The organism is Mesorhizobium sp. WSM4850 (assembly GCF_055811735.1).
This window is the reverse complement of record NZ_JBVVPV010000011.1, coordinates 1-112,003: the sequence shown is the minus strand read 5'-3', so window position 1 is coordinate 112,003 and position 112,003 is coordinate 1. Positions and strand designations below refer to the sequence as shown.

Below are 112,003 nucleotides of genomic sequence, written 5' to 3'. Positions count from 1 at the left end.
TCGGTGTTCTGATCGAGCCGGCCCTGACGCGATGGTTTGTGAACATGGCGACCGGCGAGGACATCGCCGAACTCGAACGTCTCCAAGGCCTGATTGAAGAGAACAACTTTGCCGACACCTTCAGGCACAGTGAACTGGATACCGCCTTCCACACCGTGATGTACCAGCGGCACTATAACCGCCATGCCGCTGAACTTTGGTGGAAGCATCGCGAAGTGCTGCGAGCCGTGAGCCGGCGTTTCAATTTCACGCTGGCGCGTCGTGCCGCGATCATTCGCGAGCACCGCGAACTCATCGCGCACGTGAAAGCGGGAGAAGCCGACAAGGCGGCCGAACTCGTTTCCCGCCATGTCGAGGGTTCCGGCCGGCATATCCTCGAACAGATGCGTGCGCGCAACGCCGCTCGGGCCGGATAGGAACGAAGGTCCAGTCTCGAACACCGTTAGCCCTAAGCATTTCAGATAAAGGGATTGAGATGAAAATCACGAGCATTCGGCCGTGGCTGATCAAGTCCGATGCTTCTTATTGGGGAGAGTTCCTGTTCGTCGAAGTGACGACCAGCGAGGGGGTGAGTGGCTGGGGAGAGATCACCACCACGACAAGGCTCGCCAACCGCGCTCTCTGCACGATCCTGCGGCAGATCGGCGTCGCCGTGACAGGCGAGGATCCAGCGCGTATCGAGTATCTCTGGCACAAGATTTTCCGCAGCTTCACCTATATGGGCAGCCGCGGCGCCGCCGTCGAATGTGTGAGCGCCATCGATATAGCCCTCTGGGATATCCGCGGCAAAGTCCTCGGCAAGCCGATTTACGAGCTGCTGGGCGGACCGGTACGCGACGAAATCGCGCTCTACACCCATCCCAACCAGGCCAGATTCATCAGCAAGGAGGCTGCGGTCCGCGAAATTCTGGACATCGTCGAGTCCGGACACACTGCGCTCAAGTTTGATCCTTTCCCCCACCAGGGCCACAGCGCCGATGGCCTGTCCCGCGAACAGCGGGACGGGTACCTCGATGGCAGCATGACCCGCAAGGACGAGCGCGAAGCCGCCGAACTCACGGCGCTGATCCGCGAAACGGCGGGGCCTGACGTCGACATTCTCATAGACGCGCATGGCCGCTTCGACGTTCCCACCGCCATTCGCCTCTGTCGGAGCCTCGAGGAAGCCGGCCAGATCGACTGGTTCGAGGAGCCTTGCCCGCCCGAGAGCCTCAACGCCCTCAGGCAGGTGCGTGAGAAGGTCAGTGCCGCCATCGCGTGGGGCGAGCGCGGCCACACGAAGTGGGATTTCGTGCCGGTACTCGAGAACAAGCTCGCTGACTACATCATGCCTGATATCACCTGGACCGGCGGCATTACCGAACTCAAGAAGATTTCTGCCCTATGCGAAGCCTACTACATCCCGGTCTCGCCGCATGACGCCGCGGGACCGATCAACGTGGTTGCGGGAGCGCAGGTGATGATGACCGTTCCTAACTTCTACAGGCTCGAAACGTCGGAGTGGAACCTGGGCAAATACGATCACCTCATCGACAGACCGCTCGACGTCTCGAACGGCAGCCTCAAGCTGACGTCGAGGCCTGGTCTCGGTATTGAGATGGACCGTGACTACCTGCAGGCCCATGAGATTGAGCTGGGCTAGCGACGCTCCATGCCGGCGTGCGGGCGACGACGACCAGCCCCACCCACCAGAACGAGGATAAGTCATGGCAAAGATGGGTGGCGCCGACGAGGCGCTCAATCGGGTGAACGCAAACTCCAAGCCATCCCAGCTTCGCATCACCGACATGCGGGTAGCCGAAATCGTCGGCGCGCCGTTCACCTCGACCCTGCTCAAGATTTACACCAACCAGGGCATCGTCGGACTTGGCGAGGTGCGCGACGGCGCCAGCGCCACCTATGCGCTGATGCTGAAGAGCCGGCTGCTTGGCGAGAATCCCTGCAACATCGATCGCCTGTTTCGCCGGATCAAGCAGTTCGGCGGGCACGGCCGGCAAGGCGGCGGCGTCTCGGCGGTCGAAATCGCGTTGTGGGATCTCGCCGGCAAGGCCTATGGCGTGCCCATCTACCAGATGCTCGGCGGCCGGTTTCGAGAGAAGGTGCGCCTCTATTGCGATACCGACGCCACTGTGCCGAGCGGCACCGAGACCGGCAAGCGCCTCAAGCAGCGCATGGCGCTCGGCTTCACGTTCCTTAAGATGGATCTGGGATTGATGCAGATCGCCGATGTCCCCGGTGCGGTTGTGTCTCCTGCCGGCTCTCTTGATGGGTATCGCGTCCAGCCCGGCCGCGGCCAGGTCAAGTCCCTTGAAGAGCGGCGCGCCCGCAACGCCGCCTACGATTTGCACAACGTCCCCCACCCGTTTACCGGCCTCCACTTTTCCGACAAGGGCCTCGACTTGCTTGAGCAGTACATTGCCGAGGTTCGCGAGGTTATCGGCATGGATATTCCGCTCGCTATCGACCACGTCGGCCACATCTCGCTGCAGAACGGTATTCGCCTCGCCAGGCGGATTGAAAAATATGTGCCGGCCTGGCTCGAGGATGTGATCCCATGGCAGTACACCGAGCAGTACCGACAACTGCAGGACGCCACCACGGTGCCGATCTGCACCGGCGAGGACATTTATCTCAAGGAGGGCTTCGAGCCTCTGCTCAAGAGCGGCGGCCTCTCCATTATCCACCCAGACCTGCTCACCAGCGGGGGCATCCTCGAAACGAAGAAGATCGGCGACATGGCGCAGGACCACGGCGTCGCAATGGCCATCCATATGGCAGAAAGCCCGATCGCGGCAATGGCCGCGGCACATGTCGCGACTGCGACCGAAAACTTCGTGGCGCTCGAATACCACTCTGCCGATGTCGACTGGTGGGACGATATCGTCACCGGCGTTGCCAGGCCGCTCGTGAAGGACGGCTTTATCACTGTTCCCGACAAGCCGGGCCTGGGGATTGACGACGTCGTCGACGAGGTGATCTCGCAGCACCTGCAGCCAGGCGTCACCGGCATCTGGCAGCCCACGGATCACTGGGACGACGAATATTCCTGGGATCGCACCTGGAGCTGAGGCGAAAGGAACCGAAGATGAAGATCACCGACCTCCGCTGTGCCGTCATCGGCAAGCATCCCATCGTTCGCGTCGTTACCGACGAGGGCCTCCATGGCCTGGGCGAGGTCGAGTACACCAAGCCCTATCTCAAGCCCTGGGTCCTGCATTTTCGCGAGGCGCTGATCGGCGAGGACCCGACCGACGTCGAACGGGTGATGCTGAAGATCCGCCAACGCGGTTCTTTCAAGCCCTATGGCGCGGCGGTAAGCGCTATCGAGCATGCGTTGTGGGACATTTCCGGCAAGGCCGCAGGCGTGCCGGCCTACAAACTGCTCGGCGGCAAGGTGCGCGACCAAGTGCGCGTCTACAACGGCTCGATCCGCAGGAAACGCACGGGCGACCGGCCGGAGGATTACGCCGCTGACGTCAAATGGATGATGGAGCAGCCGCAGAACTTCTTCATGATCAAGCAGGGAATCTCGTTCCACTCCAACATGAAGGACACCATTGATGGCTTCCATTACGGCGTGACGCAGAAGCAGGCCGGCTATCACGGTGCCATGGATCAAGGCATGATCAGCGAGCGCGGTTTCAATCACATGCTCGACTGCGTGATCGCGATGAAGGAAGTGCTGGGCGACAAGGTGAGCCTGGCGCTCGACTGCGGCCCGGGCTGGATGCTGCCCGACGCGATCAAATTCGCTCGCGCGGTCGAGAAGTACAATTTAATGTGGCTGGAGGACATGCTTACTGGCGACTATGTGCCGTGGGTCAATCCGCAGGCCTATCGGGAGCTGACAACCTCCACCTCGACGCCAATCCATACCGGCGAGCAGATTTACCTGCGGCACAATTTCAAGGAGCTGATCGAGACGCAGGCGGTGCGCGTCATCGGCCCCGATCCTGCCGATATTGGCGGCATTGCCGAGCTCAAATGGGTCGCCGAGCACGCCCATATGCATTCGATCCTGATGGCGCCGCACGGCACGGCGAACGGCCTGCTTGGCCTCGGCGCGTTGATCAATGTCTGCGCCACCTTGCCCGCCAACTACATCGCCTTCGAATATCCGAGCGCCTCCGACCCCTGGTGGGAGGACCTCGTAATCGGCCTGCCGTCGCAGATCGTGACGGACAGCATGGTGGATCTGCTGGAAGCGCCGGGGCTGGGCCTCGATCTCGACGCCGAAGCAGCCCGAAAGTATCTCAGGGAAGAGGATGCGGGCTTCTTCGACTGAACCATCCCTGGATGCCACTATCGGTATGGCAGACCGGGCCGGATTTTGTTTCCCTAAGGATTGCGATGATCATTCATTTGGTAGACGGCACATACGAACTGTTTCGCCACTTCTATGGCCAACGCCGGTTCAACAATGGCCAGGACAAGCCGTTTGGCGCCGTCGTCGGCGTGCTGAATACAGTGCTGGAGATGATCGAGAACGGCGCCACACATATTGGGGTGGCCACCGATCATGTAATCGAATCGTTCAGAAATCAGCTCTGGCCCGGCTACAAGACCGGGGATGGCATCGAGCCGGCATTGCTCGCGCAGTTCCACCCCCTCGAGGACGCCCTGGCGGCGATGGGAGTGGCGGTCTGGCCGATGATCGAGCTGGAAGCCGACGACGCGCTGGCATCCGCGGCACACAGCGCGGCTGCCGATGAGGGCGTGCAGAAGGTGTGCATCTGGACGCCGGACAAGGATCTCGCGCAGTGTGTGCGCGGTGATCATGTGGTCCAGGTAGACCGCAGGACCCAGAAAATTCGCGATGCCGCCGGCGTGCGCGAGAAGTTCGGAGTTGAGCCGGCCTTGATCCCAGATTTCCTCGCGCTCGTGGGTGATGCCGCCGATGGCTACCCGGGTCTCGAAGGCATAGGCCTGGTCTCGGCCGCCCGGCTGCTTGGCCGCTACGGCCCTCTTGAAAACTTTCCGCCCGAAACCCTCGGCAAGCGGAGAGAGATCGCGCTTTTGTTCAAAAATCTCGCGACGCTGCGCACCGACGCTCGCCTCTTCGATAATGTCGAGGAGCTGCGCTGGCACGGCCCGACCAAAGCGTTCGAGATGCGCGTGATCCAGCTAAATGACGCCCGGCTCCTCACCCGTGCGCTCAAGGCTTGGCGTTGCTGACTGCGGGAGGCGAGGTCTGGAAGCGGCCTCTTAAGGCCAGCCTCGAGTCCCCAATCGAATAGGGGCACTGTGCTCGCGGCAGGAGTCCGGCTGAAGAACTAAGCGTTGTTCAGCGCGAAACCAACGCTTTGCCCTACAAGAACGGGCGCATGAGATGCCGCCGACAGGACCGGTCGCCGCGTCCGACGAGCGGATCGAGATAGGCCGTCCGGTTCGCAGGCGGAAGATCGGGCCGAACGGGCGAGACGAGTTGAGGGTGATCCTGCGAACGATCCTTTGGAGCAGAGATCGCTTCGGGTCCGCAGTGCCTGATGCCCAACACGACCGCATCTCGTCGGCTCGCCGCATCCCCCGACTGGATTTCACCAGCGTCGGCCCATTGCCGAATCCAATCAGACAGTTCGGCATGATCACCGAATTAACCACATTCGAAGAAGGCGAAAGGCGGTTGGGTCTGTCACCGATCCGTCTCGCGTAACATGTTACTGTTGGAATTGGGGGCATCCGCAGCACGTCCAGCGCAAAGGCAAGGAAGAGACAGGATGCCGACCTTAAGCAATGGCAGTGAACTCATCGTATGGAACGAACCCGAGAATCCCAATCCGACCCCTGACTCGGTCCTTTTCAGCATTACGGAAACAGACGGCGACGTAATCGGACCGATAGGGGCAAAGCCGGATTTCCCTTTCGGTGGGATCGAACTAGCTTCGGTCGATGTCTTCGATGGCTTCTTCACCATCACCAGCTTCACCCACGAGGGCAGGACCGAAACCTGGACGACAGTGGAAACGCAGGTCTTCGACAACGAAGGCAATTTTCTCCGCACCGTGTCCGACCAGGCGGCCTTCCAGTCGGTCCGGATCGTCTCGATCAGCGCCGACAGCCCCGACGACCTCACGCTGACATGGATCGGGGCGAACGAATATTTCGGCGGCGAAAACACCCAATACGGTCAGCACCAGATCATCTTGAAAGGGGGCGTGCTTCAGCCCGACACCTTCGTTAATCACGCGCCCACCGTTGCCGACCTGGACTTGTCGATTTCGCAGGCGCAATCTCTCGACGACGTCAAGTTCAGCGCGACAGATGCCGACTACGATCTCTTGAACTTTATCGTCTTGGACGGGCCGGACAGTGGCACCCTGGAGCAGGAGACGAGTTTCGACGGTAACTACTACCCGTTTCACCAGGGTCATTATGGCACTACCCTGCACTATCATGCGGATTTTCTGAGCGGAAACCTGTTCGACTACACACCGGAGGCAGGGTTCATCGGCACCGACAGGTTTACGGTTTACGCTACGGACGGCCAGGGCCACAGCAATGTGGCGACGATTACGATCACAGTCACTCCGCCGGCCGAATCCATTACCCTGACCGACGCCAAAAACATCGCGAGCTACGAAAGCCATGATCATGCCGTGCTCGTCGCCGCGCTGGGCGGGGGCGACCGCATCAGCGGCACCGCGTTCAACGATACGCTCGACGGCGGTGCCGGCCACGACCAGCTGTTCGGCAGCGCGGGCGCGGACGACATCATTGGAGGCGCGGGCACCGATTGGCTGAAGGGCGGCGCTGGCGATGACGAGATCAGCGGTGGTGAGGGCGCAGACGGCGTCCGCGGTGATGCTGGCGACGACGTCCTCGACGGCGGCGCCGGCTCCGACGACATGCGAGGTGGTGCTGCCGACGACATCCTCAATGGCGGCGCCGGCCGCGACCGGCTGGCCGGCGAGGGGGGCAGGGATGTCTTCGTGTTCGACGCACTTGGGCCGGCGAACTACGACAGGATAGAAGACTTCAATGCGCTCGACGATGTGTTCTGGCTGGACAGCTCCGCATTCGTCGGACTGTCGGCCGGCTCGCTTTCCGCTGCGGTTTTCGTCGTCGGAAAGCACGCCATCGATGACAACGACCACATCATTTACGACAAGGAGACCGGCGATCTGCTGTTCGATGTGGACGGGGCAGGAGGAGCGGCGACTGTCAAGTTTGCCGCCCTGGACCCGAGCACATTCCTCACAGTGGACGAGTTCTTCGTGTTATAGGCGCGCATGGTGGGGCGCAGCTACATAGACCGGGCGTGATCGCGCCCATGCGCAGGATTTCCTCCCCGATTGCGCAGTAAGGGGCGTCAGGGCTCATCCGAGCCCTTCATGACCCGACTGGCTGGTGTCTGCAACGGTGAGGCATGATTTCGACGAACGCGGCTATCTTTTCATCCGCATTGAAAAACCTTGCATTTGACGGATGCAGTGGTGCCACGCGGCAATCCATCGTCGTAAGCCAGCCAATGCTATTGTGCTAGTTTCGCCGCACTGCGGGTGGCTATATCGTCCAAGACAGCATGAAGAAGCGTTCCGACTTCCTGTTCGGCCAGCCCGGGTGCAATTCCTGATTCGGATAATTGAACGAGAATTGACTTGGCGGTGTTGCGCCAGAAGGCGTTCGCGTCCTCCCCGTTCTTGGACTCCAGGACCAGGGCGATCCCTTCGACCAATTTCCGCCGCCGATGCAGCGGAAATGCGCTTATGTTTGAATCGCACATCGATCACCTCACCTCTTCAGTCGCGCGAATAAGCATTGGCGGGTTAGAAAATTTGGTTAACAGCGCTCTTTTTGACGGTGGTCAGCCATGGAACAAAGCGTCCGCTGGGCTCGATGGTCGGTGCCGCGAATAGCGGCTGGACGCAGCTGCATGGCGAGTTCGAGTCCCTGTTGAAGTATTACGGCCTAGGCCTGACGGCGCAGGAGTCCGGCATGAGTGCCAGCATGCGGCTCAGCTGGCGGCCGATCGACGCCTGAGGCTTACCGGATCGGCGTCTCGCCGCGAAACAGCGGGCTGGTGCGCCCGCATCAAGGCGGTAATCCGGTCGGCGACTTTTCGCACCGGCGGCGAGTGACGTTCCTCGTGATGGGTGACGATCCATTGGTCGGTTTCCAGCTCGGGGATAGGCTGAGCGACGCGAACCAGCCGCGGATCGCTGTCGCCGACGAAGCACGGAAAGATCGAAAGGCCGGCGCCGGCGGCCACAAGTTCGCGCACCGAATGGCTGTTGTTGCCGCGCACGGCGATGCGGTCGCCGTGATGGGCTTGCAGCCAGCGCGCCGAGGCAATGTTTGCCGCTTCGCCGGTGACGCCGACGAACAACCCGGCGGCGATGCCGTTGATCAGGCGGCGTCCGGAATAAATGGCGTCGGCGACCTTGCCGCTCTGACGGCCGGCCAGCCACTGCTCGGTCGGGCGCTCGCTGCGTATGCCGATGTCGGCGGCACGGCGGCCGATGTCGACACGGTCGGTGGTGGTGACGAGCTCCACCCTTATGCCGTCATCGACCGTCCAGATCTCGCCGATATGGGCGGAAACGAAGGCTGAGGTCCATGGCCCGGCCGAGACGCGGACAATGCGGTCGGGCAGGTTTCCCTCGCGCCAGCGGGTCAGCGACTGCATTGCTGCCTCGACGTCTTCGGCGCGCCGCAGCAGTTCTTCACCGATCGGGGTCAGCCGGTAGCCTGTCTGCTGGCGCACGAACAGCGGTTCGCCGATCTGCTTTTCGAGCGCGGTGACGCGTCGTCCAAGGGTGGCTGCGCTGAGGCGCGTCGTTCCCGTCGCTGCGCTCAAGCCACCCAGCCGCGCAACGTCGAGAAACAGCCTCAGATCGTTCCAGTCGATGTCCATTTTGCAGAAATGAAAAACTCCTTGCGAGCGTGGCTGTAGCGCGAAGCGGGCATCACGCGCAAGCATGCACGCATTGAAGGCGTTGGACAATCCTGCCTGGAGCGACAGTGACAAGCGCCTCTGCTGGCCAAGAAGTCAGCGCAACCCTTGCGAAACGCGCATGCGCTTCGCGCAGATGCTTTGCGCTTTCGACCAACCTAGGCGCGCGGGCTTTCTGCGCGCAAAGGAGACGATCATGTTGTATAGACTTCGACACCGTTTCGCCCGCTGGCTTGCCTATCGCCAGACGCTTGCGAGCTTGAGGCAGGCCCCAGACAGCACACTGGCCGATGCTGGCATTTCTCGCGAAGAGATCCGCGAGCATGCCCGCCACGCCAGCCTGCGTCGTTGAGGAGGCGGGGCATGCAGATGATGACGCCCCAGACGGGGCTAACCAACTTCTAACTCACAGCGATGCGCAGGCCTGTGTCATCGAAAAGATGCAGATGGCTGGTATCGAACTTCAGATCCACCGTGTCGCCAGAAGCCACCGGATATTGTCCGGCGACGACCGCAAGCATGGTCTGGCCGCCGCTTGTCCTGGTGTGGACGATTGTCTCGGAGCCGAGGGCTTCCACCAGCGCGACGCGGGCCGCAACGTCTCCGTTGCCGGAATCGGCGAGGCTGATGTGATGCGGCCGCAGCCCGAGCGTCACGTCGCCATTGGCCGCGCTGACGTTCCCGTCGATCTCGAATCCAGCTGAACCGTCCAGCGTGAGGCTTGACCGGCCAGTGCCCCCGGGCGCCACCTTTACCGGCAGGAAGTTCATACGCGGTGCACCGATGAACCCGGCGACGAACAGATTGGCCGGATGATTGTAGAGCTCGAGCGGCGTGCCAATCTGCTCGATGCGGCCGGCGCGCAGCACGACGATGCGGTCGGCAAGCGTCATCGCCTCGATCTGGTCGTGCGTGACATAGACCATCGTCGCCGACAGCCGCTCGTGCAGCGCGGCCAGTTCGGCGCGTGTCGAGATGCGCAGTTCGGCGTCGAGATTGGACAGCGGCTCGTCAAGCAGGAAAGCGGTTGGATTGCGCACGATGGCGCGGCCGATCGCGACGCGCTGGCGCTGGCCGCCGGAGAGCTGGCCGGGGCGCCGGTCGAGATATGGCGCGATTTCCAGCATCCGCGCGGCTTCGGCGATGCGCGCATCGATTTCGGCGCGCGCCATACGGGCGTTCTCCAGTCCGAAGGCCAGATTCTGGCGCACGCTCATGTGCGGGTACAGCGCGTAGGATTGGAACACCATCGCCAATCCCCTGTCGGCGGCCGGAACGGTGGTCACGTCCTTGCCGTCGATCGCGATGACGCCGCCTGTCGGCCGGTCAAGCCCGGCGATGAGCCGCAGCAGCGTGGACTTGCCGCAGCCGGAGGGGCCGACGAAGACGATCAGCTCGCCGTCAAGGATGTCGAGATTTATGTCGTGCAGCACGCCGACCTTGCCGAAAGCCCTCGATACGCCGGTGAGTGTGATCTGGCTCATGGTAGCCTCTATTTCAGACCGGAGCCGGCAATGCCGGTGGTGATGAAGCGCTGAAGGAAAATGAACACCAGCACGACCGGGATCATGGTGACGACGGTCATGGCCAGGATGTAATGCCATTGCACGTTGAGTTGGCCGGCATAGGTGTTGAGACCGACCTGCAGCGTATAGACCTCCTTGCGCGACAGGACGATCAGTGGCCAGAGGAAGTCGTTCCAGCGCCAGACGACGGAAAAGATCGCCAGCACCGCCAGCGCTGGGGCGGTCAGCGGCAGGATGATGCGCCAGTAGATCTGCCATTCCGACGCCTTGTCCATGCGCGCTGCATCGATCAGCTCGTCGGGGATCGTCAGCATGTACTGGCGCAGCATGAAGACGCCCGTGGGCGTCGCCACTGTGGGCAGGATCACGCCCCATAGCGAATTGAACAGTCCCATTGCCGAGATGACCGAATAGAGCGGCACCAGAATGACAGAGAGCGGCACCATCAGCGTCGCGACGATGAGCATCATCACAGCGGAGCGTCCCCGAAAATTGTACTTCGACAGTGCGAATGCAGCCATCGAATTCGTCAGGAGCGTAATCAGGGTGGCGACCACGGTGACGAAGACCGAGTTGCGCAGGTAGAGGAAGAAGTCGAAGGCGAGGAAAGGCTGGACATAATTGTCGAGCGCGAAGGCGATGCTGCGCTTGGGCGTACGGTTCCGGATGTTGACGCGTATGATCTCGCCCGGGCTGGCGGGATCGACCATCTGCGCGACGGTGCCGAGGCGGCGCACTTCGGCGAGCACGCGCACGCTGCCGTCGTCATTGCGCACTTCGAAGAGCTGCAGCGGCTCCTCATACCCTTCCACGATCGCTTCGGCGGTGACATAGGGCAAAACAGTCGGCGGGAACTCGGCCAGCGCCGCAGGCGTCTTGAACGACGAGTTGACCAGCCACAGCGCCGGGCCGAACATGACAAGCAGCCCGCCGATCAGCCAGAACCAGGTGAAAACGTCGGTCCAGTGCCAGCCGGCGCCGCCGCGCCGGCGGAACAGAAATTCCGCAACCCTGCTCATCGCATTTTGCCCCGCTGCTCGTTGCGCCTTGCGATGCCCAGCTGGATCAAGGTCAGCACGACCAGCACCGCTCCCATGAGGATCGAGGCCGCGGAGGCGAGCCCCGGATTGCGCAGCATCGAGGCGAAGCCGACCTCGTAGATGTACTGCGTGAGGAACAGCGTGCTGGTCCCGGGACCGCCGCCGGTCAGCACATAGACTTCATCGAATATCTGCACGGCGCGGATGAGTGTCAGCACCAGCACGACCAGGAGGTTGGGCGCCAGCAAGGGCAGCGTTATGCGCCAGAAGACGCGCATGGGCCGCGTGCCGTCCATCTCGGCGGCCTCATAGAGGTCTTTCGGAATGGCCTGAAGGCCGGCGAGAAGGATCAGCGCATAGAAGCCGACATGGGCCCAGACCGACACCATGATCGTCGCCGCGAAGGCCCAGTTGCGCTCCACCAGCCAGTTGACCGGGGTTCCGCCCCCCTCGAACACCATCAGGTTGAGCAGTCCTTGCCGCTGCAGGATCCAGCGCCAGATGAGACCGACCACGACCGGCGACAAAAGCACAGGAAAGAAGAACACGGCGCGCCAGAAACTGCGCGCACGCAACTCACGGTTGAGCACGAGTGCGGTGACAAGCGCCACGGCGACCATCATCGCCACTTGCAGCACGACGAAGGCCAGGGTGTTCCAAACCGCGATCCAGAACAGGTCCTCGGTGCAGCTCTTCGGGTCGAGATAGCTGCCGCAACTGAACAGCCGCCCATACTGATCGGCGCCGACGAAGGTGCGGTCGCCGAGGAACAGCGCCCCGCCACCGGTCATCGAATAGAGGATGTTGATGACCAGCGGAAACAGCACGAAAATGCCGAACACCAGCATGTTCGGCGCCAGGAAGAACACGGCCATGCCATTGCTGCCCGTGCGCCGTTGCAACATGCGCAGTGGCGCATCGAAAACATTCGCAAGCCAGCCGACCGGCGCCAGGATCATGGCGCCGGCGCGCGTTGCTATGCCGTTTCGGACGTCTCCCATGACACTGCCGCGACGCTACTTCGATGCCTCGGCCACCTGTGCCTTGATGTCCTCGTCGATGCGGACGAAAGCCTCGTCGAGCTTCAGCTCGCCGGCCATGACCTGACTGATGCGGGTCACCAGCGCGCCATAAACCGGAGTTCCCCATTTCCATGCCGGCAGGGCGGCGGCATTCGGCGCGATCTTGCCCGATGCCTTCAGGAAGGCTTCGAGCGACGCCTTGACGTTCTCGTCATCGGTCTTGTAATCGATCTTGCCGGCGAGAACGCCCTTGTGTGCGGGCAGGAACAGGGTGCGCTCGGTGAATTCGCGCATGATGTCCTCGCGGCCCAGGAAGTCCATCACCTTGCCGACTTCAGCGGGGTTCTTGGTGTATTTGACGGCGACCAGCGCGGCGCCGCCCGGCATGCCGGTGCAGGCGGCGGTGCCGCACGGCGAGCCCGTCGCCACCCAGTCGAAGTTCTTGCCGATCTTGCTGGCCAGGTTTGCGACCTGCCAACTGCCCGAATAATAGTAGGCAATCTGCCCATTGATGAAGTCGTCGGCCCCGGCGCGATAGGTGGTGCCCGACGCCGACACCCAGATCTCCTTGTTCATGCGGCCGTCGGCAACCCAGTTGACCAGCTTTTCGGCGAAGGCTTTCGTGCCGGCGTCGATCGGCGCCGGCAGTCGATCGCCGCCGATGTAATTGGCGCCATAAGAAATGTTCGCCGCCGAGATACGATGGCCGCTGCGGTCGATGGCAAAGGCAGCATTGAGCTGCTGGCTCTGCTGCACCTTGCCGGCGGCCTCGACCCATTCGTCCCAGGTTGCGGTGTCGGCCGGGATCGGCACGCCGGCCTGTTCGAAAAGCGTCTTGTTGACGAAGCCGCCGGTCAGCGTGATCTGGGTCATGAAGCCCGGAATGATCTTGGAACCGTCAGGGCGCATCCAGTCGAACTGGTCGCCGAAATTCGTCTGCCAGTATGCCGGATCGGCAATCACAGGCGTCAGGTCGAGCCAATGATCGGCGAGTTCCTTGATGTTGGTGACGCGGGCGATATCAGGGCCCCGTCCTGCCTCGAGTTCGACCGGAAGCTGCTCCTGAACAACCTTGTAGGCGACATTGTCGAGAATGACGTTGATGTCCGGATTGTCTTTCATGAAGCGGTTGAGCAGGTCCTGTATAACCTCGCCCTCGACGCCGTCCGAGTACCACATCACGCGAACGTCGCCTGCGAACGCGGTCGACGACAGAAGGCCCGCCGAAAGGCCCAGGATTATCGAATTCATTCTCATGGTTCACTCCTCCGCTTTTGCGGTCTTCACCGCTTGATTGTCGCTGTCCGAGCTGCTGCTTGTTGGGCTCCTTTTGATCCGATCCTCACCTGGTTGCGATCGAGTCGGCTGCGAAGAACGTGGCTTCGCCCGTGACCTGCCAGTCGGCCGGATCGATGACACGGCCCTCAGCCTCCATGCGGCCATCCGGATGAAACAGCACGTCGCCGTATTCCAGGTCATTGACATGCAGAAGGCCGTTTTTTCCGTGGCCGAGCGCGAGCTGGGAAAACTGCGCCTCGAATTCCTCCAACGACCCGTATTGCCGGCGCCGGCCCAGACGGATGATCCACGCGGCTTGATGGCCCGGCACGCGCAACTCGTTTCCAGTCATCGGCCCGCGGCCGACGAGCTCGAAGGCGCTGTCGGCCTTCAGCATCGCGAGCCCATCGCCGCCGCGCGCCGAAGCTATATGTTCCTTGACCCTCGCTTCGTCGAACGCGCTCTGTGGGAACCAGGCATGGGTAAAGTCGGGTTGCTCGGCAGCGCAGCTGAACAACACAACCGCCAGGTCGCGGTATTGATGCACGCGCGGCAGAGATCCGGAGCCGCCCCAGTAAGACGGACGGCCATAGCCCGAATGAATTGTCTCGCCCGGATGGTTGATCCATATCTGCGCGTCGGGATTGCCGCCGAGGCGCAGGTGCAGCACCGTTTCCTGATAACCCCATTCGTTCCAGCGATAGGCTGCTGCGCTTCCCATGGCGAAATCGCGGGTCTTGTAGTGGTAGAGCTTGGCGATCCGGTTCTGGCCCTGCGCGAAGCACCATTCCTGCGCGTCGTCGCCGGCCATGCAGGCGATACCGGTCAGTTCTTGCGGGACGTGGAGCCCATGGTCGCGCAGGCAGAGCGCAAGCTGCGGCAGGGCGTGGAAGCGCATGCCGTAGAAACCTTTGCCCCACAGCATGCGTGCAATGCCAGAAAGTTCCAGCGAACGGGCGGCGCGCAGCGTGTGTTCGTAGGAGCGGCCCTGTGCGCCGGTAAGCATGCCCTGCTGAGCCGAGCGGGCGACGATCTCGAGCAGGCGGTTGATCGCAGCCCCGGCGCGCCGGCGCACATCGGCGTCTGGCCCAAGCGCGTACAGGATCGTCAACCCTTTGAGATCGATCGGGAAATAAGGGGCGGAGTTGAATTCCGCCATCTCCCATGCCTCGAAATGATCAAGCCAGGCGCGCACGCGCGCAAGGCCCACGGTCGACTGCTCCGCGCCGGTGCGCCCCGAGCGGACAAAGCGGGCATCGGGCAGGAGATGGCCGCCGAGATAAGCCGCGGTGTGAAACAGAAGCGCGTGGTTTTCGGAAAAGTACCACTGCACGTCGTTGCCCGGCTCATCCATCCAATAGCGATAATTGAGGATCGCCTCGTCAATGCGGTGACGGAGATCGACCGCGATCCTGTTGCCATAGGCACGACGGCACCAGAGCAGTGGAACCAGGATGAAATCGGCGCAGTCGTGGCAATCCTCGATCGCCGGCAGTGCAGCAGCAATGATGGCGTCGGTTTCGGCGCCGCCACGGCCGGTCGCCAGCCGCGCCAGCGCCCGCACGGTATCGGCCTCTGCGAAGTTGGAGACCTGTTCCAGGGCTTCGCCGATCCTGTCGGCAAGGACGGCGGGAGCGCGGCCCTGACGCGCCGCATGACAGATCTCGACGCCGAAGACCCGCTGGGCAACAAAGCCTGAAGATGAGAGCGATACGGCAAAATGCCGGAAGTCGGCGGGAAGGTCTTCCGTGGCGGCAATCGTGATGCGTCTTGCCCCCGCTTCGATGCGGCGGCGGAAGATCACGGGCGCCTCGATCGACATGAAGTCGCCCTCGATCACAACAGCTACATCCACCGCAACCGGCAGCGCGACATCCGTCACCAGCGCCACTTCGCCGCCGGAATAAAATGGACGCTCGAAATGCATCGCGTCGAGAGCGGCTTCCATGGCCGCCGCGACGTCGCCTTTGACGGTCGTGGGCAAGACCTGTTCGGCAGTTGGGCCCCGGAGATAGTCGAGTTGGAAGAAGTAGCGTGCGTCACGCTCGGCGAGATCGTCGAACCAGATGCTGATCTCGTTGGCGCCGGCGACGAGATCGACCTCGAAATCCTGAGAAGCCTCGAGATTGCGCCCGTAGGGCGCCATCCAGCCGGCCTCTATCCCGTTGACGAACAAAACGGCGCCGCCGCAGGTGCGCAGCCGCAGCCGCGCCTGGCCGTCCGAGCCTGCATCGAGCACGGTACTTGCCCAGGTGGCGACCACGGTCGGGCGGAACCAGAAGCCCGACAGGTCGACACGGGGCGAGCCGAACGGAAGCCAAACACGGTCCGGCTCGAACACGCCCTGCGGCTCGGGCCGTTTCCCGCGGCGTTCGGCGGCAAACTCGGTTCGGCAGGGATATTCGTGCGGGATGAAATTCTTGTGCTTGGTCAGGAAGAAGAAGGGATCCATCTCCCCTTGCATCGGCTGATCCGCAACATCGTAGCGCTGCTCGGACGTCGTGCCGACGAGCCAGTAAACGACGGGGCCGCCGAGCGCGAGCGGCCGGCGCAGCGTAAGATCGTGCGTGATCGGTTCCACGGTGTTCATCGCAGCGTCTCAACGGGCACGGGCGACACGTCGTTATAGGCCTGGTTCTCGCCGGTCATACCCCAGACGAAGGCGTAGGGGCCGGTTCCGCTGCCCATATGGATCGACCAGGCCGGCGAGATGACACAGTCGCCATTGGCCACGATCAGATGGCGGGTATTGTCCGGCCGTCCCATCAGATGGATTACCCGATCTTCCGCCGCGAGATCGAAATAGAGATAGGCTTCCATGCGCCGCTCATGCAGGTGAGGGGGCATGGTGTTCCAGACGCTGCCCGCAGCGAGATCCGTGATGCCCATCAGCAACAGACAGGAAGGCGCGACTTCCGGATGAATGTACATGCGCAATGTGCGCTTGTTGGCGCGTCGCTCCTCGCCGAGTTCGAGCGGCTTCGCCTCGGATTTCGTGATCAGCCGATGCTTGATGTCTGCGCCGGCCGGAACCGAGTTCATGTAGAACCAGGCGGGGTGCGCGGCGCTGTCGCTTTCGAGCGTCACTTGCTTAGCGCCGCGCCCGACATAGAGCACATCGCGGTTGGCGAGCGCGAAGCGCTGCTGGTCGACGCTCACCGTTCCTGCGCCGCCGAGATTGGCGATGCCCATCTCGCGCGCGGTGAACAGATGAGGCGTGCCGACGTCCGCGCCATCGCCGAAACTCAGCGGCTCTCCGGTTGGGCACGCGCCGCCGACGATCATGCGGTCGACATGGGTGTAAGCGAAGGCGATACGGCCGGGCTCGAACAGCCGCTCCACCAGAAACTCGGCGCGCAGCCGCTCCGTTCCGTAGCCATCGATGTCGCCCGGACCGGCGCCGAAGAGAACGCGCATCGTCATGCCGCTGCCTCGTCAGCTTCGGCATGGATCATCCCCTCGGTGAGGCAGAGGATCGCCAGGGCCTGGCCGTAGCCGGTAGGCTGGATCGGGATGTCGCGGTAGAACTGGAGATCATGGCCCATGCGGGTGCCATAGGAAACGTTTCCGAGCACGCCGTTCTCGTCGATGCTGGCCAGCACCGCGTCGAGTGCGCGCCGGCCCGCTGGACCGCACGCCTTGGGCCCGAAGCCCAGGCGCGCAGCTTTCATGAGACCATAGCCGATGCCGGCGGTGGCCGACATCTCCTCATAGGAGGTCGGGTCATCGAGCAAAGTGTGCCATGCTCCCGATGGCGCCTGCAGGCGCAGCAGCGCTTCGATCTGCGCTTCCAGCACGCCGAGCAGATAGGCTTCGACTGGCTTGCCGACACCACCATTTTCGATCAGGTCGAGGATGCCGACCGTGATCCAGGCGTTGCCGCGGGCCCAGAGAGCGCCGGCAAAATTATGTCGGCCGGCAAATGTCCAGCCATGGAACCACAAGCCGGTTTTCGGGTCGGCGAGATAGCGCGCATGGACGAGGAACTGGCGAACAGCCTCGTCGATGCAAGCTTGCCGGCCGGCCGCGCGGCCGTGGAAAGCGAGGAACAGGCCGGCCATGAACAACGTGTCGTCCCACAATTCGTCGTCGTTGATCTTGTCTGAGACATTGTGCTGGAACCCGCCCTCGGGCGTGCGAGGCATGTCGCGAAGCAGCCTTTCGGCCCATTGGCAGAGAGGCGTTTCCCAGCGCTGGTCGCGTGTCTCGCCCCAGAGCAATGCCAGCGCCATCATCGGAGCGGTGGTGTTGATGTTCATCGGCGGCAGGCCCGCCCTTAAATGGCGCTCGTACCAATCTTCGATTGTCTTCAAGAGTTTCGGGTCGCGATTGTGCCGCCAGAGGCAAACGAGGCCGTAGAGGCCTACACCCTGCGGCCATTCCCAGGAATCGAAGCTGATGTAGTCGCCGGCCGTGCCGTCGAGGTTGGGCTCGTCGAAACGGCCGTCATGGCGCAGGCCGGTCATGCCGCGCACGAGCAGGTCGAGCTTTGAGCGCATATCTCTCATGGACGACGCCACCACTCCTCCCAAGTTTGCGCGATGTCGGGCAAATGGGTGCCACAGGAATTTTTATTGCGCAATCTGAAATTTTTTTGCAGCATGAGGCCTGGTGAGGAAACAGCCTATGGTCGTCAAGGTCGAAAGCGGGAAGCGCGGCACGCCCAGCCGGCGCGTGCGGCTCGAAGACGTCGCCGCGCGCTGTGGCGTATCCGTCAGCACGGCGTCGCGGGCGCTTGCTGGCGGCAAGGGCGTGCGCGGCGACCTTCGGTCGACGATCATCGAAACCGCCAGGAAGTTGAACTACACGATCCCCACGTCGATCGCCGGCCGCAAGGTGATCCTCGCCGCAAGCAACGCTGCGAGGATCGACTATGGCCGCAACCAGTTCACCTTCTATGTGCTCGACGGACTGAACGAGCGCGCAAAAACTCTCGGTGTCGAGTTGGTGTCGCGCTCGATCGCCGACGCCGGTGAGCAGATCGCGCTGCTCAATGAGGCCAGGCAAGACAAGAGCGTCGTCGGTTGCCTGTTTCTGACGCTTGACGACGAGGCGGTGCTGACGCTGACCGGCGGTTTCGGCAAGCCGATCGTGCTCATAAACGGCGACGACCCGGCGATGCACTATTCGAGCCTGACGCCATGCAACCGCTCGGCGGCGCATCTCGCGACGCAGCACCTGCTCGACCTCGGCCACCGGCGCATCCTGTTCCTGATGCGACGCGGGCGGCGCACGATCGAGCGTCGCTTCGAGGGCTGGCAGGATGCACTGCGAGAGTGCGGCCTGGCGGCCGGCGACCTGGCCGTGGAGGTGGCGGATTGGCTGCCGGACCTTGCGGCGGAAGCGATTGCGCGGCGCATCGAGGCGCGTGGCCTCGATTTCACAGCCGTGCTCGCCGCGGGCGACAGTCTCGCTATCGGCGCGATGATGGCGATCCGGAAGTCGGGTTACGAGGTGCCTGCCGACGTGTCGGTCATGGGCATGGATGACCTTCCGCAGGCAGCTTTCCAAAACCCGCCCCTCACGACGATGCATATTCCGATGCGCGAGATCGGCGCGGCGTCGCTCGACCTCCTGCTCGCCGATCTCGGCGGGGACCTGCCGCCGCGCCGTATCGAATTCGCCTGCCATATCGTGCAACGCCAGTCGACCGGCCCGGTTCGCGCCTGAGACGTATGGTTCACACCGCTGTCCGGGCCAGGCCATCGCTACATCGGTGTGGCCACGTTCGAACCGTCTTCGAAGCGTCCGTAACCTCCGCCGAAGAAAAGCAGAGGTTCGCCGTCTCGCAAGGTCGCGGCGGTTACGCGGGCAACGACGATCAAATGGTCGCCGCCCTCATGCCCGGAGATCCGCACGCATTCGAACCGCGACAGACAGTCACCCAGCAGCGGCACGCCGGCATCGTTCAGATCGTGCGGGAGGCCGTCGAAGGCTTGACCGGCGCGAGCGAAGCGCTGGCTCAGCTCGATCTGCTCCGCGCCCAAGACATGAACCGCGAAATGCTCGCAACCAGCGAAGGCGGCAAAGCGCCTCGAATGCCGCCGATCGACCAGAGCACGATCGGCGGGTCGAGGGACACCGATGCAAAGCTGTTCGCGGTGATGCCGACGGGACCATCAGGCGTCATCGTGGTGACGACGGTGATACCGGTCGCAAACCGGCCGAGCGCGTCGCGGAACTCGCGCTTGCGGTCGGGGCCGGGCACGAAGCTTTTCATCGGTTGCTGCTCGGGGTTGAGGAAGTGGTACATCAGGCGCCCTCCTGGCCAAGGGCTGCGGTGGAAGCTTCAATCTCGTTGACGCGCCTTCGCAGCATCATCATCGCCGCTCCCCGGTTCCGAGCGGAGTCGCCCGGGTGATTTCCGGCACCCGGCTATAGACATGCGGCAGCGAGCAGGTGTTGATGTTCGGCAGCACGCGCTTGCCGAAGGACAGGGCCTCGTCGAGATGCGGATAGCCGGAGAAGATGAAGGCGCGGATGCCCATTTTCCGGTATTCCTCGATCTCGCACATGACTTGATCGGTCGAGCCGACGATCGCGGCGCCGCAACCGGAGCGTGCGCGGCCAACGCCGGTCCACAGATGCCGCTCGACATAGCCTTGTGCGTCGGCGCCGGCGCGGTTCTTTGCCTGGTGCGCGACGCCCAGGGATGTCGCGTCCAGTGCGCGGCCGCGGATAACGCTGCCCTGCTCGTCATCGAGTTTCGAAATCAGTTCCTCGGCATATTCGCGGGCTTCGGCTTCGGTGTCGCGCACAATCACGTGGACGCGCAGGCCATAATCCAATGTGCGGCCATGGGCGGCTGCACGCTCGTGAACATCACGCATGCGGTGCGCCAACACGTCCTTCGCCTCCGGCCACATCAGATACACGTCACACTGTGCGCCGCAGAGTTCGAGCGCGTCGGGCGAATAGCCGCCGAAATAGAGTAGCGGCCCGCCATTCTGTTGGTAGGGCTTTGCGGGGTCGGCGGTTACTTTCCCGAATTGGTAGACCTCGCCCTGATGGTTGATTTCATCGCGCGTCCAGGCCTGACGCAGGATCTCGATGACCTCGCGCGAACGCTGATAGCGGAAGCGGCTGTCGGCGAGTTCGCCGGGAAAGTCGGAAGAGATGACGTTTACAGTCAATCTGCCCTTCAGCATGTGGTCGAGCGTTGCGAGCGTGCGCGCCAGCATGATCGGTTGCATTTCGCCGCAACGCACCGCCGCGAGAAGGTTGATCGAATGGGTTATCGGAGCGCAGCCCGCCACGAAGGACAGAGTATCCTGGCCGACCTGATAGGACGAGGGGCACAGGATATTGCGAAAGCCCAGTCCTTCGGCTGTCTTGACGATATCGGAGCAGTGCTCCCAACTCGACCGCAGCGCGCCATCCGGTACGCTGAGATAGCGGAAATCATCGGAGCACAAAGCGGAAAACCACGACACTTCAGCAGCATCGAGATCTGCGGACGTCACCGGAACGACCGTCAATGTCGGCACTCCTCGTTGTCAGAGACTGGATTTCCCTGTTGCATATCATTCGTGTTTGTGTAGATCAATAGTGTATCAATTTTGCGTTGGAGACAATGTGACAACGTCCAGAAACGCCTATGCGCTTCCGATGCATCAGCAGGTCAGCGAAATGCTGATTCGCGAGATCGCGGCCGGGCGGATGATTGAGGGCGAAAAGCTTCCGCCGGAGCGCGACATGGCTGCGGGGCTCGGAATAGCGGTCGGTACTTTGCGCAAGGCACTCGGCGATCTCGAGCGCAAGGGCTTGCTCAGTCGCATCCAGGGTTCCGGCAACTACGTACGTTCGCAACCTGACGTGGCCAGTGTCTATTCCATGTTCCGGCTGGAACTCCTGGAGGGAGGCGGGCTGCCGACGGCGCACGTTCTGTCAGTCGATCGGCTGGCGAAACCGATGGACCTGCCGGTGTTCGGGTCGAGCAGCGAGGCCCATAGAATAAGGCGGCTGCGGAGCCTCAGCGGCAAGCCGGCGGCGCTGGAGGAGATCTGGCTCGACGGTGCCCGTGTGGAGACGGTTGCTATCGAAGAACTGTCGGATTCGCTCTATCTCTACTACCGCAAGGCGCTCGGCTTCTGGATCTTGCGTGCAGAGGACCGCGTCGGGGTCGGCCAGGTGCCGGGATGGGCGCTGCCAGAATTCGGCCTCGCGCCGGGCGCTGCCGCCGGCTTCATCGAGCGTACCGGCTGGATGCAGGACGGCGCCAGCGCGGAGTTTTCCAGGACCTGGTTTGATCATGGCGTCGCGCGCTATGTCGCGCGGCTGCGATAGGGAACGGATATGGCGAAGCACATTTCCTACGGCATCATCGGCTGCGGCATGATGGGGCAGGAGCATCTTCGCAATATCGCGCTGCTGCCCGATGTCGGGGTCGCGGCGATCTTCGAGCCCGACGCGATGATGCGCGCACGCGCGGCAGTCCTCGCCCCGCAAGCGTCGATCGCCGGCTCGGTCGCGGAGGTGGCGGCCGATCCGCGCGTCGACTGCTTGCTCATCGCCAGTCCGAACTATGTGCATTTCGCGCAGCTTAGGGAAGTCGCTGCTATCCGTGCGCTGCCCATCCTGGTCGAGAAGCCGCTTTTCACCGATCCGGTCGACGCAGCCGCGGTGAAGGCGTTCGCCGCGACCTATACCGCACCAGTCTGGGTCGCGATGGAATACCGCTATATGCCGCCGGTCGCTCGATTCATCGAGCAGGCGCAGAACGCCACCGGCGGCATCCGGATGCTGACAATCCGCGAACATCGCTACCCGTTCCTGGACAAGGTGGCCCACTGGAACCGCTTCAACCGTCGATCGGGAGGCACGTTCGTCGAAAAATGCTGCCATTTCTTCGATCTCATGCGGCTAATCCTGAAATCGGAACCGGTAAGAATCATGGCGTCGGCCGGACAGGAAGTGAACCATCTCGACGAAAATTATGATGGCGAAACACCCGATATCTGGGATTGCGGCTACGTGCTGGTCGATTTCGCCAGCGGCGCGCGCGCCATGCTGGAACTGTGCATGTATGCAGAGGGCAGCCGCTATCAGGAGGAGATCAGCGCCGTCGGTGCGCGAGGTAAAGTCGAATGCCTGGTGCCGGGTCCCGGCCGCTTCTGGCCAGCCCATCTCGGCGCGGCGCCGACGCCGCAGTTGATCGTCAGCCCACGCTTTGCGCAGGGACCGTACACCGTCGAGATCCCGGTCGACCCGCAATTGTTGACGGCCGGCGATCACAACGGCTCGACGTTCTATCAGCATCAGAGGTTCTGCGCCGCCCTGCGAGGCGAAGGGCCGGTCGAGGTGACGCTGGATGATGGCTGGAAAGCTGTCGCCATGGGTATGGCCGCACAATTGTCGGCAAACCAGGGCACGGCCATTTCCAACCCACTCGATGCCTGCGAGAGCGCAAGATCCACGGCGTGAGCCGCCTAGTGGGATCAGTCAACCCTTGCCTCCGATTGCCGCTATGGTTCTGACCAGCCTGTCCGCGACACAGGTCGATGCTCCAGCCGCCATGAGCATCTGCGGCAGGATCAACCATTCCAGCGTCCAGGCTGCACCGGAGCGCTCTTGCTCATGGATCAGCGCATGATGCATTCCCGACAATTGGACCGCGTTGTAGCGGGCAAGCGTCACCAGCATCTCGGCGTCGACGGGATTGCGCTTGTGCGCCATGGCGGACGACGAACCGCCGCCCGCCCTTTGCAGCTCGTCGCCTGCCTGCGCCATCAGCGCAATGTCCTGCCCCAACTTGCCGAGGCCGCCCGTCACAAGCGACAGCCAGTTGGCCAGCTCAGCGATGCGGTCGCGCTGGCTGTGCCATTGCGGCGCGTCGCCGAGGCTTAGCTGCCGGGCCAGCGCGGCACGGACGGCGGCGCCCTTGTCTGCAAACTTCTCGAGTGTCCCGGCGGTGCCGCCGAACTGGACGACGAGAACCGATCCCCGCACCGATTGAAGCCGCTCATGGTGGCGCACGAGCGGTTCGCGCCAGCTTGCGACGCGGTCGGCTACGGAAATCGGAATTGCTGCCTGCATGCGGGTTCGGGCCATCAGCGTGCGATCGCCAAACCGATGGCCGAGATCGGCGAAGGCGACCACCAGAGCCGAAAGCCGTTCTTCCAACAGGTCGATACAGGCGCGAATTCTCAGGATCATCACCGTGTCGATCACGTCCTGGCTGGTCGCACCGAAATGCACATGCTGCGAATGCGGCTCTCCGACAGCATGCCTGATCTGCCGCACGAGCTCCGGCACCATGACGCCGTCGCGCGCCGTTGCGTCTCTCAGGGCCTGGATTTCCGGCCGGAAGTTGTCGAGGACGCGCCCGATGACGCTTGCTGCAGCCGCCGGGATGATGCCGAGCGCAGCTTCTGCGTCGGCGAGCGCCTTCTCGAATTGCAGCATCGTCGCAAGTTCGGCCTCGACGCCGAGCAGCGTCGCCATCTTCTCATCGCCGAGAAGCCCGGACAGGAGGGGATTGTCGAATGCTGCGATCATATGTCGAAGAAGACCGTCTCGTTGATGCCCTGGAGATGAATGTCGAACTTGTAGATGTCGCCATCGCGCGGCGCGACCAGCGTTGACACGCGCTCTTTCTGCTCAATGCGCATCAGGACGGGATCCTCGGCGTTGGCGGTTTCCTCATCGCCGAAATACATGCGGGTGTGAAGGCCAATGTTGATTCCACGCGCGACGATCCAGACCGTCAAATGCGGCGCCATCTTGCGGCCGTCAAAAAACGGCACGCGACCGGGTTTGATGGTTTCGAACAGGCATTCGCCCGTCGTCATGTCGGTGGGCAGCCGGCCCCAGCCGGTAAAGTTCGGGTCGGCGGAGCCGCGCAGATCCGAGGGCGAATTGTAGATGCCGGCGGCGTCCGCCTGCCAGATCTCCACAAGTGCGTCGTTCAGCGGCGAGCCGGCGCCGTCGATCACCCGGATATTGACCCTGATGCGTTCGCCCCTGGTCTTGTCGTTGACCATCGCGGTGCCAAGGTCGCGTTCATAGACGCCCGAGATACCGGCAAAGTTGGGCGTCAGCCCGATATGGACATAGGGTCCCGCGGTCTGCGAGGCGCTTTCCTTCAGCCGGCCGAGAGCCTGGACCATCAGTTGCCCTCGATGCGGTTTTCGAACAGCGTCGAGCGGCGGCCGCGCAGTACAATGTCGAATTTGTATGCCCGCGCATCCATCGGTATCGTTGCCTCCATGTCGAGTGCGGCGGTGAGGCCTTCAATAGCGCGGCGGTCGTTGATGGTCCGCACGATCGGGCACCTCCAGATCATCGGGTCGCCCTCGAAATACATCTGGGTGATCAGGCGCTGCGCGAAGCCGTGCCCGAAGATCGAGAAATGGATGTGCGCTGGACGCCAGTCGTTGGGTCCGTTGGGCCAGGGATATGGCCCCGGCTGGATCGTGCGGAAACAATAGGAGCCATCCTCGCCGGTGATGGTGCGGCCGCAGCCGCCGAAGTTCGGATCGAGCGGCGCGCGATAAGTCTCCTTCTTGTGTCGATAGCGTCCGCCGGCGTTGGCCTGCCATACCTCCAGCAACGCACCGGCGACGCCGATGCCGCGTTCGTCGAGCAGGTGGCCATAGACGAGGATGCGCGGCCCGATCGCGCTTTCGCCCGGCCCGGCAAAATTGTGTATGAGGTCGTTGTCCAGTTCACCGAGAATGTTGTGGCCGAAGACCGGCCCGGTAAGCTCCGACAGCGTGTTGTCGAGGGAAAGAAGCGGCCGTTGCGGTGAGCGCAGCACGGAAGTCTTGTAGGCCGGCGTGAAGGCCGGTGGATGCCAGTTGCGGTCGCGCGGAAAGAAGGCGCCGATCTCCGGCGTGCGGTTGGCGGGAAAGCGCGACTTGGTCATGATTAGCCGGCTTGAGCGTCGATTTCGTCGAACGTCTTCCTGGCGATCTTCATCGCATGATTTGCCGCCGGTACCCCGGCATAGATTGCCACATGCAGCAGCGCCTCGCGTATGTCGTCGCGCGTCGCCCCGGTATTGACGCTGGCGCGGATATGCATCGCAACCTCTTCGTCCTGCTTCAGCGCGGCGAGCAGCGCGATTGTGATCATGGAACGCTCGCGCCTGGTGATGTTCGGCCGCGACCAGACGTGGCTCCATGCAGCCTCCGTGATCAGTTCCTGGAAAGGAATGTCGAATTCGGTCTTGGCCGCCTCTGCGCGGTCGACATGGGCGTCACCCAGCACCGAACGGCGCGTCGCCATCCCTTCGACGTATCGGTCGCCGTGTCGTGGCTTGCTCATTTGCGCTCTCTTGGCATGTCGTTCAGGAAGCCACGGACCAACCCGGCGAGCTTTTCCGGCTGCTCGACGCATGGGATGTGGCCCGCACCAGCGATGACCTCGAACCGTGCGGCGGGGATTGAGCGGGCCAGCGATTCCACCAGTTCAGGCGGCGTCGATCCGTCCTGATCGCCGACAATGCACAGTGTCGGCACTTTGATCGCTGCGGTCGTCGCGGTGAAATCGGCGTCGCGGATAGCCGCGCAGGCAGCAGCGTAGCCGGCCGGATCCTGGCGCGTCAGCATCGTTTTATAACCCGCCAGTTCCTCGCCGCGATTCTTATGGAAATCCGGCGTGAACCATTTTCGCATCACGTCGTCGGCAAAGCTGGCGATGCCCTCCGACAGGGTCGCGTTGATGCGCCCGTTCCACATCTCGGCCGTACCGATTTTCGCTGCCGTATCGCAAAGGATCAATCCCTCGATCAAATCCGGCCGCGTCTTGTAAAGGCATTGCGCAATGACGCCGCCGATCGAAAGCCCGCAGATCACCGCGCGCTTTACGCCAAGATGGTCGAGCAGCCCTGCAAGGTCCGTCGCATGGGTCTCGATTGTTTGCGGCGCGCCACCCAGTTCGCTCAGGCCGTGTCCGCGCTTGTCGAACGCAACGGATGTACAGTCGTCGGCCAGCCTTCGCTCGACCTCGTTCCAGATGCGCATATCCGTGCCGAGCGAGTTGGCGAAGACGACCGTCGGCCTGCCAGTTTCGGGACGATGCCGGTAGTGGATCGTCGCGCCATTGATGTGAGCAAAGTTCATACTTGTCATAGCTTTGGCATTCCTTTGGGCCGCATCAGCCGTTTTTGCGCGGCGATGCGGAATGGTGCGTTCGGCGCACCATAGCCTGCATACGCGCCGCGCCGTTCAACGAACTCGATGATGAATCCCTCTCCGAATGTCGGCGCATAGAGCTGAAAAAATTCGCCGTTGTCGTCGCGGTCATAAAGGATGTTGGCCGAGCGTAACCGATCGGCGACTTCCGGATCCAGACCGAAGCGCGCTTCTACGTCGTCGTAGTAGTTCATCGATATCTGAAGCGGTTCGAAGCCGTTGGCCTGCAGCTTCGCCGCCGTCGCAAAGATGTCATCCGTCGCGAGTGCCAGATGCTGGACGCCGGAACCAAAGGTTTCGGCGATGAAATGGCCGGCCAGGGTGCGGTGACTCTCGGCGCCGTTCAGCGTGAGGCGGAAGCGCTTGTCCAGACCTTCGATGACCTGGCTGCGCACGAGGCCGGCCGGATCGACGATGTCGACCATCGGGGTCTTGGTCGTCCTGAAGATCGAGACATAGAACAGCAGCCAGCTCGGCATCTCCTCCTGTGCCATGGTCTGCCCGACATGATCGATACGGGTGAGGCCGACGCCATTGCCGGAACTTGCCGACGTGACCGGCGTGAACTCTATGTCCCAGACCTTTGCCAGATCGGTCTTGGCATCGAGGAAGTAGATCAGTCCGCCGCCGACGCCGCGGATCGCCGGGATCGACAACTCGCCGGGCCCGACCCGCTGGTGAAAGATCTCCGCGCCCAGCGCCTCGGCGCGCGCCACCGTGGCGGCGGCGTCCTCGACCTTCAGGCCCATCGCGTATGCCGACGTGCCATGGACAACAAAGGAAGAATGGGCAAAGCCCTGCCGCTCGGTGTTGATGACGATATTGATCTCGCCCTGGCGGTAGAGCGTGACCTCCTTAGAGACGTGCCGACCGGCCTCGACAAAGCCGAGTATGCGCAACAGCGATCCAAGCTGTCCGGCGTCCTGGCGATCGGCCGCGAACTCGATGAACTCGACCCCTCCGACCCCGATGCGGTCGGGCATTGGCGGGATGGCCATGTCAAGTGCCGGTTCTTCACGCCGCACCTGGTCCATCAACCATACGAGCGAACGCCGTCCGTCGACGGAGATCGCCTTTGCCGACCCGCCACGGAACTGGTCGTTGAAAATCTCGAGCGACAGATAGCCGTCATAACCGGTTGCCGCGACCGCCTGCATGAACTGTCGCACCGGCAGATCGCCTTCGCCTGGCATGTTGCGGAAGTGCCGGCTCCAATAGAGCAAGTCCATGTCGATCAGCGGCGCGTCGGCGAGTTGGACAATGAAGATCTTGTCCGCGGGTATCGAACGGATGGAGCCGAGCTCAATCCTGCGGGCCAGCGTGTGGAAGGAATCGAGAACCAGCCCGACGTTCGGATGGTCGGTCCTGCGCACGATTTCCCAGGCATCGCGATGATCGTTGACGTGACGCCCCCAGGCCAATGCCTCGTAGCCGACGCGCAGACCGCGCCTGGCGGCGCGCTCGCCAAGCTCGCGAAAGTCCATGGCCGCCCGGTCGATCCCGCCAAGCGAGACCGGCGACACCGACGAGCATACCAGCATCAGATCGGTGCCGAGTTCCTGCATGACGTCGAACTTGCGCTCGGCACGATCGAAGGCGCGGTTGCGCTGCGGCTCCGGCAACCCCTCAAAATCCCTGAACGGCTGGAAGAGCGTTATGGTCAGACCTGTGTCACCAGCCATTCGGCCGACGTCGCGCGGCGAACCGTCAAAGGCGAGGAAATCGTTCTCGAAGATTTCGACACCGTCGAAGCCCGCGGCGGAAATTGCCGCGAATTTCTCCGCCAGGTCACCGGCGATCGACACCGTCGCGATCGACGTCTTCAAACGCGCCTCCTCCCCGGTTTGTCTTGAACGAACCAGTTCGTACATAACTAAGGCAACGCTGGCAGCACCGCAAGTTTCGGCCGCTCAGCGTTCTGCGGGAGCTTCGTCCTTCGCGACAAAACGCAACAGCATATCCACGCTGTTGCGTTTGAGCCGCTCGAGTTGTGCCGGCGCGCCGAAGTCGCGTCCGAAGATCATCGAAAAGGTGGTGCGATTGGAAACGTTGAAGAAGCACAGCGCGCTTACTTGCCAATGGAGTTCGATCGCGTCGAGTCCCGGCCGGAAGACCCCCTCTTCGACACCGCGTGAATAGATGCGAGAGATGTGGTCGATCGCCGTCACGTTCAGTTCGCGGATCGCATCCGATTGCTGGAGGTATTGGCCGTGATGGATATTCTCGATCATCACCATGCGGATGAATTCCTCGTGTCGGTGATGGTGGTCGAACGTGAACTCCACCAGGCGCGTCAGTGCCGCCACGGGGGGCAGACCTTCGATATCAAGTTGAGCCTCGCCCTCGCGCACCTGACCATACGCGTTCTCGAGCGCGCGCAGGTAGAGGCCTTCTTTATCGCCAAAATAGTAGTAGATCATGCGCTTGCTGAAGCGTGTGCGCGCCGCAATCTCGTCTATGCGCGCGCCCGACAAACCGTTCAGGGCAAACTCCTTGGAGGCGATCTCCAGGATGTTGCGGCGCGTGCCCTCAGGGTCCTGGATACGCGTCGTGCTCGCGTCCGGCTTCGGCTTTCGTTCTTTCTTGATAACGGCCATGCAGTTTGAGTTCCCGCCCCGGCGCAGCCGGCATTTGACTAAACTAACCAGTTAGTACATCATTCGCAAATCGCGACCGGCTCATTTACCGGCGCGTTTGGCGTGAACACAAGGGCGATCCAGGAATTGCCGCATTTGGGCAGGGAGGCGGCCCGCACAGGGAGGAATTTCGGGAGATGGGCGACAGCCTTGTCGACCTGCTTTGCCGTCTTGCCGACGAGCACAAGGGCGCCGTCAGCGGCCACAGCGAAAAGGTCGTGATCGGCCTTGTCGGACGCGGTATTCAGTCCTCGCGCACGCCCGGCATGCACGAGCGGGAAGCCCGGCGCCTCGGCATCGGCTATTCGTACCTTTTGCTCGATTTCGATCGGCTAGGATTTCCGGACGCGGCGATCGGCGACTTGATCGCGGCGGCGGAAATTGCCGGCTTTCACGGCCTCAACGTCACGCATCCGTTTAAACAGGCTGTCATTCCCGTCCTGGATGCGCTGTCGCCGGAAGCGCGCGCGATAGGCGCGGTGAATACGGTCGTCTTCGCTGGCGGACGCAAGGAAGGCCACAACACCGACAGCTGGGGTTTCGCTGAGAGTTTTCGCGAAGCGATGACAGGCGCATCGATGGGCAGTGTCGCGATGTTCGGCGCCGGCGGAGCGGGCGCCGCAGTCGCAAACGCGCTGATGCAAATGGGCGTTGGCCGGCTGTTCGTCCTCGACAGCCAACCCGGTCGCGCCTCGGATCTTGCGTCGCGCATGGGCGCCTTGTTCGGCGGTCGCGTCGAGACCTGGCCGGACCCGGCCGCAGCCGTGCGCATGGCAAACGGCATCGTCAACACGACGCCGGTGGGCATGGCGAAATACCCCGGAACACCGTTCGACACGGCTCTTCTGACAGCCGAAAAATGGGTCGCCGACATAATCTACTTTCCGACCGAAACAGAGTTGCTGGTGGCCGCCCGAACGATCGGCTGCAGAACGCTGCCGGGCATCGGCATGGCGATCTATCAGGCCGTCCGCGCGTTCGAACTCTTCACCGGGCGCAAGGCCGACCGCCGCGCCATGGCAGATCACTTCGAGGCCGCCGCATGAAGGCAATGACGTCTATAACCATATGAAGACCATAGGGAGGAAATCGACATGAAAGCTGAAATCAACCGACGCCTGTTCATGGTCGCCGCCGGCGCACTCGCCGCCGCGACCGCCGTTCCCGCCTTCGCGCAGGACAAGCCGAAGCTGCGTTTCTCGGCCGTGTTCTCGGAACAGGACATCCGGGCCGAGATGATGAAAATGTTCGCCGACGCCATCAAGGACGACTTTGCCTTCGAGGGTTATTACGGCGGCAACCTGTTCAAGCAGGGCACCGAACTTGTCGCCATCCAGCGCGGCAACCTCGAGATGGGCAACGTCGCCCCGCAGGACATCTCCAAGCAGATTCCGGCGTGGTCTATCGTCACCGCCGGCTACCTGTTCCGTGACGCCGCGCACGTGAAGGCGTTCTTTGCCAGCGATGCCGGTGCGGAGCTGAAGAGGATGACCGAGGACCAGCTCGGCGTGAGGGTGCTCGGCCCAACCTATTTCGGTCTGCGCCAGGTCGGTCTGAAGCCGGACAAGGAAATCAAGACTCCCGCCGACATGGCAGGCATCAAGCTGCGTATGCCGGGTGGCGACGCCTGGCAGTTCCTCGGCCAGGCGCTCGGTGCGAACCCTACGCCAATGGCCTACGCCGAGGTCTATACCGGCCTGCAGACAGGCGCAATCGACGGGCAGGACAATCCGTTGCCCAACGTCGAGAACATGAAGTTCTACGAGGTCATGTCGCAGATCGTGCTTACCTCGCACCTTGTCGGATTCGACCTTCTCAGCATCTCGAAAAAGGTGTGGGACGAGATGGGGGCCGAGAAGCAGGCAAAGGTCCAGGCCGCGGCGGACAAGGCGATCGACTTCTCGACAGAGAAACACCTGACGCGCGAGAAGGAACTCGTTGAAGCATTCAAGGGCAAGGGCCTGAAGATCTACGAACCCGATGTCGCAGCATTCCGCAAGCATGTGCAGGAGCAATATCTTGCCTCCGACCTGGCCAAGGAATGGCCTGCCGGGATGGTCGACAAGATCAACGCGCTTTGACGCGACGAACGCGCCGGCCGGTCCGCTTGCGACCGGCTGGCCGGTTTGGCCAGACGCCCGTCAGGGAGGCATCATGAACCCGGGATTGAGAAAGGTCGGCGGCTGGCTCTACCGGCGCGCCGAGAACGCCATCGCCATCGCAATCGGCGCCATGTTCGCCGCGTTTCTGCTGCAGGTTGCTTTTCGCTACCTTCTCAACTGGCCGACCGGCTGGAGCAACGAGCTCACCGTCGTACTCTGGATCTGGGTTGTGCTGTTCGGCGCAGCGTTCGTCGTTCGTGAAGAAGAGGAAATCCGTTTTGATCTCCTCTACGCCACAGTCGGTCCGGACATCAGGCGGGTAATGACGCTTGCCTTCGCAATCGCTCTCGTCGCGCTCTATGGCTGGTCCTTTCCGGCCGTCTTCAGCTACGTGACCTTCATGAAGGTCGAGAGCACCGCCTACCTCAAGATACGCTTCGACTGGCTGTTCTCGATCTATCTCGTCTTCGTGGTCGCCGTGATCGCCCGCTACCTATGGCTGGCGTGGCGTGCTCTGCGCGGCCAAGCACCGGCGGAATTTGACCCCACGAAAGCGAGCTCCGGCGTATGAATCTCGCGAGCCCCTTTTCGCTGTCAGTCGTTGCGATCACAGCGCTGGCCCTGCTTGGCCTGCCGATCGGTCACTCGATGATCGCCGGATCGATCCTCTATCTCTGGCTTGCAGGGCTCGACACGGGCACCTCAGCCGAGCAGCTCCTCAACGGGCTCTACACAAGCTATATCCTGCTTGCCGTACCGATGTTCATTCTCGCCGCGGAGTTGATGAACGCCGGGACCATGACCGACCGGCTGCTGCAATTCTGCAACGCCGTTGTCGGTCGTTTCCGCGGCGGCCTGGCGCAAGTCAACGTGCTGCAGTCGATCATCTTCGCCGGCATGTCCGGCTCGGCCATCGCCGACGCCGCGGGCACCGGCAAGATGATGCAGCAACTCATGACCAAGGATGGCAAGTACCCGGCGAGCTATGCCGCGGCGCTGACAGCCGTCACCTCCGTCATCGGCCCGATCATTCCTCCGTCGATTCCGCTGGTCATCTACGCGCTGATCTCGGATGCATCGATCGGCTACCTCTTCATCGCCGGTATCGTGCCGGGCCTTCTTCTCGCCCTGACGCAGATGATCATCGTCGCCATCGACGCGCGCCGGAAGAACTTTCCGGTCGAGAAGTCGGTGCCGCTCAGGGAATTGCCGGGGATAACCTTGCGCGCATTTCCGGCGCTGATGCTGCCGGTCGTCCTGCTGGTCGGCATAAGGGGCGGCGTGATGACCCCGACCGAGGCCGCGGCGGTCGCCGCCGGCTACGCGCTGCTCATCTCGGTCGCGATCTATCGCAGCGTGACGCCGGGCCAACTCTACCATGCGCTTCTCAACAGCGCCCGCACCACGGCCTCGATCGGCATGCTCATCGCCGGCGCCCTAGTGTTCAACTACGTTGTCACGGTCGAGAACATTCCGCAGTCCCTGTCGGTGATCCTGAAGTCCTGGGATCTTTCGCCGATGGGTTTCCTGATCCTGGTCAACATCCTGCTGCTGATCCTGGGCTGCGTGCTGGAAGGCACGACCATCCTGCTGGTAATCGTGCCGGTGCTGATTCCGACGGCGCAGGCGCTCGGTGTCGACATGGTGCATTTCGGCGTAATGGTCGTCGTCAACATCATGCTCGGGCTGGTCACCCCGCCCTACGGCTTGCTGCTGTTCATCATGACCCGCATCGCAGAGGTGCCGCTGCGCGACCTGGTGCACGACGTAATGCCGTTTCTCTACGCCATGATTGCCGCCCTGATGCTGATCACCTTCTTCCCATCGCTGGTGCTGTGGCTGCCGCGCCTGCTGGGCTATCAAGGATAGGACCATGACCAAGCCAATCTTCGTTCTCAACGGCCCCAATCTCAACCGGCTCGGCATGCGCGAGCCGGAGATCTATGGGCGGACGACGCTCGCAGAAATCGAGGCGATGTGCCGTGAAGCCGCCGGCGACCATCCGATCCGTTTTCACCAGTCGAACATTGAGGGCGAAATCGTCAACTGGGTGCATGAGGCGATCGACAAAGGCGCGGGCATTCTGATCAATCCCGCGGGTTTGAGTTTTATTTCGATCCCGGTGCTCGATGCGCTCAAGATGTTTCCGGGCCCGATCGTCGAACTGCATATCTCGAACATCCATCGCCGCGAGGAGATCTATCATCGGTCGCTGGTATCGAAGGTCGCCACCGGCGTGATCGCGGGGCTCGGCGCCGAGGGGTATCCGCTCGCGATCCGCTGGCTCATGGACCAGGTCGAACGATAGTGTATCGCCATGCCTGAACCCTGTATCATCGCTGTTGCGATCACCGGCTCGCTGCCGCGCAAGGAAGACAATCCTGCGGTGCCGATCAGCGTGGACGAACAGATCGAGTCGACCCAGGAAGCCTTTGAAGCAGGTGCGTCGCTGGTGCACATCCACGTGCGCAATGACGATCAGAGTTCATCGTCTGAACCAACGCGCTTCGCTGCCGTCCAGGCGGGGGTGCGTAGGCACTGCCCCGGCATGATCGTCCAGTTTTCGACCGGCGGGCGCGGTCGCGATCCTGCCGCGCGTGGCTCGGCACTTTATCTGAGGCCGGACATGGCCTCGCTCTCGACCGGTTCAGTCAACTTCCCATCCATGGTCTACGAGAACCATCCCGCCCTGATCGGTGATCTCGCAACCGCGATGAAGGAAAATGGCGTGCTGCCGGAGATCGAGATCTTCGACCTGTCGCACCTTCACACTGCCAGGCGGCTGACCGACGCGGGACTTTTGGGTGAGCGCCCGCACATCCAATTTGTCATGGGCGTGCAAAACGCACTGCCTGCGGAGGAGAGATTGCTCGATGTGCTCCTCAGGGAAGCGAAACTCCTGTTTCCACAATCCACCTGGACAGCGGCCGGAATAGGCCGCAACCAGACGATCGTAATGCAATGGGCGTTGGCGCGCGCAGCAGACGCAGTGCGCACCGGACTTGAGGATAATATCAGGATCACCAGGGAACGCCTGGCGCGCAGCAACGCCGAGCTCGTCGAACGCGCGGCGGCCTCAGTCGAGAAGTTTGGCCGGCGCGTGGCCACCGTCAACGAGGCGCGCCAAACACTTGGTCTGGCGTCAGGATCGTAATTCCTGGGCCGCAGCTTCGCGCCCCGCTGTCGGACCTGTTGCGCCTTGGCAACGTCCTCGTCGATCCTTCAAGCGTTGCGGCTTCGGCGGCAGGTGAGGGCGGAGCCACATCATGGATGGAAAAAACCGCCCCGGAATCTGGTCCGGCTGGACGGGGACTGGGAGGGCTGGATCGGATCGACTTCTTTCTCGATGGAGTCGGTTTCGACACACGGCTTGCAACGTTCACCCGCAATAGCCTGACGAGTGGGCTCTCACGGCTCGCCCAGCACATCGGCAGCCCAGGCCCGCTCAAACCTGGCTTCAGCCTCGTGCTGGACGTTTCGAACGCTGGCGATATCAGCGGCTTCGTATTCGCAGATCATGCGCAGCCGGTCGGATGACCAGTAGCTACGGATCCAGCGGACATCGTAGAGGTCGAGGCACGGCGCCATCCGCGCCTCCACCGCGTCGAGTTCTTGCTGGGTGAACGGGGCTTCAAAAGACCGCTCGATGATTATGCGAGGCATGGTGCTCTCCTGTTCGATGGCTCGTTCAAGTCTGAAGGCCCGGCGTGGGTGCGGCCGTTGGAACGCTGCGCGCCGGTTCGGCAGGATGGCGCAAAACTGCTCGCGCCCTCGCGCCGAAATCCTCAAGCTCGATCGATGCCCGGCAATCGTCGTCGATTTCCGCTGCCGAAGAACCGTTCGCGGCCGCGCTGAGCAGGGCCTTGGCAATGGCGATCTCGCAACGTCGGCGGATCTTGGAGGCGACTGTCAGTGCCTCGCTGGCGTGGAGTCGGACTTGCTCCATTCGGCCGGCACGACAGTAAAAACTCGCGGCGCTGTTGAGAGCGTAAGCCAGGTAAGACTTGTCGTCGGCGGCACGAAGCCGCGCCAAGGCGCTCTCCAGCGCCTCATCGGCTGCATCATCCGCCGTCATGACGGCAGCAAGCGCCTGCAGGGCATCGACGAAAGGCGTCTCCTCGCCAATCCGTGCGGCAACCGACCGCAGCTCCTCACAGCGGGCGTGCATGTCGGCATATCGTGCCATTTCGAAATGAAGCGTCGCCAGCCAGGTTAGGCATTTGTACTCGCGCCAGCGGTCTTCGCCTCGGCGCGCCAAGGCAAGAGCGCGAGCAAGATGAACGGCGGCTTGACCCTGCCGACCGTCCCATCGCTCCAGCAGCCCGCTGGCCCAATGCAGTTCGCACAACTCTGTACCGAGCGACTGCGCGATATCGCCGGCCTCCGCGATCAATTCGCGCGCGCGCGCGATTTCTGTCTCCAGCTCAAGCAGGCAGCGAGCCGTGTTGGCGAGCTGATGCGCCTGGATCTTGCGGTCAGCGTTGCGCCCTATCTCGGCCGCACGAAGCGTGCTGGCCTCGGCCCGCTCTATTTGTCCGGCCTGCTGATGGAGAATGGAAAGCAGATAGTGCCCTGTCGCCGCGGCAGCCTGCAGCCCTTGTTCCTCCGCTGCGTTGGTCGCGTCGGCGATCTCGTCTTCAATGGGCGGAAGTGATCGCAATCCGGGACCAGTCGCGGCAAGAACGCGGATCTTGAGCAGCGCAATCCGGGAAACCAGCTTCTCCGGCGCTTCCGGCAGCCGCGCGACATGCCGCAGCCCTCGCTCGGCCAGGCCGGCGGCCTCGGCATTGGCGAAGAGCCGAAGCGCCCGCTCGCCCGCGACGATGCAAGCTCGTGCTGCCATCTCGTCATCCTCGGCGAGCACGGCGTGATGAACGAGATCGGCCGCAGCATCACCGCCGCGCTCCGCCGCCGGTCGAAGCGCGCGCGCGATATGTCGATGCAACAGCTTGCGCCTGGGATGGGACAAGCTGCGGTAGGTGACTTGCCGGACGAGGTCGTGGGTGAAGTCATAGGCGTCGCCGCCTGCCGGCCGCACCAGCCCGCGCCGCTCAAGCTCCCCCAGTGCCATCAGAAGCCCGGCAGCATCAAACGGCCCCAAGCGCGCAAGATCCTGCGGCGTGAAGGTGCGGCCATGCGCTGCAGCCCAGACCAGGGTTTCGCGCACCTGGTCGGTCAGCCCAGCCAGTTGTCCTTCTATCAGGGCTTTCACGGTACGGCCGGGGCCGGGATCCCCGCGCAGGTGAGCGCGGGCAAGTTCAAGCGCAAACAGCGGATTGCCATCGCTCGCGGCGACGATTTGAGCTGCGTCGAGAGCCGGGTCGAGCCGCCGGACCAGCTCTGCCGTGTGCTCGGCGCTCAACGTATCGAGTTCGATCTCCGTCAGTCGGCCATCGCGGGCGAGTGAGCGCAGCACCCGCGATACTGCAATATTGTCTTCGACTTCTCCAGAACGTGCTGCGCAGGCGATGACCAGACCGGGGGCTGCCTCCGTCCGGCGAGCAACATAGTGAAGCAGCGACGCGGACGCATCGTCGAGCCACTGGACGTCGTCGAGGGCAATACCCACCGGCTCGTCGGCGGCGAGCCCGTAAAACACGTCGACAATGGCGTCGAACAGCTGAGTGCGATCCCCGACCCCGCCTTCGCCGCCTCCAAGCTCGGGGAGCAGCGGGCCGAGAACCGAAGGCAATCCATGGCGCGGTCGCTGCCGCTGGACCGAGCGCAGGAGATCGATCCAGATGCCATAGGATCGTGCCGTCTCGGCTTCGAATGCGCGCGCGCTGAAGGCGCGCCCGCCGGCAGCGGCCACCCGTTCGCTGAAATAGCCTAGCATGTGGCTCTTGCCGACGCCGGGCTCTCCAGTCACAAGGATGACATCCTGGCCGCTGTCGGCTGCCATCCCGACGAGGCGATCGATGGTTGTACGCTCGGCGTCGCGCCCAACCATGGGCCCGGAAGCCGCAGGCCGCGGGACGTCGTCCAGGGTTCGCCTGGCTGCACCGGAAGGGGCGGCTCGGGCACCTGCGATTGGGGTCGGTCGCAGCGCCTGCCTCGCCGCCTTCAGTTCCTCGCCTGGCGGCGCGCCAAGCTCGGCTTCGAATATGCGATGCGCCCGCTCGTAATGAACGAGCGCGTCGTTGGTCCGGCCCAACTTCCCAAGCAGCCGGACCACCGCAGCATGACCGGTTTCGGATAGCGGGTCGGCCGCAACCAATGCGTAGGCATAGGGCAGGGCATCCGTCGGGACGTCTTCCAGTCGCGCGACAAGCGCGGCGAGAACCCTGAACCGGAGCTGGCTCATCGCCTCCCGCTCCGCTATGCACCATTCCTGGTAGCGGTAACAGAGCGGCAGATCGAGCCCGTCGAGGAACTCGCCTCCAAACAGCGCCACAGTCTCGGTCAGCACCTCGGTGGTCGCGGCGGAGACTCTGCTTGCGGCAAGCGAGCGCACGACCGCATGGTCGACCAGCGCATCGCCAAGCTCGATGCCGACCCGCTCACGATCCGCCACGAGCCGAGCTCTGCTGCCTTCGCCGAGCAGCGCGCGGATCTTGCTGAGGCTCCAGCGCAACTCGGCGCGCGGATCGTCCGGTCCGTCCCAGAACAGATCGCAGAGCCGTTCACGCCGGTGCACCTGGCCGGTGGCAATGAGATAGCCAAGAAGCGCGCGCGTTTTGCGGGAGGCGGGTAAAGCAAGGGCCTTCCCGTCGGCGCCGACAAGCCGGAGCTCGCCGAGCAGACGTACCTGGAGAGGGATAGGACGTTGCATCGCTGGCCTGCCTGCTCTGCATCGAGATAATTCGACGCCGGTTTCCACGGGCGCTCCCACGATCGTAGGCAAGTTTAGCCGTGAACACGGTCTTGCGAAACAGCCTTGAGGAGCCAGCCGATGACAACGACAACGGCGACGAAACCATTCGATCCTGCACAACACAAGGAGACGACCCTCGACCAATGGCGGGCTGCCGCCGCCGCCAACCGCGAAGCCACCATCAACAAAGCGATCGAAGCCGCTGATGTGGCGCCACACTGGTCGTCTTTCCCTAAGCATGGATACCGGGATATCCGACTGGGGTGTGAAGGCTGGGGTGACTGAACAGGAGATCATTCGCACCCGCCATCGCATTGCCGATTGCAGAAGCTGCTGCCGTCGCTGAAAGCCGGCGGCTAGGTCTTCGTGTTACGGCACACCGACACCGACAGGACTGCTCACAAGAAAACCATTGCAGCTGAAGTGTAGTGGGAACGTGAATTGGGAGTAGAGGAAACCGCCATGCAAGCAAAAATTGCCGTCGTTCAGAAGCCGCCGGTCTTTCTCGATCGCGAGGCGACCATCGCCAGAGCCGTCGAGGCGATCGACGAAGCCGCCGATGCCGGCGCCACCCTGGTGATCTTCCCTGAAGCCTGGATATCCGGATATCCGACGTGGGTCTGGCGGCTGAAGCCCGGCACGGATATGGCGTTGTCCAGCGAGCTTCACGCCAGGCTGCGCAGCAACGCCGTCGATATCGAGCGAGGTGATCTTGAAACTCTGCAGCAGGCCGCCAGCCAGCGTGCGGTGACGATTGTCGTCGGCCTGAACGAGATCGATAGTCGATTCTCGGGCACTACGCTGTTTAACACCGTGGTCGTGATTGGACCGGATGGCACGCTCCAAAACCGACATCGCAAGTTGATGCCGACCAACCCCGAACGCATGGTCTGGGGCACGGGCGACGCGAGCGGCCTCAGAGTTGTCGACACGCCGGTCGGTCGCCTGGGGTGCCTGATCTGCTGGGAAAGCTATATGCCGCTTGCGCGCTACGCTCTCTACGCCCAGAACATCGACATTCTCATCAATCCGACGTGGGACAATGGTGAACTCTGCCTCGCCACATTGCGTCACATCGCCCGTGAGGGCGGATGCTGGGTCATCGGCACCGCGACGGCAATGCAGGGCAGCGATCTCCCCGCCGACTTTCCCGATCGCGACCGACTGTTCAAGCCCGAAGAGTGGATCAACGACGGCGACGCCGTCGTCGTGAAGCCGGGCGGCGCAATCGCGGCCGGACCGCTGAACCGCGACAAGGGAATCCTGTTCGCCGAAATTGACCGGGAGGCGGTCGGCCGCGCCCGGCGGTCGCTCGACGTCGCCGGGCACTATTCCCGGCCGGATATTTTCTCGCTGTCGATCAGCCGGAAACCGCTTACACCCGTCGCGTTCACCGACTGAGCCGAAACAGGCTGACGACCGCGCCGGCGCTGGGCGGAAGCCGGGAGCCGGAATGTCGTGGAGCGCGTCCCATGACGCCGTCCAGTTAGCCGGGCGGCTGACGCTTCGCTCGTCTGCCCTGCCTGGCTCAACGCGGTCGCCGCAGCATCGGGACGAGCGTCGGCGATGAACCGATCTGGATCGCGCCGAGCGGTTCGAAGCCGTGGCGCTGGTAGAACGGAATGTTGCGCGGGTTCGAGGATTCCAGATAGGCGGGCGCGTGATCGCGATCGCACTGCGCGAGCGCGTACGCCATCAAGGCGTCGCCGTGACCTTCGCCCTGATGCGCCGGGTCGACGCCGATCGCGGGCAAGTACCAATGCGGTTCGGTCGGGTGGTACTTGGCCATCTGCTCGAATATAGCGGCGACTTCAGGGGCAAGGGAGGCCGCAACCGTGCTCTCGACAAGCGCACCAAGCCCTTCCTCGTCGGGATGCACCCCGGGCGACAGCCACAGCGCCGTCCCGACATAGCCATCGGTGCAAAAGCCGCTTCCGTTTGAGAATGCCCTGGCCCCGAACGCGCGGACCAGTCGCGGCATGGCCGCAAGGTACTGGTGTGCATGCGGCCAGGTCCATCGCGCCATGGGATCGGCTGCAAACGCCAGCACGATTGTTCCGATCGCCGGGTCTTCATCGGCCGCGGCCATGACTCTCACTGTCGGCGATTTCATGCTGCCCTCCAAGCGACGCAAATGGTTCGACGAGGCGCCCGCGCCCGCAATGGGCGCCGCAACAAGCGGGCAGGGATCAGGCAGTGCATCGGAAACCGCAACATCCAGCTGCCATGTTTCGCCTCCGGCATTGAGTTTAACGCCTGACGCAACAAGTTGTTTCGAGAAACGGAAGGGAAATCCCCCGAGGAAGGAGACAGCAGCGATGATGAAACACAAGACCGGAACACGCGAGGAACGGCTCGGAGCGCGGCTCGCACTGCTCGAGGCGGAGAAAAGGCTCATGCGGCAGAGCGACGAGCTGGCGCGACAGCGACAGGAACTGCCGTGGGTTCGGATCGACAAGGAGTATCTGTTGGAGACCGAGGAGGGCAGCGCCTCGCTCGCCGACCTCTTCCAGGGGCGCTCGCAACTCTTCGTCTATCATTTCATGTTCGGCTACGGATACCGGCTCACGGATGAGCGCCAAGGATGCACCGGATGCTCCTTGATCGCCGATCACTTCGACTGCGTCATCCCCCACTTGAACGGCCGCGACATTACCCTGGTTTGCGAATCGATCGCGCCGTTGCAGGAGATCCAGGACTACAAGCAGCAAATGGGCTGGCGCTTCCCGTGGGTTTCGTCGCTCGGGAGCGATTTCAAATATGACTTCGGCGCCGCCTTCACCGAAGAGCAGCAGAGAGACGGCGCCGACTACAACTATCAGCATGTCGACAGGGCCGAGCCGCAGAAGGAGGGAATGAGCGTCTTTGCGCTCCAGGACGGTGCCGTCTACCACACCTACTCCACCTACGCCCGTGGCACCGAGGCGTTTATGGGGGTCTACCGTTTCCTCGACCTGGCTCCGTGGGGAAGGAACGAGAACGGGCTCGAGTTCCCCCAGGCGTGGTGGCGCCGCCATGACGAGTACGGCAATCGCTGAGTGTCATGGGCACGACCGCGAATTGCGTCACAGGGGCTCGCTGTGTAGTTCCCTATAGACGCGGGATCATAGGATCGAGTTCCTCCTGCTCCAAGTGTTTTGCACCAGGTTGGGAAAGGTATGCGATCAGCTCAAAGAGAATCGATCCGTCAGCCCTGGCAACTCTGCTCGCCACCTGCACCGGCGGATTGCCATGCTTTTCTGCCAACTCAACGGTCATAAGGTGCGGGATCAGCCCGCGGCCGAACGCTCTCTCAACCGTAAGGAAAATCCAGATGCCATCAGGATCAATGTCGGACCAATGGTAAAACGGAACCTCGTCTGGTAAGCGGCGGGCAATCAAACCAAACGCTTTCTGGATTCCCGCCGACGGATAGCCGCCTCCGTAAAGGACGAGTCCTCGCCGATCCGGGTCTGCCTCAGTCACGTGTCTGACGAAACTCGTGTAGTTTTCAACCACGAGGACGTACTCCGGCATGCGGCTGAAGTCGACAGTATCGATTGCATCGGCTGGGAAGCCAAGGAAGGAAGCGTCCGGTTGGTGCGCCCCAAAGGTGATGGGGCCAGAAAGGAGGAGGGGTGGAGACACCTTTTCTAGTCCGAGAGCGCCCAGCGCCTCGCGGGGAGTTGCGCCCTCCGGAATGTCTGGAACCGCGCCACGCAAGGCCCTTACGACCGATGCCTCCAGCCGTTCCAATGCCTTACTGTCTGACACAGTCCGCCTGGAGAACGTGCGATAGTCCAGTCCGGAATGTTGTTGTGCGTGAATCGCTTGTGCGAGGATAAGCGCCTTCGCGAGCGAACCAATGTCACCGGGAGCGATGCCTGCCCACTTCCGATTTTTGGACCAGGCCCCCGCAGCTTCTCGACCCTGCTCTGCGAATGGGGTGGACAGCTCTGCACGACGAAAAAGTTCCTCGAGCGCTGAGGCAGAGCGTTCACCGGAAGGAATTCGTTCGACGAAACGATAGAGGTTCGCCGCGTCAGCGATGCGCACGAATTTGACCTCGCCGGCTCGCCGCCCCTTATCCATCCGAAGCTCGACCGCACCCGCCCGACTTGCCTCCTCCAACTTCTTCCGGAAGCGGTCGGCCTCAACTACGCTCGAAAAAGCAGCGTTGTCCGGATAAGCGCGTGCGCCCGCTCGACCATCCTCGTGCCTGTCCAGGAGATGAGAGAGAAGGGCACTCGGATCGGTGAACCTCACTCCGCTGCCATCCTGCGCAACGCTTCATCGTCCATGAGCTCAGGGTTGATCCGCAGCAGCTCCTTGCGGGCCTTTTCCCTCACTTGAACTACTGTCGTCTCCGACTGCCCGTTGCCAATATTGTCTACCTCGACGATGGCATGCATGTAACCGAGCAAGGAAGGCCGCCGCTCAGGTGGCGCAGCCACAACCACCTGCAGGCCAAGGCTCTCATAGAACCTCATCATCTGCCGCTGGTTCTTGCCGTCGAGCTTGGCAAAGGCTTCGTCGAAGACGGCAAGGGCCATTCCAAGACGCGATCCAAATCTCCCCTCGGCGGTTCCGTAAACGGAAGCCAGCGAGGCACCGATGGCAACGTAAAGCGGGACTTGTTGCTCGGCTCCGGAACCCGTTCCGCGGCGAGTTTCCCAGCGTGTCTTGTGTCCGGTATCAAGGTTCTCCATATGGATCTCGAATACGAAGAAGTTTCTATAGTCCTCAAAACTGTCAAAATCGGTGTCGGGATGCTCCAGGATGCGCTTCACCTCATCGAGCACGGGTTTGTGGGGAGAGTCTTCGGGAATTTCGCCCTTGAACAGAAGTTCCAGTGCATCCTCGGACGTCACGTAAATCTCGACCGCTTTCAGGATGGGCGCGTACTGAGCCAATTGCGTCCTGCTGAACGAATATCGCTCGCCGTGGAACGTGTGATTGCGCAAGCTATGGTTCAGCGCGTCGATATCTCTCTTAAGCTTAGAGATGCGCGAATGGAGGGAGTTGACGAACTCGCCGCGAAAGATGGATGAGACCCGCTCGGAAGCTTCATCCGCCAACGCTTCATGCCGTGTGAGTTCGTTCTCTTCGATGTCGCGAATCGTGGCTTCTGCCCATGGTAGGATGTCCTTGAGGATGTCGCCTTCTACTCCAACAACAGAACTCAAGGGGGCAATGTCAAAGTAGCTCCTCATGGCGGCCCGCACACCTCTATCGGCCTCCATCATTCTGTCCCTAGCTTGCTTGGAGCGGTCCTCCGCGCGCTGTCCGATCGCACGATGGATCCCGGCCAATGCTGCGTAGCGGGCCGACGAAAAGCTTGGGATCTGTTTATCCGCCATCCGCTCCCGATACCTGCGGTTGGCGGGCACTGCGGCCGTCAGGCGCCAACTATAGTGGAACAGGCGGCGGGCGAGGTTCCGCGAATGGCGCGATCCTTCTTGGCTTGTAAGGCTCTCGAGCGTCTTTCTCGCGGTTTCGGCCTGTTTCTGATAGGCTCCTTGCCTCTTCTGGATCGACGTGAGTTCGCCGTTCCTGGCCTGAATGTAGGCCTGTTGAACTTTCTTCTTCTCCTCAAGTTCGTAAAGGCGCTTGAGGTCGCCCTGATCCACCGCCTCCAACCTGGACCGAGCCTCTTGTGCCAACCCCTCCTGCTCCTGCGCCCTTGCAAGTAGGCCTACCACTGTCTCGCCGTCCGCAGTCGAAGCCAAGATGGCAGCGGAGCGGTCAACCTCGGAAAGGACGTGCCTGCGCTGGGACAGGGTTTCGATTTCCTCCTGCAATTCCTCCAAACGCCTTTTCTGCTGGAGGAGCAGCTGCTCCTGGGCTGTCTTGCCGATCTTGAGGCGGGAGGCTTCCTCCAGTCGGGTCCCTCGTACCAGCCCATCATCATACAGGCCGTCAGCCATAAGGGCGCGGCCGGGCTGATTGAACCCATCCATGGTGCGGGCCAGCCGCACATTGCCATATCTGCGCTGCAGGAAGGCGAGCGCGTCTTTGTCATCGGACCTGAAAAGAGATGGGAACCAACCTGCTTGAGCCGGATCTTGGTATCGCTCAAGCTTGTTTAGGCTGACCAAGGACGCCTGGCGGAGTTCCCGTCTATTTTCCCTCAGGATGGCCGTTGCCCCGTGGATGTGATCGCGATCGACGAAGATCGCCTCCCTGTCCCGACCGAGAAGACCTTCAGCCGCTTGCGCCCAGTCCTTGTCGGTAAGGTCAATGATGTCGCAAAGCGCTCTCGGAATCATCCCGGCCATGCGAAAGAGCCTCATCAGCTCGCGGGTATGGTCGCCGAGGTGAGAATCCCGTGAACCGGAAGCGGCCGCCTCAATAGAGCGAGACAGCTTACCGACGTCCTCAGTTTTGGTATGCAAAGTCGCTTCCGCCTCGCTACGCGCTCTCCCAATTCTCTCGGCGATGATGGGGAGCGATGCCAGGAAGGCTTGTTCGATGACCGCCGTGGCTCCCGTATTGCCACACCTGACGGCCTCGGCCAGCGCGGAGGCATGAGCCGCCAATTCGCGGGAGCTTACTTCACCCTTTCCGAGTGCTTCGGCCGCCGCGGCGATCCGCTGCATGTGCTTCACTCGCTCGGAAACCCGCTTGAGGCAATCTGTGGCGGAATAGGAATGGCTGTCTGCCATCTTCTTCAGATCGTCGATGCCCGTCCTCGCTTTGATCGCTTCGATCTGCTTGATGATGCGATGCACATCCTGGTTCGCCTCCGTGATTGAGTGGTTCAGGTCGGTGATTTCCTCGCTCTCGGCTAGGAGAGATGCCTCGGCTTCCTTGATCTCTTCTTCAAGTGCCCGCATTGCCGCCGAGGCCGCTAGATACCTCGCCTTGCGATTAATCCAATCCTCCTCGTCGTGTTCGTTAAGAGAATTCCTAAATTCTTCCGCACGCGCTTTGACCACCTTCAGCCGCTTCGCGCGCTCACGCATGTTCTTGATGGTCTGATTGACTTGCCGGTAAGTCTTCAGTGACTCTCGCAGTTCACTAATCCTCATGGGCGACTCCTCGAGGATGTAGCTCCTGACGAAGTCTGTTGCGGACAGGCCTTGGTTAAGAGTCATGCCGTTCACAATCGCCTTTGCAAGCGCGGCGGCGTTTCCCGAGGTCGGCGCCGATCTTGGAACCAAATCGCGCATGTACTCGCGGATGTGATCAGTGGCGCTGTCGCGATGATTCACGAAGCCGCCACCGCATTCTCTCTCCAGGGATTGCCTGACTTCCTCCCATTGCGCGAATTCTTGCCGCCCTTCCCGCTCACGCAGGAAATCCGTCGTCTTCAATATTTTGCCGCGGACGACGAACCGGCCGAGTACAGTTTCGGCTGGCTGTGTCTTCCTCGCCTCCATGGCGAGGCCTACCGTCAAGTCGGGTTTCACTCCATCGGCGTCGCGAAAACTGATAGTCACGTAGGTAAGGCAGGCTTCACGCCGAAAATCACCCTCTCCATGGGCACCGAGGCAGTACCCCTGTACCGTGCGCCTCGGACCGCTTCTGCGGCGACTCTCACCAGCGACTGGGTTGAGGTTCATGTAGCGTCCGCTAGCGCCGGTGAGCACCACCTGGATCATGTCGAGGATTGTTGATTTGCCCGAGGCGTTTTCACCGAGGAAACCGACGTGGCCAGAAACCGGGATATCTTCGACGTTGAACGCATGCCAGTTCACCAGCGCGAGGTGCACGAGTTCCATCATTGGGCATTTTCCCCAACGGGAGCTAACTGGCGAGGCTCGTAATCTTCCAGCGCAACCTGCTCCTCAATTCGCTTCAGCGCGTCGGATCCGGAAACAAGCTTGATTACCGGCCGGACCACCACCTCCCGATCCTGAAGGGCGCGATCGAACTCTCCAAGCCAGATCAGGTTGCGTGCAGCAAGAGCCTCAAGAACATCTTCGAACCTTGACTGGGCCACCAGCATTTTTGTGCCTCTTTCGGCCATTTCCCTGTACTTCTCGTAAAGGACGTTGAACGTGGTCAAGACCGTCGCGCGCTCCTCAACGTTGCCCTGGTTCGCTTCGTCCTGCCAGTGAGCCGCCGCCACCAGGAGAACGATGGTCTCATCAGCCTTCATTTTTGGCGTTGACGATATCTCTTCGTCACAGAGCACGATCCCCGCCCACTGTTCCTCTTGCTCGCGGTGGACGCGGTAGCCGATGCAGTCAAAGAATCCGTCAATCACTCTTCTGAAGCGACTATCCATAATTACATCATAGATAGTTGCCACGCCCCGGTCGCCCGAATACACGAACTGATGACGCAGGAGGTATCGGCAGGCCTTGCGAAGATCGGCGCCCTTGTCCGCGCCGAATCGGGTCTCTACTTCTTCGAACTCAGCCAGCATCGACGCCTCCAGCCGGGACAGGCCTTCTCCGGATAAGGAAATTCCCGCACCTGATCCAATCGCTATCGTGCTGCGGTCCGTCAGAGTCATCCACGATCTCAAACGCCACCGCGATAGAGGGCGGAATATCGCCCGGCTTGGTGAACCTTCGGATCGCATCGAATGCAATGAATGAGTCCACGTCTTCGATCTTAAAGAAGTGCGCCTCTTTCGTCACAGCAAGAGGGACGTTCTCATGCAGCCATTGGAGCAATCGTCTCTCGTCCGGAACGATTCTTTCCATGTACTCCTTCTTGAGTCTTTTACGCAGCGCCAGCAATGGATCCACCAATTTGGGTGGAACCGCCATTGACTCCAAGGCCTTGCGAGATTGCCGCGGTTGCGCGAGATGTCTTTCCGACCACGGCGTATGCATCGGTTCGACCGGCAGGGGAACCCACGCGAATTCAGAGAGAGCGGGGCGCTGGTCCATCACCTTGTGGAGCCGGCGCACGAGTTGCGAGGCCCGGCTTGAAATACCACCGCTCCCTTGCTCCGCATACTTGACCGTGTTCCGGAGACGCTGTTCCAACTGCCGCCGGAAGACGGCGATTCGATCGAACATCTCACCGATCCCATCAAAGACCTCCTGGATGGATAGAAGATCGGTCTCAGCCATTCTGAGCCCATTCTCAAGTGTATCGGCCATTCCGTTCTCAACATACCCCGAAGCGATCGTCCTCATGGTTCCAGGATCGAGAGAAATGTCGCGGGCAAGATCGAGGATATGATCCTTGAACCTAAAGGGGTGGTTGAAAGTGTGGATCGCTTGGAAGTCCTTCAGAACCAATTCGCCGATGAATTCCTGAAAATAGGCGTCCACTCTCTCGCGCATGCTCCGCGATTCCATGATGGTACGGCGAATACGCCTGAGGTCGGATAGGATTGCCCTGAGCGTTTTAAGAAAGGCGGTGGCCTGTTCTCTAGCCTGCACTACGGCATATGCAGCATCCACGGCCTCCTTTACGGAAGAGCCCGGCTGGAGTTTCGCCGCTAGTTCCAGACTCTGCTTCACGTTGACAACGACGCCGCCGAAGCGCTGGCTCACGTCGGATTTCAGGCTGGACAGGAGCTGCATGACCAAGCTTGCTCCCATGGGCATATCTACCGTCACCCTTAGCCCATATTCTTCCTCTTCGAGCCAACCGGTCTGGAGCAGTTTCTGGTAGGCAATGCTCGCGACCCGCAACGCTGCCTCCGCAGCCTCGTTCGCCTCGCCAGCGAACTTCAGGCGCCGACGACGCTTGGACACTAGGTCAGGCAGTCCTTCGCCAACGTCGTCGCCCTCGGCAAGAAGCTCGGGCATTCGCTTGATGAGATCGTAGATTGCATGGACGACCTCCTGGGGGGTGGGGAAGGACGCTCCACGAGAGAAGAAACGCTCGTAGGTGTCCAGTAACGCCGCCTCATAGAGGAACCGGAATTTGCGTGAGAAGATCAGAAATGCGTCGTCACTAAGATAACGAAAAAGTGCCATCTGTGGCGTTTACCCCAAGCTGCCACGAATTGTATGCCACTGCTTGGCGAACCAAACAACCTGAGAAACGCGCCGTCGAGAGCAACATTCGGAGGTTTATTAACGAACATTTCTATTGAATAGCCGGAAACGGTTGTCTCACGTTGGCTCCGAGATCGGCTCCACGTACGCGAGCACAAGCGGAATCGGTTTTGCTTCCGGCGGTGCGGCCTGTAAGTCGAGCCATGCCTTCAATCCACACACAGCGACAGCCAAGCGGGGCAAAAAGTGCACTGTCACCGTAATGCACCGTGATGCGGAGCAGTCATCGAGGTCGGCCTAGCCCACCAGCCGATCCGCGCCTGCGGTGGGCGCAGATCCGCCTCCTGAAGATTGTGCGCGTCCGCCCTGCCGCCGGCCGGTCAGCCCGGCGGCATCTTCTCGAAGGTCTTCAGCGCGCTATCCATCTTGTCCCAGGGGAGAGCCCGGCTGCCGTAGGTGACAACGGTCGGATTGAACCGGCTCGGATCGTCGAGACTTCCAGCATAGACCGCGATCGGCTCCGGCATGGCGGCGAATGTCAGGTAGACCGGCGTTCCGCAGACCGGGCAGAACGAATGGATGTTATCATTGCCGCTGTCACCCGCGATGCGCCAGTCCGTCGCTGTGCCGGTGATCTTGACGTCTGCCCGCGACGGAAACGTCAGATAGGATTGGTGACCGGTGCCGCTTCTTTTCTGGCAATCGCGGCATTGGCAGTGGTTTTCGAAGATCGGGGCTGCCTTTGCCTCGTAGCGGACCGCGCCGCACGCGCATCCGCCGGTGTAGAGAGTGCTCATCTGCTCGGTCCTTTGTCCTGGGTCAGGCCGCCAGTTCGGACGCGCGCGGCTTGGCGAAGACATCGATCGCCTGACCCGTTTCGAGAAAGGATTTCAGGCTGGAGAGGACGATCGGCCAACCCTTTTTGATGCCCATGCCGCTGCCGGCTTCGAGGTCGTCATGGCTGACGGTCAGCCGGACCATGGCCTCGTATTCCTCGAGCTCGAAGGTCACCCGGCTGTAGCTCGCCGGATCGGACGCCTGCGAAGCGTTTGCCCAGGTGATGACGAGACGGGTCGGCGGCGACACCTCGACGACCTTGCCGACGAGCTCGACGGTCCGTTCGTCATTAGCGCGGATGTGCTGCCAGCTCGAGCCGGGCTTCCAGTCGGAGACGTTCTCGTGGCCCCAGTAGCGCCGTGCGAGGTCCGGTTTGGTTATGGCCTCGAACACCTTTCCCGGTGTCGAGACAATATAGGTCGTGTAAGTAAAGCTGATCGTTTCCCTGGTCATTGCTACGCTCCTTTTGTTTCGCGAGCATAGGTAGATGGGGAAACCGGGTTCGTGTGAGTGACAATCTTGTCGCGAATTGCATCTGATATGAAAATGAGATGAAAAAGGTTGACGCATGACGCGCTGGCAGCTTGCTCATGGACGGCATCTCGATCTTGGCGCGCAATCGTTGCTGATGGGGATTTTGAACGTCACGCCGGACAGTTTTTCCGACGGCGGAGAATTCGACCGGCCGGAGCGGGCGCTGCAGCAGGCGCGGCGCATGATCGGCGAGGGCGCGGCGATCATCGATGTCGGCGGCGAATCCACCCGGCCCGGCGCCGGCGCCGTTTCTGCGCGCGAGGAACAATCGCGCATCCTGCCGGTCATCGAGGCGCTGTCGTCCGACGGCGACAGCCTGGTTTCAGTCGACACCTACAGGGCCGAGACGGCGCGGCTGGCGGTCGCCGCCGGCGCGCATATCGTCAACGACGTGCATGGACTGCAGCGCGAACCCGACATCGCGCAGGTCGCGGCGGAAACCGGCGCCGGCCTCGTCATCATGCACACCGGGCGCGGCCGCGAAAAACTGGCGGATGTGATCGCCGACCAGTTCCTGTTCCTGAACAGATCGCTGGAGATCGCGCGCGACGCCGGCATCGCGGACGAGCGGATTGTGCTCGACCCCGGCTTCGCTTTCGCCAAGGACGGCGAGGAAAACCTCGAGCTCATGGCTCGCTTCGGTGAGTTGTGCGCGCTCGGTTTTCCATTGCTCGTCGGCACGTCACGCAAGCGCCTTGCCCGTCAGCTGGTCGGCGGAAGTGACGAGGGGCGAGACGTCGGCACAGCGGCAACAAGCGTCATCCTGCGGCTGAAAGGCGCTTCGATCTTTCGCGTGCACAACATTGCCGTCAATCGCGACGCACTGGCATTCGCCGACGCGGTGCGCGAGCGCGAGACCGGGGAAGAGATCAGGCGGGCTCGGTGACGACGCCGATCCGTCGGTAGACGAATTGTTCGTCGTTCGAAGGAACTGCCGCAGCACGCTGGGCTTCGTCGATCAGCATGGCCATGCGCGCATGGATCGGCGATTTCGCGCAAGCCGGGTCCGTCGCGGCGGCGTCGCCGGCAATCGCCATCGCCTGGCAGCGGCAACCGCCCCAGTCGATCTCACGCCGTTCGCAGCTGCGACAGGGCTGCTGCATCCAGTCGGTGCCGCGAAAGGCGTTGAATGCCGGCGAATCGGTCCAGATTTCGGCCAGGCTGCGCGGGCCGAAACGCTCAAAACTGAGCGACGGGATGGTCTGTGCGGCATGGCACGGCAGCACGGCGCCGTCCGGCGCCACCATGAAGGCGTCGCGCGCCCAGCCGCCCATGCACGGCTTGGGATAGATGGCGAAATAATCCGGCGTGACGAAATCGATGTTCATGATGCCGGTGAGCCGTTCGCGCGCCGCCGCGACGATCTCCGCCTGACGGTCGACCGCAGCACGCTCGGGCATCAGTTGATCGCGATTGGTCAGCGCCCAGCCGGCATACTGCACGTTGGCGATCTCAAGCCGCTCCGCGCCGAGCGAGAGCGCCAGGTCGATGAATTCCGGCACTTCCTCGATGTTGTGGCGATGGATCGGCGCGTTGATGGTAAGCGGCAGGCCGGCTGCGCGGGCGCGGCGTGCCGTCTCCAGCTTCTTTTCGTGGCCGCCTTTGTGATTGCCGATGCGGTCGGTGGTCGCCGGCCGTGCGCCTTGAAAACTCAGTTGCAGATGGTCGAGCCCGGCTTCGGCAAATGCCTCGATGCGGCCTTCGGCAATGCCGACGCCGGCGGTGATCAGGTTGGTGTAGACGCCGCGCGCCGAAAGCCCGGCGATCAGTTGCTCGAGGTCGCGGCGCAGCGTCGGTTCACCGCCCGACAGATGCACCTGGAGAACGCCGAGATCGGCGGCCTGCGAGAACAGATCAAGCCAAGTCTGTGTATCGAGTTCGCGATTGGCTTTCAGCAATTCGAGCGGATTGGAGCAATACGGGCATTGCAGCGGGCAGCGATGCGTCAGTTCCGCCAGCATGCCGATCGGAGGGAGAAGGGGCTCGCTCATAGTTTTACCAGCAGCTTGTCCGACCATTCTTGCAGGAAGGCGACGACGTCGGCCGCCACCGCCTCCTGTTCGGCGTCATAATCCGCGGCAAGCTCGGCGATGATGTGGCCGACCGTGGACCGTCCATCGCAGCGGCGCAATATATCGAGGCTGATGTCGTTCGGCCAAAACACCTTTTCCGGCGAAAGCACGGCGAATGCCTGCCGCACGGGATCGTACTGTATGCGCACGTGCTTCGGCAGCGACGGCACCGATCGCGGTGAAACCAAAGCTCTTTCGCGCAGCGCCATCATCGGACTGGCTCCGGACGGAAGGCGCCGGGAGGGATGTTTCCCGGCTGGCCATAGGCGTGTTGAAGCGCGTCGAGCATGGCCCACAGTATATCGCATTTGAACACCAGCGCATCGATCGCCTGCTGCTGGCGTTCCGCCGTGTCGGCATGGCCGAGCACGTAAGCGAGGGCGAAGTCGGCGTCGCGCGAGGCCTGTTCGGGCCGTCGGCTGAAATAGGCCAGCGTATCCTCGGTGATGTAGTCGTATTTGGCCAGCATCGCCGGGACCCGTTCGCCGATGATGAGCGGCGAGAACATCTCGGTCAGCGACGAGGCGACCGCCTCGAACAGCGTCCGGTTCGTGCAAAAGGCGAGGTAGGCGCCGACCGCGAAACGTGTCGCCGGCAACGCCAGCCTTTCGCTCTTCACGTCATCGGCATCGAGGCCGAGCGAGGTCGCCAGATGCAGCCAGCGCGCGATGCCGCCGCTCCAACCGTCCTCGCCATCATGGTCCTCGATGCGTTTGCGCCAGGCGGCGCGAAACGCCGGGTCCTGCGCATGTGCGAGGATCATGGCGTCCTTGCGCGGGATGACGGCCTGGTAGCAATAGCGGTTCAGCGCCCAGGCCTGCATCTCGGTCCTCGACAGCGCACCGCTGGTCATCCTGTGGTGGAAAGGATGGCGGTTGTGATAGCGCTCGGCGCCGACCTGCCGCAGCACGGCTTCGAGCTCGCTGGAGGACAGGCCGTTCCTGGCCGCGTCGTGGAAATCACTCAAAATTCCATCTCCATCCCATCGCGGGCGACTTCCCAGCCAGCCGCTTTGACCGCTGCGTGCTCGGCCGAATTCTCGTCCAGAACCGGATTGGTGTTGTTGATGTGGACGAAGACACGGCGGCCGATCCCCACATCGGCCAGGCCGGCGATCGACCCCTCGTCTCCCGACATGGCCAGATGCCCCATGCGCGCACCGGTCTTTTGGCCGACGCCGGCGGCAATCATCTCGTCGTCGGTGTAGACCGTGCCATCGAACAGGACGCAGGCGGCATCGGCCAGGCGCGTGCGCAGGGCTGCATCGATGCGCGCGCAGCCTGGGATGTAGAAGACGGAGCCGTGACTGCCGGCACCGCCGATACGGACGCCGATCGTGTCGCCGGCGTCGGAACTGAAATTGGCTTCCGGCCGGCTTCTTTCCTCGAGATAGAGGGCTATCTTGCCGGGCACGGGAAAACTCTCGACAGTCACGCCGGTGTCGTGGCCGTCTGCGTCGCATATCGCCAGTTCTTCGGCCGGCGGCAAGATGCGTCGCGGCACGAGCGCTGGATCGAGGACATTGAAGATCGAGTTCGCTTCCAGCGTCTCCAGCACCTGTGTCGTTGCGTAGATGGCGAAGGGCTGCCGCTCACGCAGGCTGAGCAGGCCGGCGACATGATCGACATCGGCATTGGTCAGCACCACCGCGCGGATAGGCGTCGAACGCAACGGCGCATCCTGCGCCGGCTGCAATTCAGGCGTTTGCGCAATCTGCTGGCGGATATCGGGCGAGGCGTTGAAGAGAACCCAGCCGGCCCCATCCACTGAGGCGGCGATGCTTGATTGGGTTCGCGAATGCACGCCAGCCATCCCGGTGCGAGCCGCGCGGCTCAGGCGATAGTTGCAATTCCACTGCGGGAAGCCGCCGCCTGCCGCCGAGCCGATGATCTTCAAGCGCATTGCAATGCCCGCTCTGCGGCTTGTTCAACCAACAGCAAATTTTCGACCGCGAATGGCTTCGCGCCCGCATTGAACGCGTCAAAGCCTTTCACGAAGACCTCGCGCGGCAAGACAGTGCGTGTCCCCGTTGCCGGGGACACGCACCTCTGCGGCCTACTTCTTGGGAGTAATTTCAGCAGGCAGATACCGCGAAATCTCGAAGCCCGCAGCAACTTGGCACATGGTCGGTTTTGTCCAGCTCTTCTTCATGGCATATCTCCTCTTCTACCAGCCCGAAGGGGCCGATCCTTTTCTCAGTCAACCATTGCTGGGCACCATTGCAATGGCTCGTCCATCAGCTCTCAAAATGGACAAATGAAACGGCAGGTTCTGAAAAGTCGAAAAACAAGAAAATAACAATGCTCATGCTCAATTGCTAATCACATAAGGCATCCTTTCCTCCAGCGGAAGGTTGGCACGTTCCCATCCATCGGCGCCGGGCGGATACCAGATCACCGAACTGTAGCCCCATTCGATGGCCCGTTTCGCAGCATTCCACGACATCCAGCAATTCGTCATGCAATAGAACAGAATGGCACGCGACTTGTCGGGACCGGCTTCGGCCGCGAGGCCTTGGCGAAAATAGTTGGCGGTCTCCTCGGAGATAGCACCGTAACCGACATTGGCCAGCCAGGTGCTGCCTGGGATGTCCTTTCTGATCTTGGCTCTCCAAATCGTTCCCGCCGGCAAATTAGCCGGCTTCGGCGTGTTAGGCATGACGTCGAAGAACACCGCCTTCTTCTCCCGCCACAGCGCCTCCGCCTCCGCCGTCGTCACGACCTTCGCGCCCTGCAGCGTCTGCGGCACCGGCGCCCGATAGTCGTCCGTCCGATAGCCACCGGGCTCGGCGATATCGCCAGCCCACATCGGTTCGGTCAGACCGAGAAGGCTCGCGGCAACCAGCAAAATCGTCTCCTTTCCCTTCATGCGTTTCTCGTCATTGCGTGATCGGATTATCGTGTTCGTCGATCAGCGGCACATCGTAGTCCAGCAGGATCCTGGTGATCTCCGCCTGGTTTTCCCTGATCACCCGGTTGAGCGTCCGCTTCCATTCCTGGTCGGATGGACGCACGCCCATGGTGATGCGGTATGACATGCGTGAGCCGGTCTTTTCCTTCACCAGCGGAACGATCGTGAGATCGGCGCCGAGTTGCTTGGCGTAGTAGCCTGCCATCGGTCCCCACATGACCGCCGCATCGATCTTGCCGGCGAGCATGTCCTTGATCATGACTTCCCCCATGGAGGGGGTGAGGCGGGTATCCACCGCCAGCGGATAGATCTTTGCCGTTCGCATGAGCTTGTTGGCGGCCATGTTGGCAGTCGGCGGTGTGCTTTCGACGACGCCGATCCTCTTGCCAGTGAGTTTCGGATCCTCGATGGTCTCGACGCCTTCCATGCCGTTGCCCTTCGGGTGCACCAACACGTAGGACGAGCGATAGTAAGCGTTGGTGTTTTGCACCAGTTCATCGCCCTGGGCATAGCCCATGATGATGTCGCATCGGTTGGCCGCCAGCGTGTTCCGCACAAAGCCGGCGACAAGAGGAAACCATGTATAGGCGACGGACTTTCGGCCGGTTTTCGCGGCGACCAGGTCGGCCAGCCGGTTTTCGAAGCCTTCGCCGCTCTCGTCGGTGAACGGCATGTTCGAAGGATCGGCGCAGACGCGCAGAATTTCTGGGTCGACCAGTTCGCCCGCGGCACCAAGGCCGGCGTCCTGCGCCTGGGCGTTCGCAGACAGCAAGGCGAGTGCGCCGAGCATCGGCAGGACAAAACACAGCTTCAACGCGTCACGGCCAATCATATCATCCACCCATGCAGGATGCTTCGGCATCCTTCGCTGCCTGTGGCTTGTCTGCTTTCTTCGGCGGCCTGCCGCGCGGCGCCGCACCGTCGGCGCGGGCACGCAGATAGACGTAGAGATCATCCATGTAGCAATAGACGTTCTTGTTGTCGCCAAAGGCAGGCATGACATTTTCCTTGCCGCCGCCGACATTCTTGCGGCCCTCGGCGACGATCGAGATGAAGGTGGCGTAATCCATAGTTTTCAGGCTGTTGAGCAGGGCCGGCGCATAGCTCGAACCGGTGCCGTCCGGTCCGTGACAGACATGGCAATCGGAGTGATACCGGCGGTAACCGCTGAACGTATACCAGTCGACGGCTCCGTTTTCGATCTTGAAGGTCGGATTTCCGTCCGCGTCGAAATGCTTGCCGCCTTCTTCCGTCACCGCCTTGGCTTTTTCAGCGCTGTCCTGGGCATGCGCGAGGCTTGAACTTGCCAGAGGCAGCGCCAGGGCGAGAGCGGAAATTACAATGCGAACGGTCATTCAGCTACTTCCTTGATTTCTTGATTTCGCCTGCACACGGTTTTGCTGTCGTGAAGCGGCATGGATCGATGTGGGTGCGCGGCGAAATTGAGAGCCCGGTCCTGGCTTCCCGGTGATCCGGGCTCTCGCTTTTCAAGCCTTGGTCTTCTCACGCCCGAGGCGTGCTCCCGTATATCAGTCCGGGAGGCCGAAGACGGTGAGCTGGCCACCCAGCGTCGTGTAGTCGGCAAGTGCTGCGTAGCCACCGACCGCGCCCAGACCAGCAGTTCCAACGACCGCAGCCTCGTCGCCTTGCGCACGGCCCTGATCGACGGCGCCATGCCAGGCAGCGGCGTTGTCGGGCGAAAGCAGTCCGCCTGCCAGACCGATACCGGCCCATCCACCGACGCCGGACAGAACGGCGATGTACTGCTTGCCGCCATTCTCGTAGGCCGTGATGTTGCCGATGATGCCGGACGGGGTCTTGAACTTGTAGAGTTCATTGCCGTCATGATCGACCGCCTTGATGTAGCCCTCGAGCGTGCCGTAGAAGACCACGTCGCCTTCGGTCGCCAGCGCGCCCGACCAGACCGAGAATTTCTCGGGCTTGGACCAGACGATCTCGCCCTTGGCAGCATCCCAGGCAATGAAGTTGCCCATGTGGTCGGCTCCAGGGGGAGGATACATCGACACGGTGGCGCCCACGTAAGGCTGACCGGCGGTGTAGCTCACCTTGTAGGGCTCATAGTCCATGCAGACATGGTTTGTCGGCACGTAGAACAGACCGGTCTTCGGCGAATAGGTCGCCGGCTGCTGGTCCTTGGTTCCAAGCGCGGCCGGGCAGATGCCCGTCGAGTTGGTGTCTTCGCCGTTCTGCTGGGTCGAATATTTGGCCACCACCTGCGGGCGGCCGTACTGGTCGCTGCTGGGGTCCATGTTGACTTCCGTCGCCCAGTTCACCGCCGGATCGTATTTCTTGGCGACGAGAAGCTCGCCATTGGCGCGATCCATGGTGTAGGCAAAGCCATTGCGGTCGAAATGCACCAGCACATCGCGCTTGGCGCCCTTGATGTCCATGCCGTCGACAAGGATCATCTCGTTGACGCCGTCATAATCCCACTCGTCATGCGGGGTCATCTGGTAGAGCCACTTGGCCATCCCGGTATCCGCATCGCGAGCCATGATCGTCATCGACCAGCGATTGTCGCCCGGCCTCTGGACCGGGTTCCAGGTCGATGGATTGCCGGTGCCGTAGTAGATCAGGTTAAGCTTGGGATCATAGGCGTACCATCCCCAAGTCGTGCCGCCACCGGTCTTCCACTGCTCGCCTTCCCAGGTGTTCGTGCCCGAGTCCGCGCCAACCGGTTTGCCGAGATGGGTGGTCTTTTCGGGATCGATCAGGGTTTCTGCATCGGGTCCCGTCGAATAGGCCCGCCAGGCAAGCTTGCCATCCGAAAGATTGTAGGCCGAGAGGTGGCCGCGAACACCATATTCGGCGCCGGAGATGCCGACGATAACCTTGTCCTTGACGACCACAGGCGCCGACGTGCCGGATTCGCCCTTTCCGCCGTCGATCTGATCGCCGTTCTTGACCGTCCAGACGACTTTGCCGGACTTGGCATCGAGCGCCACGACGGTGGTGTCGGCCTGGTTGAGGATGATCTTGCCGTCACCATAGGCAACGCCACGGTTGACCGTGTCGCAGCACATGATGCCAATAACATTCGGGTCTTGCTTGGGCTCGTATTTCCAGAGGATCTTTCCGTCATTCTTGAGATCGAGAGCATAGACGGTGTTCGGGAACGGCGCGTGGACATACATCACATCGCCGATGACCAGCGGCCCGCCTTCATGGCCGCGCAGCACGCCAGTGGAGAAGGTCCACTTGACCTGCAGGTTCTTCACATTGTCCTTGGTGATCTGGTTGAGCTTGGAAAAGCGGGTGTTGGCGTAGTCACCCGTCTGCATCACCCAGTCCTTGGGGTTTTCGGCCATTTTCATCAGTTCTTCATTGGCCGACGTCATGTGGACCGCGCCGAACGACATGAGCGCCGCGGTCGTTAGTAGGTAGGCAGTTTTCGCTAATACACGCATCAAAGTCCTCCCAGGGTGCACAATGACGAATCGTCCGTTGAGCCCACCAGGGCTTGCCCAAGCGATTCATGTGGGGGAAGTATTTCCGGCAGCGTGTCACGACCTAAGCCGAATGAGCAGAGGGCACCGTTACTGCCCATCCCACCTGGCCTACGAAAGACTGTCGCCGCTCCCTAATTGACGGTGACGCCCTTGAAGCCGGAAACAGGATGAAGCTATGTCATCCCCAGAAGGAAGGCAAGAAAAATCACTTCCATCTATGTTGCACTGCAATATAGAGAAATAGATATGAAAAAATCCGGACTGAAAGCTATTGATCGACTGTGGATGAAGCGCGATTTATATAAGTGGTTAAATTTTACGTATTTTTTGGGCAAAATGTATTGATTTTTATTTGGGAATATTCGCTGGATCGTATGATTTTAAGTATGCGCGCGTAGCTTCGGGTGCCGATAGTGGAGGAGACCTGAAATCAAGCTCAGCACCAGGATTCGGAGCCGATGTTCGTGCTGTCGGGGAGGCCTTTTGCCGGCCGGGACCGCCCTGTCCTTTGGTACTATATGGCCTGCATGAGAACTTGACGGGCGTGGCGACAGGAGGCCAACTGGTGCGGTGATCCGTCTCGATCCATTGGGCTCGATCTGTCACGTTCCGGGCCAATCGGAGGTTCCCCATGATCAGATATGTCGGCTTTTCGAGCTTGCCGCTGTTGCTCACGTCGGCCCTGGCCTTCGCCAATCCGGCCGGCGCCGCCTCAGATTATCCGACGGTGACGGTTGTCGACTATGTGCTCGGCTGCATGCAGACGAATGGCCAGACACGTCGGGCGCTGGAGAGCTGTTCCTGCTCGATCGACGTCATCGCCTCGATCCTTCCCTTCGAGGACTATGAAAGGGCCGAGACCTTCAAGAGCATGTCCCTGACGACAGGGGAGCGTTCGGGACTGTTCCGCGAAAGCGCGCCGGCAAAAGCCGCAAGCACGGGACTGAAGCGCGCGCAGGCGGAAGCCGACGTGCGCTGCTTTTAGACGCTGTGTAAGACCGCCGACGGCGGCTGCATACGGTTTCGAGGCTTCAAAGCCCCGTAGCCTCCAGCGGCCATTGATTGCGAAATACCTTGCCGTCCGTATCGATCGCTTCGACCTGGATTTGGCCAGTGCCGTGCGCGGTGAAATCGAACCGGAAATTGGGATCTTCCGAAATCGATATCCCCCCTTCCATCGACAGGATCAGCCGGTCTGCCTGCGAGACCGACAGTTTCTGAACGAAATGCGCGGGGATGAAATACTGGGTCAAGGGGTTGCGCTGCAGGCCCGAATTGTTCGGGTGGCGGATCATCAGCTGCAATTCCTGCGCCTTTGTCATCGTCTCTTGCGGCGGGAATTGGCGCAGCTTCATCTGCCCCATCGTTGCCATCGCTTCGTCCTGGTTCTTGAGCGCCGGGGCGGAGCATCCGCCTGACGCCTTGACGAAGGTCTGGGCCATGTGAAGCTCGCCGCCCTGCGTCTCTGCTATGGCACGCAGATAGGAATAGTCGTCGACGCGCACGCGCGTCGACAGATGTGTCACACCGGCGTCCTTGCCGATCTCGAACGTCGCCGCGACCGGCGCTGGATTGACGTCGATGATCAAGGTGACGGATTTGATGCCGGCGGGCGCCTTGGTCGGGTCGATATAGATGTCGACAGGCACGATGGCGGCATCCTGCGCCCGCTTCGGCGCCTCGATCCTGACGACGCCGCTATCGACCAGAATTGCCCGATCGCCGAACACGTCGCCTTTCAGATCCTGCCAGATCCTGTCCGAAGAGGCGGTTGTCTGCTGGGCGTTGGCGGCGCCGGAGGCGCCAAAGAGCGCGCCGATGGCCAGGATGATCGCGGCGAAGACGGCCGCCAGCGGCAAGCCGAGCTGCCGGCTCCGGTAAGCGTGGTTCTGCATTTCGATGCCTCCACCAATGTCAGAGAGGTGGTGCCCAGGCCGATGTCGAGGATAGACCCTTGACGATGCGTTGGCAAATCGATCCCATCTCATCACCAGGGCAATCGATTCAGACAGATGATGGCGTCCAATCTGTGCGAAGGCGATCGATTGTCGATGTCGGCGCTGCCCCTCATCGCCCTGCCGGGCACTTCTCCCCGTGAAGGACGGGGAGAAGGGGCTTAGCCGCAACGCTGGCGACCCCCTCTCCCCGTTTTTCACGGGGAGAGGGTAAGGGTGAGGGGCAGCGCCGACCTGAATCGATTGCCCCAACTTCATCACGTCCAGCGCATGTCACTGTCGTCTATTCCCATTCGAGTTCGGCAAAGGCGGCTGTTGCATTGCGCTCGTTGTAGTCGTCGAACAGATGCCAATTGCCCCGTTCGCTTGCGCCGGCGGTCTTGACGGCGTCGCGGAGCGGCGTCCCGTTGGCGATCGCCTTGCGAACATCGCGCGCCAGAATCTCGAAATAGCGCCGCTCTCCCGTCAGCGCCGCCGGCCAGTCGGCCGGCACCGGGCCATGACCCGGCACGACGCGCGTGGCGCCAATCGCGGCGAGCCCATCCATCTGGCGGAGCCAGCCGAGCAGCGATCCGTCGAGCGTCGGCAAGGAACCGATGAAAACCAGATCGCCGGCAAACAACGTGCGGGTCGCGCTGTCGAAGACGGTCAGGTCGTTGTCGGTGTGAGCCGCCTTCCATGCCTGCAATTCGAGCACGCGTCCGCCGAGGTCGAGCTGCAGGCGATCGTCGACCAGCATCGTCGGCGGTATGATCTCGATCCCTTTGATAAGCGCGTCGCCGATCTGTTCGCGAAAGCTCTGCAGGTAGAAGGCACCGCGCGCCTCGAGGGCACGCGGCAGATTGTGGTGGCCGACGATGGTGGCGCCGATCTGCCGGAACGCCGCGTTGCCGAAGACATGGTCGGGGTGCATATGGGTGTTGATCAGGTAGCGAACCGGCTTGGCGCTTATCTTGCCGATCGCGGCGATGAGGGCGTTCGCCTCAATCAGGCTGCCGCCGCTGTCGATGACGGCGACGGCGTCGGCGCCGACGACGACGCCGAGGTTGGAGATCGCGCCCTGGTTGGCTGCGCTCATCAATTCATCGACGCCCTGGAAAGCGAAGACGCCGTCGGCGACTTTCCTGAGCTTGAATTCAAGGCCGTAGGCTGCGGCGAGAGCGGCCCGCCCGAGGCAACAGGGCAGCATCGCGGCGCTGACCGCGGTGCAGGCGAAGCCGTTCACAAGCTTGCGTCGTATCCTGTCGATTGGCATGGCTTCCTCCCAATTCCGAACTGTACGGCGATCAGGCCACGCCCGGAAATTTTTGCTGGAACGACCGCAAAAGGTCGCTCATCACCTGTGGATTGCGATAGTGCCGCGGCAGCCTTACGTCGAACATGCCGAGGACATGCGCCGGCCGTTGCGCGAGCACGATGATGCGGTCCGACAGCATCAACGCCTCGCGCAGATTGTGGGTTACCATCAGGGCGGTCGTGGGCCGCGCCGACCACACGGTCAAAAGCAGGTGTCGAAGCCGCTCGGCGGTCCGTTCGTCGAGTGAGGCAAAGGGTTCGTCCAGGAACAGCACCGCCGGTTCGGTGGCGAAGGCCCTGGCAAGCGCTGCCCTGCGCGCAAGGCCGAGCGAAAGCTCCGCCGGATAGAGCGAGCGCATTCCGGCGAGGCCGAGCGTGTCGAACAGCCCGTCGAGGTTCTTCGTTCTCAGGCTTTTCGGCAGCGCCAGCCTGACATTCTGCTCCACTGTTCGCCACGGCAGCAAGACCGGCTCCTGGAATACGGCGGCGATCCGGTTGGAGCCGCCTTCAGGCAGTTGGAACGAGCCGGAAAAGTCCTTGTCCAACCCAAGCAGGATGCGCAGCGTCGTGGTCTTGCCGCAGCCGGACGGCCCCAGCAAGCAGGCGAATTCGCCTTGCCGGACCTCGAAGGAAAGGTCCTGGAGCGCCGTGATCGAGACGCCTTGCGCGGACCTGAAAGTCTTTTCGGCGATGTCGACCCTAAGCGGGACGACGGCGCCAACGGGTTGCATGTCGTTCAACGGGCTGCACCAGAAGGAGTTCGATGACAAGCATCACCGCCACGAAAGTCAGGGTGTAGGCAAGGATGGCGGCGACGTCGAAGAGCTGGAAATAAAGATAGATCTGGAAGCCGACGCCGTTGGAGCGGCCGAGCAGTTCGACCACCAGGACGATCTTCCAGATGAGAGCGATGCCGGATCGTGAGGCGGCGGCAAGATAGGGCTGCAGTTGCGGCAGCAGGACATGGCGGGCGCGGTCGAGGAGACCGAAGCGGTAGACGGCGGCCATTTCGGCGTAACTCGGATCAAGCGCTCTGGCGCCCTCGCGCATCGTCACCACGACATTCGGGATCTTGTTGACGGCAACCGCGCCAATGGCCGCCGCTTCGTTGAGGCCGAACCAGATGTAGGCGAGCACGATGACCACCAGCGCGGGAATGTTGAGGAACAGGACCACCCAGGGAGCGAAGAACCGGTCTGCGCTGCGGTGGCTGCCGAGGAGGACGCCGATGACCGAGCCAACAACCATCGCGACGACATATGCCGCGGCAACCCGGCCGAGCGTCGCGCCAAGATGGTAGAAAAGATCGCCGTTCGCCGCCTCTGCGAGCAGCACCTGCCAGACCTGTCCCGGCCCTGGAAAGGCACGGCTCGGCCAGGCATTTGCCGCAAGGCCCCACAGCAGGCCAAGCCCGAGCAGAGAGGCCGCGACCGTCAGCACCGGTGTCAGCGCCGCTGCCAGGCCGGATTGGCTGGACATGCCGGCCGCAGCGCCAGGCGGGCGATCGCCGGTATCAGGTGCGCTCATTGCTTGGGTACCTGCCAGAACGTGCCGGGCGCCATCTCCGGCGCGCGGCCGACCAGCTTTTCGCCGCCGATCTCGGCCAGCACGCGGTAAAGCCTGCCGGCGTCGGCCGCATCCTCGGCGACGGGGCGTCTGGGAATGCCCTCGCGATAGCGGTCACGCAGTCTTGCCAGTTCCTCGCCTTGCGCGCGGATATCAAGCGCAAGGCGCAGCCACTCATCGTCGGATCTGGCCAGCAAGTCCTTGGACTGCGCCGAAGCCTTGATGAAGCCGCTGATAGCGTCCGGATTTTCGTTCGCCCATTTGTCATGAAAGACATAGCCGAGCGCCGATACGGCGCCTGAGGCCCCGAGCGCTTTCGCCGCAGCATCGGCGCCGATCAGCCGACGAAAGCCGTTTGCTTCGAGCCGGGCGCAAAAATGCCAGAAATTGAGCACCGCATCGAGCTCGCCCTGCATCGCCTTTTCCGAAATCAGCGGCGGCGCACCAAAGACGATGTCGCTGGTTGCCGCCAGGTCGAGGCCGTGATCGCGTCTGGCCAGCGCCTGGATCAGCAGCCAGCTTTTATCGAGAGGTCCGCCGGCGACGCCGAGCTTTTTTCCCCTGAGATCGGTGATCGTGCGGATCGGCGCTCCCTCCTTCACCATGATCGCCCCGACGGCGGTCGAATAGGGGACCAATGTGAGGTCTACGCCTTCGGAGCGCTGGCGCGAGACCCACAGCCAGTCGGAGACGATCATGTCGATCGCGCCGGCTAGCAAGGCGACGTTGGTTGCATCCTCGCCGGCGAAATCGACGACCTCCAGATCGATACCGTTGGCTGCGTCGAACCTGTGGTGCTTCAGCGTGTCAAGAGCCCAGCTCACGGTGCCGAATTTCAGCACACCGATGCGAACCCGGTTCGTGGCGAATGAGGGCTTTGGGACAAGCGCCGCGGCCGTTCCAAGAGCCGCCAGCCGGAGCGTTCCTCGACGCGAAATCATGATGATGTCTCCTCCCGGGGCCATAACGGGCCGGGGCGCCGAGCAGATCGCACGGTCTTTGTTCGGCAAAGCGCATTTCCAGCGCTTGACCTTGCGGGTCGGGTGTTCCTGCGACCATTTCGCGATTTCGGTGGGCGCCAGCATCATGCATTGGAACAGAGAGCCGCGGCTCTCGAAATAGAGATGTTCGTCTCGGCAATTGCCCGGATTGGCAATCAGGCAAACCGTCAATATGAGGTCGACCATATCCATTCAGCACCTCTTGCGCGCTTGAAGACGCCCGCTTTGGCGAAATCCGGCCCGATCCGCGAGCCTGGACAAAATCGCCAGCTGCCGGAGTCCCGAGGTGCCCATGGAAAACCGGAATGGTTTGAGGCTACGCGTTCGCCCGATGGCCGTCAATCGCGCCGTCGGTGAAGCTGCCGATCTCCCCCCTTGCGGGGGAGATGCCCGGCAGGGCAGAGGGGGGTGCTGTCCCTCCGACCTGTCGATCAATTACAGCCACACCCTCAGGCTGATTTCCGGTTGGGATGGATAAAGCCGAAAGTTGGCGATCCTTCCCACCCCCCTCTGTCCTGCCGGACATCTCCCCCGCAAGGGGGGAGATTGGATGTCGCTTCGGCTTTCGCCAGCCTTCAACGCTGGAAGGCAGCGCAAACCCGAAGCGACTGCCTTGAACTTGGGTAGCGGTTGACATCGCTCATCTGCCGGGTAGCTTCCAGGATGCAGGCGCTGCAACTCCACAAGGGAGAAGCTCTCGCTCTGCATAAAACGATGCATGCCGATGATCAGACAAAGGCATGCGCAAATCGTCCAGGGCACCTTGACGATCAATGAGGAAATGCCATGCGTGCAGTCGCATTTTTCGCCGTCGTGTCCGTTGCGACGTTTATTACAAACCAATCGCAGGCACAGGATGCCGCCGCGGGTGAGAAGGTCTTCGCCAAATGCAAGGCCTGCCATGTCGTCGACGAGGACAAGAACAAGATCGGTCCGTCGTTAAGCGGCGTTATCGGCCGGACGGCCGGCACGCATCCGGGGTTCAAATATTCCAAACCGATGGCCGAGGCGGGCAAATCCGGCGTCAAATGGGACGAAGCCACGCTGACGAATTATCTTCGCGACCCGAAGGGCATGATCAAAGGTACGAAGATGGCGTTTCCCGGTCTCAAGAAGGACGAGGATCTCGCCAACGTCATCGCCTATCTGAAGCAATACTCCAAATAACCCGGTTTTTCCGCAGGAAATAACCCGGTTCTTCCCCCGGAAGTAACCCGGTTCTTCCCCCGGAAGTAACCCGGTTCTTCCCCCGGAAGTAACCCGGTTCATCCCCCGGAGTAACGCGACTTCGCCGGCCGTTCGCAAACTGCGTTCGGCCGGCGCCCGCACTGGTTGGCGCCGGTCAAGCGGCGTCTTGCAGCCTGCGCATGGCGGAAGGCAGATCGAGCAGGCCGTCGCAAACCAGGTCGGCGGCAAGCGCTTCAACGGCAATTTGGGTGTAGCCGCCACGCAGCAGGATAGCCGGCATGCCGGCGGCGCGGGCGGCGGCCACGTCGGCGCCGCTGTCTCCGACCATCAGCGCGTCACGAGGCTCGACCTGAAGCTGGTCGAGCGCCAGCAGCAGAGCGTCGGGTGCCGGTTTCAGGCAAGTCACCGCGTCTCCGCCGACGATCGCGCCGAGATGGTCCGTCAGCCCGAAATGCAGCAGGATTTCGCGAGCCGCCAGCTGCGGCTTGTTGGTCACCACGCCCATGGCTATTCCGCTCAAATGGAAGTGGGTGAGAACCTCCCTGACGCCGGGCATCAGCGTCGTCAGGCCGGTCAGATGTCTGCGGTAGATCGGCGCCATGGCACGGTTGGCCTCGTCGAGGGCGCTGCCGAGGAGCGGCGCGCCGGATGCCGCGAAGGCTCGCTCGACCAGTTTCCTGACGCCGCCGCCGATCATCGCCTTGACCAGTTCCAGGCGCAGCGGCGGTAGATCGCGACCGGCCAGCAATTCGTTGACCGCGGCGGTTATATCGGGCGCCGAATCGACCAGCGTGCCGTCGAGATCGAACAGGATCGCCTTCGGCGATCGAAACGGCCTACTCATGCCGACGTTCATGCGGCGTCCTTCCACTTGATCGAGCAGCCGATCGAAGCGATCTGGTCCAGCGGTCCGTCGCCGGTTCGGGCGATCTGTCTCATCGCCTCGAACAGGTCGCGTCTCAGTCCGGGCGGTCCGGCGTCGCGCCGCGCCGCGTCCAGCCGGCCGCGATATTGCAGCGTCAATTCGCTGTTGAGCCCAAAGAAATCCGGAGTGCAAACGGCTCCATAGGCACGCGCCACCGTCTGGCGCTCGTCGTGGAGGTAGGGGAAAGTGAAGCCGTTCGTCCTGGCGAAGAGCTTCATGTTGTCGAAGGAATCATCCGGATAGGCGTCGGCATCGTTGGAGTTGATCGCGACAAAGCCGATGCCTTCGGGCTTGAGGTCGTCGGCATCGCGGACGATGCGGGAAATCACCGCCTTCACGTAAGGGCAGTGGTTGCAGATGAAGGCCACCACCAGCCCGTTCGGACCGGCGTGGCTGAAGATCGAATGCGATTTGCCGTCGACGCCGGGCAAGACGGCATCGATGGCTTGCCAGCCGAAATCGCAGACAGGTGGGATTGCCCCCATGTTGTTCCTCCGATGAAATGGTTTACGCGGCTTTCCGGATCGCGCCGTCGGCTGCCTGCCTGATGGCGCCGATATTGGCGCGATAGGCCGCCTCGCTGCCGCCCTTGAAGATAGCCGAGCCGGCGACCAGCACATTGGCGCCGGCCGCGGTGACCAGCGGAGCGGTCTCGGGGGTGACGCCGCCGTCGATCTCGATGTCGATCGGGCGATTGCCGATCAGCGCCTTGACCCGCCTGACCTTGTCGACGACCGCCGGAATGAAAGCCTGGCCGCCGAAACCCGGATTGACCGTCATCAGAAGCACCAGATCGAGCCGGTCGAGCACATATTCGATGACGCTTTCCGGCGTCGACGGGTTCAGCGACACGCCGGCCTTCTTGCCGAGATTCCTGATCGCCTGCAGCGAACGGTCGAGATGCGGCCCGGCCTCGGCATGCACGGTGATGATGTCGCAGCCGGCCTCGGCGAAGGCGGCGAGATAGGCGTCGGCCGGCGCAATCATCAGGTGACAGTCGAAGACCTTGTCGGTTCGGTCACGGATCGCCTTGATCACCGGCGGGCCGAACGTGATGTTGGGCACGAAATGGCCGTCCATCACGTCGAGATGGATCCAGTCGGCACCCGCCCGGACGACTGCTTCGACCTCGTCGCCGAGCCGCGAGAAATCCGCAGAAAGCACCGAGGGGGCGATGATTGTCTTGGTACCCATGGTCGTCGGCTCCATTCCGTCTTCGGTTTTCGGTCGCTGCACACCAACCGGCGTCATCTTGTCAGCGCGCCTTCGTCTCCGGTTCGCCTTCGAGCTTGCCTTCTGCGAAAACGCGGCTGCCGCGAATATCGGATTCCTCAATGGTGATAAGGTCGATCTTCGTCAACACCCGGTCTCGCGACGTGAAAAGCCGGTTGGCCTGGCGAAGCCGCGCCCGGTCGAGCCCATTGCGGACCGAGCGAGCGTTGGAGAAATGCGGCAGCCGCATGCGGATCGGCAGATACTCTTCGAGCGCCTTGGCCGCCGCCTCGCTGAGACGATAATTCTGTTCCGCCAGCATGATCTCGGCGATCGATTTGAGCTCGCCGACGCCGTAGTCGGGAAAATCGAGGTGGTGGGCGATGCGCGAGCGCATGCCGGGATTGCTGTTGAAGAAGCGGTCCATCTTGTCCTTGTAGCCGGCAAGTATCACAACCAGGTCGTCACGGTTGTTTTCCATGCATTGCAGCAGGATCTCGATCGATTCCTGGCCGTAGTCGCGTTCGTTCTCGGGCTTGTAGAGATAGTAGGCCTCGTCGATGAAAAGCACCCCGCCCATGGCGCGCTTGATCACTTCGCGGGTTTTGGGCGCGGTGTGGCCGACATACTGGCCGACGAGATCGTCTCGCGTCACTGCGACCATGTGGCCCTCGCGGACATAGCCGAGACGATGCAGGATTTCGGCCATCCTCAGCGCCACGGTGGTCTTTCCGGTGCCGGGGTTTCCGGTGAAGTTCATGTGCAGGGTCGGCGCGCCCGAGGTCAGGCCGAACTTGCGGCGAAGCCGGTCGACCAGGAGCAGCGCCGCGATCTCGCGGATGCGGGTCTTGATGGGCTTCAGCCCAACGAGTTCGCGGTCGAGCTTGCCCAGCACCTCATCGATGTTGGACGCCTCGAATTCGGCCTGCAGATCGACTGATTCGTCCGGCGCGGCAGTGCCCTTTGCTATCGCGTCCAGCATGGTTTCGGCTAGCTCCGCTCGCCTTCGGGCCTGTCGGTCGCATAAGGCACGATCGAATAGCCCTGGCTGCGGCCGTCGCGCTCCTGGCGCAGCAGCCGGAACCCGGGTTCGTTGGGCGGCCGGTTGACGATGAACGACATGCGCGGCGCTTCCCAGCCCTTGCTCGAATCGAAGGCGGTGACCCGGACATACATGTTGGGCATGGCTTTCCGGCAATTGTTGACTTCAAGCAGGATGCCCGCCGGGTCCTTCAGGTCGAACATCGGGTTGCCGTACATTTCCCAATAGGTGTTTCGCGGATGCGGATCGTCAGTGTACTCGACGCTGACCGCCCAGTGGTTTTTCAACGCGTATTTGATCTGCGCCGAAATCTGCTCATCGGTCAGGTCGGGCAGGAACGAAAACTGTCCCTGCGTGACCTTGTTTCCCGGATTGGTCATCATGGCGACGATTCCTTTCGTCTAGAAGCTGGGCGTTGCGGTTGGGACGAAGTCGGCCGTGTCGGTCGATTCGTAGTTGAAGGTGACGTCCTTCCAGGTCTCCAGGGCCGCCTTCAGCGGCGTGCACCATCTGGCCGCCTGTTCGAGGATTTTGGTGCCTTCGCGCAGATAGTCGCGGCCCTCGTTGCGGGCGAGGATCATCGCCTCCAACGCGACGCGATTGGCCGTTGCGCCGGCCTGGATGCCGTCCGGATGGCCGATCGTGCCGCCGCCGAACTGCAGGACGACGTCCTCGCCGAGATAATGGATCAGCTGGTGCATCTGGCCGGCATGGATGCCGCCCGAGGCGACGGGCATCACCTTGTTGAGCGAGGCCCAGTCCTGGTCGAAGAACAGCCCGGTTTCGAGATTCTGCGGCGTGCGCTCCTCGCGCAGCGTGTCATAGAAACCCTTGATCATCAGCGGGTCGCCTTCCAGCTTGCCGACCACCGTACCGGCATGGATGTGGTCGACGCCGGCCATCCGCATCCATTTGCAGATGACGCGAAAATTCATGCCGTGGTTCTTCTGGCGCGAATAGGTCGAGTTGCCGGCGCGGTGCAGGTGCAGGATCATGTCGTTGCGGCGTGCCCATTTGGCCATCGACTGGATCGCCGTGTAGCCGATGACCAGGTCGATCATGACGATGCAGGAGCCAAGCTGTTTTGCGAATTCGGCGCGCTCGTACATCTCCTCCATTGTGCCGGCGGTGACGTTGAGATAATGGCCCTTGACTTCGCCGGTGGCGGCCGACGCCTTGTTCACCGCCTCCATGCAGTAGAGGAAGCGGTCGCGCCAGTGCATGAACGGCTGCGAGTTGATGTTCTCGTCGTCCTTGACGAAGTCGAGGCCACCCTTCAGCGCCTCGTAGACGACGCGGCCATAGTTGCGGCCTGACAGGCCAAGCTTCGGCTTCGTCGTCGCGCCGAGCAGCGGCCGGCCGAACTTGTCGAGCCGCTCGCGTTCCACCACGATGCCGGTCGCCGGGCCCTGGAAGGTTTTCAGGTAAGCCACTGGGATGCGCATGTCCTCGAGCCGCAAGGCCTTGACAGCCTTGAAGCCGAACACGTTGCCGATGATCGATGCGGTCAGGTTGGCGATTGAGCCCGGCTCGAACAGGTCGAGGTCGTAGGCGATGTAGGCGAAGTACTGCTGCTCGGTCTTGGTGCCGGGACCGGTGTTCGGCACCGGCTCGGATCTGAACGCCTTGGCGCGGTAGAGCTCGCAGGCGGTCAGCCTGTCGGTCCACACCACCGTCCATGTCGCGGTGGAGGATTCACCGGCGATGGCGGCCGCCGCCTCCTCGTGGTCGACGCCTGGCTGCGGCGTGATCCGAAACATGGCGATCAGGTCGGTCTCCTTGGGCCGGTAGTCCGGCTCCCAGTAGCCCATCTTCTTGTAGGGGATGACGCCCGACTTGTAGCGTTCCTTGCCTTCCTTGAGCGTGCCAGCTGACGGCATGTCGATCTTGTTCATGACAGGTCTCCTGTTTGCCGCTCAGGCGGCTTTCGCGGTTGCGATTTGCGGATCGAGTTTTCCCGCGGCGTAACGTTTGGCCATCTCGTCCATGGCGATGACCCTGATCTTCGAGGCGTTGCCGGCGGTGCCGAAGCGCTCGAAGCGATCGCGGCAAAGGTCGCGCAGGGCATCCATGGCGGGTTTCAGGAATTTGCGCGGATCGAATTCGCGCGGGTCTTCCGTCGCGACGCGGCGGAACTGCCCGGCCATGGCCATGCGGCAGTCGGTGTCGATGTTGACCTTGCGCACGCCGTAACGGATGCCGCGCTCGATCTCCTCGACCGGAACGCCAAAGGTCTGGGGCATCTCGCCGCCATATCGGTTGATGACGTCCTGCAGTTCCTGCGGCACCGAGGAAGAGCCATGCATGACCAGATGCGTGTTGGGCAGCTTTTCGTGGATCGCCTCGATTACCTGCATGGCGAGGATGCCGCCGTCGGGCTTGCGGCTGAATTTGTAGGCGCCGTGCGAGGTGCCACAGGCGATCGCCAGCGCGTCGACCTGGGTGGCGGTGACGAAGTCGACCGCCTGATCGGGATCGGTCAAAAGCTGGTCGTGGGAAAGCGCGCCTTCGGCGCCATGCCCGTCCTCGGCCTCGCCCTGGCCGGTTTCCAGCGAGCCGAGCACGCCGAGCTCGCCTTCGACGGAAGCGCCGACCCAATGCGCCATGCGTGCGACACGTTCGGTGATGGCGACGTTGTAGTCATAGCTTGCCGGCGTCTTGGCGTCCGCCATCAACGAGCCGTCCATCATCACCGAGGTGAAGCCGTGGCGGATCGCCGAAAGGCAGGTGGCTTCGTTGTTGCCGTGGTCCTGATGGATGCAGAGCGGAATGGCCGGATGCATTTCGGTCAACGCCTCCATCATCTTGGCCAGCATGATGTCGTTGGCATAGGAGCGGGCGCCGCGCGAGGCCTGGATGATGACCGGCGCATCGCAGGCCCTGGCTGCCTCCATGATGGCAAGGCCCTGTTCCATGTTGTTGATGTTGAATGCCGGAACGCCATAGCCGTGCTCGGCGGCATGGTCGAGAAGCTGGCGAAGGGTGATGCGGGCCATTTTTGGGGTCCTTCCTAGATGATGAGCTTCAGCGCCGCTGCGGCGACGGCTTCGGGCGTGATGTCGAAATGCCGGTAGAGATCCGGGGCAGGGGCGCTGGCGCCGAAACCGGCCATGCCAACGAACACGCCGGTATCGCCGATCCAGCGGTCCCAGCCGAGCCGTGCTGCGGCTTCGACGGCGATGCGCGGCGCCGAGCCGAGGACCGCCTTGCGGGTGCCGGCATCCTGTTCCTCAAACAGCTCCCAGCACGGCATCGAAACGACCGCGGCGGCGATGCCGTGCTCGGTCTCCAGCCGTTCGGCGGCGGCAACGGCGATCTCGACCTCCGAGCCGGTGGCGATCAGCGTCACGGCGCGGTGCCCGGCCGGCTCGCGCAGGACATAGGCGCCCCGGCTGGACAGGTTCTCTTCGCTATCTGTGTGGCGCAGCATCGGCAGGTTCTGCCGCGAGAGCACCAGCACGCTCGGCCGGTTCTTGCTCTTCAGCGCCAACTCCCAGCACTCCGCCGTTTCGATGATGTCGGCCGGACGGAAGATGTTGAGGTTCGGCGTCGCCCGCAGCATCGCCAGGTGCTCGATCGGCTGGTGGGTCGGGCCGTCCTCGCCGAGGCCGATGGAATCATGCGTCATCACATAGATGACGCGCTGGCCCATCAGCGCCGAGAGCCGCATCGCGCCGCGGGCATAGTCGGCGAAGCACAGGAAGGTGCCGCCATAAGGCACGAAGCCGCCATGCAGCGCGATGCCGTTCATGGCCGCGGCCATGCCATGCTCGCGGATGCCGTAGTGGATGTAGCGGCCGGCATAGGCACCAGGCGCTATGCGAGCCATGCCCTTGGTGATCGTCAGGTTCGAGTGCGTCAGATCGGCGGAGCCGCCGACGGTCAGCTCGGTTGCGGCGTTGATGGCGCCGAGCGCCATTTCGGAGGCTTTTCGCGTTGCGACCTTGGTCGCCTTCTCGACATGCTCCTTGCGGAAAGCGGCGAGCGCTTCGAAGACCGCGTCGGGCAGGGTGCCGGCGACCGCACTCTCGAAGGCCTGGCGCTGCGGCGAGGCGGCAAACCGCTGCTCCCAGGCGTGCCGCGCCGCTTGCCCGCGCTCGGCACTTTCGCGCCAGGCGAACAGGATGTCGTCCGGCACCTCGAACGGCGCGCAGGCCCAGCCGATGTTCTCGCGCGTCGCGGCGATCTCGGCATCGCCCAGCGGCGCGCCGTGCGTCTTTTCCGAGCCGCCCAGATTGGGCGCGCCCTTGCCGATCACCGTTCGGCAGGCGATCAGTGACGGCCGGTCCGACTGCTGCGCCGCTTCGATTGCCGCAGCGACGGCTTCCGTGTCGTGGCCGTCCACCGACTGGACATGCCATCCGGCGGCTTCGAACCGTCCCGGCTGGTCCATCGATGTCGACAGCGACGTCGGTCCGTCGATCGAGATCGCATTGTCGTCCCAGAAGACGATCAGCCGGGCGAGCTTCAGGTGACCGGCAAGGTCGATCGCCTCGTGGCTGATGCCTTCCTGCAGGCAGCCGTCGCCGGCGATCGCGTAGGTGAAATGATCGACGAGATCGGCGCCGTAGCGGGCAGCAAGCATGCGCTCGGCCAGCGCCATGCCGACGGCGGTCGAAATGCCTTGCCCTAGCGGACCGGTCGTCGTCTCGATGCCAAGCGCATGGCCATATTCGGGATGTCCGGCGGTGCGGCTGCCCAGCTGGCGAAACCGCTGCAGTTGCTCGATCGGCATGTCTTCGTAGCCGAGCAGGTAGTGCAGCGCATATTGCAGCATCGAGCCGTGCCCGGCCGAAAGCACGAAGCGGTCGCGATCGGGCCAGTTGGGCGCCGACGGATCGATGTTGATGAAGCGGCCGAACAGCACCGTCGCGACGTCGGCCATGCCCATCGGCATGCCCGGATGACCGGAATTGGCCTCTTGGACGCTGTCCATCGCCAGCGCGCGAATGGCGTTCGCCATGTCGCGCTCCGAGACGGCGGCGACGGGCTTCAGGGCTGCTGCTTGGCTGTTCATGGCGTCCTCCTCACGACACACGGTTCTTGCGTTCGATCAATTGCAGGATGAGCGGCGTCAGGATCAGCTGCATGGCAAGATCGAGCTTGTTGCCTGGCACCACTATGGAATTCGGCCTCGACATGAAGGAGTCGTGGATCATCGAAAGCAGGTAGGGGAAATCGATGCCGCGGGGATTGGCGAAGCGGATGACCAGCATCGATTCATCGGGCGTCGGGATCCAGCGCGCGATGAACGGGTTGGACGTGTCGACGATCGGCACACGCTGGAAGTTGATGGCGGTCTGCGAGAATTGCGGGACGATGTAGCGGACATAGTCCGGCATGCGGCGCAGGATGACGTCCATCACCGCCTCGGTGGAATAGCCGCGGGTTGCCCGGTCGCGATGGATCTTCTGGATCCATTCGAGATTGATGACCGGCACCACGCCGATCCTGAGGTCGGCATGCCTGGCCAGGTCTATCTTGTCGGTGACGACGCAGCCATGCAGGCCCTCGTAGAAGAGCAGGTCGCTCGGCGGGAATTCGCGCCATTCGGTAAATTGCCCCGGCGGCGTGCCGTACTGCTTCTCCTCGTCCTCGTCATGGATGTAGGTGCGGGTCTTTCCGGTTCCGCGGCGGCCATATTCCTCAAACACCTCTTCGAGGATTGCGAGCTCGTTGGCCTCGGCATGGAAGTGGGTGAAGTTCGGATTGCCGGCCTTCTCCTCCTCGGCCACCTTGACCTTCATCGTGGCGCGGTCGTAGCGGTGAAAGGCATCGCCTTCGATGAAGGCGGCGTCGATGTTCTCACGCCGGAAGATCAGCTCGAAGATGCGCTTGACCGAGGTGGTGCCGGCGCCTGACGACCCGGTGATGGTGATGATGGGGTGCTTTGCCGACATGATGCTCAGGCCCTGAACAGGCCGCGGCGGCTGAACAGCGGCGCACGCTCGCCGATCGCGCTGGGCTCGGTGTGGTAGCGGGTGATGCGTGCGACTTCGCGCGGCGATCCGAACACCACGGGCACGCGCTGGTGCAGGCCCTCGGGCTCGATTTCGAGGATGCGGGTGATGGTGTCGGTGGCGGCGCCGCCTGCCTGTTCGATGAGATAGGCGATCGGGTTGGCCTCATAGACGAGGCGCAGCCGTCCCTGGCGGTAACCCTTGCGCTTGTCGCCTGGATAGAGGAAGACGCCGCCGCGCATCAGTATGCGGTAGCAGTCGGCGACGAGGGAAGCGATCCAGCGCATGTTGAAGTCCTTTCCGCGTGGGCCTTCAGTGCCTTCGAGGCAGTCGTCGATGTAGAGCCGCACCGCCTCGTCCCAATGCCGGTAGTTGGCGGCGTTGATGGCGAACTCCTGGGTACGCTGCGGGATGATCCGGCTCTCGTAGGCCTGGACGAAGGTGCCGAGCCTGGTCGAGAGAACGAAGACATGCGTGCCGCTGCCGAGCGACAGGACCAGCGCCAGCTGTGGCCCGTAGATGAAGAAACCGGCCCCCAGCTGGTTCACGCCCGGCTGCAAAAAAGAGGCGGCCGGATTTTCGTCCGGCGCGCCAGTTGCAGGGAGGAGCGAGAAGATCGTTCCGATCGACACGTTGGTGTCGATGTTGGAAGAGCCGTCGAGCGGGTCGATGGCGATGGCGAGAGGCGCCTGGCTGTCGAGCAGGACCGGCTGCTCCAGTTCCTCGGAGGCGTAGAGCGCGACCGGAGCGTGGCGCATGGCGTCGAGGAAGATGTCGTCGGCGAAGATGTCGAGATCCTTCTGGATGTCGCCGTCGGCATTGGCGCTGCGGGTCCCGGCAAAGGCGGTGCCGAGCACCCCCTGATTGATTGTGTTGCGGACCTTGGTGGCGGCCTGCGTCAGCTGACGGACGGTCGCGACGACGGCCGAACGCAGCTCGTCGGGCGGGCCGAGATAGGAATTCAGAAATGCGTCGAGCGTTGCCGCTGGCATCGTAACCTCCCGATCCAGCCGCAACTCCTCCGGCCGGATTGGGGAATGAGAACAAACTGCCATGGATAAGTAAAATTCAATAACTTTACTTTCGTGCTAAAAAAAATTTAGTATGGCTCATGAGAAACCTCACGCTCAAGCAATTCAAGACCGTTCAGGCCATCATCAGCCATGGAAAAATTGTAAGCGCGGCCAAGGTGTTAGGCTTGTCTCCTCCAGCGGTGACGATCCAGTTGCGGCAGGTCGAGGAGGAGTTCCAGCTGGCCTTGTTCGACCGGACGTCGGACGGCATGCGTCCGACTGCCGCAGGTCTGGCCTTCGTCGAGACGGCGCAGGCGATCGAGGAGCGGCTTCGCCTGCTCGAAGACAAGATGGATGCGATCAAGGGCGTGCGTATCGGCAGCTTGCGGCTCGGCGTCGTTTCCACCGCCAAATATTTCGCGCCGCGGCTGATGGCCGGCTTCATGAAGGAACATCCCGACATCGACATGCGGCTCGCCATCGGCAACCGCGCCGAAACCATCAACAGTCTTAAGAACCACGACATCGACATCGCGCTGATGGGACGCCCGGCGAGGGAAGTCCCGGTGCGTGCCTCGGTATTCGGCGATCACCCGCTGGTCATCATCGCGCCGCCCGACCACCCGCTGGCGTCGGCGCGCGAGATATCCAAGGAGCGGATCGCCGAAGAGCATTTCCTCATCCGCGAGCCGGGCTCCGGCACGCGCATCTCGCTGGAAATATTCCTCAGCGACGTGCCCGGCCGCATCGACGATCTCGGCGTCGAGATGGGCTCGAACGAGACGATCAAGCAGGCGGTGATGGCCGGGCTCGGCATCGCCTTCATCTCTGCCCACACCATCGCCGCCGAAACCGAAGCCGGCCGGCTGGTCATCCTCGACGTCGTCGGCATGCCGATCCGCCGGCAATGGTTTTCGGTGATGCGCAGCGATCACGCGATCTCGCCGGCCATGGCGACGTTCCACGACTTCCTGATGCGCAAGGGCGCGATGTATCTGCCCCTGTTCGGCAAGCTCTATCCGCACGAAGGACCGAACGCAGGAGGTCGCGCCTGAATTGAGGGCGGAATGCGTCGCTGGCAGCCACCTGCCAGGGCGGCTAGTTCGATTTGCCGAGAGCTTTCAGGACAAAGCGAATCTGCGTGCGCAGGCCCGCTTCGGTGTCTTCGCCGTGTTGAACGCAGTGCTCGATCAGAATCGGGTGGAAGAACGGCGTGAACGCGGCGTTGACCGCACGCGCCGCTTCTGCCGGGTCCTCGACCTTGAGTTCGCCCGCCTCGGTCCCCTCGCGAATGATCGCCTCAAGGATTTCCAACATTCGCTCGACATGCGCCTTGATGACCGCCCGATTCTCGCGCAGGGCGGCGACGATCAAGTCGTGCATGCTTCTTTCCTTGATCAATTTCGTCTTGTTGTGCTGGTGAACGGCGGTCAGGAGCCGGTCGAGTTTCTCCAAGGCCGGCGCGTTGGTGCGTGCGATCGCAACGGCGATGTCCGCGACCTCGTTCACGACCTGCCTGCAAATGGATTCGTTGATTGCATCCCTGGAGGAAAAGAAACGGTAGACGTTCGCCCGGCTCATGCCGAGTTCGGAGGCGATGTCGGCTACCGACGTCTTATGGTAGCCGATGCGGCGAAAATGCGCCTCCGCCACCTCCAGGATGCGAGCCCGCACCTCGTCGGGATCCGTTCGCGTTCCGACGGGATGATTCATGGATGTCTCCAGAACTGATGATGGATCTGCCGGGCTCGCCCTGAACGATCATTTGCAAGCGGTAAGGTCGTGCGGCTGGCCCTGCGTATGTTCAGGCAAAGCCAGCGGCGAAAATCTTGGTCCGCCTGCTCGACAACAGGACCCTATTCAGCAGCAATTGCTGTTTGCTTTTCCAATTCATTCGTCGAGCCGGATGGTTCCTCACGGACCTCGTCAGCAGTCGGCTTGATGCCGAACCACGCGGCGTAGAGCGCGGGAAGGAAGAGCAGGATCAGCACCGTGCCAACCGCCGTGCCGCCGATCAGCGTATAGGCCATCGATCCCCAGAAGACGGAGTGCGTGAGCGGGATGAAGGCCAGCACAGCGGCGAGTGCCGTCAGGATCACGGGCCTCGTGCGTTGCACCGTCGCCTCGATCACGGCGTGATAGTCGTCAAGGCCGGCAGCACGGTTCTCCTTGATCTGTTCGGTCAGGATCAGCGTGTTGCGCATCAGGATGCCGGCCAGTCCTATCATGCCCAGAATGGCGTTGAATCCGAAGGGCTGGTTGAAGGTGAGCAGCATCGGCACGACGCCGACAAGACCAAGCGGCGCCGTCAGCATCACCATGGACATCGTTGAGAAGGATCGTACCTGCAGCATGATAACAATCAGCATGGCGGCTATCATTGCCGGAAAGACTTTAGCAAGCGCGGTGTTGGCCTTTTCAGCCTCCTCGATCGATCCGCCCAATTCGATGCGATAGCCGCCCGAAAGGGATGCAATCAGCGGCTGAAGGGCCTTCACGATCTCCTTGGAAACCTCTGGAGGCTGAGTCGCTTCGTTGATATCCGAGCGGATCGTGATGACAGGCGTGCGATCGCGGCGCTTCATGATCGGCTCTTCCAGACGGATTTCCGAATGGCCGATCTGGTCGAGCGGAATCGGGCGACCGTCCCGGCTCATCAGTGAGAAATCCGCCAACCGTGTCGGATCCAGCCGCTCGCCGCCGGCGCTGCGTGCGACGATGGGGACGTTGCGGATGTCCTCGCGAACCTGCGTAACGGGGATGCCGGTGAGCAAGAACTGGAGTTGCTGGCCCACCTCTGCCGGCGACAGGCCGATGAGGTTCAGTCGATCCTGATCCGGGACGAAGCGGAGCACGGGTGTGCGATTGCCCCAATCGCGGTTGGCCTGACGCACGTCCGGGACGCCCCGCATGATGTCGAGGGCCTTCTCGGATATGCTGTAGAGTTGCGCGGGATCAGGTCCGACAATCCGGAACTCGACCGGGAACGGCGTGTAGGGGCCGAACACGAGTTGCGTGACGCGGACATTGGCTTCGGGTGCAAGCCCCTCTGCCACCGCCTCGCGGAGGCGGTGCTTCAACACCTCACGCGCCTCGGCGTCCTGGGTCAGCACGACGATCTTGGCGAAGGCAGGATCAGGCAGTTCCGGCGCCATTGCGAAAAAGAAGCGGGGCGCGCCCTGACCGACATAGCTCGTGACGATCTTGGCTTCGGCTTGGTCGTCCAGCCAGCCTTCGAGCTTCTCGACCGTAGCGGTCGTCGTCTCGATGCTGGTGCCTTCAGGCAGGCGAATCTCCACCAGCACTTCGGGGCGGTCGGATGTCGGGAAGAACTGCTGTTTGAGAGAGCCCATGCCGACAACGGAAAGCACGAAGGCGATGCCAACGATACCGCTGATCATGAACTTGTGGCGCACGGCGAAGGTGATGAGCCGCCGCAAGCGCCGATAATTGGGTGTGTCATAGATCGCGTGGTGACCGCCTTCGACCGGTTTGATCGCGGGCAGCATCTTGACGCCGAGGTAAGGTGTGAAGACCACCGCGACGATCCAGGAGACGATGAGGGCGAACCCTACGACCCAAAAGATGTTGCCGGCGTATTCGCCGGCCGTCGAGCGCGCGAAGCCCACCGGCAGGAAGCCGGCGATCGTCACGAGCGTTCCGGACAGCATCGGCGCCGCAGTGTGGCTCCACGCATAGGCCGCCGCCTTGATGCGGTCCATGCCTTCTTCCATCTTCACCACCATCACCTCGATGGCAATGATGGCGTCGTCCACGAGAAGACCGAGCGCCAGGATGAGGGCGCCGGGCGTGATGCGGTCGAAGAACCGGCCGGTCTCCAGCATGATGAGGAACACGACGGCAAGCGTCAGAGGGACGGCAGCCGCCACCACGATGCCGACGCGCCAGCCGAGGCTCAACAGGCTCACCAAGAGCACCACACCGAGCGCCATCGCAAACTTCATCATGAATTCGTCGACCGCAGAGGTGATGTTGACGGCCTGGTCGGTCACCTTGTCGAGCGTCATCCCGAGTGGCAGTGTCTGTGCGATGGCTGCTGTCCTGTCCTCCAGCGCCTTGCCGAGCGCGAGACCATCCCAGCCCTCCTGCATGACAGCCGCGAGCATGATTGTGGGCTCACCCTGACGTCGAATGAGGTAGGTGGGGGGATCTTCATAGCCGCGCCGGACTTCGGCGATATCTGAGAGCTTCAGCGTCCGCCCCGCAGCGGCAATCGGCGTGTCGGCGATCGCCTGAACGCTGTCATAAGCGCCGTCCACCCGGATGAAGACCCGCGGCCCCTGGGTGTCGATGGAGCCTGCCGGCGTGAGGGTGTTCTGCCGCTGCAAGGCGGCGACGATGTCCTGTGCCGACACGCCGAGGGTGGCCAGCTTGGCGTAGGAAAATTCGACGAATATCTGTTCGGGACGTTCACCAAGGATGTTGATCTTCTTGACGCCGGGCACGTGCAGGAGGTCCTGGCGGATCGCCTCGGCCTGTCTCGCCAACTCACGCATCGGCATGCCCTTGGCCTTCAGCGCATAAAGGGCGAAGCTTACATCCGAATATTCGTCGTTGACGAAGGGCCCGAAGACGCCGGACGGCAGGTTGCGGGCTTCATCCCCGAGCTTCTTGCGAGCCTGGTAGAACTCCTCCTGCACGACAGATGGCGGTGTGCTGTCCTTCAGCGTGACCGTCATATACGCGTAACCCGGCCGAGTGGTCGTCTCGACCCGGTCGTACCAGGTCATCTCCTGAAGCCGCTTCTCCAACGGTTCGGCGACGAGGTCCTGCATCTCGCGCGCCGTTGCGCCCGGCCATGCCGTCGTGACCGTCAGGGTCTTGATGGTGAAGTTGGGGTCCTCCGCCCGCCCGAGCATGACGAAAGCGTAGGCGCCGGCGGCGACCAGCAGGAGTATGAAGAACAGGGTAACGGCGCGTTCGCGAACGGCGATCGCGGAAAGATTTAGGTTCATCATCAGTTGCCCCTGCTTTCGGACGCAGTCCTGACGCGAGTGCCCTCCTGCAGGAGATGGGCGCCGAGCGAAACAATCGGATTGCTGGAGTTCAGTCCGGAGACCACCGCGGTTTCGCTGGTCACACGAACAAGCTTGACGGGCTGAAACTTTACGGTCGAGGTGGCGTTGTCCAGGACCCAAACGCCTGTCTTCTCGCCGTCATCGAGCACGGCTCCCAGCGGCACCTGGACTTCCCGCTGGCGTGCCTGGCCTGCAAGCCGAATGGTTACCGTCGCACCAAGCGGTGCTGCCGCCGCCTCACCGTCGAGCACATAACGGGCCTCATAGGTACGGGTCTGGGCATCGGCGGAGTTCGATAATTGCCGGAGATGTGCCGTATAACGACGCCCTTCGCCGCCATACACGCTGGCCTCGGCCGCCGACCCAATCGCCGGCCGGATCGTTTCGGGAAGCGCGACCACCGCTTCGCGGGAGCCGGCCTTGGCGATCCGGGCCACTGTCTGGCCGGCGGAGACGACCTGCCCCGGCTCGCCAAGCGTTTCGACCACCGTTCCATCCGCGTCGGCCAGCAGGACCGCGTAGATCGCTTCGTTCTCGGCGACCCGTGCTTCGGCTTCGGCGGCGGCGAGTTGCGCCTCGGCCGTATCGACCGCGGCCTTCGCCTGCTCGTAGCGCTGTCGGGGGACCCATCCATCCCTGAGCAAACTGGCGTATCGCCGTTCATCCGGTTCCGTCTGAACGACTGTTGCGCGCGCTGCGGCAACGGCGTTGCGCTTCGCCGTGAGCGCGAGGCGAAGGTCGGTGTCGTCGATGCGCATCAGTGGCTGACCAGCCTTGACCTCCTGACCCACATCCACGAGCCGCTCCACGATTTTGCCGGGGACTCGAAAGCCGAGATCGCTCTGCACCCTCGCCCCGACAATACCGGTAAAGCCGCGTTCGGATCCGGTCACCGGCGCTGCCGTCACCAGTCTGACGATCGGCGGTTCCTGCCTCAGGTCGCCTACGGCGGAGGCTCCCTGCGTAGGAATAGCAAGTGTGGCAAATGCCGCCGCTCCTGACATCGCGATCAGCACGCCCCCCAGCACAACAGCGGGTCTCTTTTTCACGTTCGTCGCCTCTCAAGAAAGATTGCATTTGACCTTTACATCGGCCCGACGGACGCGAGCCCAGCAGCACGCAGGCTGCCGTCTGCAAGGCGGGTCGGTGCGTTGGCATCGGCGCGCATGCCGGTCTCGGACGATACCGTCACCTCCTCGCCGGACCGCGAGAACGCGTAGAGCGGGCCGCGGTGGCCCGGTATCGAAAAGGCCACGGAGTCGCCGTCGGCGAGGCCCATGACGACGCGCTGCGGATCGCCGCCGATCTTCGGCGCGAAGGTGGCGGTGACTTCCAGGCGGTCGCCCTCGACCGGGACGTAATAGACGACCATGTCGAGGTGTCCCTCGTGCAGGCTGCCGGCTTCGATCGGGCGTCCTATGGTGGCTTCTTCGGCAAATGCCGGGGCGGCAAGAAACAGCGCGGCCAGAACCGAGGCGCTCAGGGTTTTGCGGATCATCTCGTATCTCCTTCGTTTTAGATTGCGTTCGAACTCTATAACTGAGTTAGATTACGAATGCAATCTAAAAAATGAAAATTTATGATGCATGTGAGTCGCATGGCGCATCGCGCAGACAGAATGGAGGGCTGCCCGATTGACGTGCTCGGTTCGGATGCCGCCAGGCAGGGCGCCGACGTGAGGCATCATTCGAGGCCGGGGATCAGGGATTATTCTGGGACGCTCGGTAGCTGGGTTGGCGAGGGCAGGGGCAAGGAGCCCAGCTGCAAGGCCATTCTCTCGACAATATTCGGCGCGGTGCTCCTCTCGCGACCGTCAACGACGAGCGGCTGTCGAAGCGGTTCCCGCAAGCGGCCGCCGAGAGCGCGCGGTGCTCGAAACAGAACCAGTGCGGCGTCTGCCTTGCTTGGCAAAGCCCCATCCTGCATTCTTGTCCTTGTCGCAACCTGGATGCTCGCACTTATGGTGCTGAATGCCTGGGCGCGTGACGCTGGGCAAGGCTACCCGGCACAACATGCTCCTCAATGGCCGCCAAGACAGGTTGGTTTTATAGAGATAGATAGGAAATAGATGGCGCGAGCCTCTGAATTAAATTTTGCGATACCGCCAAATTGATAACCGCATCCGTCTTCTTCTACGTAATGTTTGCCGACGTCGTAAAAATTGAAATACAGTTTACAAGCATCGTGACTTACACATGGTGGCCCCGAAAATTCCCCGTCATTTAGGTTTGCTGTGAAGGTCGTTTCAATCGAACTTCTTACGCATTTCGCAATAGAGCCATACGCACAAGGCTCGGAGGATTCGAAAATTTTGTCGGGATATATTGTGCAAAACCTGTCGTTTTTTAACATCTCACTGCCATCTGCAGCCACGGACCGAGGCTCTCCGCCTTTTGATGAGCAATACTCTGTGATCCTTCGAATGTAACCGCCAGAGTCGCTCAAAGTGGAATGAGAGACAGTCGCGGGAAAACTCGTCCCGCTAGCCAGATGAGAGAGTGCGACAAGGATGACCCGGAACATTTGAGATATCCCTCTTCAGGCAGATAGTGCCACACATCTGGATAACAGAGCAAAATGTATTGAAGATCACGTTGCTCGAGGTTCACCCCGAGAATCCTCCTAAGCGGTAGATGATCCACAAGCCGATGAAGATCGACGGCAAGATCCGTTGGCACACCAAGCGATTCCGGGCTGACACGCAGACCCGAACCTGACCATCACATCTAAGCCCAAGAGCATGGGAGCAGCTAGGATATTTGGAATAGGTGTTTCGGTCGGGTAGGATGCCGCCCTTGACGATCAGGTCAAAAACTCATCTTTCGACCATAGACGTTCCAATCAAATTGCCGTTGCGCCGAGCGCCTATGTCCAATGCGGATTGCACTTCCCGATCGATCTGCTCCCGCCGCGCCATGAACCAATTCTTAGCGCCTGGATAGTCAGCCCCCGATACGCCGGAGTCCGAAAAACCTAGCGTATTTTGGGACAAGGCAAGGATACCTTGCTGCCCCAATACAACGAAAAGAGCGACACGTGTTTCGGCGGAATTGGTCTCAAGCCATCTGGCGACCCCGATACCGACCATATCGTTCTGTAGGTCTTTCATGATTTCCACGGTCGTGTCAGGCTTTCCGCGTTTCACGTAGAGTTCAGCAAATTCATTGACCAGTCCACACCGGACGACCACCTCTTCGGCCATTGCCTCCGAAAGCCCGAGAAGCCTCAGTCCGGAATAGAGATAGGAAGACGCTGAAGCATGCTTGAGGGCGTTGCGATAGGTCCCGTCAAGACCTTGCTCAGTCACGATCCGGCGGACGCTCACTTCGAACCAGCTGTAAAAAGCGAGCGGCGGCAAAGCGATCAGGAGCGCCAGCGCTAAGAGCTTCCTCATCCGTCAAAACTCATCTTTCGCCTTCTGGTAAGGGACCATCAGCGCTTTCGGATAGACGCGTGGCGCGCCAGGCTTAACGACCTCAACCCAGAGGCCTGGCTCACCGACGTGCTTGCCCGCATTCCCGACGGTCATCCAATCAACCGGATCGACGAACTGCTGCCGTGGAACCGGTCCCAGAGGCTCCCAGCTTGACGAGCTCATTCATCATTGGCTCGGCGCGAATGAATCAAGCGCGACACGCATCTGTTCCATCGACTGCGGTCCGCCATGCCCTTCGGATTCCAGTATGTTCAAGCGGCTTGCCGGCCATATCCGATGGAGACGCCAGGCCGTTATTGCTGGCCCGCTAATGTCGCGGCGACCATGAACCAGAACGGCGGGAATATGTCCAATTGCGGAGACGCCGCGGAGTATCTCCTTTCCATTCTGAAGAAATCCGTCGTTCGACCAGTAGTGCGTGACAAGGGTCGCGAAAGCCAAGCCCTGTTCTTCGTCAAAGCGACGGTCAATCGGCACCCAGTTCAGATCAAGCGAGATGTGCGTCGACTCCCAATCGTTCCAGGCACGTGCTGCCCGTAGCCGATCCTCAATGTCCCCAGTGGCAAGCCGTCGCGCATAGGCCTCCACGATGCGCTCCCCATCGCGCCTAGCGGAGGCCTGCTCAAACCGTTGCCAGGCTTCGGGAAAGATGCGCCCAACCCCCTCGGTGATCCAATTGACCTCCTCCCGGCTTGTCGTCGTTACTGCGACGAGCACCAATTCCGAGACTCTATCTGGATGCGCTTGGGCATAAGCGAGCGCAAGGGTCGTCCCCCAGGACACGCCCGACACTGGCCACGTGTCGATGCCGAGGTGTCTTCTGACCGCTTTGATGTCCCCGATGAGCGACTGTGTCGTGTTGCGGTGCAGTTCGCCGAGAGCGTCGGTGATACGGGGGCGGCTTCGGCCGCATCCGCGCTGATTGATCCCCACAATGCGATATTTTTGCGGGTCGAAGCGACGGCGATAGCTGCCCGAGCCAAGAGCGCTGCCGGGGCCGCCATGCAGATAGAGAGCGGGCTTCCCGTCGGGATTGCCCGATACTTCCCAATAAATTTCATTTCCGTCGGCGACGCTGAGAAGCCCAGTATCGAACGGATCGATCGGAGGGTTCATATTTTCGGTCATGGCGTGGTTCGATATACCAACACGAGAGATCTTCAACGGGGGCTAACTTTGCAACGTGTCCGAACCGGGCTTTTCACGATCGGTTCCTTTCGCGTCCGACGCCGAACGAAAAGAGAACATTTAGTCAAGCAGCCTGTCAGCACAGAACCTTGCACGCTATCTTGAATTGATCATCCGATTCGACGGGCGGGGAGATCCATGTGCAAGGATTACGAGCAGCATATCGCCTGGGCGGAATATTGCCGGATGATGCTATCGCTGGCACTCAACATCCCCAGCCATCAGACCGAGCTTGATCTGCCGCAGGCGGATGACATCCGGATCAACGATCCCGCCCCTGTAATGCGCTCCGCCGGCGACACTATTGAACTGGTTTCGATGACGTTCGGGCCAACGGGACCAAAGGGCGGACCCCTATTCAACTTCCGTTCTGAGGGCCGTCAATTCGGCGGCAGCAAGCATTGCGTTGCTCCGGCGTCTGCGTTCTTCGAATTCACGGGAACGAAGTATCCCAAAGCGAAACACAGGTTCGCGCTTAATGGCTCCCCGTTTATGGCGGTCGCTGCGTTGTGGAAAAGAAAGCGCCGGCAACAAGCCGCCCACGTTCACCATGACGACTGAGCCGGGGCCGGACGTGGCTCCTTACCACAACCGACAAGTCGTTGTGCTCCAGCCGGAGGACTGGGCAGCCTGGATCCACCTAACAAAGCCCGAAGCTGAACTTTTGCGACCGTTGCCGAGAGGTCGCCTGACAAGCCCGCTGACTGCGCTTCTGCTAGCCTGCTATTGGTTCGGCGAAAGCTTCTTCAAGGCCAGTTGCCGCCTGGGCGGCAAGACCGCGGGCCGCTGCTTGTGAATCGTAGAATTCCTCAAGCGCATAGACCTTGCCCCACCGCAGCGTGAACACGTGGAGACCGCTGTTGACGTAGGATGCGTCGCCGTTGAGCAGCGTCGCGGTGCCGTCCCACTGGGCAAATACGGTGGTATGCCAGGGCCAGCCCGTCACCCAGACGCGGTTGACCGTGAGATGGAGATTGGGCAGGACGCGGCCGAGGCGCTCAAACCAGCGGCGCACGGCTTCCTTGTCGTGGCGCTCACCACCAAGCGCGTGGGCGCCGGAAACGCGGTGATGGACATGCGGCACGAGTGCTTTCACCGCCTCGTCCCAGCGATGGTTGTTGACGTGGTCGAAGCTCTGCCGGATCGATTTCTCGACGATATAACTGTATAGCATTTGACCTCTCCTCCAAATTTGTTCGATGCGTGGCCGGGCACCGTGTGCAGCCGAATTGGATTGCGTTCGTACGCTATACCTGCTATAGATGTCGAACGCAAGCTAAATAAGGAGGTCTACATGCGTGTGAGTCGCATTCAGGCGGCGGAAAACCGCGAAACCGTGATCAATGTGGCAAGCCGGCTTTTTCGGGAGCGCGGCTTTGACGGCATCGGCCTCAAAGACCTGATGCAGGCTGCCGGGCTGACCCAGGGCGCGTTCTACAAGCAGTTCGCCTCCAAGGACGATCTGGCGGTGCAGGCGTCGAGGCGGGCGATGGAGAGCGCCACGCTGCGCTGGTCGGCCGCGACTGCGGCAAAATCCGAGGATCCGCTTGGCGCGGTGATCGCATTCTACCTCAGTATGGGCCATCGCGGGGAAAAGATGGACGGCTGCCCGATTGTCGCGCTCGGTTCGGATGCCGCCAGACAGGGCAGCGAGGTGAAAGCGTCGTTCGAAGCCGGGATCAAGGAGCATCTCGAAATCCTCGGCCGTTTCATTGCCGACGCTAAAGCTGAGGAGCCCGACAGAAAGGCCATGGCCATTCTCTCGACGATGGTCGGCGCGCTGATGCTGTCGCGCGTCGTCAACGATCCGGATCTCGCCCAGGCCTTCTTGGACGCGGCGACCGGACAGGTTCGCGAAGCAGCCGGCGCTTGAACAGCGTGCGCAGCGCTGGCGACGCAGCCAACTCGATAGGAAAATAGATGCGACGGATTGTTGTTACAGGCATGGGAGCGGTCACGCCCCTTGCTGCCGATGTCGAAGCGTCGTGGTCGCGGCTGCTGTCCGGTCGCTCGGGCATCCGCAGGCTTCCGGACGATGTGGTGGCAGACCTCCCGGCCAAGATCGGCGGGGTGGTTCCCTCGCTGGAAGACGATCCGGAGGCTGGTTTCGATCCGAATACCGTCCTGGCTGCGAGGGACCAGCGCAAGGTAGACCGGTTCATCATCTTCGGGCTCGCCGCTGCACAAGAGGCCCTCGCGCAAGCAGGATGGACGCCCGCCTCGGAAGCGGATCGCCTGCGCACGGCCACGATCATCGCCTCCGGCATCGGCGGCTTCCCCGCCATCACCGAGGCGGTGCGCACGGTCGACCAGCGCGGCGTCCGCCGCCTCTCGCCGTTTACGGTTCCGTCCTTCCTGGTGAACCTCGCGGCGGGCCACATCTCGATCCGCCATGGCTTCAAGGGGCCGCTCGGCGCGCCGGTGACGGCGTGCGCGGCCGGCATCCAGGCGATCGGCGATGCGGCCCGCCTCATCCGCGCCAACGAAGCCGATATCGCCGTGTGCGGCGGGACGGAAGCCTGCATGAACATCGTCAGTCTCGGTGGGTTTGCTGCAGCACGCTCTCTTTCGACCGGCTTCAACTGGGCGCCGGCTCAGGCGTCACGGCCCTTCGACGTGTCGCGGGACGGCTTCGTCATGGGCGAAGGAGCCGGCGTGCTGGTCATCGAGGCGTTGAGCCACGCGCTGGCGCGCGGTGCGAAACCGCTCGCCGAGCTCGTCGGCTACGGCACGACGGCGGATGCGCATCACGTCACCTCCGGTCCCGAGGATGGCGACGGGGCGCGCCGAGCCATGCAGGTCGCAATTGCCCAAGCCGGCATTTCGCCGCGTGAGGTTCGTCACCTCAATGCGCACGCGACCTCCACGCCGGTCGGTGATCTCGGGGAAATCGCGGCGATCAAAACACTCTTCGGCGCAGATTCCACCATCGCCGTCAGCGCAACCAAATCGGCGACCGGACATTTGCTCGGAGCCGCCGGCGGGCTTGGAGCCATCTTCGCAATCCTGGCGCTCAGGGATCAGGTGGCGCCGCCAACCCTCAATCTGGGCTCGCCGGATCCAGCCGGCGACGGCATCGACTTCGTCGCAAACCAGGCCCGGCCGATGACAATGGACTACGCGATCTCAAACGGCTTCGGCTTTGGCGGCGTCAACGCCAGCGCGCTGTTCCGGCGCTGGACGGACGAACTCGCCGGTGCGAACGCCAGAGGCGTTCATAACTGATGCCTCCGACCTTTCGTGCTTCTCCCACGCCAATCCAAAATCAATCCAACCCCAGAGAAAGAGATGATTTCCATGAACAAGACCAATCCTGGCGTCGCCCTGGTGACGGGGGCGTCCTCCGGCATCGGGCGCGCGACGGCCATAGCGTTGCAAAGCGCCGGTTTCCGCGTGTTCGGCACCAGCCGTCGCGCAGCCGCCAAAAACTCTGACGGTCTGACCATGCTGGTCTGTGACGTGACCGATGACGCGTCGGTGGCGAAACTGGTCGATGACGTGCTGGCGGAGACCGGGCGCATCGACCTGCTCGTCAACAATGCCGGCATGGGTCTGTTTGGTGGCGCGGAAGAGTCGTCAATGGTCCAGGCTCAGGCACTGTTCGATGTGAACGTCTTCGGCGTGCTCCGCGTGACCAACGCGATCCTGCCGATAATGCGCCGTCAAGGCGAGGGTAGAATCGTCAATCTGAGTTCGGTGCAGGGGTTCATCCCAGCTCCCTATTTCGCGCTTTATGCGTCGACCAAACATGCCATCGAAGGCTATTCCGAATCGCTCGACCATGAACTGCGCCCGTTCGGGATTCGCGTTGCATTGGTCGAACCCGCTTATACCCGCACGTCCTTTGAAGATAATCTCGCCAAGCCGGACCAGTTGCTTGATATCTATGACGCTGCGCGCGCTGGCATGAACGCAGTCGTGCGGAAAGCAATGGAAAAAGGCGATTTGCCCGAATTGGTCGCCAAGACCGTTTTGGCGGCTGCGACCGATCCCGTTCCGAAGAGGCGCTATGCTGCGGGAAAAATGGCGCGCCAGGTCAGTCTCCTGCGCCGTTTCGTCCCCGCATCCGCATTTGACAAGAGCCTGCGCAAGCAGAACGGGCTGCCGGTCTGACGACATCGAAGACACTCCGTGAAAATCGGAATCATCGGCCCTGGAAACGTCGGCGCCGCATTGGCGCAGCGCAACCTGAAGCAATTGCCTAGAACGCCCCGGCGGTTGTTGGTGTTAGATAAGCGATATGTTATATTGCAGTGCGAAAGAGTGGGGGCCACGTCCTTTCACACCCGTAAGCGATCTGTATGTGCGACCCCTGCAGTCTTGTCGGTATCTCGGAAACCTCCCGGGCATGGGGTTCGGGAATTCGATGGGGGTAATGGGGCAATGCTTTACACGCTGGTTATGATGGTCTGCCTGACGGATGTGCCGCAGACCTGTGAACAACGCGAGCAGATGGTGGACGGCCTGGCGATGAACCCAGGGACCGCCTTCATGCAGGCGCAGCCGCTGGTAGCCCAGTGGATCGAGACGCATCCCGGTTATTTCGTGCAGCGCTGGCGCGTGCTGCCCGGCCGGGGAACGTGAGATCCGCTGCGGAGATAGAGGTTCTACTTCTTTGCGGCGAGAGTTTCCGAGACGGCCTTGGACAATTGATAAAGCCGCTGCTCGATGATCGTCGGCACTTCACAGACGTAAGTCAGTGATTGGACGCGTTCATTGAAAATTCGCGTTGCGAATTTCAGCTGTTCGGTGCGCCGTTCGATGTCGTCGGGATTCGCATCCGGCTTTGCCCGCAACGCATCGACGTCGGACGCTGCCTTGCGCAAGGCGGCGGCCATTTCGAGCTGCTTGTGGGCGTACCGAGAAATGCCTGAGATCACCTGCGAACGCTCGGCGTCCATGTGATCGAACATGCCTTGCACCAGCATCGCCATCTTCGGCGCAAGCTGCTCGGCCGGCAGCGAGGCGGCGAAATTCTTGATCTTCTTCTGGGCTTCGGCGATCGGGATCCGCCGGGCCGCCACCTCCTCGACCAGGGTGGAGACGGCAGGGTCCTTCGAAAAGTCCTTCGCCGCTGGCGGAAGCTCCGGCCCGTTCCAGATCTGGCCGAGCGAGAGTTGCGGCACCTTGCGCTGTATGCAGGGCCAGTCCGGATCGGTATTCGCCGCCCTGGCGTTCACGCTCGGCGTGAGCATGGCAACCACAGCCAGGCTGCGAACAAGGCTCATTCGTGCCATCAGGCATTTCCTCCGGTGTCTTGTTTGCGGGTCACCAGGCCGCGCGAAGGGTCGTAGGCGATGATGGCGGCGGCAAGGAACAGAACAGTGCAGCCGGCAACGACGCCCAGCGACAGCCACTCGATCTGGCCGTAGAAGGCGAAGCGGATCAGTTCGACGGCATAGGTGAACGGGTTGGCGAGGCAGATCTTGTGGAGCAGCGGACTCGCCTCCTGGATGCGCCACAACGGATAGAGCGCCGGAGAGGCGAAATAGCCGGGAAAGATGACGAAGTTCATGATGCCGGCGAAATTTTCGAGCTGCTTGATCATCGACGACAAAAGCATGCCGAGCGCGCAAAGCATCATTCCCGACAGGAACAGCGCCGGCAGCACCATGAGATAGCCGATCGGCGGCGCCTTGACGCCCCAGAACCAGGCAACGATCAGGAACGCATAGACCTGCGCGATCGATACGGAGACGCCGGCGAGCATCTTCGACACCAGCAGGAACCAGCGCGGGAAGGGGCTGACCAGCAAGGTGCGCATGTTGCCCATCTCGCGGTCATAAACCATCGACAGCGAAGACTGCATGCCTGAGAACAACAGGATCATGCCGCACAGCCCCGGCGTGATGTAGACCTCGTAGAGCACGTAGGTCTTGTAGGGCGGGATGATCGACACGCCGAGCACCTGCCGGAATCCGGCGGCAAAGATGAACAGCCAGATGAGCGGCCGAACCAGCGAGGATATGAACCGCTCGCGCTGGTGCAGGAAGCGCAGGCATTCCCGCAGGACGACGCCCTTGAGGCAAATGAGATAGTGGCGCAGGCCGAATTTTTCGAACTTCGCCGGGATGATGCCGGCGACTTTTTCGGGCATTGAAGGAGCGCTCATGGCGATATCCCCGCGGTGCCGGCCGCCTCGATGCGGCTGAGCCTGGAAAAGGCGTCGCGGATCGAGCCGGCGCCGCTCGTCCTGACGACATCGGCCACCTTGCCCTTGGCGACCAGTTCGCCCTGGCGCAGCACGACGACATGGTCGCCGTCGTCAACCTCGTCGATCAGATGCGTTGCCCACAGCACGCCGATGCCCTCGGTTTCGACGAGCTTGCGGATGGTGGCGAGAATGCCGGCGCGCGACTGGATGTCGAGACCGACCGTCGCCTCGTCGAGCAGCAGCAGCGACGGGCGGTGGAGCAGCGCCCTGGCGATCTCGATGCGCCGCATCTGGCCGCCGGAAAGGCTGCGCGCCTTGTCATGCTGACGGCCCGGCATGTCGACGATATCGAGCAGCGCGGCAATGCGCTGCCGGGCCTCGCGTCCGCCGATGCCATGCAGCGCGGCGTGGTAGGAGAGGTTCTGGTAGACGCTGAGATCGAGGTCGAGCGTGCGCGCCTGGAACACGATGCCGACCCGCCTGAGCGCCTCGCCCGAAGCGCGGCTGACGTCATGGCCGAAGATGCGGATCGATCCGCGGCGCGTGTCGTAAAGATGGCTGATCAGCGAGAACAGGGTCGTCTTTCCTGCGCCGTTGAGACCGAGAAGAACGGTGAACGTCGCCGGCGCGATCGAGAACGAGACGTCGTTGAGCGCCGGCTTCGAACCATAGGAATGGCTGACGGCGGCGACGTCGAGCGCCGCCACCTGATCTCCCGGTCCGCTTGTCCTCACATGCTGCACGCCGGCTGGCTCCCTTGTCGTCGACAACAGTCTGGCCCAAGTCTAGCCCACGGGGCGCGATCGCGCAGGTCCTGCTTTTCAAACCTTACTTGATCGTGATCGTGCCCTTCATGCCCTTGTCGGCGAGGTCGGGCACCGACCATGTGTAGATGCCGGGCCTCACGGTGGTGAACTGCACCTGGATGGTGCCGTCGGCGTCGAATTCGAGCCATGCGGGTGCGCCGTTCATGTGCACCTCGAGGTCGTTGATGACGATCTGGTTGTTCCACACATTGCGGAACAGGTCGGTGTGGAATTTGTACTCCAGCCCGCCCGCCGCGGTGATCTTCCAGCGATAGCCCTGGCCGGCGATCAGCTCAAAATCCTTCTGGCTGGCGGTGAACTGGTCTTCCTTGCTGCCGAGGATAAGTTCCGGCACGTCCTTGCTGGCCCGGGTCGCCTTCTCGGCTTTCGGATTGGCCTCCGTGCTGGCCGCTCCGGCGGCGGCGTCATCGTCATCGCCGTCCTGCGCCGAGACCTGGCCCTGGGTGAGCGCCATGCCCACCAGCGCGGCGAAAGCGACTGCCCGAAATTTCCGCATGATTTCCTGCCCTTCTGCTGTTTTTCTGTCGGTTTGATTCACTTGGTTTATTGAATGGTTCATGTGGCGGGATTCATTTGGGAGAGACGACGACGCCCCACGGCAGCGCGCCGACGGTCACCGACTGCACCGGCTCGTCGGTCGCCACGTCGATGAAGGTGATGTCGTTCGACACGCCGTTGGTCGAGATGATGGTCTTCTGGTCCGGGGTGAAGGCGAGCTGCCAGACGCGTTGGCCGACCAGCACGTATTTCTCGACCTCGTATGTCTGTGTGTTGACCACCGCGACGCGGTTGGCCGGTCCGAGCGCCACATAGGCTTTCTTGCCGTCGGCGGTGATGCGCACACCGACCGGCTGGATGGATTCGGGCCTCAGGCCGGCAACCTCGAAGGTGATCTTCTGGACGACTTCGCGCGTTTGATTGTCGATCACCGAAACCGTGCCACCGATCTCGGCACTCACCCAGGCCTGCTTGCCGTCGGGGGTGAACTCGACGAAGCGCGGACGCGCATCCACCAGCACGTTGTCGGTGATCTCGTGCGTCGACGTATCGATGAAATGCGCCATGTTCGTCGTTTCCGACGTGTTGACCATGGTCTTTCCGTCCGGGCTGACACCCATGCCCTCCGGTTCGACGCCGACCGGGATTTCCGCCAGCACCTTCTTGCCCTCGATGTCGATGACGGTGACGAGATTGTCGTCCTCATTGGCGACATAGAGCGTCTTGCCGTCAGGCGACAGCACGAACAGCTCCGGGTCGGGCCCGGAAGGCAAGGTGTCGACGATCTCCAGCGACGCCGTGTCGATGACCTCGATCGAATCATCGTCGCTGGCGCAGAGATAAATGTGCTTGCCGTCGTGCGAGATGGTGATGCCGCGCGGACGCTGCCCGACATTGACGGTCTTCACCACCTGCATCGTCGCGGTGTCGACCACGGTCATCGTGTTGTCTTTCTCGTTGGAGACATAGGCCATGTAGGCCGACGCCGGACCGGCCATGAAGCCGGTCGTAACTATGGCGAGTGCGCAAGCTCGTCTCTGCACTGAAATTCCTCCCGAACTTTTCTACTTAAGCACGCATTTTGTTTCCGGCTCATCGACCCCGAGCGTATCGAGCTCCGACAGCTGGTGCAAAAATCCCTCCTGCGGCGATGTCGAGACGACCGACCTGGTGTCGCCGAGGAAGATCGGCTGCCGCAACTGCTGGTTCCATTTGCGGAAGGTCAGTTTCTGCCCTTTGAAGGCGGCGATCGAAAAATCGTCGGAGCGGATGAAATCGGCCATCTTGCGCGGGTCGGCGCCCTGCGTGCGGGTCGCCGCCTCGCCGAGGATGCGCACCGCGGTCCACGCCGCCATGTCCTTCGACACCATGCGGCGGCCGTTTGCCTTGGCGAAGCGGTTCTGGATCTGGGTGCCGCCCCATTGCTCGCTGGCCGGATGCCAGGCCAAGGGGGTGAGGCCGGCGGTGCCGGCGACCGGCCGCGGAACCCAGGTGCGGAACGGAACGTAGGTGCCGAACACCTCGCTTTCGTCGGCGACCAGCAGCACATCGTGCTCCGGCAGGTCCTGGGTGAAGACAGGCATCTGCCGCTGGATCTGGACGACGCCGGAATCGGTCCGCCGCGCCGTGCCGGTATCCTCGAACAGTTTTTCGCCGACGATCTCGCCGCCGAAGCGCGTCGCCGCCCGGCGCAGCGCCTCGGCAAAAAGCTGGTCGCGCTCGTGCGAGCCGTAGATCAGTACCCAGCGCCGCCATTGCTTCCAGATGAGATACTGCGCCAGCGCGTCGGCCAGCATGCTGCGCGTCGGGATGGTGTGGAAGATGCTGGCGCGGCATTCCTCCTCGCGAAGACTGTCGTCGGTGGCGCCAGCGTTGAAGATCAAAACGCCGTTGTCGCGAGCAAGATCGGCGATCGACAGCAACTGCCTGGCCGAGAGGTCTGCGACCACATAGCGGTTGCCTTTGGCGATCATTTCCTGGAAGGCCGGGACGACATCGGCATCCGGCTTCACCTCGGTCACGTCGAGGCTGAATTTCTGGCCGAGGAAGCTGCCGGTCGTGTTGTTGTCGGCAATCGCCACATTGCCGCCGGCAACGCCTTCATCGCGCGGCGGGACGTCGAGCACCGACAAGGCCAGCTGCGGCGCATAGGCGCGCAAATAGCCTATCTTGATCTCGGTCACCTTTTTTTCCGGCTTGGCCGTTGCGGCCGGCTGCTTGCCCGTCGCTTCCTGGGCGAGCGCGCCCGCAACGTTGACGGTCAGGGAAAAAAAGCACAAAAAGGCCGCCAGAGTGCCCGGCACCGCGCTCGTCATCGATAAAATTACCCGTTCTTGCGCTAAAGTCCGATTGTTGTCGGAGCGGCGCGAAGTCAAGGTGCCCGTGATGAGCTTAGCTGACCCGCAAATTTTATCAAACCCTGAAAGTGGACTGCTCACGTCTGCTTTAGTGCCATGCCTGCTCGCCCGAACGGCGGCCGAGCGGATTCTGGTATTCGGGCCCAAAAGCGTCCTTTTCCTCATGCCGGAGAAAGTCCGTCAATGACCAGAATGCTGGCCAGCATCACCGGCGTCGACGAGGCGGAGATCGCGCTTTCAGGCGGTGCCGACATCATCGACCTGAAGGATCCGAAGGCGGGAGCGCTGGGCGCGGTGTCCACGCAGACCATCCGCCGGACGATTTCGCTGATCGCCGGCCGGGCGCCGGTCAGCGCGGTCTGCGGCGACCTGCCGATGGAACCGGAGACGATCCGCGCCAGGGCCGAAGAGATCACTGCCGCCGGCGCCGATTACGTCAAGATAGGTTTGTTTCCGTCGGCAAATGTTGCGGCTTGTGCGGCGGCGCTCGCGCCGCTCGCCCCGCGAACGAAACTGATCGCCGTGCTTTTCGCCGACCTGGCGCCGGATTTCGAGCTTCTGCCGATGCTTGCCAAACATCGCTTCCATGGCGCCATGGTCGACACTGCCAACAAGGCCAACGGGCGGCTGCTCGACCATCTGCCGCCCGAGCGTATCCCGGGATTCATCGATCGAGCGAAATCGCTCGGCCTCATGGTTGGGCTGAGCGGATCGCTGGAAGCCCCTGATATTCCACGCCTGCTGCCCTTCGCTCCCGATTTTCTCGGCTTTCGCGGGGCGCTGTGCGGCGATTCCGGCCGCGTGGGTTCGATCAGCGCCGAGGCGGTTGCGCAGATCCGCGAGTTGATCCCGGAAGCATCCCGGGCCGGCGGCGCGTCGAGCATCGACTACCGCCTGCTGGCGGCGAGGGGCTATTCGCCGGGCACCGACCCGACACTGGGCACCGACAAGATCTTCGTGCGGGACTTTGTCCTGCCGGTCCAGATCGGCGCCTACAGTTTTGAGCACGGCCATACCCAAAAAGTGCGTTTCGACGTGACCGCCGACGTGCTGCAGGTCACCGACCATCCCGAAGACATGCGCCATGTGTTCTCCTACGACATCATCATGGACGGCATTCGCACCATTGTTGCGCGGGGCCACGTCCAGCTTAGCGAGGCCCTGGCCGAGCAGGTGGCGACCTACATCCTGGAGAACCCGCGTGTCGTGCGGGTCACGGTAAGGGTGGAAAAACTCGAGCTCGGCCCAGGCGGCGTCGGCGTCGAGATCGAACGCAAGCGCCAATCGGCAGGCCGCGGCGTTGCCTCCGGCCCTGCCGGCCGAAAAGACCCAGGCGCTGTTTCCCGGCCGCGACAGGAAAGGCCTGAGGCGATCAGGCGAGCCGTGGTCAAGCCGTCCCTCGTCAAGCTTGGCGGCAGCACGGTCCATGCGGCGGAACTGGAAAGCTGGATCGCGGCGCTGGCGGGTTCCAAGCTGCCGATCGTCATCGTGCCCGGCGGCGGCCTGTTCGCCGACCAGGTGCGCGAGACGCAGATTTACATGGATTTTTCCGACACCGCCGCCCACGCCATGGCGATCCTCGCCATGGAGCAGTTCGCCCAGGTCATCCTCGACCGTGACGAAAGGCTGGCGCCGGCACGGTCGCTGGAAGAAATGCGGCGGGCGCTGGACGCGGGGAAGATCCCGGTGTGGCTGCCGTCGTCATTGGCGCTGCCGGCGCCGGACATTCCGGCGTCCTGGGATGTTACCTCCGATTCCCTTGCCGCCTGGCTTGCCGGCAAGCTCGGCGCGAACGCGCTGCTCTTGATCAAGCAGACCGGCGCCTTCTCCGGCAGCGACACGATCGACAGCCTGGCGGTCAGAGGCATCGTCGACGCCGGCTTCGCCGCCATGCTGCCCGACGGTGTCGATGTCCACCTCGCTGGCCCGAAAGATGCCGCCGAGGCCGGGGCGCTGCTCGCGGCGGGCAATCTGCCCGGCATTGCGATCGCGGCTTCGATCCGGTCGGCAAGAAAAGCAGGGTAGGCGATGGCGACGCTGCATACGCCGCGCTGGGCATGGGTTTTGACCGGTTCCGGTCATTTTTTTACGGAGAGTTTTGCACTCATCCACCAGATCGAGCATTGCGATGTCTTCGTGTCGAAAGCCGCCAACGAAGTGCTGCACATGTACAAGCTCAAGCTCGATTTCCCGGAGACGACGCGCGTGCTGCACGACAAGACGGCGAGCGCGATCCCGGTCGGCGAATTCTATCACGGCGTCTATCACACGGTGGTGGTGGCGCCGGCCAGTTCCAACACGGTCGCCAAATGCGTGCACGGCATTTCCGACACGCTCGCCACCAACGTCTTTGCCCAGGCCGGAAAATGCCGGGTGCCGGCCATCGTCTTTGCCTGCGACACCGCGCCGGAACTCGAAACCATGGCGCCGCATGGGCTGGTCAAGGTCTATCCGCGCAGGATCGACCTGGAGAATACCAACCAGCTGAAGAGTTTTGAGCGAACCCAGGTGGTCGAGTCGCTTGCCGATCTCGAAGCCTCGGTCAGGCGGCGCCACGCCGAACTCGCAAGCCATGGCTGAGCGGCTGGTCTTTCTTACCGGCCATCTGGCCAAGGTCCGGCTGGAAAGGCTGCTGGCCGGACTGGGCGAAACCGAATTTGCCTGGGAGACCATCGACATAGGCGTCAAGGTCGCGGCGCTGATGAGCGAAGAGATCATCAAGCGGCGACTCAGCCTCGCAGGCGGCACCGACCGCGTCATCCTGCCCGGCCGCTATCGCGGCGACATCGAGCATCTGTCGAACCATTTCGGCGTGCCCTTCGTCCGCGGGCCCGACGAGATCGCCGATCTGCCGGCCTTTCTCGGCCGCGCGGGCGAGCCGCCTGACCTTTCGCGTCACGACATGCGCATCTTCGCCGAAATCGTCGATGCGCCGATGCTGTCGGTCGAGGCGCTGGTGGCGAGAGCACGGACGCTGGCCGCGGCCGGCGCCGACGTCATCGATCTCGGCTGCCTGCCGGAAACACCGTTTCCGTTGCTGGACGAGGCGGTGCGCGAACTGAAGGCACAGGGATTTCTGGTCAGCGTCGATTCGGCCAGCACCGACGAACTGTCGATCGGCGCGCGCGCCGGTGCGGACTATCTTCTCAGCCTCGATGAGAACACGCTGCCGCTGGCCTTCGATTGCGGGGCCGTGCCAGTTTTGATCCCGGCCACGCCCGGCGACCTGGATTCGCTCGGCCGGGCCATCGAAGCGGCGCAACAGGCCGGCGTCGCCTTCATCGCCGATCCGGTGCTCGACCCGATCCATTTCGGCTTTGCCGCCTCACTCGGGCGTTTCATCGAGGCGCGCCGCCGCTGGCCTGAGGTCGAGCTGCTGATGGGCACCGGCAATCTCACCGAATTGACCGACGCCGACAGTTCCGGCGTTACTGCGGTTCTGGCCGGGCTCTGCTCGGAACTTCAGATCCGAAACGTGCTTGCCGTGCACGTCAGCCCGCACACGCTGCGAACCATCGAGGAGCACGACATTGCCCGCCGCATCCTGTTTGCCGCCAAGAGTGACGGTGCGCTGCCGCGAAGTTACCATCCAGGACTGCTGCAGGTTCACGACCGCAAGCCGTTCACCGCCTCGACCGAGGATATCGCCGCACTGGCGGCGGAGGTGCGCGACACCAACTTCCGCATCATGACCGCCGAGGACGGCATCCATGTTTTCAACGGCAAGGGGCACGCGGTTGCCACCGATGCGTTCGAACTCTTTGCCGGGCTTGGCGTTGAGGCGGATGGAGCACACGCGTTCTATCTCGGCGCCGAACTGATGAAGGCCGAGATCGCGTGGCGCCTCGGCAAGCGCTATGTGCAGGACGAGCCGCTCGCATGGGGCGTTGCCGCGCCGGCTCCCGAAACCGACCGCAGCCGTCTTGCCGAAGCGGGCCCCACGCTTCGCGCGAAGAAAGAGCGCTAAACCATGCCGTTCATTCGCGAATCGATCATCACCACGGTCAACGAAGCCGGCGACGTCCACATCGCGCCGATCGGCATCATCGCCGAGAAGGACGGCTGGGTCATCGCGCCGTTCCGGCCGTCGATCACGCTCGACAATCTCGCCGAAGTGCCGTTCGCCATTGCCAATTACACCGATGACGTGCGCCTCTTTGCCGGCTGCCTGACCGGCCGCAAGTATTGGCCGACCGTTGCCGTCGACGGGTTCCCGGTACCGCGGCTCGCAGCGGCGCTCGCGCATTCGGTCCTCGAAGTCGAAAGCGTGGATGACGACGCCATGCGGCCTCGCCATTTCTGCCGCGTGGTGCAGGAGGAAACGCATGCGCCGTTCACCGGCTTCAACCGCGCCAAGGCGGCGGTGCTGGAACTGGCCATCCTGGTCAGCCGGCTCGGCATGCTGCCGCGCGACAAGATCGAGGCGGAAATCGCCTACCTTTCGATCGCTATCGAAAAGACTGCGGGCGAGGGCGAAAAAGAAGCCTGGGACTGGCTGATGCAGCGGGTCGGCGATCACCTTGCGGCCGAGGATGCCAGCGGCGAGGATGCGCGGGGCTGAACCGGATATGCTGAACCTGGGTAAGCGTCCGGGCCGACGTGGTTTAGCATAGTACACGGTGGCGGTGATCTCAAACGGCGGTGTTCGACCCTTTGCGGTCATTGAGCCCGGTATGCACGATGACCGGAATGGGCACGAATGCTGACTGGCAGCTTTGAGGCTCGGATTATAAGAAGCGGCCCTTCAGCCCCCCGCGGGTACCGACGTGATCTGACCCCAATCCGACCATTCCCGCCGCACGATGCCGCCCGAAAGCCGACATTCAAAGGATCCAGCGGCCAAGCGCAGGTTCCCGGAACCGACTCATGAGTGCGCGCGCCGTTTATCCAATCATGTGAGCCACTGGCATGCCCCCAGCGCCGGGCTTGGCCATCAATTCGCAATGAGGTCAGAGATCGAGGCAAACGGTGCCTAGCGGCCGGCTGCAGCAAGCCAGCACATAACCAGCCGCCTTCTCTTCAAGGCTGAGTCCTCCAAGGTCGTCGATCACGACGTCACCTGAGAGCTTGACCGTCCGACAGGTTCCGCAAATGCCCTGCTGGCATGCGGTAGGGATGTAGAGGCCGCTATTGCGCGCCGCATCGAGCAGAGTCTCTCCAGGCGCACACAGGTGCTCCACGCCAGACCGGGCGAAACGGACACAAGTCGGGCCAGCGGCAGCCGATTGAGGAGCCATGGAATTGCCCACGGCGCCGCCGAAACTTTCCTCGTGATACTGGGAGGGTGCGATGCCGATCTCCGCGACACAGGCCCGAACCGTCTGCATAAACGGCTCGGGGCCGCAAACGTAAGACGTGCGCTGGTGAAGGTCCGGAGCCAGCCGCAAGAGCATGGGGCCGTCGATCCGACCCTTAGGGCCCTGCCACGCCGAACCTTCCTGGCTGCAGATGAAGCTTACATCGACATTGGAGAATCGCGCGGCGAGCGCCTCCAACTCGGAGCGGAAGGCGATGTCGTCCGCCGTCCGAGCGCAGTGAATGAAACGGATGTCATGGCCAGATGCCCGGTCGGTTAGCGCCCGCAGCATCGACATAACGGGAGTGATGCCGCTGCCGCCCGAAAGGAAAAGCGGCTTCTCGGATGGTAGATCGTCGAAGTTGAAACGTCCGACCGGCCCTTCGATTTCAATGTTGTGGCCCGGCCGGAGATTGTCGTGAAGCCAGTTGGAAACAAGCCCGCCCTTCACCCGCTTCACCGTGATCTGCAGGTCGAGCGGTCGAGTCGGCGGCGACGACACCGAGTACGGTCTCGTTACCCGGGTGCCGTCGATTGTCAGGTTCAGCACTAAATACTGGCCTGCACTAAAGCTGAACATGTGGCCAGAAGCAGCTGAAAAGACGAATGTCTTAACGTCGTGTGTCTCATCGATGACGCGCCGGCAGCGCACGAACTGTCTTGAGCTCTCCGCCCATTGCCGTTGACGCAGCGCTGGAGCGAAATCGGTGGCCGAAAAGGGAGCGTGCGCGTTCATGATTGGACTCTGCTTGACCCGACCAGAATGGCAGCCGGGATACTTTCAAAAAAGCGGCAGATGTCGGCTTTACAATCGGATATTTCGATCTAGCTTTCCATGGACATAACGGCCAGATGGAGCGCGCGAATCCCTCTACGGATGATCGGCTCGTGTTTGCGGCGCGCCAAAATAGCGGTGTGAACCGGCTGTTGAAGCGCGGGCGCGCCCTCGACCACAAAAGACGGCCGCTCGGCGGTATACCGCCGAGCATCGTCACTGCGCATATAGCAAGTGCCACCCATGCGCCGCAGCATCGCTTCGGCGAGCGTTTCCGAGCCCATCGAAAGACGGCCTATCGCCAATTGCGGCAGCGCCTCGGCGTGGGCTTTTTCAAGCGCGACCGTGTAGCCCGGCCGGATATACGTATCCGCGTTGACCTCCGACAGGATCCTGGCCGTCGTAGACACCATCACATATTCTTCAACCATGAGAGGATCGTAGGAGATTTCAGGGAGGTATCGGGGCGCGTAGACCACAGCAATATCGAGGTTTCCCAAGCTCAAGTCGGAAATCATCTGCGGCGAGTAGTCGGACTCTACGTGAATTGACGATTTCGGCAGCACCTGGAACAGAGTTTCCACCCAACCCGGCAATATCGATCGCGTCATCCCGACCTGCGCAGCGACGCGCAAGGTGCCCTCGAACCGGTTGAATGCCCGAACGTCATGGCGGGCCTGAGACCATGTCGACAGCATCGCGCGCGCATAGGCTTCGAAACGTCGCCCCGCCGCGGTCGGTTCGGCGCCGGCGCGTCCCCTCAGGAAGAGCTCCGAACCGATGGCCTGCTCTAGGTTCCTGATGCGGGTACTGACCGTCGACTGCGTAACCCCAAGACGATCGGCCGTACGGTTGAAATTTCGCGACTCCATAATGTCGAGAAAGGTCTCAATGTGATCCAGCTGCATGTGGCCTCGCGATCGTAAAATCCGATCGTATTACCTCAGATCACAAGCTTGATCAAATAATTCCCAAGGCGGAAGCTGCGGTTGAAGAAGCCGGCTGGGTTAGCCGGCCTGCCGCGCCAGGGGAGTTGGTTAGGGTGTTCATAGTCGATTGCGATTGTCACAATTACTGGTCGAGCGCTACGGTGCTCGAGCCATATCTTTCCGGCGTCTGGAAAGACATGTTCACAGAAGGCGAAAAAACTGGTCCGAGAGGCGCCTTCCCCCACGGTCACCGTCCGTGGTTTCACCCGCAGGATTTCTCCCGGAAGGACGTCAGGCCCGAGACGGAGGCCGACAACTATCTCGTCATGAAAGAAAAGCACCTCGACAAATACAATGTCGGAGCCGCTATCCTCACCGGCGACGAGCCGATCGAAGCCTCCACGCTAGCCAATCCCTATTACGCAAGTGCACTGGTCAGCGCCTATAACGACTACCAAATCGCCGAATGGCTTCCCAAAGACAGTCGTTTTATGGGCTCCATCATCATCGCGCCGCAGGATCCGAAGCTCGCAGCAGCCGAGATCCGCCGCCTCGGCAACCATCCGCGTATGGTGCAGGTTCTGGCCTCCCAAGGCTCGGTCAAACCCTACGGTGATCCGTTCTACCATCCCATTTTCGAGGCTTGCGCCGAAGTCGGGCTGCCATTCGCGATCCACCTGGGCGGCCATGGCGGCATCAACTGGAACGCGGTGGCACCGGCTCCCACGACCTTTTTCTGGGAGACGCACGCTATTCTTCACATGTCGGCCTTGTCGCATGTGGCTAGCATGATCGCGCATGGCGTTTTCGAAAAATGGCCGGACCTGTATTTCGTGATCATCGAGTGCGGTGTGGCCTGGGTTCCATCGGTATTATGGCGTCTGGACGCAGATTACAAAGCGCTGCGCAAGGAAACGCCGTGGCTGAAGATGCTGCCCTCGGAGTATTGCCGGCGCAATATCCGCTTTTCCACGCAGCCGCTGGAGCAGCCCGCGAACATACAGCATCTCTGGTCCACTCTCGAAGCGATGGACGGCGAGAACACGCTGATGTTTGCCTCCGACTACCCGCATTGGGATTATGACGATGCCAACACGCTGCACATCCCGCCTGCCTGGAGGAGCAAGATCCTGGGGTTGAATGCGCTCGAGGTCTATAAACGCATTCCCCGCACGCAAGCGGCTAATGCCGCCTGACGGGAGCAGACAATGGCTGAGAAAACATACATCTGCCGGGTCGACGAAATCGAGACCGGAACTCCCTACATCGCCAAAATCCGCAGCCTTTCAGTCGGGGTTTTCCGCATCGGAGATTCATTCCATGCGTTGCTGAACGTTTGTCCGCACCGAGGCGCTCCGCTTTGCGAGGGACCGCAATGCGGAACCACGGCGCCGGTCGACCAAGCGCAGTTCATCTATCACCGCGAGAACGAGATCGTGCGCTGCGCCTGGCACGGTTGGGAATTCGACATAAAAACCGGTGCGGCCCTGGTCGATCCGGGCGTACGTGCCCGAACATTCCCGGTCACGGTGGAAGCTGGTGAAATCTATGTAACGGCGTAAGATTTGTGTCGAAAACGCTGAAAATCGAAAGGAGGCAAATCGGCTGAATCCGCCAGATCTGCTCGATAATGCCAACAACAAGAATGCGGGAAATCCGCAATGGGAGGAAGCAGTGTCAGAATCTGAATATAAACTCCGCCTGGCGCAAAACCTGATCGGCCGCGGCAAGGTTTCGCGCCGTGATTTCATCCAGCTCGGGCTGGCGGCCGGCCTGACGGTCGCCGCCGGCGACAAGCTCTTCGTGACCGTGGCGCGGGCCGAACCGCAGCGAGGCGGCTTCGCCAAGCTCGGCATGGCACATGGCGCGACGACGGATTCGATCGATCCGGCCGGCTATCTCGACACCTTCACGCAAACCGCCTTTTCGGGTGCCATGTCCAACAGCCTGACCGAGGTCGACGCGAAAGGCAGCATCCAACCGGACCTTGCCGAGAGCTTCGAGACCTCGGACGACGCGACGACATGGGTCTTCAAGCTGCGCAAAGGTGCGACCTTCCACAACGGCAAGACCGTAACAGCGGACGACGTGGTCGCCTCGATGCAATACCACATGGGAGTCGACACCAAATCGGCGGCGAAGTCGCTGCTGGAATCGGTGACCAATATCAAGGCGGACGGTCCGGAAACGATCGTTTTTAAACTAAACAGCGGCAATGCAGACTTTCCCTACATCATGAGCGACTATCACCTTGTCGTCATGCCTGCCAAGGACGGAAAGGCGGACTGGGAATCGGGCGTCCGGACCGGTGCCTTTATGCTTGAGAACTTTCAGCCCGGCGTCTCGGCCAAGCTCAAGCGCAATCCCAACTACTTCAAGAACGGCAAACCCTATTTTGACGAGGTGGAGTTTATCGCCATCACAGACCTCGCAGCGCGTATGGCGGCGCTGTCAACCGGCGAGGTGGATTATATCGGCCGCGCCGACCTGAAAACGCTCGGTATGCTGAAGCGCAAGCCGAATATCGAAATCCTCGAGGTCACCGGATACGGCCATTACACGCTGCCGATGAACGTGACGGTGGCGCCATTCGACAACCCCGATGTGCGCATGGCGTTGAAATGGGCCATCGATCGCGAGGAAATCGCGCAGAAGATCTTCCTTGGCCATGCAACCGTCGGAAATGACAACCCGATCGCACCGGCGATCAGGTTCGCCATCAATCCGGAGCCGCAGCACAAGTTCGATCCGGAAAAGGCGCGCTTCCATCTGAAAAAAGCGGGAATCGAAAATCTCAAGGTCGACCTTTCCGTCGCCGACGCCGCTTTCGCCGGCGCCGTGGACGCAGCCGCCCTCATCCGCGAGACGGCGGCCCAATGCGGCATCGATGTCAATGTGGTGCGCGAGGCCGAGGACGCCTATTGGGACAATGTCTGGCTCAAGAAACCGTGGTGCGCCTCCTATTGGAGCGGTCGTGCAACGGCCGACTGGATGTTCACGCAGGCCTACTCGGCCGATTCCAGCTGGAACGACACGTTCTGGAAAAATCCTCGCTTTAACGAACTGCTGATCCAGGCACGCGCGGAGACCGACGAGGCCAAGCGCTCCGCGATGTATGCAGAAATGCAGCAGTTGACGCATGACGACGGCGGCGCCATCGTCCTGGTATTCAACAATTTTGTCAGCGCCAAGTCCAAGAAACTGGCGCATGACGAGGTGGCGCCGAACTGGGAGAATGACGGACTGAAGATGGCCGAGCGCTGGTGGATAGCCACCGCGTGACGCTCGCCAGGCGAACTGCCCGCGGCGCGGGCGGTTCCCTGTTTTCAGGGGAAAGGCTCGAAGGTACCGCCCATGAACCCGGTCGTTAGAACGGTTCTGCAGCGCCTGGGCCTTGGCCTGATCACGCTCTTCATCGTCTCGATCATCATATTTTCGGCGATTGCCATGCTTCCGGGCGATTTCGCCAAGGCGATGCTTGGGCAATCTGCGACGCCCGAGACGGTCGCTGCCTTCCAGCGCGAGATCGGCATCGATCGTCCGCCGGTCGAGCGCTATTTCGCCTGGGTCGGACAGATCGTGCAGGGGGATTTCGGCTCTTCCTTCGCAAGCCGCACCGGCTACCGGCGCACGGTCGCCGAGATCATTGCGCCCCGGCTCTACAACACGATGTTCCTCGCCGTGATGACCGCCCTTATAGCGGTCCCTCTCGCGCTGGGACTCGGCATTCTCGCCGCTCTCTATCGCAACAGCTGGTTCGACCGTGTGGTGAACACGGTGACGCTGACGACGATTTCGTTCCCCGAATTCTTCGTCGCCTATATGCTGGCCTATCTCATCATCTCGCGCGACACGTTCATCGGAACCGAATTTGCACAATCCCTACCCGAGTGGCTCGCGTCTTCGATCAACTGGGTCCTGAACCTGGTTCCCAAATTTCCGACACTGGCGAATATCAGTGACCAAACGCCGTTCTGGGAGCACGTCTGGCGCGCAGCGCTGCCGTCCATCACCCTGACGCTGGTGATTGTTGCCCATATGATGCGTATGACGCGAGCGGCGATTATCAACATGCTGGCAAGCCCCTATATCGACATGGCGCGGCTCAAGGGAATGTCGCCAATGGCAATCGTTCTCAGACACGCCCTGCCTAATGCCTGGGCGCCCATCGTCACGGTAATTGCTTTCAACCTCGCTTATCTCATCGTCGGCGTGGTCGTGGTCGAGGTGGTGTTCGTCTATCCCGGCATCGGCCAATTGATGGTCGATGCGGTCAAGTCGAGGGATGTTCCGGTCGTGCAAGCCTGCGCCTTGATTTTCGCGGCAACCTACATCCTGCTCAACCTGACCGCCGACATCATTTCCATCGCCACCAATCCGAGGCTTTTGCACCCGCGATGACCAGTATCGAACACGCCGTGGCGGTTCCGAGACAAAGGCGCACGCGCGCCTCGCGGGTAAAAACCGCACTCAGAAAGGCTCCCTTCAGCGCCTGGTTCGGCATCGTGGTCATCCTTGGCTATGTCTTCGTCGCGCTGTCGGCGCCCTGGATAGCGCCCTACGGGGAAACGCAGGTTTTCAGCGAAGCCTTCGCGCCCTGGAGCCAGGAATTCATCGTCGGGACCGACCAACTCGGCCGCGACGTGCTCACCCGGCTGATCTATGGCGCGCGCAATACGGTCGGCATCGCTCTCGCGACTACGCTTCTGTCCTTCGCGGTCGGCGTCACTCTCGGCTTGCTGGCCGCGATGTACCGGGGTTGGCTCGACCAAATTTTGTCACGCGCGGTAGACGTGCTGATGTCGATCCCGAGCCTCATCTTCGCGCTGGTGTTGCTATCCATCTTCGGTTCCTCGGTCACCAGCCTGATCCTCATCATCGCCCTGCTCGATTCAACCCGCGTATTTCGGCTGGCGCGTGCGGTCGGGCTGAATGTTGCCGTCATGGAATATGTCGAAGCCGCGCAACTGCGTGGCGAAGGGCCGAGATGGATTCTGACCAAGGAGATCCTGCCCAACGTGCTGCCGCCGCTGATCGCGGAATTCGGTCTGCGCTTCTGTTTCGTTTTCCTCACCATCGCCGCGCTCTCCTTTCTCGGCGTCGGCATCCAGCCCCCGACAGCCGACTGGGGCTCGATGGTGCGGGAAAACGCCACCCTCATCACCTATGGCGACATCACTCCGCTCTTGCCGGCAGGCGCGATCGCCCTTCTCACGGTTTCTGTGAATTTCGTTGTCGATTGGTTCCTGCACACGACAAGCGGGTTGCGCGATGAAAAGTAAGGATTCTGGCCCACGCGAAAAGGGAACGAAACTCCTCAGCGTTCGCGACCTTCACGTCGAAGGGTTTTCCGACGAGCGCTGGCACCCGATCGTTCGCGGTGTGGATCTCTCGCTAAAGCGCGGTGAGGTTCTCGGCCTCATAGGCGAGTCCGGCGCCGGAAAATCCACCATTGGGCTTGCCGCGATGGGATATGCCAAGCCAGGTTGCCGGATAACGCAAGGATCGATCCTGTTCGACGGGATCGACCTCCTCGCCATGAGCGAAACCGCACGGCGGCGGCTCCGAGGCTCGCGCATCGCCTATGTCGCGCAAAGCGCGGCCGCCTCCTTCAACCCGGCCCACCGGCTCCTCGATCAGACCGTCGAAACGGTCGTGGCGCACGGGATCGCCAGTCGCGAGGCAGCGAATCGGGATGCCATCGAACTTTACCGGCGTCTTCACCTGCCGGATCCGGACAGCATCGGCTTCCGCTATCCTCACCAGGTCTCCGGAGGGCAGTTGCAGCGGGCAATGACCGCGATGGCGATGGCCTGCCGGCCCGACCTGATCATCTTCGACGAGCCGACGACGGCGCTCGACGTGACCACACAGGTGGAGGTCCTCGCCTCGATCCGCAAGATTGTCGAAGAGTTCAACACTGCCGCGATCTACGTCACGCATGATCTGGCGGTGGTTGCGCAGATGGCGGACCGGATCATGGTTCTGCGCCATGGCCGTACTGTGGAGGAGGCCGAAACACGCCAGATGCTTGCGGCGCCGGCCGAAGACTATACGAGGACGCTCTGGGCGGTGCGAAAGCTAGCCAAACCCGAAGTGCCGGCCGCGGACCATCTGCTCACGATCGATAACATCACCGCCGCCTACGCAGGGAAAGTCAAGGTTCTGCAGGATGTATCGATCAAGGTGCCGCGCGGACGGACGGTAGCGGTCGTCGGTGAATCTGGTTCCGGTAAATCAACGCTCGCCCGCGTCATCACCGGCCTGCTGCCGCCGGTCTCGGGCTCGATCTCATTTGCGGGGCATCGTTTGCCAAGAACACTGAAAGAGAGGCCCAAAGACATTCTGCGCCGCATCCAGATGATCTATCAGATGCCTGACAACGCGCTCAATCCGCGTCAGACCGTCGAGGAGGTCATCTCCCGGCCACTCGAGTTCTATCTCGGCCTCAAAGGGGCGGCGTGCGACCGCCGCGTTGGCGAACTCATGCACATGATCGAGATGGACGAAAGCTTCCTCGACCGTCTGCCGGGCGAACTCTCGGGCGGTCAGAAGCAGCGCATCTGCATTGCCCGGGCGCTGGCTGCTAATCCGGAGCTCATCATCTGCGACGAGGTGACCTCGGCCCTCGACCAGATCGTACAGGAAGAGATCCTGAAGCTTCTTATGCGGCTCCAACAAGAATTCGGAGTCAGCTACATTTTCATCACGCACGACATCGCGACGGTGCGGGCAATCGCAGACGAAATTGTCGTCATGCATCAAGGCAAAGTCGTCGAGCAGGGGCTCAAGACCGAAATCCTGACGCCGCCGCATGCTCCGTATACCGAACTGCTTCTCTCCTCCGTGCCGGAGATGGATCCAGACTGGCTGACGAAGCTGCTGGAAACCCGGGAGCGCAAGCGGGTCGGCGCGGCGAACTGAATCCCAACGTATTGACCGCTTGGCTCCAGTTCTCGCGCGAACGTCGGTTATGCCGCAACCGCGACGTCCAGAATGGTCGCAACAATGTCTGCTTTCAGGCAGTAGCAACGGCCATCTCAAGGGTCGAAGTGAGGCAATCCACGCCGGCAAACTCGTGAACCACGCGGCATGCTGCCGGTGCACCAGTGAAGCCAATGATCGAAAGTCTCATGCCGCGTTGGTAACTCGGCTGGAACTAAAGACGCCACCCGCCATGCCCCAACCCAACGCGGTTGATGTCGTTCGACCAGCCATCTTGCTGGTCGGGCTCTTAGTCGTATTGGCACTCGTGGTGGGCCACTAGAGCCCCGATGATGCCACGATGCAACAGCAGCTAGGACCGGCCATATTTGTTACGAATGGTGTCGATGTCGGATTGATCGCCCCGGCCTCGTCGTTCCAGAAAATGAAGGAGCAACGATATGTCTGAAAAGGAAGTCTTGTCTGTCATCCGGGGCCAGGAAGACGCAACTGCCAAGGGGGACGCCCGCGCCAACCTCGATGCCATGGATCCGGATGTCGTGGTTTTCGATCTGCCGCCGCCGCTTGCCTATCGAGGCGAACAGGCACGCGACATCGAAGGGATAAATGCTTGGTTTGAAACTTGGCGCAACGGCGTCACCGTTCACATGGCTGACCCGCAGCTCATGATCGACGGCGATCTTGCAGTGGCCTTCGGGCTGTCGCGCATGACTGGCATCAAGACCGATGGCACAAAGGTCGACTCCTGGAGCCGGCGAACCATCGTGCTAAGGCGCATCGCCGGTTCTTGGAAAATCATCCACGAACATGCCAGCTTCCCTATGGCAATGGACGGAAGTGGGCGCGCTGTGACGGATCTCTTGCCGTAGTTCCGGAACGCCTAACGTCCTCAACAGGGATGTCGGCTTTCACGCGGCAAGGGTTCGTAGGTGAACGGTCGATTTGGCGGCGCGTTGCTGACAGTCAGCCTTGCGGCCGTTGGCGGACTTGCGGCTTAGAGGCTGAATGTCAGAAGCGTTCGGGAGCCTATATCCATTCCCAAAATCGCACATTGAGCGCAACCAGCGGTTCTGACCCTAAGCTGCCGTTTCACCTTGGAAGTTCGGGCCGGGTGGGACAGCGGACGTTCCGCGATATCCAAGTCAGATCTTGCAGGAAAATGACAAAAGCCCGGAAGCAGTCGATCCTGGGTCGATCATGTCCTTGTCTGATCAGGGATTATGATGACATCGCTGCGTCGGCCGCCTCGGCGGCGCGCCGCCTCAACAGGGCATGTTCCCGCCTGTTGCCCGCCAGCGCCGCGGCTGCTTCGAACGCGGCGCGCGCCTCCTCGTAGCGGCCGAGCTTGTGGAGGAGGTCGCCGCGAACGCTCGGCAGCAGGTGATAGCCTTTGAGCGCCGGCTCGCGCGAAAGGCGGTCCACGATCACCAGCGCCACTTCTGGGCCCTCGGCCATGCCGACGGCAACCGCGCGGTTGAGGTCGATGATTGGCGAGCGCACGACAGCCACCAGCTCCGCATATAGTTCGGCGATGCGCGACCAGTCGGTATCACTTGCCGTCCTCGCCTGGGCGTGGCAGGCGATAATCGCTGCCTGTAGGGCGTAAATGCCCCCCGCTCCGCCTAATTCGCGCGCTCGCCCGAGCGCCTGCATCCCGCGCCGGATCTGGAGCTGGTCCCAGAATGCGCGGTTCTGGTCCAGCATGAGGATTGGCTCGCCCTCGGCGTCAGTACGAGCCGCCGTGCGCGAGGCGTTCAGCTCCATCAGAGCGAGCAGTCCATAGGCTTCGGGCTCGTGCGGCACGACGGAGGTGAGCACGCGGCCCATGCGAAGCGCTTCATTGCAGAGTTGGGGGCGCAGCCAGTCCTCGCCGCTCGCCGCGGTGTAGCCTTCGTTGAAGACGAGGTAGACGACCTCCAGCACCGAGGAGAGCCGCTTTGAGAGCTCCTCGCCGCTTGGGGTCTCGTAGGCCAGCCCCGATTCCGAAAGAGTTCGCTTCGCGCGCACGATGCGCTGGGCGATCGTCGCCTCCGGCAACAGGAAGGCCCTGGCGACCTCCTCGGTTGTCAGGCCGCAGATCATCCGCAGTGCCAGCGCCGCGCGCGCCTCGCGCGATAGTCGCGGGTGACAGGCGGTGAAGATGAGCCGAAGCAGTTCATCGCCTATGTCGTCGTCCAGGGCCGAGTCGAGGTCGGGCATTGCCTGCTGCTCCTCCTCCATGTCCCAGGCGATAATGTCGTGCTTGCGCTCGAGCATCCGGCTGCGGCGCAGATGATCCAGGGCCCGGCGCTTGGCGGTCGCCATCAGCCAGGCGCCGGGTTTTTCCGGAACGCCTGTGGCGGGCCACCGCTCAATGGCGGCCAGCAGGGCTTCCTGCGTCAAATCCTCGGCCAACGGCACATCGCGCAGCATCCTCGCCAGACTGGTGATCAGCCGGGGCTGCTCGATCCGCCACACGGCGAGGATCGTGCGATGGGCGTCGGCGACCGTCATGGCCGCCGACCGCGTCTGCAGGAACGTCGCCTCAAGGGCCGGCAAACGCGCGGACCTCGCACGTGCCCTCCCAATCCGGCATGAAATCCTTGTGGAGCTGCATGAACTCGACCGCCGATGCCACAGCCTCTTCCTTGTTCCGGAACTCCATGATCGCGTAGCCGCCGATGACCTCCTTCGCCTCGACGAACGGGCCATCGATGACGCTGAGCTTCCCATCGGCGATGCGCACCTGCGCGCCCATCGCGACCGGCGTGAGCCCGCCCATGTCGACCATGCGGCCGGCCTTGATTTCCCGGTCGGCGAGCTTGTTCATCGCCTCGATGAGTTCCGCCGTTGGCGGTCCGGCGTGGGCGGAAGTGACGAACGACATGAAGCGCATTTGAGAACTCCTCCTGAGGCGAGCCGCGGACGTGGTGGCCGCTGAACAGTCTCGCAAATAAGTCGACGAACCAGCCCCCGGCGGATCGACATGCGCTTTGAATAAAATCACGCCCGGGCTCTAAAGACGATGGGCGAGTGAACAGGGTCGATTGACCAACCCATCTAACGTCCAACGTCGTGAGTTCCGTTGCCGCGTTATTTTGGCGCCTAGGAGGCTGGTACTAACTTCCGCCAAGGGGTCGACTTCCGCCGTTGGACGTCCGTCAATTTAACGGCCGGTTCTGACCGATTGTGTTGAAGAAGTCGGTGATTAAGCCGGGCGTTCTTTTCGCCGCGACGAGTTGCGGTTGGGTCGAGGCGGCTC

Annotated in this window: 106 protein-coding genes and 3 pseudogenes (1 of these 109 cut by a window edge); 42 read left to right on the top strand and 67 right to left on the bottom strand. The window is 62.1% G+C overall.

Annotation, left to right across the window (positions count from 1 at the left end; all coding sequences use genetic code 11):
* The 6 genes from AC0L2Z_RS13925 to AC0L2Z_RS13900 all read left to right on the top strand — a co-directional run.
* Window positions 1–416: the 3' portion of a GntR family transcriptional regulator gene (locus AC0L2Z_RS13925; RefSeq protein WP_473628344.1), read on the top strand. The gene continues 292 nt to the left of window position 1, outside the view; only the last 416 of its 708 coding nucleotides appear in the window; its start codon lies beyond the left edge, outside the window; its stop codon occupies window positions 414–416.
* Window positions 417–475: 59 nt separating this feature from the next.
* On the top strand, window positions 476–1,642 hold the full coding sequence (locus AC0L2Z_RS13920; protein WP_473628343.1) for a mandelate racemase/muconate lactonizing enzyme family protein: 1,167 nt from the start codon (window positions 476–478) through the stop codon (window positions 1,640–1,642).
* Between the two features lie 64 nt (window positions 1,643–1,706).
* Window positions 1,707–3,068 (top strand): mandelate racemase/muconate lactonizing enzyme family protein, encoded by a 1,362-nt coding sequence (locus tag AC0L2Z_RS13915; protein WP_473628341.1) that lies wholly within the window; start codon window positions 1,707–1,709, stop codon window positions 3,066–3,068.
* Window positions 3,069–3,085: 17 nt separating this feature from the next.
* Entirely contained in the window at window positions 3,086–4,285 is a 1,200-nt protein-coding gene (locus AC0L2Z_RS13910; RefSeq protein WP_473628340.1) for a mandelate racemase/muconate lactonizing enzyme family protein, read from the top strand.
* 65 nt (window positions 4,286–4,350) lie between these two features.
* On the top strand, window positions 4,351–5,175 hold the full coding sequence (locus AC0L2Z_RS13905) for a 5'-3' exonuclease (RefSeq protein ID WP_287342054.1): 825 nt from the start codon (window positions 4,351–4,353) through the stop codon (window positions 5,173–5,175).
* Between the two features lie 479 nt (window positions 5,176–5,654).
* Window positions 5,655–7,223 (top strand): calcium-binding protein, encoded by a 1,569-nt coding sequence (locus tag AC0L2Z_RS13900; RefSeq protein ID WP_473628338.1) that lies wholly within the window; start codon window positions 5,655–5,657, stop codon window positions 7,221–7,223.
* A gap of 248 nt (window positions 7,224–7,471) precedes the next feature.
* On the opposite strand, the gene AC0L2Z_RS13895 is transcribed toward AC0L2Z_RS13900, so the two are convergent.
* Entirely contained in the window at window positions 7,472–7,723 is a 252-nt protein-coding gene (locus AC0L2Z_RS13895; protein ID WP_473628337.1) for a DUF6074 family protein, read from the bottom strand.
* 231 nt (window positions 7,724–7,954) lie between these two features.
* Entirely contained in the window at window positions 7,955–8,968 is a 1,014-nt protein-coding gene (locus AC0L2Z_RS13890) for a LysR family transcriptional regulator (protein WP_473628336.1), read from the bottom strand.
* Between the two features lie 121 nt (window positions 8,969–9,089).
* Between AC0L2Z_RS13890 and AC0L2Z_RS13885 the strand changes: the two genes are divergently transcribed.
* The gene (locus AC0L2Z_RS13885) at window positions 9,090–9,245 is read left to right on the top strand and encodes a YjiS-like domain-containing protein (protein WP_128173374.1); all 156 of its coding nucleotides are present in this window, start codon (window positions 9,090–9,092) and stop codon (window positions 9,243–9,245) included.
* A 49-nt stretch (window positions 9,246–9,294) separates the two neighbouring features.
* On the opposite strand, the gene AC0L2Z_RS13880 is transcribed toward AC0L2Z_RS13885, so the two are convergent.
* The 7 genes from AC0L2Z_RS13880 to bglB form a co-directional block, all read right to left on the bottom strand.
* The gene (locus AC0L2Z_RS13880; protein WP_473628334.1) at window positions 9,295–10,377 is read right to left on the bottom strand and encodes an ABC transporter ATP-binding protein; all 1,083 of its coding nucleotides are present in this window, start codon (window positions 10,375–10,377) and stop codon (window positions 9,295–9,297) included.
* Between the two features lie 8 nt (window positions 10,378–10,385).
* A complete protein-coding gene (locus AC0L2Z_RS13875; protein ID WP_128246292.1) occupies window positions 10,386–11,438 on the bottom strand; it encodes a carbohydrate ABC transporter permease in 1,053 nt (350 codons plus the stop codon).
* Entirely contained in the window at window positions 11,435–12,460 is a 1,026-nt protein-coding gene (locus AC0L2Z_RS13870; protein WP_473628333.1) for a carbohydrate ABC transporter permease, read from the bottom strand. The genes AC0L2Z_RS13875 and AC0L2Z_RS13870 overlap by 4 nt, the downstream gene beginning before the upstream one ends.
* A gap of 15 nt (window positions 12,461–12,475) precedes the next feature.
* Window positions 12,476–13,738 carry an ABC transporter substrate-binding protein gene (locus AC0L2Z_RS13865; protein ID WP_473628331.1) on the bottom strand — a complete coding sequence of 421 codons (1,263 nt, stop codon included), beginning with the start codon at window positions 13,736–13,738 and terminating at the stop codon, window positions 12,476–12,478.
* An 85-nt stretch (window positions 13,739–13,823) separates the two neighbouring features.
* Window positions 13,824–16,349, bottom strand: coding sequence for a hypothetical protein (locus AC0L2Z_RS13860; protein ID WP_473628330.1), 2,526 nt, complete (start codon window positions 16,347–16,349; stop codon window positions 13,824–13,826).
* Window positions 16,346–17,182, bottom strand: coding sequence for a 5-dehydro-4-deoxy-D-glucuronate isomerase (kduI, locus tag AC0L2Z_RS13855; protein ID WP_027151263.1), 837 nt, complete (start codon window positions 17,180–17,182; stop codon window positions 16,346–16,348). Before kduI ends, AC0L2Z_RS13860 begins: the two co-directional genes overlap by 4 nt.
* Complete coding sequence (gene bglB, locus AC0L2Z_RS13850; RefSeq protein WP_031254343.1) at window positions 17,179–18,267, bottom strand: beta-galactosidase BglB; 1,089 nt, start codon at window positions 18,265–18,267, stop codon at window positions 17,179–17,181. The genes kduI and bglB overlap by 4 nt, the downstream gene beginning before the upstream one ends.
* 118 nt (window positions 18,268–18,385) lie before the next feature.
* On the opposite strand from bglB, the gene AC0L2Z_RS13845 reads away from it, so the two are divergent.
* A complete protein-coding gene (locus AC0L2Z_RS13845; protein WP_473628329.1) occupies window positions 18,386–19,429 on the top strand; it encodes a LacI family DNA-binding transcriptional regulator in 1,044 nt (347 codons plus the stop codon).
* 38 nt (window positions 19,430–19,467) lie between these two features.
* On the opposite strand, the pseudogene AC0L2Z_RS13840 reads toward AC0L2Z_RS13845, so the two are convergent.
* Window positions 19,468–20,012: pseudogene (locus tag AC0L2Z_RS13840) on the bottom strand (flavin reductase family protein).
* A gap of 67 nt (window positions 20,013–20,079) precedes the next feature.
* Window positions 20,080–21,237 (bottom strand): LLM class flavin-dependent oxidoreductase, encoded by a 1,158-nt coding sequence (locus AC0L2Z_RS13835; RefSeq protein WP_473628327.1) that lies wholly within the window; start codon window positions 21,235–21,237, stop codon window positions 20,080–20,082.
* Window positions 21,238–21,367: 130 nt separating this feature from the next.
* On the opposite strand from AC0L2Z_RS13835, the gene AC0L2Z_RS13830 reads away from it, so the two are divergent.
* Together AC0L2Z_RS13830 and AC0L2Z_RS13825 are read left to right on the top strand one after the other, a co-directional pair.
* Window positions 21,368–22,045: a GntR family transcriptional regulator gene (locus tag AC0L2Z_RS13830; RefSeq protein WP_473628389.1), complete on the top strand. Its 678-nt coding sequence runs from the start codon at window positions 21,368–21,370 to the stop codon at window positions 22,043–22,045.
* Window positions 22,046–22,054: 9 nt separating this feature from the next.
* On the top strand, window positions 22,055–23,182 hold the full coding sequence (locus AC0L2Z_RS13825) for a Gfo/Idh/MocA family protein (RefSeq protein ID WP_473628325.1): 1,128 nt from the start codon (window positions 22,055–22,057) through the stop codon (window positions 23,180–23,182).
* A gap of 18 nt (window positions 23,183–23,200) precedes the next feature.
* On the opposite strand, the gene AC0L2Z_RS13820 is transcribed toward AC0L2Z_RS13825, so the two are convergent.
* The 7 genes from AC0L2Z_RS13820 to AC0L2Z_RS13790 form a co-directional block, all read right to left on the bottom strand.
* A complete protein-coding gene (locus AC0L2Z_RS13820; RefSeq protein WP_473628323.1) occupies window positions 23,201–24,256 on the bottom strand; it encodes a 3-carboxy-cis,cis-muconate cycloisomerase in 1,056 nt (351 codons plus the stop codon).
* Window positions 24,253–24,867: a protocatechuate 3,4-dioxygenase subunit alpha gene (gene pcaG / locus AC0L2Z_RS13815; protein WP_128166355.1), complete on the bottom strand. Its 615-nt coding sequence runs from the start codon at window positions 24,865–24,867 to the stop codon at window positions 24,253–24,255. Before pcaG ends, AC0L2Z_RS13820 begins: the two co-directional genes overlap by 4 nt.
* Window positions 24,867–25,625: a protocatechuate 3,4-dioxygenase subunit beta gene (pcaH, locus tag AC0L2Z_RS13810; RefSeq protein WP_473628321.1), complete on the bottom strand. Its 759-nt coding sequence runs from the start codon at window positions 25,623–25,625 to the stop codon at window positions 24,867–24,869. Before pcaH ends, pcaG begins: the two co-directional genes overlap by 1 nt.
* A gap of 2 nt (window positions 25,626–25,627) precedes the next feature.
* Window positions 25,628–26,026: a 4-carboxymuconolactone decarboxylase gene (pcaC, locus tag AC0L2Z_RS13805; protein ID WP_128166359.1), complete on the bottom strand. Its 399-nt coding sequence runs from the start codon at window positions 26,024–26,026 to the stop codon at window positions 25,628–25,630.
* Window positions 26,023–26,823 (bottom strand): 3-oxoadipate enol-lactonase, encoded by an 801-nt coding sequence (pcaD, locus tag AC0L2Z_RS13800; RefSeq protein WP_473628387.1) that lies wholly within the window; start codon window positions 26,821–26,823, stop codon window positions 26,023–26,025. The genes pcaC and pcaD overlap by 4 nt, the downstream gene beginning before the upstream one ends.
* Window positions 26,824–26,828: 5 nt before the next feature.
* Window positions 26,829–28,721: a bifunctional sugar phosphate isomerase/epimerase/4-hydroxyphenylpyruvate dioxygenase family protein gene (locus AC0L2Z_RS13795; protein WP_473628320.1), complete on the bottom strand. Its 1,893-nt coding sequence runs from the start codon at window positions 28,719–28,721 to the stop codon at window positions 26,829–26,831.
* A gap of 84 nt (window positions 28,722–28,805) precedes the next feature.
* Complete coding sequence (locus AC0L2Z_RS13790) at window positions 28,806–29,492, bottom strand: TetR/AcrR family transcriptional regulator (RefSeq protein WP_473628318.1); 687 nt, start codon at window positions 29,490–29,492, stop codon at window positions 28,806–28,808.
* A gap of 176 nt (window positions 29,493–29,668) precedes the next feature.
* Here AC0L2Z_RS13790 and AC0L2Z_RS13785 point away from each other — a divergent pair, with 176 nt between their 5' ends.
* The 6 genes from AC0L2Z_RS13785 (at window position 29,669) to AC0L2Z_RS13760 (ending at window position 34,787) form a co-directional block, all read left to right on the top strand.
* Window positions 29,669–30,577: a shikimate dehydrogenase gene (locus AC0L2Z_RS13785; RefSeq protein ID WP_473628317.1), complete on the top strand. Its 909-nt coding sequence runs from the start codon at window positions 29,669–29,671 to the stop codon at window positions 30,575–30,577.
* Window positions 30,578–30,625: 48 nt separating this feature from the next.
* Window positions 30,626–31,612, top strand: a complete 987-nt coding sequence (dctP, locus tag AC0L2Z_RS13780; RefSeq protein ID WP_473628315.1) for a TRAP transporter substrate-binding protein DctP — start codon at window positions 30,626–30,628, stop codon at window positions 31,610–31,612.
* Window positions 31,613–31,685: 73 nt separating this feature from the next.
* Entirely contained in the window at window positions 31,686–32,204 is a 519-nt protein-coding gene (locus tag AC0L2Z_RS13775; protein ID WP_027151277.1) for a TRAP transporter small permease, read from the top strand.
* Window positions 32,201–33,502: a TRAP transporter large permease gene (locus AC0L2Z_RS13770; protein ID WP_473628312.1), complete on the top strand. Its 1,302-nt coding sequence runs from the start codon at window positions 32,201–32,203 to the stop codon at window positions 33,500–33,502. Before AC0L2Z_RS13775 ends, AC0L2Z_RS13770 begins: the two co-directional genes overlap by 4 nt.
* 4 nt (window positions 33,503–33,506) lie before the next feature.
* Window positions 33,507–33,941, top strand: coding sequence for a type II 3-dehydroquinate dehydratase (locus tag AC0L2Z_RS13765; RefSeq protein WP_027151279.1), 435 nt, complete (start codon window positions 33,507–33,509; stop codon window positions 33,939–33,941).
* 9 nt (window positions 33,942–33,950) lie between these two features.
* Window positions 33,951–34,787: a 3-oxoadipate:acetyl-CoA acetyltransferase gene (locus AC0L2Z_RS13760; RefSeq protein WP_036261073.1), complete on the top strand. Its 837-nt coding sequence runs from the start codon at window positions 33,951–33,953 to the stop codon at window positions 34,785–34,787.
* A 254-nt stretch (window positions 34,788–35,041) separates the two neighbouring features.
* On the opposite strand, the gene AC0L2Z_RS13755 is transcribed toward AC0L2Z_RS13760, so the two are convergent.
* Together AC0L2Z_RS13755 and AC0L2Z_RS13750 are read right to left on the bottom strand one after the other, a co-directional pair.
* Complete coding sequence (locus AC0L2Z_RS13755; protein WP_473628310.1) at window positions 35,042–35,296, bottom strand: nickel-binding protein; 255 nt, start codon at window positions 35,294–35,296, stop codon at window positions 35,042–35,044.
* 25 nt (window positions 35,297–35,321) lie between these two features.
* Window positions 35,322–38,405: an ATP-binding protein gene (locus AC0L2Z_RS13750; protein WP_473628308.1), complete on the bottom strand. Its 3,084-nt coding sequence runs from the start codon at window positions 38,403–38,405 to the stop codon at window positions 35,322–35,324.
* Between the two features lie 120 nt (window positions 38,406–38,525).
* Here AC0L2Z_RS13750 and AC0L2Z_RS13745 point away from each other — a divergent pair, with 120 nt between their 5' ends.
* Both AC0L2Z_RS13745 and AC0L2Z_RS13740 read left to right on the top strand, forming a co-directional pair.
* Window positions 38,526–38,732, top strand: a complete 207-nt coding sequence (locus AC0L2Z_RS13745) for a hypothetical protein (protein WP_198032583.1) — start codon at window positions 38,526–38,528, stop codon at window positions 38,730–38,732.
* 177 nt (window positions 38,733–38,909) lie between these two features.
* Window positions 38,910–39,848 (top strand): carbon-nitrogen hydrolase family protein, encoded by a 939-nt coding sequence (locus tag AC0L2Z_RS13740; RefSeq protein ID WP_473628306.1) that lies wholly within the window; start codon window positions 38,910–38,912, stop codon window positions 39,846–39,848.
* Window positions 39,849–39,975: 127 nt separating this feature from the next.
* Here AC0L2Z_RS13740 and AC0L2Z_RS13735 read toward each other — a convergent pair whose 3' ends face one another.
* Complete coding sequence (locus tag AC0L2Z_RS13735; RefSeq protein ID WP_473628385.1) at window positions 39,976–40,560, bottom strand: GNAT family N-acetyltransferase; 585 nt, start codon at window positions 40,558–40,560, stop codon at window positions 39,976–39,978.
* Between the two features lie 205 nt (window positions 40,561–40,765).
* On the opposite strand from AC0L2Z_RS13735, the gene AC0L2Z_RS13730 reads away from it, so the two are divergent.
* On the top strand, window positions 40,766–41,485 hold the full coding sequence (locus AC0L2Z_RS13730) for a DUF899 domain-containing protein (protein WP_473628304.1): 720 nt from the start codon (window positions 40,766–40,768) through the stop codon (window positions 41,483–41,485).
* A 52-nt stretch (window positions 41,486–41,537) separates the two neighbouring features.
* Here the strand turns inward: AC0L2Z_RS13730 and AC0L2Z_RS13725 are convergent, their stop codons facing one another.
* The 6 genes from AC0L2Z_RS13725 to AC0L2Z_RS13700 all read right to left on the bottom strand — a co-directional run bounded on the left by AC0L2Z_RS13725 (window position 41,538) and on the right by AC0L2Z_RS13700 (window position 49,627).
* Complete coding sequence (locus AC0L2Z_RS13725) at window positions 41,538–42,692, bottom strand: Wadjet anti-phage system protein JetD domain-containing protein (RefSeq protein WP_473628302.1); 1,155 nt, start codon at window positions 42,690–42,692, stop codon at window positions 41,538–41,540.
* The gene (locus tag AC0L2Z_RS13720) at window positions 42,689–46,153 is read right to left on the bottom strand and encodes an SbcC/MukB-like Walker B domain-containing protein (RefSeq protein WP_473628301.1); all 3,465 of its coding nucleotides are present in this window, start codon (window positions 46,151–46,153) and stop codon (window positions 42,689–42,691) included. The genes AC0L2Z_RS13725 and AC0L2Z_RS13720 overlap by 4 nt, the downstream gene beginning before the upstream one ends.
* Window positions 46,150–46,800, bottom strand: coding sequence for a DUF4194 domain-containing protein (locus AC0L2Z_RS13715; protein ID WP_473628300.1), 651 nt, complete (start codon window positions 46,798–46,800; stop codon window positions 46,150–46,152). Before AC0L2Z_RS13715 ends, AC0L2Z_RS13720 begins: the two co-directional genes overlap by 4 nt.
* Complete coding sequence (locus AC0L2Z_RS13710) at window positions 46,790–48,316, bottom strand: Wadjet anti-phage system protein JetA family protein (protein ID WP_473628298.1); 1,527 nt, start codon at window positions 48,314–48,316, stop codon at window positions 46,790–46,792. Before AC0L2Z_RS13710 ends, AC0L2Z_RS13715 begins: the two co-directional genes overlap by 11 nt.
* Before the next feature lie 401 nt (window positions 48,317–48,717).
* Window positions 48,718–49,134, bottom strand: a complete 417-nt coding sequence (locus tag AC0L2Z_RS13705; RefSeq protein WP_473628297.1) for a GFA family protein — start codon at window positions 49,132–49,134, stop codon at window positions 48,718–48,720.
* Window positions 49,135–49,156: 22 nt separating this feature from the next.
* Window positions 49,157–49,627 carry an SRPBCC family protein gene (locus AC0L2Z_RS13700; RefSeq protein WP_473628295.1) on the bottom strand — a complete coding sequence of 157 codons (471 nt, stop codon included), beginning with the start codon at window positions 49,625–49,627 and terminating at the stop codon, window positions 49,157–49,159.
* Window positions 49,628–49,742: 115 nt separating this feature from the next.
* On the opposite strand from AC0L2Z_RS13700, the gene folP reads away from it, so the two are divergent.
* Window positions 49,743–50,594 (top strand): dihydropteroate synthase, encoded by an 852-nt coding sequence (folP, locus tag AC0L2Z_RS13695; protein WP_473628294.1) that lies wholly within the window; start codon window positions 49,743–49,745, stop codon window positions 50,592–50,594.
* Here folP and pqqE read toward each other — a convergent pair.
* The 4 genes from pqqE to pqqB are packed head-to-tail and all read right to left on the bottom strand — an operon-like array spanning window position 50,578 to window position 53,682.
* Window positions 50,578–51,699: a pyrroloquinoline quinone biosynthesis protein PqqE gene (pqqE, locus tag AC0L2Z_RS13690; RefSeq protein WP_473628292.1), complete on the bottom strand. Its 1,122-nt coding sequence runs from the start codon at window positions 51,697–51,699 to the stop codon at window positions 50,578–50,580. The two genes, folP and pqqE, sit on opposite strands and share 17 nt — an antisense overlap.
* A complete protein-coding gene (gene pqqD, locus AC0L2Z_RS13685; RefSeq protein WP_128166389.1) occupies window positions 51,696–51,992 on the bottom strand; it encodes a pyrroloquinoline quinone biosynthesis peptide chaperone PqqD in 297 nt (98 codons plus the stop codon). Before pqqD ends, pqqE begins: the two co-directional genes overlap by 4 nt.
* On the bottom strand, window positions 51,989–52,747 hold the full coding sequence (gene pqqC, locus AC0L2Z_RS13680; RefSeq protein ID WP_473477705.1) for a pyrroloquinoline-quinone synthase PqqC: 759 nt from the start codon (window positions 52,745–52,747) through the stop codon (window positions 51,989–51,991). Before pqqC ends, pqqD begins: the two co-directional genes overlap by 4 nt.
* Window positions 52,744–53,682 carry a pyrroloquinoline quinone biosynthesis protein PqqB gene (gene pqqB, locus AC0L2Z_RS13675; protein WP_473628290.1) on the bottom strand — a complete coding sequence of 313 codons (939 nt, stop codon included), beginning with the start codon at window positions 53,680–53,682 and terminating at the stop codon, window positions 52,744–52,746. The genes pqqC and pqqB overlap by 4 nt, the downstream gene beginning before the upstream one ends.
* Before the next feature lie 220 nt (window positions 53,683–53,902).
* On the opposite strand from pqqB, the gene AC0L2Z_RS13670 reads away from it, so the two are divergent.
* Complete coding sequence (locus AC0L2Z_RS13670; protein ID WP_023797673.1) at window positions 53,903–54,040, top strand: hypothetical protein; 138 nt, start codon at window positions 53,903–53,905, stop codon at window positions 54,038–54,040.
* Window positions 54,041–54,090: 50 nt separating this feature from the next.
* Here the strand turns inward: AC0L2Z_RS13670 and AC0L2Z_RS13665 are convergent, their stop codons facing one another.
* From AC0L2Z_RS13665 to AC0L2Z_RS13650, 4 genes are all read right to left on the bottom strand, one after another.
* The gene (locus tag AC0L2Z_RS13665) at window positions 54,091–54,648 is read right to left on the bottom strand and encodes a PQQ-dependent catabolism-associated CXXCW motif protein (RefSeq protein WP_473628289.1); all 558 of its coding nucleotides are present in this window, start codon (window positions 54,646–54,648) and stop codon (window positions 54,091–54,093) included.
* A gap of 10 nt (window positions 54,649–54,658) precedes the next feature.
* A complete protein-coding gene (locus AC0L2Z_RS13660) occupies window positions 54,659–55,522 on the bottom strand; it encodes a quinoprotein dehydrogenase-associated putative ABC transporter substrate-binding protein (RefSeq protein ID WP_473628287.1) in 864 nt (287 codons plus the stop codon).
* Between the two features lies 1 nt (window position 55,523).
* A complete protein-coding gene (locus tag AC0L2Z_RS13655) occupies window positions 55,524–56,045 on the bottom strand; it encodes a c-type cytochrome, methanol metabolism-related (RefSeq protein WP_473628286.1) in 522 nt (173 codons plus the stop codon).
* A 174-nt stretch (window positions 56,046–56,219) separates the two neighbouring features.
* The gene (locus AC0L2Z_RS13650; protein ID WP_353682499.1) at window positions 56,220–58,118 is read right to left on the bottom strand and encodes a methanol/ethanol family PQQ-dependent dehydrogenase; all 1,899 of its coding nucleotides are present in this window, start codon (window positions 58,116–58,118) and stop codon (window positions 56,220–56,222) included.
* A 673-nt stretch (window positions 58,119–58,791) separates the two neighbouring features.
* Here AC0L2Z_RS13650 and AC0L2Z_RS13645 point away from each other — a divergent pair.
* Window positions 58,792–59,145, top strand: a complete 354-nt coding sequence (locus AC0L2Z_RS13645; protein WP_023797678.1) for a hypothetical protein — start codon at window positions 58,792–58,794, stop codon at window positions 59,143–59,145.
* Between the two features lie 46 nt (window positions 59,146–59,191).
* On the opposite strand, the gene AC0L2Z_RS13640 is transcribed toward AC0L2Z_RS13645, so the two are convergent.
* The 5 genes from AC0L2Z_RS13640 to AC0L2Z_RS13620 all read right to left on the bottom strand — a co-directional run bounded on the left by AC0L2Z_RS13640 (window position 59,192) and on the right by AC0L2Z_RS13620 (window position 64,170).
* Entirely contained in the window at window positions 59,192–60,055 is an 864-nt protein-coding gene (locus tag AC0L2Z_RS13640) for a quinoprotein dehydrogenase-associated SoxYZ-like carrier (RefSeq protein WP_287225661.1), read from the bottom strand.
* A gap of 343 nt (window positions 60,056–60,398) precedes the next feature.
* Window positions 60,399–61,370 carry a quinoprotein relay system zinc metallohydrolase 2 gene (locus tag AC0L2Z_RS13635; RefSeq protein ID WP_473628285.1) on the bottom strand — a complete coding sequence of 324 codons (972 nt, stop codon included), beginning with the start codon at window positions 61,368–61,370 and terminating at the stop codon, window positions 60,399–60,401.
* 31 nt (window positions 61,371–61,401) lie between these two features.
* Window positions 61,402–62,142 (bottom strand): ABC transporter ATP-binding protein, encoded by a 741-nt coding sequence (locus AC0L2Z_RS13630; protein WP_036261082.1) that lies wholly within the window; start codon window positions 62,140–62,142, stop codon window positions 61,402–61,404.
* A complete protein-coding gene (locus tag AC0L2Z_RS13625) occupies window positions 62,111–62,890 on the bottom strand; it encodes an ABC transporter permease (RefSeq protein WP_287259163.1) in 780 nt (259 codons plus the stop codon). The genes AC0L2Z_RS13630 and AC0L2Z_RS13625 overlap by 32 nt, the downstream gene beginning before the upstream one ends.
* Window positions 62,891–62,934: 44 nt before the next feature.
* Window positions 62,935–64,170, bottom strand: a complete 1,236-nt coding sequence (locus tag AC0L2Z_RS13620; protein ID WP_473628283.1) for an ABC transporter substrate-binding protein — start codon at window positions 64,168–64,170, stop codon at window positions 62,935–62,937.
* A 594-nt stretch (window positions 64,171–64,764) separates the two neighbouring features.
* On the opposite strand from AC0L2Z_RS13620, the gene AC0L2Z_RS13615 reads away from it, so the two are divergent.
* On the top strand, window positions 64,765–65,145 hold the full coding sequence (locus AC0L2Z_RS13615) for a c-type cytochrome (protein ID WP_027151302.1): 381 nt from the start codon (window positions 64,765–64,767) through the stop codon (window positions 65,143–65,145).
* Between the two features lie 175 nt (window positions 65,146–65,320).
* On the opposite strand, the gene gph is transcribed toward AC0L2Z_RS13615, so the two are convergent.
* From gph to AC0L2Z_RS13565, 10 genes are all read right to left on the bottom strand, one after another.
* Window positions 65,321–66,022 carry a phosphoglycolate phosphatase gene (gene gph / locus AC0L2Z_RS13610; protein WP_473628282.1) on the bottom strand — a complete coding sequence of 234 codons (702 nt, stop codon included), beginning with the start codon at window positions 66,020–66,022 and terminating at the stop codon, window positions 65,321–65,323.
* Window positions 66,019–66,576 (bottom strand): thioredoxin family protein, encoded by a 558-nt coding sequence (locus AC0L2Z_RS13605; RefSeq protein ID WP_473628281.1) that lies wholly within the window; start codon window positions 66,574–66,576, stop codon window positions 66,019–66,021. The genes gph and AC0L2Z_RS13605 overlap by 4 nt, the downstream gene beginning before the upstream one ends.
* Before the next feature lie 22 nt (window positions 66,577–66,598).
* A complete protein-coding gene (gene rpe / locus AC0L2Z_RS13600; protein WP_473609338.1) occupies window positions 66,599–67,285 on the bottom strand; it encodes a ribulose-phosphate 3-epimerase in 687 nt (228 codons plus the stop codon).
* Between the two features lie 61 nt (window positions 67,286–67,346).
* The gene (gene cbbX / locus AC0L2Z_RS13595; RefSeq protein WP_473628279.1) at window positions 67,347–68,285 is read right to left on the bottom strand and encodes a CbbX protein; all 939 of its coding nucleotides are present in this window, start codon (window positions 68,283–68,285) and stop codon (window positions 67,347–67,349) included.
* An 8-nt stretch (window positions 68,286–68,293) separates the two neighbouring features.
* A complete protein-coding gene (locus AC0L2Z_RS13590; RefSeq protein ID WP_023797690.1) occupies window positions 68,294–68,728 on the bottom strand; it encodes a ribulose bisphosphate carboxylase small subunit in 435 nt (144 codons plus the stop codon).
* An 18-nt stretch (window positions 68,729–68,746) separates the two neighbouring features.
* Window positions 68,747–70,240: a ribulose-bisphosphate carboxylase large subunit gene (locus AC0L2Z_RS13585; protein WP_023797691.1), complete on the bottom strand. Its 1,494-nt coding sequence runs from the start codon at window positions 70,238–70,240 to the stop codon at window positions 68,747–68,749.
* A gap of 21 nt (window positions 70,241–70,261) precedes the next feature.
* A complete protein-coding gene (fba, locus tag AC0L2Z_RS13580) occupies window positions 70,262–71,341 on the bottom strand; it encodes a class II fructose-bisphosphate aldolase (protein WP_287076246.1) in 1,080 nt (359 codons plus the stop codon).
* Between the two features lie 14 nt (window positions 71,342–71,355).
* Entirely contained in the window at window positions 71,356–73,362 is a 2,007-nt protein-coding gene (gene tkt, locus AC0L2Z_RS13575) for a transketolase (RefSeq protein WP_473628278.1), read from the bottom strand.
* 10 nt (window positions 73,363–73,372) lie between these two features.
* Window positions 73,373–74,245, bottom strand: coding sequence for a phosphoribulokinase (locus AC0L2Z_RS13570; protein ID WP_023797694.1), 873 nt, complete (start codon window positions 74,243–74,245; stop codon window positions 73,373–73,375).
* A 5-nt stretch (window positions 74,246–74,250) separates the two neighbouring features.
* Window positions 74,251–75,297, bottom strand: a complete 1,047-nt coding sequence (locus AC0L2Z_RS13565) for a class 1 fructose-bisphosphatase (protein WP_473628277.1) — start codon at window positions 75,295–75,297, stop codon at window positions 74,251–74,253.
* A gap of 119 nt (window positions 75,298–75,416) precedes the next feature.
* On the opposite strand from AC0L2Z_RS13565, the gene AC0L2Z_RS13560 reads away from it, so the two are divergent.
* Complete coding sequence (locus tag AC0L2Z_RS13560; RefSeq protein WP_473628275.1) at window positions 75,417–76,373, top strand: LysR family transcriptional regulator; 957 nt, start codon at window positions 75,417–75,419, stop codon at window positions 76,371–76,373.
* A gap of 43 nt (window positions 76,374–76,416) precedes the next feature.
* Here the strand turns inward: AC0L2Z_RS13560 and AC0L2Z_RS13555 are convergent, their stop codons facing one another.
* From AC0L2Z_RS13555 to AC0L2Z_RS13535, 5 genes are all read right to left on the bottom strand, one after another.
* Window positions 76,417–76,971: a TetR/AcrR family transcriptional regulator gene (locus AC0L2Z_RS13555; RefSeq protein ID WP_473628274.1), complete on the bottom strand. Its 555-nt coding sequence runs from the start codon at window positions 76,969–76,971 to the stop codon at window positions 76,417–76,419.
* Between the two features lie 203 nt (window positions 76,972–77,174).
* A complete protein-coding gene (locus AC0L2Z_RS13550; RefSeq protein ID WP_473628383.1) occupies window positions 77,175–80,294 on the bottom strand; it encodes an efflux RND transporter permease subunit in 3,120 nt (1,039 codons plus the stop codon).
* A gap of 2 nt (window positions 80,295–80,296) precedes the next feature.
* Window positions 80,297–81,406 carry an efflux RND transporter periplasmic adaptor subunit gene (locus AC0L2Z_RS13545; RefSeq protein WP_473628273.1) on the bottom strand — a complete coding sequence of 370 codons (1,110 nt, stop codon included), beginning with the start codon at window positions 81,404–81,406 and terminating at the stop codon, window positions 80,297–80,299.
* A gap of 35 nt (window positions 81,407–81,441) precedes the next feature.
* Entirely contained in the window at window positions 81,442–81,855 is a 414-nt protein-coding gene (locus AC0L2Z_RS13540) for a hypothetical protein (protein WP_473628271.1), read from the bottom strand.
* A gap of 1,317 nt (window positions 81,856–83,172) precedes the next feature.
* Complete coding sequence (locus AC0L2Z_RS13535) at window positions 83,173–83,751, bottom strand: hypothetical protein (RefSeq protein ID WP_473628269.1); 579 nt, start codon at window positions 83,749–83,751, stop codon at window positions 83,173–83,175.
* Between the two features lie 66 nt (window positions 83,752–83,817).
* On the opposite strand from AC0L2Z_RS13535, the pseudogene AC0L2Z_RS13530 reads away from it, so the two are divergent.
* A pseudogene (locus tag AC0L2Z_RS13530) lies at window positions 83,818–83,946 on the top strand (transposase domain-containing protein); the annotation flags it as partial.
* A gap of 12 nt (window positions 83,947–83,958) precedes the next feature.
* Here AC0L2Z_RS13530 and pip read toward each other — a convergent pair.
* Window positions 83,959–84,921, bottom strand: coding sequence for a prolyl aminopeptidase (gene pip / locus AC0L2Z_RS13525; RefSeq protein WP_473628268.1), 963 nt, complete (start codon window positions 84,919–84,921; stop codon window positions 83,959–83,961).
* A 198-nt stretch (window positions 84,922–85,119) separates the two neighbouring features.
* Here pip and AC0L2Z_RS13520 point away from each other — a divergent pair.
* Window positions 85,120–85,777 (top strand): annotated as a pseudogene (locus tag AC0L2Z_RS13520) (SOS response-associated peptidase family protein).
* Here AC0L2Z_RS13520 and AC0L2Z_RS13515 read toward each other — a convergent pair.
* Window positions 85,697–86,155 (bottom strand): nuclear transport factor 2 family protein, encoded by a 459-nt coding sequence (locus tag AC0L2Z_RS13515; RefSeq protein ID WP_473628267.1) that lies wholly within the window; start codon window positions 86,153–86,155, stop codon window positions 85,697–85,699. The pseudogene AC0L2Z_RS13520 and the gene AC0L2Z_RS13515 overlap by 81 nt on opposite strands.
* Before the next feature lie 120 nt (window positions 86,156–86,275).
* Between AC0L2Z_RS13515 and AC0L2Z_RS13510 the strand changes: the two genes are divergently transcribed.
* The 4 genes from AC0L2Z_RS13510 to AC0L2Z_RS13495 all read left to right on the top strand — a co-directional run bounded on the left by AC0L2Z_RS13510 (window position 86,276) and on the right by AC0L2Z_RS13495 (window position 89,565).
* The gene (locus AC0L2Z_RS13510; protein WP_023797706.1) at window positions 86,276–86,854 is read left to right on the top strand and encodes a TetR/AcrR family transcriptional regulator; all 579 of its coding nucleotides are present in this window, start codon (window positions 86,276–86,278) and stop codon (window positions 86,852–86,854) included.
* A gap of 47 nt (window positions 86,855–86,901) precedes the next feature.
* Entirely contained in the window at window positions 86,902–88,206 is a 1,305-nt protein-coding gene (gene fabF, locus AC0L2Z_RS13505) for a beta-ketoacyl-ACP synthase II (RefSeq protein WP_473628265.1), read from the top strand.
* A 72-nt stretch (window positions 88,207–88,278) separates the two neighbouring features.
* Complete coding sequence (locus AC0L2Z_RS13500) at window positions 88,279–89,094, top strand: oxidoreductase (RefSeq protein WP_473628264.1); 816 nt, start codon at window positions 88,279–88,281, stop codon at window positions 89,092–89,094.
* Between the two features lie 270 nt (window positions 89,095–89,364).
* Window positions 89,365–89,565 carry a hypothetical protein gene (locus tag AC0L2Z_RS13495; protein WP_023797709.1) on the top strand — a complete coding sequence of 67 codons (201 nt, stop codon included), beginning with the start codon at window positions 89,365–89,367 and terminating at the stop codon, window positions 89,563–89,565.
* 23 nt (window positions 89,566–89,588) lie between these two features.
* Here the strand turns inward: AC0L2Z_RS13495 and AC0L2Z_RS13490 are convergent, their stop codons facing one another.
* The 6 genes from AC0L2Z_RS13490 to AC0L2Z_RS13465 form a co-directional block, all read right to left on the bottom strand.
* Window positions 89,589–90,218 (bottom strand): hypothetical protein, encoded by a 630-nt coding sequence (locus tag AC0L2Z_RS13490; protein ID WP_473628263.1) that lies wholly within the window; start codon window positions 90,216–90,218, stop codon window positions 89,589–89,591.
* A complete protein-coding gene (locus AC0L2Z_RS13485) occupies window positions 90,218–91,078 on the bottom strand; it encodes an ABC transporter permease (protein WP_473609419.1) in 861 nt (286 codons plus the stop codon). The genes AC0L2Z_RS13490 and AC0L2Z_RS13485 overlap by 1 nt, the downstream gene beginning before the upstream one ends.
* 11 nt (window positions 91,079–91,089) lie before the next feature.
* The gene (locus AC0L2Z_RS13480) at window positions 91,090–91,842 is read right to left on the bottom strand and encodes an ATP-binding cassette domain-containing protein (protein ID WP_473628261.1); all 753 of its coding nucleotides are present in this window, start codon (window positions 91,840–91,842) and stop codon (window positions 91,090–91,092) included.
* Between the two features lie 121 nt (window positions 91,843–91,963).
* Window positions 91,964–92,458: a cupredoxin domain-containing protein gene (locus AC0L2Z_RS13475; RefSeq protein ID WP_473628260.1), complete on the bottom strand. Its 495-nt coding sequence runs from the start codon at window positions 92,456–92,458 to the stop codon at window positions 91,964–91,966.
* Window positions 92,459–92,531: 73 nt separating this feature from the next.
* On the bottom strand, window positions 92,532–93,458 hold the full coding sequence (locus AC0L2Z_RS13470) for a YVTN family beta-propeller repeat protein (protein WP_287137524.1): 927 nt from the start codon (window positions 93,456–93,458) through the stop codon (window positions 92,532–92,534).
* A 66-nt stretch (window positions 93,459–93,524) separates the two neighbouring features.
* A complete protein-coding gene (locus AC0L2Z_RS13465) occupies window positions 93,525–94,643 on the bottom strand; it encodes an ABC transporter substrate-binding protein (protein WP_473628259.1) in 1,119 nt (372 codons plus the stop codon).
* On the opposite strand from AC0L2Z_RS13465, the gene AC0L2Z_RS13460 reads away from it, so the two are divergent.
* The 5 genes from AC0L2Z_RS13460 to AC0L2Z_RS13440 are packed head-to-tail and all read left to right on the top strand — an operon-like array spanning window position 94,630 to window position 99,378.
* Window positions 94,630–95,004, top strand: coding sequence for a hypothetical protein (locus AC0L2Z_RS13460; protein WP_473628257.1), 375 nt, complete (start codon window positions 94,630–94,632; stop codon window positions 95,002–95,004). The two genes, AC0L2Z_RS13465 and AC0L2Z_RS13460, sit on opposite strands and share 14 nt — an antisense overlap.
* Entirely contained in the window at window positions 95,001–96,842 is a 1,842-nt protein-coding gene (locus AC0L2Z_RS13455) for a (5-formylfuran-3-yl)methyl phosphate synthase (protein WP_473628255.1), read from the top strand. Before AC0L2Z_RS13460 ends, AC0L2Z_RS13455 begins: the two co-directional genes overlap by 4 nt.
* Window positions 96,843–96,845: 3 nt before the next feature.
* Window positions 96,846–97,397 (top strand): flavoprotein, encoded by a 552-nt coding sequence (locus AC0L2Z_RS13450; RefSeq protein WP_473628253.1) that lies wholly within the window; start codon window positions 96,846–96,848, stop codon window positions 97,395–97,397.
* Window positions 97,390–98,784: a DUF6513 domain-containing protein gene (locus AC0L2Z_RS13445; protein ID WP_473628252.1), complete on the top strand. Its 1,395-nt coding sequence runs from the start codon at window positions 97,390–97,392 to the stop codon at window positions 98,782–98,784. The genes AC0L2Z_RS13450 and AC0L2Z_RS13445 overlap by 8 nt, the downstream gene beginning before the upstream one ends.
* Window positions 98,785–98,787: 3 nt before the next feature.
* Window positions 98,788–99,378 carry a DUF447 domain-containing protein gene (locus AC0L2Z_RS13440; protein WP_473628251.1) on the top strand — a complete coding sequence of 197 codons (591 nt, stop codon included), beginning with the start codon at window positions 98,788–98,790 and terminating at the stop codon, window positions 99,376–99,378.
* A 388-nt stretch (window positions 99,379–99,766) separates the two neighbouring features.
* Here AC0L2Z_RS13440 and AC0L2Z_RS13435 read toward each other — a convergent pair whose 3' ends face one another.
* Together AC0L2Z_RS13435 and AC0L2Z_RS13430 are read right to left on the bottom strand one after the other, a co-directional pair.
* Window positions 99,767–100,849, bottom strand: coding sequence for an FAD-binding oxidoreductase (locus tag AC0L2Z_RS13435; protein ID WP_473628249.1), 1,083 nt, complete (start codon window positions 100,847–100,849; stop codon window positions 99,767–99,769).
* Between the two features lie 89 nt (window positions 100,850–100,938).
* Window positions 100,939–101,796, bottom strand: coding sequence for a LysR family transcriptional regulator (locus AC0L2Z_RS13430; RefSeq protein WP_128166462.1), 858 nt, complete (start codon window positions 101,794–101,796; stop codon window positions 100,939–100,941).
* Between the two features lie 134 nt (window positions 101,797–101,930).
* On the opposite strand from AC0L2Z_RS13430, the gene AC0L2Z_RS13425 reads away from it, so the two are divergent.
* From AC0L2Z_RS13425 to AC0L2Z_RS13395, 7 genes are all read left to right on the top strand, one after another.
* Complete coding sequence (locus tag AC0L2Z_RS13425; RefSeq protein ID WP_473522120.1) at window positions 101,931–103,013, top strand: amidohydrolase family protein; 1,083 nt, start codon at window positions 101,931–101,933, stop codon at window positions 103,011–103,013.
* Window positions 103,014–103,025: 12 nt separating this feature from the next.
* Window positions 103,026–103,379 carry a Rieske (2Fe-2S) protein gene (locus AC0L2Z_RS13420; protein WP_023797723.1) on the top strand — a complete coding sequence of 118 codons (354 nt, stop codon included), beginning with the start codon at window positions 103,026–103,028 and terminating at the stop codon, window positions 103,377–103,379.
* 112 nt (window positions 103,380–103,491) lie between these two features.
* Window positions 103,492–105,099 (top strand): ABC transporter substrate-binding protein, encoded by a 1,608-nt coding sequence (locus tag AC0L2Z_RS13415; RefSeq protein WP_473628247.1) that lies wholly within the window; start codon window positions 103,492–103,494, stop codon window positions 105,097–105,099.
* Between the two features lie 72 nt (window positions 105,100–105,171).
* Entirely contained in the window at window positions 105,172–106,218 is a 1,047-nt protein-coding gene (locus AC0L2Z_RS13410; RefSeq protein ID WP_023797725.1) for an ABC transporter permease, read from the top strand.
* The gene (locus AC0L2Z_RS13405) at window positions 106,215–107,099 is read left to right on the top strand and encodes an ABC transporter permease (protein WP_023797726.1); all 885 of its coding nucleotides are present in this window, start codon (window positions 106,215–106,217) and stop codon (window positions 107,097–107,099) included. The genes AC0L2Z_RS13410 and AC0L2Z_RS13405 overlap by 4 nt, the downstream gene beginning before the upstream one ends.
* On the top strand, window positions 107,089–108,741 hold the full coding sequence (locus tag AC0L2Z_RS13400; RefSeq protein ID WP_023797727.1) for an ABC transporter ATP-binding protein: 1,653 nt from the start codon (window positions 107,089–107,091) through the stop codon (window positions 108,739–108,741). Before AC0L2Z_RS13405 ends, AC0L2Z_RS13400 begins: the two co-directional genes overlap by 11 nt.
* Window positions 108,742–109,202: 461 nt before the next feature.
* Window positions 109,203–109,631 carry a YybH family protein gene (locus AC0L2Z_RS13395; protein WP_287396257.1) on the top strand — a complete coding sequence of 143 codons (429 nt, stop codon included), beginning with the start codon at window positions 109,203–109,205 and terminating at the stop codon, window positions 109,629–109,631.
* Between the two features lie 349 nt (window positions 109,632–109,980).
* Here the strand turns inward: AC0L2Z_RS13395 and AC0L2Z_RS13390 are convergent, their stop codons facing one another.
* Window positions 109,981–111,255 carry an RNA polymerase sigma factor gene (locus AC0L2Z_RS13390; protein WP_473628245.1) on the bottom strand — a complete coding sequence of 425 codons (1,275 nt, stop codon included), beginning with the start codon at window positions 111,253–111,255 and terminating at the stop codon, window positions 109,981–109,983.
* Window positions 111,256–111,286: 31 nt separating this feature from the next.
* Window positions 111,287–111,637: a YciI family protein gene (locus AC0L2Z_RS13385; RefSeq protein ID WP_027156019.1), complete on the bottom strand. Its 351-nt coding sequence runs from the start codon at window positions 111,635–111,637 to the stop codon at window positions 111,287–111,289.
* Window positions 111,638–112,003: the final 366 nt, after the last annotated feature.

Excerpts from the sequence above, each read along its gene's own strand:
- AC0L2Z_RS13920 (WP_473628343.1), top strand. The coding sequence starts at position 476 with ATGAAAATCACGAGCATTCGGCCGTGGCTGATCAAGTCCGATGCTTCT.
- AC0L2Z_RS13915 (WP_473628341.1), top strand. The coding sequence starts at position 1,707 with ATGGCAAAGATGGGTGGCGCCGACGAGGCGCTCAATCGGGTGAACGCA.
- AC0L2Z_RS13910 (WP_473628340.1), top strand. The coding sequence starts at position 3,086 with ATGAAGATCACCGACCTCCGCTGTGCCGTCATCGGCAAGCATCCCATC.
- AC0L2Z_RS13905 (WP_287342054.1), top strand. The coding sequence starts at position 4,351 with ATGATCATTCATTTGGTAGACGGCACATACGAACTGTTTCGCCACTTC.
- AC0L2Z_RS13900 (WP_473628338.1), top strand. The coding sequence starts at position 5,655 with ATGTTACTGTTGGAATTGGGGGCATCCGCAGCACGTCCAGCGCAAAGG.
- AC0L2Z_RS13895 (WP_473628337.1), bottom strand. The coding sequence starts at position 7,723 with ATGTGCGATTCAAACATAAGCGCATTTCCGCTGCATCGGCGGCGGAAA.
- AC0L2Z_RS13885 (WP_128173374.1), top strand. The coding sequence starts at position 9,090 with ATGTTGTATAGACTTCGACACCGTTTCGCCCGCTGGCTTGCCTATCGC.
- AC0L2Z_RS13880 (WP_473628334.1), bottom strand. The coding sequence starts at position 10,377 with ATGAGCCAGATCACACTCACCGGCGTATCGAGGGCTTTCGGCAAGGTC.
- AC0L2Z_RS13875 (WP_128246292.1), bottom strand. The coding sequence starts at position 11,438 with ATGAGCAGGGTTGCGGAATTTCTGTTCCGCCGGCGCGGCGGCGCCGGC.
- AC0L2Z_RS13870 (WP_473628333.1), bottom strand. The coding sequence starts at position 12,460 with ATGGGAGACGTCCGAAACGGCATAGCAACGCGCGCCGGCGCCATGATC.
- AC0L2Z_RS13865 (WP_473628331.1), bottom strand. The coding sequence starts at position 13,738 with ATGAGAATGAATTCGATAATCCTGGGCCTTTCGGCGGGCCTTCTGTCG.
- AC0L2Z_RS13860 (WP_473628330.1), bottom strand. The coding sequence starts at position 16,349 with ATGAACACCGTGGAACCGATCACGCACGATCTTACGCTGCGCCGGCCG.
- kduI (WP_027151263.1), bottom strand. The coding sequence starts at position 17,182 with ATGACGATGCGCGTTCTCTTCGGCGCCGGTCCGGGCGACATCGATGGC.
- bglB (WP_031254343.1), bottom strand. The coding sequence starts at position 18,267 with ATGAGAGATATGCGCTCAAAGCTCGACCTGCTCGTGCGCGGCATGACC.
- AC0L2Z_RS13845 (WP_473628329.1), top strand. The coding sequence starts at position 18,386 with ATGGTCGTCAAGGTCGAAAGCGGGAAGCGCGGCACGCCCAGCCGGCGC.
- AC0L2Z_RS13830 (WP_473628389.1), top strand. The coding sequence starts at position 21,368 with ATGCATCAGCAGGTCAGCGAAATGCTGATTCGCGAGATCGCGGCCGGG.
- AC0L2Z_RS13825 (WP_473628325.1), top strand. The coding sequence starts at position 22,055 with ATGGCGAAGCACATTTCCTACGGCATCATCGGCTGCGGCATGATGGGG.
- AC0L2Z_RS13820 (WP_473628323.1), bottom strand. The coding sequence starts at position 24,256 with ATGATCGCAGCATTCGACAATCCCCTCCTGTCCGGGCTTCTCGGCGAT.
- pcaG (WP_128166355.1), bottom strand. The coding sequence starts at position 24,867 with ATGGTCCAGGCTCTCGGCCGGCTGAAGGAAAGCGCCTCGCAGACCGCG.
- pcaH (WP_473628321.1), bottom strand. The coding sequence starts at position 25,625 with ATGACCAAGTCGCGCTTTCCCGCCAACCGCACGCCGGAGATCGGCGCC.
- pcaC (WP_128166359.1), bottom strand. The coding sequence starts at position 26,026 with ATGAGCAAGCCACGACACGGCGACCGATACGTCGAAGGGATGGCGACG.
- pcaD (WP_473628387.1), bottom strand. The coding sequence starts at position 26,823 with ATGAACTTTGCTCACATCAATGGCGCGACGATCCACTACCGGCATCGT.
- AC0L2Z_RS13790 (WP_473628318.1), bottom strand. The coding sequence starts at position 29,492 with ATGGCCGTTATCAAGAAAGAACGAAAGCCGAAGCCGGACGCGAGCACG.
- AC0L2Z_RS13785 (WP_473628317.1), top strand. The coding sequence starts at position 29,669 with ATGGGCGACAGCCTTGTCGACCTGCTTTGCCGTCTTGCCGACGAGCAC.
- dctP (WP_473628315.1), top strand. The coding sequence starts at position 30,626 with ATGAAAGCTGAAATCAACCGACGCCTGTTCATGGTCGCCGCCGGCGCA.
- AC0L2Z_RS13775 (WP_027151277.1), top strand. The coding sequence starts at position 31,686 with ATGAACCCGGGATTGAGAAAGGTCGGCGGCTGGCTCTACCGGCGCGCC.
- AC0L2Z_RS13770 (WP_473628312.1), top strand. The coding sequence starts at position 32,201 with ATGAATCTCGCGAGCCCCTTTTCGCTGTCAGTCGTTGCGATCACAGCG.
- AC0L2Z_RS13765 (WP_027151279.1), top strand. The coding sequence starts at position 33,507 with ATGACCAAGCCAATCTTCGTTCTCAACGGCCCCAATCTCAACCGGCTC.
- AC0L2Z_RS13760 (WP_036261073.1), top strand. The coding sequence starts at position 33,951 with ATGCCTGAACCCTGTATCATCGCTGTTGCGATCACCGGCTCGCTGCCG.
- AC0L2Z_RS13755 (WP_473628310.1), bottom strand. The coding sequence starts at position 35,296 with ATGCCTCGCATAATCATCGAGCGGTCTTTTGAAGCCCCGTTCACCCAG.
- AC0L2Z_RS13750 (WP_473628308.1), bottom strand. The coding sequence starts at position 38,405 with ATGCAACGTCCTATCCCTCTCCAGGTACGTCTGCTCGGCGAGCTCCGG.
- AC0L2Z_RS13745 (WP_198032583.1), top strand. The coding sequence starts at position 38,526 with ATGACAACGACAACGGCGACGAAACCATTCGATCCTGCACAACACAAG.
- AC0L2Z_RS13740 (WP_473628306.1), top strand. The coding sequence starts at position 38,910 with ATGCAAGCAAAAATTGCCGTCGTTCAGAAGCCGCCGGTCTTTCTCGAT.
- AC0L2Z_RS13735 (WP_473628385.1), bottom strand. The coding sequence starts at position 40,560 with ATGAAATCGCCGACAGTGAGAGTCATGGCCGCGGCCGATGAAGACCCG.
- AC0L2Z_RS13730 (WP_473628304.1), top strand. The coding sequence starts at position 40,766 with ATGATGAAACACAAGACCGGAACACGCGAGGAACGGCTCGGAGCGCGG.
- AC0L2Z_RS13720 (WP_473628301.1), bottom strand. The coding sequence starts at position 46,153 with ATGATGGAACTCGTGCACCTCGCGCTGGTGAACTGGCATGCGTTCAAC.
- AC0L2Z_RS13715 (WP_473628300.1), bottom strand. The coding sequence starts at position 46,800 with ATGCTGGCTGAGTTCGAAGAAGTAGAGACCCGATTCGGCGCGGACAAG.
- AC0L2Z_RS13710 (WP_473628298.1), bottom strand. The coding sequence starts at position 48,316 with ATGGCACTTTTTCGTTATCTTAGTGACGACGCATTTCTGATCTTCTCA.
- AC0L2Z_RS13705 (WP_473628297.1), bottom strand. The coding sequence starts at position 49,134 with ATGAGCACTCTCTACACCGGCGGATGCGCGTGCGGCGCGGTCCGCTAC.
- AC0L2Z_RS13700 (WP_473628295.1), bottom strand. The coding sequence starts at position 49,627 with ATGACCAGGGAAACGATCAGCTTTACTTACACGACCTATATTGTCTCG.
- folP (WP_473628294.1), top strand. The coding sequence starts at position 49,743 with ATGACGCGCTGGCAGCTTGCTCATGGACGGCATCTCGATCTTGGCGCG.
- pqqE (WP_473628292.1), bottom strand. The coding sequence starts at position 51,699 with ATGAGCGAGCCCCTTCTCCCTCCGATCGGCATGCTGGCGGAACTGACG.
- pqqD (WP_128166389.1), bottom strand. The coding sequence starts at position 51,992 with ATGATGGCGCTGCGCGAAAGAGCTTTGGTTTCACCGCGATCGGTGCCG.
- pqqB (WP_473628290.1), bottom strand. The coding sequence starts at position 53,682 with ATGCGCTTGAAGATCATCGGCTCGGCGGCAGGCGGCGGCTTCCCGCAG.
- AC0L2Z_RS13670 (WP_023797673.1), top strand. The coding sequence starts at position 53,903 with ATGGTCGGTTTTGTCCAGCTCTTCTTCATGGCATATCTCCTCTTCTAC.
- AC0L2Z_RS13665 (WP_473628289.1), bottom strand. The coding sequence starts at position 54,648 with ATGAAGGGAAAGGAGACGATTTTGCTGGTTGCCGCGAGCCTTCTCGGT.
- AC0L2Z_RS13660 (WP_473628287.1), bottom strand. The coding sequence starts at position 55,522 with ATGATTGGCCGTGACGCGTTGAAGCTGTGTTTTGTCCTGCCGATGCTC.
- AC0L2Z_RS13655 (WP_473628286.1), bottom strand. The coding sequence starts at position 56,045 with ATGACCGTTCGCATTGTAATTTCCGCTCTCGCCCTGGCGCTGCCTCTG.
- AC0L2Z_RS13650 (WP_353682499.1), bottom strand. The coding sequence starts at position 58,118 with ATGCGTGTATTAGCGAAAACTGCCTACCTACTAACGACCGCGGCGCTC.
- AC0L2Z_RS13645 (WP_023797678.1), top strand. The coding sequence starts at position 58,792 with ATGATCAGATATGTCGGCTTTTCGAGCTTGCCGCTGTTGCTCACGTCG.
- AC0L2Z_RS13640 (WP_287225661.1), bottom strand. The coding sequence starts at position 60,055 with ATGCAGAACCACGCTTACCGGAGCCGGCAGCTCGGCTTGCCGCTGGCG.
- AC0L2Z_RS13635 (WP_473628285.1), bottom strand. The coding sequence starts at position 61,370 with ATGCCAATCGACAGGATACGACGCAAGCTTGTGAACGGCTTCGCCTGC.
- AC0L2Z_RS13630 (WP_036261082.1), bottom strand. The coding sequence starts at position 62,142 with ATGCAACCCGTTGGCGCCGTCGTCCCGCTTAGGGTCGACATCGCCGAA.
- AC0L2Z_RS13625 (WP_287259163.1), bottom strand. The coding sequence starts at position 62,890 with ATGTCCAGCCAATCCGGCCTGGCAGCGGCGCTGACACCGGTGCTGACG.
- AC0L2Z_RS13620 (WP_473628283.1), bottom strand. The coding sequence starts at position 64,170 with ATGGATATGGTCGACCTCATATTGACGGTTTGCCTGATTGCCAATCCG.
- AC0L2Z_RS13615 (WP_027151302.1), top strand. The coding sequence starts at position 64,765 with ATGCGTGCAGTCGCATTTTTCGCCGTCGTGTCCGTTGCGACGTTTATT.
- gph (WP_473628282.1), bottom strand. The coding sequence starts at position 66,022 with ATGAACGTCGGCATGAGTAGGCCGTTTCGATCGCCGAAGGCGATCCTG.
- AC0L2Z_RS13605 (WP_473628281.1), bottom strand. The coding sequence starts at position 66,576 with ATGGGGGCAATCCCACCTGTCTGCGATTTCGGCTGGCAAGCCATCGAT.
- rpe (WP_473609338.1), bottom strand. The coding sequence starts at position 67,285 with ATGGGTACCAAGACAATCATCGCCCCCTCGGTGCTTTCTGCGGATTTC.
- cbbX (WP_473628279.1), bottom strand. The coding sequence starts at position 68,285 with ATGCTGGACGCGATAGCAAAGGGCACTGCCGCGCCGGACGAATCAGTC.
- AC0L2Z_RS13590 (WP_023797690.1), bottom strand. The coding sequence starts at position 68,728 with ATGATGACCAATCCGGGAAACAAGGTCACGCAGGGACAGTTTTCGTTC.
- AC0L2Z_RS13585 (WP_023797691.1), bottom strand. The coding sequence starts at position 70,240 with ATGAACAAGATCGACATGCCGTCAGCTGGCACGCTCAAGGAAGGCAAG.
- fba (WP_287076246.1), bottom strand. The coding sequence starts at position 71,341 with ATGGCCCGCATCACCCTTCGCCAGCTTCTCGACCATGCCGCCGAGCAC.
- tkt (WP_473628278.1), bottom strand. The coding sequence starts at position 73,362 with ATGAACAGCCAAGCAGCAGCCCTGAAGCCCGTCGCCGCCGTCTCGGAG.
- AC0L2Z_RS13570 (WP_023797694.1), bottom strand. The coding sequence starts at position 74,245 with ATGTCGGCAAAGCACCCCATCATCACCATCACCGGGTCGTCAGGCGCC.
- AC0L2Z_RS13565 (WP_473628277.1), bottom strand. The coding sequence starts at position 75,297 with ATGCCAGCGGCAACGCTCGACGCATTTCTGAATTCCTATCTCGGCCCG.
- AC0L2Z_RS13560 (WP_473628275.1), top strand. The coding sequence starts at position 75,417 with ATGAGAAACCTCACGCTCAAGCAATTCAAGACCGTTCAGGCCATCATC.
- AC0L2Z_RS13550 (WP_473628383.1), bottom strand. The coding sequence starts at position 80,294 with ATGAACCTAAATCTTTCCGCGATCGCCGTTCGCGAACGCGCCGTTACC.
- AC0L2Z_RS13540 (WP_473628271.1), bottom strand. The coding sequence starts at position 81,855 with ATGATCCGCAAAACCCTGAGCGCCTCGGTTCTGGCCGCGCTGTTTCTT.
- AC0L2Z_RS13535 (WP_473628269.1), bottom strand. The coding sequence starts at position 83,751 with ATGAGGAAGCTCTTAGCGCTGGCGCTCCTGATCGCTTTGCCGCCGCTC.
- pip (WP_473628268.1), bottom strand. The coding sequence starts at position 84,921 with ATGACCGAAAATATGAACCCTCCGATCGATCCGTTCGATACTGGGCTT.
- AC0L2Z_RS13515 (WP_473628267.1), bottom strand. The coding sequence starts at position 86,155 with ATGCTATACAGTTATATCGTCGAGAAATCGATCCGGCAGAGCTTCGAC.
- AC0L2Z_RS13510 (WP_023797706.1), top strand. The coding sequence starts at position 86,276 with ATGCGTGTGAGTCGCATTCAGGCGGCGGAAAACCGCGAAACCGTGATC.
- fabF (WP_473628265.1), top strand. The coding sequence starts at position 86,902 with ATGCGACGGATTGTTGTTACAGGCATGGGAGCGGTCACGCCCCTTGCT.
- AC0L2Z_RS13500 (WP_473628264.1), top strand. The coding sequence starts at position 88,279 with ATGAACAAGACCAATCCTGGCGTCGCCCTGGTGACGGGGGCGTCCTCC.
- AC0L2Z_RS13495 (WP_023797709.1), top strand. The coding sequence starts at position 89,365 with ATGCTTTACACGCTGGTTATGATGGTCTGCCTGACGGATGTGCCGCAG.
- AC0L2Z_RS13490 (WP_473628263.1), bottom strand. The coding sequence starts at position 90,218 with ATGGCACGAATGAGCCTTGTTCGCAGCCTGGCTGTGGTTGCCATGCTC.
- AC0L2Z_RS13485 (WP_473609419.1), bottom strand. The coding sequence starts at position 91,078 with ATGCCCGAAAAAGTCGCCGGCATCATCCCGGCGAAGTTCGAAAAATTC.
- AC0L2Z_RS13475 (WP_473628260.1), bottom strand. The coding sequence starts at position 92,458 with ATGCGGAAATTTCGGGCAGTCGCTTTCGCCGCGCTGGTGGGCATGGCG.
- AC0L2Z_RS13470 (WP_287137524.1), bottom strand. The coding sequence starts at position 93,458 with ATGGCCGGTCCGGCGTCGGCCTACATGGCCTATGTCTCCAACGAGAAA.
- AC0L2Z_RS13455 (WP_473628255.1), top strand. The coding sequence starts at position 95,001 with ATGACCAGAATGCTGGCCAGCATCACCGGCGTCGACGAGGCGGAGATC.
- AC0L2Z_RS13450 (WP_473628253.1), top strand. The coding sequence starts at position 96,846 with ATGGCGACGCTGCATACGCCGCGCTGGGCATGGGTTTTGACCGGTTCC.
- AC0L2Z_RS13445 (WP_473628252.1), top strand. The coding sequence starts at position 97,390 with ATGGCTGAGCGGCTGGTCTTTCTTACCGGCCATCTGGCCAAGGTCCGG.
- AC0L2Z_RS13440 (WP_473628251.1), top strand. The coding sequence starts at position 98,788 with ATGCCGTTCATTCGCGAATCGATCATCACCACGGTCAACGAAGCCGGC.
- AC0L2Z_RS13435 (WP_473628249.1), bottom strand. The coding sequence starts at position 100,849 with ATGAACGCGCACGCTCCCTTTTCGGCCACCGATTTCGCTCCAGCGCTG.
- AC0L2Z_RS13430 (WP_128166462.1), bottom strand. The coding sequence starts at position 101,796 with ATGCAGCTGGATCACATTGAGACCTTTCTCGACATTATGGAGTCGCGA.
- AC0L2Z_RS13420 (WP_023797723.1), top strand. The coding sequence starts at position 103,026 with ATGGCTGAGAAAACATACATCTGCCGGGTCGACGAAATCGAGACCGGA.
- AC0L2Z_RS13410 (WP_023797725.1), top strand. The coding sequence starts at position 105,172 with ATGAACCCGGTCGTTAGAACGGTTCTGCAGCGCCTGGGCCTTGGCCTG.
- AC0L2Z_RS13405 (WP_023797726.1), top strand. The coding sequence starts at position 106,215 with ATGACCAGTATCGAACACGCCGTGGCGGTTCCGAGACAAAGGCGCACG.
- AC0L2Z_RS13400 (WP_023797727.1), top strand. The coding sequence starts at position 107,089 with ATGAAAAGTAAGGATTCTGGCCCACGCGAAAAGGGAACGAAACTCCTC.
- AC0L2Z_RS13395 (WP_287396257.1), top strand. The coding sequence starts at position 109,203 with ATGTCTGAAAAGGAAGTCTTGTCTGTCATCCGGGGCCAGGAAGACGCA.
- AC0L2Z_RS13390 (WP_473628245.1), bottom strand. The coding sequence starts at position 111,255 with ATGACGGTCGCCGACGCCCATCGCACGATCCTCGCCGTGTGGCGGATC.
- AC0L2Z_RS13385 (WP_027156019.1), bottom strand. The coding sequence starts at position 111,637 with ATGCGCTTCATGTCGTTCGTCACTTCCGCCCACGCCGGACCGCCAACG.